Raw genomic sequence first — 87491 nt, 5'->3', positions numbered from 1 at the left:
CCCGTGAGCTGCGCCGACGCGGCGTGCCCCTGGCCTCCACGACCCCCGCCGTGCTGCTGCGCGCCGAGCCCGCTGCCGCGGCCCTGCTCGCCGCCGCCCGCGCCGCCCTCGAGGGGCGCCTCGGAGACGCCGGCACCCCGCCCGAGCGGGCCAGCGCCCTCGACCTGCTCACCAGCCCGCTCATCGGGCTCAGCGTCCTCGACCTGCGCCGCCTGCGCCGCCACCTGCGCGCCGGGCGCCCCACTGAGCAGGCCCCGGACGAGAACCTTCTCTCCGTCCTGACCAGCCCCACCAGCGCTCAGGCCCTGGCGAGCGCCCTGCACGACGACGGCGACCCCCTGGCCGAGCAGGCGGGCCGGCTCGCCCGCGCCGCCGCCGTCATCGCCGCGCTCCGACAGGTCGTGGAGGCCCGCCGGGACCAGGACGGCCGGCTCGGGCACGTCGATGTCGAGCACCTGCTGTGGCGGGCCTGGGACGCCTCCGGCCGTGCCGAGGCCTGGCGCGCGCGGGCCCTCGACCCCGCCGCACGCACCTCGCACGGGGCCGCCCTGCTCGCCGAGGCCGCCGAGCACGACCTCGACGTCGTCACCGCCCTGTTCAAGCGCGCCGAGGTGTGGGCAGAGCGCCACCCGGGCGCTGGGGCCGCCGGCTTCCTCGCCGAGCTCGCCGCCGAGGTCCTGCCCTCCGACTCCGTCGCCCCCCAGGGCCTGCGCCCCGCGGGCGTCAGCGTGCTCACGCCCGCGGCCGCCGCCGGCCGCGAGTGGGAGGTCGTCGCCGTCATGGGCCTGGGCCGGGACGCCTGGCCCGACCTGCGCCTGCGCGACACGCTCACCCGCTCCGGGCTGCTCGTCGACGCCGTCACCGGCCGCCTCCCCCTGGACGCCGACGGCCGCCCCACCGCCTCCCTCGACCCCGTCGGCGCCCGCACCGAGGTCCGCGCCGACGAGCGCCGCATGCTCTTGGCCGCCCTCACCCGCGCCCGCAGGCGTCTGCTCGTCACCGCCGTGAGCGACGAGGAGCACGCGCCCTCGTCCTTCCTCCTGGAGGTCGCGCGCGCCGCCGGCGCCGTCGTCACCGACGCCGACGGGCACGTGCTCACCGCCCCCGAGACCGGGGACCTCACCCTGCGCGGCCTCGTCGGCGAGCTGCGCCAGGCCCTCGTCACCGGCCACCTGCCCGGTGCGGGCCCGGTGCAGCGCGAGCGCGCCCGCGCCGCCGCCACGATGCTCGCCCGCCTGGCCGCCGAGCACGTGCCGGGCGCCTCGCCCTCCTCCTGGCTCGGCGTGGCCGGGCCCTCGAGCAGCGCCCGGCTCGTGCCCGAGGGCGAGAGAGTGAGGGTCAGCCCCTCCGACGTCGAGGCCCTGAGCACCTGCCCGCTCAGGTGGTTCCTCCAGCGCAACGGCGCCGGCAGGGGCCCCTCGAAGGCGCAGGAGCTCGGCACCCTCGTCCACGGCCTCGCCGAGGAGGCCCAGAGGACCGGGCTGCGCGCCGACGCCCTCATGGCGCGCTTCGAGGAGCTCCTGCCCACCCTGGGCTACCCGGACACGTGGATGGGGGCCGTCGAGACCACGCGGGCCCGCCACATCGTCGAGCGGCTGGGACGCTACCTCGAGTCCGTCCCCGGCCCGGTCGACGTCGAGCAGGCGGTCCAGGTGGACCTCGACCTGCCCGCTCCCCCCGACGACGGCGCCGCGGACGTCACGGACAGCACGCTGTGCCTCACCCTCGCCGGGCGCATCGACCGGCTCGAGCACCTCGGGGCGCCGGCGCCCGGGCGCAGAAGGGTCCGCCTCATCGACCTCAAGACCGGCACGCACGTGAGCGCCGACCCCGCCCGCCACCCCCAGCTCGCGGCCTACCGCCTCGCCCTGGAGGCTACCGGCTACGAGGTCACCGGCGCCGCCCTCGTCCTGCTCGGCAAGGAGCCGCCGAAGAAGGACAACGGCATGCCCGTCCTGGCCCCCGCGGGCGCCGCCCTCGCCCTCAGCCCGGACCCGGAGACCGGCGAGGACTGGGCCCGCACGCTGCTGGTCAGGGCCGCGAGGGCCGCCAGCGCCGGCGAGCTGGCCGCGCGCACCGGCGAGCACTGCCGCACCTGCCCGGTCAAGGACTCCTGCCCCGTGCAGAGCGAAGGAAGAAGGACCGTCTCGTGAACGCGCAGCCCACCCCCGAGGACCTCGCCCGGGCGCTCGGCATGCCGCAGCCCACCGCCGAGCAGTCGGAGGTCATCGCCCACCCGCTGAGCCCGCTGCTCGTCGTCGCCGGCGCCGGCTCGGGCAAGACCGCCACCATGAGCCAGCGCGTGGTCCACCTCGCCGCCACCGGGCGCGCCCGCCCCGACCAGGTCCTCGGCCTCACCTTCACCCGCAAGGCCACCGCCGAGCTCGACCAGCGCGTGAGCGCCCGGCTGGCCCAGCTCGCCGCCTCCGGCCTGTGCGACCTGCGTGAGGACGAGCCTGGCCCCACCATCGCCACCTACAACGCCTTCGCCGGCTCCCTCGTGCGCGAGCACGGCCTGCGCATCGGCGTCGACCCGGACTCCGTGCTCATCACCGAGGCCCGCGCCTGGCAGGTCGTCAGCCGCCTCGTCGAGGACACCACCCTGGCCCTGCCCGTGGACTCCGTCGGCAGCGCCACCGCCCTCGTGCTGCGCCTGGACGGTGCCCTGTCGGAGAACCTCCTGACCGTCGAGGAGGCCCACGACGGCCTGGACGACCTCGCCGGTCTGTTCAACGGCCTGGCCCAGGTGCGTGGGCTCAAGAGCGTCGTGGGCCCCGCCCCCAAGACCATGGCGACGCAGCGCGACATGCTCGCCCTCGTCGCCCAGTACCGCGACCACAAGCGCCGGCACGGCCTGCTCGACTTCGGTGAGCAGATCGCCCTGGCCTGCCGGGTGGCCGAGGAGGCCCCCGAGGTCGCCCAGGCCGTGCGCGAGCAGTACCCGGCCGTCCTCCTCGACGAGTTCCAGGACACCTCCGTGGCCCAGACCCGGCTGCTCAGCGCCCTGTTCGCCGACGGCGGCGTCACCGCGGTGGGGGACCCCCACCAGGCGATCTACGGCTGGCGCGGGGCCAGCGCCGGCGCCCTCGACACCTTCCACGCCATGTTCAACCCCACGGGCGCGGCCGCCGTGGCCGCCGGTGCCGACCCGCAGCAGGCGACCCCCGTGCGCCCCCTGTCGACGGCCTGGCGCAGCGACCGCCGTATCCTCGCCGTCGCCAACACCACCTCCCGGCCCCTGCGCGAGCACACGCCCCAGCCCGGCGACGCCCAGGTCGAGCACATCCCGGTCACACGCCTCACCGAGCGCCCCGCCGGCACCGGTCTCGAGGACGGCACCGTCATGGCGGCCTTCGTCCAGGACCCGCTCGAGGAGGCGCGCACCATCGCCGACTTTCTCCAGGAGCGGTGGAGCCCCAGCGCCTCCATGGCCGTCCTGTGCCGCACGCGCGGCCAGTTCGCCGCCGTGGCCGAGGCGCTGGAGGAGCGCGGGCTGCCCTGTGAGGTCATCGGCCTGGGGGGCATGCTCGCCGTCCCCGAGGTCGCGGACGTGCGCTCGCTGCTCACCGTCGCGGCCGACCCCGAGCGGGGGGACCGGCTGGTGCGCCTGCTCACCGGGCACGGCGTCGGCGCCTCCGACCTCCGAGCCCTGGCGCGACTGGCCCGCCACCAGGTCGCCTCCGTCGAGCGGGGGCCCGACGGGCCCACCGAGATGCCGTTCCTGGCCGAGTCCATCGACGCCCTCACCCGGTGGGACGAGGAGCACGCTACGGAGCGCCACAAGGCCGGGGCCGCGGGCCTGACCGAGCGCGGACGGCGCACCGCCGTGCGCCTGGGGCGGGCCATGGCCCGTGTCCGCGCCGGGCTGTCCCTGCCCCTGCCCGAGCTCGTCGTGCTCGCCGAGCAGGCCCTCGACCTCGACATCGAGATCGCCGCCCGCGTGGACGACCGCCTGGGACGCCGGGCCCTGGACAGCCTGCGCTCCGTCGCCGAGCGCTTCACCGCGGAGATGGAGGCGCCGACCCTCGCGGACTTCCTCACCTGGCTCGACACCGCCGAGGAGCGTGAGGCGGGCCTGTCCGCCCCCGAGGTCGAGCCCGAGCCCGGTGCCGTGCAGGTCCTCACCGTCCACGCCTCCAAGGGCCTGGAGTGGGACGTCGTCGTCGTGTGCGGCCTCAACGAGGAGGTCTTCCCCTCCTACCGCTCCCGCGCCACCGAGGACCTGACGGTCTCGGCCGGCGGGTGGATGACCTCAGCCCAGGAGCTGCCCCACCCGCTGCGCGCCGACGCCGCGACCCTGCCCCCCTTCGAGCTCGCTCTCCTCGAGCCGCCGGCCGTTGACAAGGACCAGGTCAAGGAGATGGTCAGCGACTACCGCCTCGCCCTGGGACGCCACGCGCTGGCCGAGGAGCGGCGCCTGGCCTACGTCGCCTTCACCCGGGCCCGCCACGACCTGCTCCTGACCGGCTCGCACCTGACCAAGCAGGCGGCCCGGCCCCGGCCCATGTCCCGCTTGCTCGCCGAGCTCGTGCGCCGGGGGCTCGTCGAGCCCTACGGCCAGGGCCTCACCCCCCTGGACCCCGAGGCCGGCAACCCGCTGATCACCCGCGTGAGAGAGGGGACCTGGCCCTTCGACGCGGCCGAGGGCGACAGCGCGACGGCCCCGGGCGGGACGGCGCAGCGACGCCCGGGCGAGCGTTGCGCTGCCCGGCGCGCGGCGGCCCTCGCCGTCGCCGCGGCCGGAGCTGGGAACCGCGCAGACCCCGGGGCTGGGAACCGCGCAGACCCCGCCACCGGGGCCGGTGCCGTGGTCGGCACCGCGGCCGTTACCGGGGGCAGCGCCGGGCCCTGCCCCGGCAACGGGAGCGCCGGGGGGCGGCCGGTGAGCGACAACGCCCTCGTGGCGCGCTGGGAGCAGGACCTCGAGCTCCTGCTCGCGGAGCGGCGCGCGAGCCAGAGCCACCGGCCCGCCGTGCACCTTCCCGCGCACCTGGCCGCCACCAGCCTCGACCGCCTGCGCGCGGACCCCGCCGCCTTCGCCACCGACCTGCGCCGTCCACTGCCTCGCGAGCCCCAGGCCGCGGCGCGCCTGGGCACGCTCTTCCACGACGCCGTCGCCCAGCGGCTCTCCGCCCAGGGCAGCCTGCTGACCCTGGCGGAGGCCGGCGCGCCCGACGCCCTCGACGCCGAGGACCGCGCCCAGCTCGAGCGGTGGCTCGCCACCGCCGAGACCCTGCCCCTGCTGCGGGGGTGGAGCCTGGCCGAGACCGAGGTCGAGCGCGAGCTCACCGTCGGGGCCACGACCCTGCGCTGCCGCATCGACGCGGTCTTCCGCCGTGACGGCGCCCGCGAGGACGAGGAGGGGGCGTGGCTCGTCGTCGACTGGAAGACGGGGCGCCTGCACGTGCCGGTGGACCAGCTGAGCGTCTACGTGCACGCCTGGGCCTCCTCGCTGGGGGTGCCCACGGGCGCGGTGCGCGCGGCCTACGTCTACGTCGCCCCCGAGGGCGGTGAGGTCGACGAGCTCTCGGCTGCGGACCTGCTGGGCCTGGAGGAGATCGCGCGCGTGCTCACCCCGTCCTGAGCCCGGTCCCGTGGGCGGACTGCCCGGGGAACGAGCCCCGCCTCCGCGGGCGGCGGTCCCGGGCGCCGGGGTGCAGGGACGGCCGCGGCCCCGGGCCGGCGCTCAGTCCCCAGCGGGGTCCGGCACCGTGTCCGGCGTCGTGCCCTGCACGGTGTCCTGACGGTCCGCCAGCGCGACCACCGCGGCGTCCCCGCCGACGGCGCCGTCGCCGGCAGCGCTCCTGCCAGCGTCGGCCCCGTCGGCGTCATCGGCCCTGTCAGCGTCGTCAGCCTCGTCGGTGCCGTCGGCCTCGGCGCCGTGCCAGGCGTCGTCGACGCTCACCATCTCGATCTCACTCGTCGTGGCCGAGGGGGAGGAGACCTCCCTCTCACCCGGGACCGGCGCCAGGCGCGGCTCACGCACCTCGACCAGAGGCTCCTGACCCACCTGAGCGGCCAGGTCCAGGAGCATCGACACCGCGTCCTCGGTCACGGCCGCCGAGCCCGAGCGCACCCCGTGCAGCAGCCAGCGCGCCAGGCTCATCTCCGAGACGAGCTCGGCACGGTCGCGCAGGTGCCGGTCCACGCCCTCGGTGCGGGCGACGTCGTAGGCGTCCTCCACCGAGTCCAGGCAGTCCACCGGCACGTTGGCGTAGACCCAGGCCATGTCCTCCGCCGGGTCGCCCACGTGCGCCTGGTCGAGGCCGCGCACCCCGACCACCGCGCCACCGGCGACGAGGACGTTCTCCTCGGCCAGGTCCCCGTGGACCACGCTCGGGCGGAAGCGCCACAGGGCGGTGTCCTGGAGCACCTGCTCCCAGCGTCGCAGCAGCGACGGGGGTACCTTGCCCGTCGCCGCGGCCTCGTCGAGGACCGTCACCCACCGCTCGCGCACGTCCTCGGCGTCGTAGACGGGCAGGCCCGCCTCGGAGACGACCTCGGTCGGCAGCTCGTGCAGCTCACCCAGCGCCTTGCCCAGGCCGGCGGACAGCCCGGGGCCCGGGTGGAGATCGGCCACCTCCACCGGTCGTCCGCTCACGTGGGAGCGGACCTGGACGTGCACGCCCTCACGGCGAAGGGAGCCGGCCGGCCGGGAGACGTCGAAGGACAGGCGCCCGTCGTCGTGCACCCGCCCGATGCGGCGCAGCACCTCCGCCTCCGCGTCGAGGGCGGCGCCCGCGGCGTCGGTGCGCGCCTGGAGGACCTCCCAGTGTCGCCCCTGGGAGTCGATGACGCCGACGACGCGCAGCGTCGCCGACTCCTGCTGCGGCAGGGCCAGGCGCGCCGGGTCGAGGCCGGGCACGGCGACGGCGGCCATCGCGGCCAGCGCCAGCGGTGAGGGCTCGCGCACCCGGCCGCTGGCGGGCGGCACGGCGGGCACCGTGCTCGCGTCGGTGGGCTGGGTCGGACCGTGGGTCGTGCTCGACATGCCCCAACCGTAAGCGAGGCGCGTGCGGCCGCGGCAGTGGCGCACCGGCTGCCGGCAGGGAGGGGGAGACGTGTTGTCCACAGGGGCGCGGACCGAGGTGGTCCCGCGCCGGCGCCGTGACCTACTGTCGTGCCCGTGACCCCGCTCACCGCCGCGCGGGTCCGCACCCCGCCCCCACAGGCGGCTGCTGCTCCCCGGCCGCAGACCGCCCCGATCCGTGAGAGCACATGGACGCCTCCTCCCTCCTGCACACCGAGATCCGCGAGCTCGTGCGCCGGCGCGGCATCGACCCCCTGAGCCAGGTCGACGCCCTCGAGGCCCTCGTCGCCGAGGCGGGCGCCGACTACCTCAGCCGTGCCGACGCCGGCCTCGTGCCGCCACTGGCCGACCCCGAGCGGGCCCAGGCCGCCGCCGTCGACGCGCTCGCCGGCCTGGGGCCCCTGCAGCCCTACCTCGAGGACGAGACCGTCGAGGAGATCTGGGTCAACGCCCCCGGCCGCGTCTTCATCGCCCGCCACGGGCGCAGCGAGCTCACCACGACCATCCTCGAGGACGAGGAGATCCGGGTCCTGGTGGAGCGGATGCTGCGCGTGTCCGGGCGCCGCCTGGACCTGTCCAGTCCCTTCGTCGACGCCCAGCTGCCCGGCGGGGAGCGCCTGCACGTCGTCATCCCGCCGATCACCGCCGCCCACTGGGCCCTTAACATCCGCAAGCACACCGCGCGCGCCACCCGCACCGCCGACCTCGTGCGCCTGGGCTCCCTCACCGAGCAGGCGGCCGCCTTCCTCGACGCCTGCGTGCAGTCGGGCCTTAACGTGCTCGTCTCCGGCGCCACGCAGGCCGGCAAGACGACGATGGTGCGGGCCCTGGCCGGGGCGATCCCGGCCTGGCAGCGGGTCGTCACCTGCGAGGAGGTCTTCGAGCTGGACCTGCGCCACCGCGACTGCGTGGCCATGCAGACCCGCGACGACAACCTCGAGGGCGTCGGCGGCATCAACCTGCGCCGCCTGGTCAAGGAGGCCCTGCGCATGCGCCCCGACCGCCTGCTCATCGGCGAGGTCCGGGAGGCCGAGGCCCTCGACCTGCTCATCGCCATGAACTCGGGCCTGCCCGCCATGTCCACCATCCACGCCAACTCCGCCCGCGAAGCCGTCGTCAAGCTGTGCACCCTGCCCCTGCTCGCGGGCGAGAACGTCGGCTCCCAGTTCGTCGTCCCCACCGTGGCCAGCGCCGTCGACCTCGTCGTCCACCTCGACGTCGACCCGCACGGGCACCGGCAGGTGCGTGAGGTCGCCGCCCTGTCCGGGCGCGTCGAGGCCGACGTCATCGAGCTCGCGGACGTCTTCCACCGCGACGCGCACGGCCGGCTCGTGCGCGGCCCCGGAGCCCCCGCGCACTCCGAGCGCTTCCGCAGGGCGGGCCACGACCTGTCCGTGCTGCTGGGCTCCGGCCCGCGCCCCGGCGACGCGGCCCCGTCCGACGGCGGCACCCCGGGCGGGTGGCGCTGATGGGGGCCCTGGCGGGGCTCCTGGGCGGCCTCGGCGCGGTCCTCGTGTGGCTGGCACGGACCACCGAGCCGCCCCAGTGGCGCTCGGAGCGCTCGCGCCGCCTGGCCGACCTGCTCGTCCAGGCCGGTGCGGGCGGCACGAGCCCGACGGTCTTCGTCGCCGGGAGCGCGGGCACCGGCGTCGTCGTCGGCCTGCTGTTCCTTGGCGTGTCCCGGGCCTGGCCGATCGCCCTCGCCTTCGGGGCCATCGCCGCGGGCCTGCCCTTCCTCGTCCTGTCCTCACGGGCCCGCGCCCGGCGCACCCGTCTGAGGGAGGTGTGGCCGGAGGCCGTCGACGCCCTCGTCTCGGGCGTGCGCGCGGGCATGAGCCTGCCCGAGGCGGTCGCCGCCCTCGGCGAGCGCGGCCCGGAGGCGGTGCGCGAGCAGTTCCGCGCCTTCGCCTCCGACTACGCGGCCACGGCCCGTTTCGGCCAGTGCCTGGACCGGCTCAAGGACCGCTTCGCCGACCCCGTCGCCGACCGCATCGTCGAGGCCCTCAGGCTCGCGCACGAGGTCGGGGGCACCGACCTGGGGGTCCTGCTGCGCTCGCTGTCGCACATGCTCCGCGAGGACATGCGCACGCGCGGCGAGCTCGAGGCGCGCCAGTCCTGGACGGTCAACGGCGCGAAGGTCGCCGTCGCGGCCCCCTGGCTCGTCCTGGCGCTGCTGTCCACCCGCCCGCAGGCCGCGCAGGCCTACGCCAGCGCCGCCGGGGCCCTGGTGCTCGCCGCCGGGGCCGTGGCCTCCGTCGTCGCCTACCGGCTCATGCTCATGCTCGGGCGCCTGCCCGAGGAGGGGAGGGTCCTCAGGTGAGCCCCGTGGTCTGCGGCGCCCTGGCGGGCCTTGCCCTGTCCTGCGGCCTGCTCGTGCTGGCCTCGGCGCGGCGCCGCGCCCGCCCGGGCCTGGTCGAGCGGCTCGCCCCCTACGTGCGCGAGCGCCCGCGGACCTCCGGGCTCCTGGGCGCGACCGGGACCTGGGACGAGAACCGGACGGTGTCCGCGGGCATCCTGGCCGCCATCGCCTCGGTGGGCACGCTCCTGGACCGCCTGGGCTCCTCCTCCGAGACGGTCCGACGTCGCCTGGAGGCGGCCGGCGCGGGCCGCACGCTCGAGCAGCTGCGCCTGGAGCAGATGGTCTGGGCCGGGGCGGGGCTCGCGGCGGGGGCGGGGCTCGGCCTGGCGACGGCGCTCCTGCGGCCCGTCTCCGTGCCCGTGCTCGTCCTGGCCTCGCTGCTGGCCGCCGTCACCGGGGCGGCCGCCCGTGACTGGTGGCTCACCCGCGAGGTCGAGCGGCGCCGGGCCCGCATCGAGGAGCAGCTGCCGGACGTCGTCGAGCTGCTGGCGCTCGTCGTCGGCGCCGGTCAGGGGCCCGTGGCGGCGATCGAGAGGATCGTGTCGCTGGGACGCGGCGAGCTCATCGACGAGCTGGCGCTGACGCTGGCCGAGGTGCGCTCGGGCACGGTGCTCACGACGGCGCTCACCCACCTGGAGGACCGGGTCCGCTCCCTGCCGGTGACCCGCCTGTGCGAGGCGGTCGCCGTGGCGCTCGAGCGAGGCACGCCGCTGGCCGAGGTGCTGCGGGCCCAGGCCTCGGACGCCCGCGAGGCCTCACGCCGCGCGCTCATGGAGGAGGGCGGGCGCCGCGAGATCGCCCAGATGGTTCCCGTGGTCTTCCTCGTCCTGCCGATCACCGTCGTCTTCGCCCTGTTCCCGGGCCTGTTCGTCCTGCGGCTGGGTCTGTGAGGCCCCGGGCGGACGACGGCGCGCGGGCCGTGCGACGGGACGCGGGCGCGGGTGTCCACAGGACGGGCGTGACCGCTTCCTCAGGGCAGGGCCGTGACCTAGGGTGAGGGGGCGGGCCCGTTCACCGGCGAGCGGGTCTGTCTTCCCCCTGGGACCTCCCCGTCCCTCCGCCCGAACCTGTGAGGTGCCCCGTGCTCACGACCACCCTGCTGCCCCGGACCCGTCTCGCCCTGTCCGGTGCCGCCACCCGCCTGCGCCGCTGCACCTCCCTCGCCGCCCAGGAGCGCGGTGACGTCCCCGGCTGGGTCCTGGTGACGCTCATGACCGCCGGCCTCGTCGTCGCCCTGTGGGCGGTGGCCGGGCCCGCCCTCACCGAGGTGTTCAGCAACGCCATCGGCAAGGTCACCGGTGCCATCTGAGCGTCCCCGCAGGCCCGTCGCGCCCGCGGGCCGTCCGAGGCCGGGGGCACCGGTCGCGCGCCACCCGGAGGAGGGCTCCGCCGTCGTCGACTTCGTCCTCGTCGGCGTGCTCGTCATCGCCGTCACCGTCGCCGTCCTCCAGCTCGCGCTCGGCCTGTACGTGCGCAACGTCCTCGTGGACGCGGCCGGCGAGGGCGCACGGCGCGCCGCGCTCGTGGGCGGCACCGAGGCCGAGGCGACCGCGCGCGTCGAGGCCCTGGTGGGGGCCGCCCTGGCCGACGGCTACGTCGAGCAGGTGAGCGTCACGCGCGGCGAGACCGGGGGAGTGGGGGTGGTGACGGCGACCGTCTCCGCGCCGCTGCCGGTCCTCGGGCTCCTGGGACCTGCGGGCTCTCTCACCGTCAGCGGCCGCGCCGTCGACGAGGCCTCCCTGGCGGGTACCGGGGCGGCGCCGTGAGGCGGCACGGCCGGGGGTGCGGTCTGCCGCTGGCCCGCCTACAGCAGGAGGAGGGCAACGCCCCCGTGGAGTTCATCGGCTGGACGGTCGTCATCGTCGTGCCGGTCGTGTACCTCCTCATCGCCCTGGCCCAGGTCCAGGCCGCCTCCTTCGCCGTCGTCTCCGCCGCCGACGCCGCCACCCGGGTCCTGGAGGTGGAGGCCGGTGACAACGCCCTCGACCACGCCCGCCTCGCCGCCGGGCTGGCTCTGTCCGACCAGGGGGTCGAGACCCCGGCCCGGGAGGCCATGAGCCTCACCTGCGCCCCGGCGGGCTGCGCCTCAGGCGCCGTGGTGCGCGTCGAGGTGGGGGTGGGGCTGCCGCTGCTGCGGGGCGTGGGCGAGGACGTCGTCCGGATCAGCGCCGAGCGCTTCGTCCTGCCCGCCGGCCAGGAGGAGCCATGACCGGCCGGGTCCCCGCTGGCGCCGGGCGCCCTCGGGCCGGCTCCGGGAGCCCCGGACCCCGCCCTGCCCGGGGTGGGTGGCTGCGGCGCTGCTCGCCGGCCTCGGAGGAGGGACAGACCCTCCTGCTGGGCATCGGCCTCATGGCCGTGGTCGCCGCGCTGCTGCTCACCGTCGCCTCCGTCACGGCGGTCTACCTCGACGTCAAGCGGCTCACCTCGCTCGCGGACTCCGCGGCCGCCGCCGCGGCCCGCAGCGTGGGTCCGGACACGTACTACCAGGGCGCTGTCAGCGCGGCCGGCTCCGTCACCGGTGCCGTTCCCGGAGCACTCACCGACGCCGCCGTGAGCGACGCGGCGGCGCAGGACCTGGCCTCTCAGAGCGCCCTCGTGGGGCTCGAGGGCGTCGAGCTGGTGCAGGCCCACGCCTCAGGAGGAGACACCGCCGTCGTCACGCTGACGGCGCGCTCGCGCCCGCCCTTCCTCCCGTGGGGCGTCATCCCCTCGGAGGGCTTCGAGATCACCGCGACGAGCACTGCCCGGGTGACCGTGGGACAGGAGTAGGTCCTCCGCCCACCTCCTCGGTTTGCGTCCGAGCTCCCTGGGGTTTTGCCGCACGTTCGAGCGCAAACCGAGGAGGTGGGGGGTGGGAGAGGACGGCTAGGGCACCAGGGCACCACGCTGGCGCGGGCGCAGGCGGGCGCCCAGCTGGTCGCGGTGGCGCCGCGCGAGCTGGCCGAGGTAGGCGCGCTTGACCGTCACCAGCATCCACAGGCCCACGAGCAGGTAGAAGACGTTCGCGAGCGCCGACGGCCACGCCCCCGTGTAGGCGCAGTTGACCATGAGCAGCACCGAGCCGGTGATGTTGAGGGCCTGGTAGCGCAAGGAGTCCCCGGTGATGCGCCCGCGCGAGACGAGGGCGTAGGCGAGCAGCAGCTCGGCGGCACCGATCCATCCGCCGACGGCGATGAGGGTGGGCAGCACGTCGTTCACGGCCCTGATCGTGGTCCACCGGGGGCTCCAGATCAATCGCAGGAAAATGCATACAGGTATTCAGATGATCTAAAGCCCAGGGCGATACTCGGGACATGGACCTGTCCGCCCACCGTCTCGCCCTCCTCCTGGCCGTCCACCGCTCCGGCGGCATCGTCGCCGCCGCCCAGGCCCAGCACCTGACCCCCTCCGCAGTCAGCCAGCAGATCAAGCAGCTCGAGAAGGAGGCTGGCACGCGCCTGCTCGACCGCACGCCCCGCGGAGCCGTCCTCACCGAGGCGGGACGGCTGCTGGCGGAGACCGCCGAGCGCATCGAGGTCGAGCTCGTCGCCGCCCGCAGGTCCCTGGCCGAGATGGACCCGGACGCCCCCAGCGGGCACGTGCGCGTGGGCACCGTCGCCACCGTCATCCGGGCCCTGCTCGTCCCGCTCCTCGTGCGCGCCGAGCAGGACCTGCCGGGCCTGACGGTCACCGTGGAGGAGACCGAGGGGGCCAGCGCCCTCGCCCGCCTGCGCAACGGGGCGCTCGACCTCGTCCTGCTCGAGCGCGACGCCACCGCCCCCACCCGTCCGGCCCGGGGCACCGCGGACGTGCCCGTCCTGGACGAGGCCTGGCTCGTCGTCTCCCCGCCCGGCCAGGCGGCGCCGAGCGCCCTGGGCGACCTCGTGAGGCCTGCCTGGATCGACCTGGCCCCGGGCACCGCCGGCGCCGACGCCCTCGAGCGCCTGTCACGCCAGCTCGCCACCTCGCTGACCCGCAGGCACATCGCCTACGACTACGACGTCGTCCTGGCCATGGTGGCCGCCGGGCTCGGCTGGGCCCTGCTGCCCGAGCTCGCCGTCCTGTCGGCCACGCTGCCCGACGGTGTGAGTGCCACCCGTCTGCCCGGGCTGGGCGCGCGCCAGCTCATCGCCCGCCACCGCGCCTCGCGCACGGACCCGAGCCCCGCTGTGCGGGCCCTGGTCGACCTCGTGCACGCCGAGGCGGCTGCTCTCGAGCTCGGCTGAGGGGTCCTGACGGGCCCTCGGGGACCTGCGGGCTACTGCGGGCGGCGGCCCATCACAGGTCCCGTCGGCTGTAGAGCGCGCACGAGACTATGGCGGAGAGCGCCATGGCGGCCAGGCTGGCCCCGACGGCCGCGGCCCCGGCCCAGGAGGTGGAGGCCAGCCTGCCCAGCCCGGCGACCAGCCCCGGCGCCCGGTTGGCCACCGCCATGGAGCCCAGGAGCACGGTCATCGTGGCGAGCTGTGAGTACATTCCGGTGCGGGACGAGCCCAGGGCGAAGAACAGGGGCATCTGCACGGCGGCCACCGCGTAGGCGGCGCACACGCCCATGCCGGTGACGCTCAGGGACAGCTGCAGCTGCCACAGCCCGGAGCCGTCCGGGAGCGCGTGCGCCCCCAGGGTGAGGACCAGGCCCAGCAGGGCGGACGCGAGCACCAGCGCGACCACCTCGAGGTAGCGGCTGACGACCACCTGCGCGCGCGAGACGGGCAGGACCGAGTACAGCGTGCTGAGGTGGGACTGCTCGTCCTCGCCGAAGAGGTTGGCGGCCAGGAGCATCCCGGTGAGGGAGGCGACGGCGCCGGCCGCGGACAGCGCGAGGTCGCGCTCCATGGCGATGTTGCCCGCGACGAGGAGCGCGGCGATGAGGGCGAAGGTGCGCAGCGTCCGGGCCTGGGCGGAGGCGTCCGCGCGCATGTGGGTGACAAGGGTCTGCATGATCGTGCCCCTATCGGCTGAAGGAGGGGATGGACGGGGTGGCGGGGTGCTGCTCGTCCCCGCCGCGGGCACGGGTGAGGGCGGCGACGGCCTCGTCGAGCGCCGGGGGCTCCAGGACGACCCGGGGCCCGAGCACGGCGGTGTCCGAGGTGCGGATGAGCCCCTCGAAGGTCCCGCCCGGCGTGAGCCGCCGGCCGACGAGCCGTGCACAGGCCTCGGGGGTCAGGCTGTCGAGGGGGCCGCGGGCCACCGCCCAGGCCTCGGTCAAGCTCGCTGAGCGGCCCGGCGAAGCGGGTGCGTCCGCCCGCCAGCACGTGCAGGTGGTCGGCGATGCGCTCCAGGTCGGCGGTGATGTGGGTGGACAGCAGGATGCTGCGCCCCTCCTGGACGAGGAACTCGCGCAGGATGTCGAGGACCTCGAGCCGTGCGACCGGGTCCAGGCCCGAGGTCGGCTCGTCCAGGACGAGGAGGTCGGGCTGGTGGGCGAGGGCCAGGGACAGCTGGAGCTTGACGCCCTCGCCGCGTGAGAGGGAGCGGACCCTGACGTCGCCGGGCACGTCCAGGCGGCGCAGGAGGGTGGTGTACAGCGTCTCGTCCCAGGAGGGGTAGAAGCCCCTGAGGGCGCGCGCCGCCGCTGCTGCGGTCCACTCCCTGGCCAGGGGGACGCGGTCCAGGACCACGCCCACGCGCTGGTGGCTGCCGCCCGGGGCGCCGTCGAGGACCCGGATGGTGCCGGCGTCGGTCCCGACCATGCCCAGGAGGGCCTTGATGGTGGTGGTCTTGCCGGCCCCGTTGGGGCCGACGAAGCCGGTGACGAGCCCGGTGGGGACGTGCAGGTCCAGGGGCCCGAGGGTGAAGGAGCCCTGGGTGCGCACGACGCCCTCGAGGCTGATGGCGTTCCGGGTCACTGCTGGTGCGCTGCGGTCCAGCGGCGCGCGGTCCTCTCGGTGAGGTCGTCCAGGCTGAGCCCGGCCAGGACGGCGGTGGCGACGGCGTCGTCGAGCTGGGCGTCGAGGCGGGCCTGCAGGCGCCGGCGGGTCTCCTCGGCGTCCTGGGCCAGGACGAAGGTGCCGCGGCCGGCCTGCTGCCCGATGAGCCCGGCGGCGGCGAGCTCGTTGTAGGCGCGGGTGGTCGTGATGAGGGAGACCTCGAGGTCCTTGGCCAGCTGGCGCAGCGAGGGCAGGGGTGTGCCGGGAGGCAGGTCGCCGCTCCAGACCGCATCGCGCACCTGGCTCACGATCTGCTCGTACAGGGGGGTCCCGGAGGTCCGGGACAGGATGATGTGCACCTACTATTTATATCGTGCATGTACACCATGTGCAAGGGGTGCGGTGATGCGAAGGTCTGCCCGCACCGGGCACGGGCACGCAGCCCCGGGCCGCCGAGACCGCCCGCACCGGACAGTGGTCTCAGCAACCCGGGGCCGCACCCGGCCCGGGTCCGCTCAGCCCAGCCGCAGCACGTGCGGGCCGGGCAGCCGCCGCACCGGAAACACCACCCGCAGGCCGCCGTCCACGAGCCCCGCCTCCACCGGAGCGCCGGCCCCACCGGTCTCGAGCAGCACCGGGCCGCCTGAGCCCAGCGCCGCCCGCACCCGCTCAGTCGCCGGAAGCACCACCTCGCCGTCGTCATCCACCGCCGCGTACAGGACCCCGGACCCCTCGATCCAACGCACCCAGGGACCGTCGTCGTCGGCACCACCCCCGCAGGCCGCCGTGCCCTCGGCCCGGCGCGCCCCGTGCACCACCTCCGATCCCACCGTCATCCACTGCGCCATGCCCTCCAGGCACCGGCGCTGCGGCTCCGGGATGCGTCCGGCCTCGTCCGGCCCCACGTTGAGCAGCAGGTTCCCACCGCGCGAGACGACGTCGACGAGCTCGCGCACCGCCTCATGCGCCGACATGCAGGCCGAGTCGTCCTCCAGCTGGTTGTACCCGAAGGAGTAGCCGATGCCGCGCGTGTGCTGCCAGAACCCGTCCTGCTGCACCTCGGTGCCCTGCTCGTACTCGCTCGTGCGGAGGTCCCAGTGGGTGCCGCCCCACCGGTCGTTGACGACCCCCTCGGGCACCAGGTCGTAGAAGCGCTCGAGCACCCTCACCAGGCTGAAGTCCGAGTCCTCCTGGCGCCCCGCGCGCGGGTAGTCGATGTCCGCCCACAGGACCTCCGGCCGGTAACGCTCGATGAGGTCCGTCAGGTGCGCGTGGACGTAGCGGGCGTAGACCTCGTCGTGCGGCAACCGGTCGAAGCCGTCGCCGTCCGTGATCGGGGGTGTCGGCGCCGCGTGCCAGTCGATGCCCGTCGAGTAGTAGGTGCCGAAGCGCATGCCGGCGCCTCGCACCGCCCGGGCGATCTCCCCCACGAGGTCCCGGTGCGGCCCCCGGACCACCGTGTTGCGCCCCTGCGTGCCGACGGCGTCCCACAAGGTGATCCCGTCGTGGTGCTTCGTCGTCGGCACCACGTAGCGGGCCCCCGCCCGGGCGAAGAGGGCGGCCCAGTCCTCGGGGTCGAAGGCGCTCGCGCTCCACTCGTCGAGGAAGTCGTCGTAGGGGCGCGAGCCGTGCACGCGCAGGTGGTGCTCGGCCGCGGGTGAGCCCTCGATGCGGATCGTGTTGAGGTACCACTCGGCATAGGGGTTGTGCTCGAACCAGTAGGACAGGTCGAAGGTGCCCAGGGCGCCGATGGGCTCCGCCCAGGCCGGCACCGAGTAGGCGCCCCAGTGGATGAAGATCCCCAGGCCGGAGTCGAGGAACCACTGCGGTACGGGTCGCTCGAAGCGCTCGTACAGGGCCGGACGACGGGGTGCGTTCGGGTCGGTCATCGCGGGGCCTCTCCGCCGGCGCCCAGGGCGACCTCGTCGTCGCGGGGCGGTGGTGCGCCGGCCACCGGCCCAGGATCACGGCTCGCCGTCGGCGGGTCAACGTCCGCCGCTCCGGGGACGCCGGCTGCCGTGGCCCGTGACCAGGGTCCCTGCCCGGGCCGCCAAGGGCGTCGGCCCGCTGCCGTAGACTCCGGGGGTGGCCACTGACTTCCCCGTAGAGATCGACCGACTCCGTCACACGCACGCCTCCATCGCGGCGGTGACGGACCCCGAGGTGCTGCGAGAGCGCATCGCCGAGCTGAGCGAGCAGGCGGCCGCCCCCGACCTGTGGGACGACCCCGACGCCGCCCAGGTGGTCACCTCGGCCCTGTCCCACGCGCAGGCGGACCTCAAGCGCGTCGAGGACCTGGCCAGCCGCATCGACGACCTCGAGGCCATGGTCGAGATGGCGGGGGAGGAGTCCGGCGACGACGCCGTCGAGCTCCTGGCCGAGGCGGAGGCGGACCTCACGGCCATCTCCAAGGACCTGGCCGAGCTCGAGATCCGCACGCTCCTGTCCGGCGAGTACGACCAGCGCGACGCCGTCGTCACCATCCGCTCCGGCGCGGGCGGCGTGGACGCCGCAGACTTCGCCGAGATGCTGCTGCGCATGTACCTGCGCTGGGCCGAGCGCCACGGCTACGCCGCCAAGGTGCTCGACACCTCCTACGCCGAGGAGGCTGGCCTGAAGTCCGTCACCTTCGAGGTCCACGCCCCCTACGCCTACGGCACGCTCAGCGTCGAGGGCGGCACCCACCGCCTCGTGCGCATCAGCCCCTTCGACAACCAGGGCAGGCGCCAGACCTCCTTCGCCGCCGTCGAGGTCATCCCGCTCATCGAGTCCACCGACCACATCGAGGTCCCCGAGACCGACATCCGCATCGACGTGTTCCGCTCCTCGGGCCCCGGCGGCCAGAGCGTCAACACGACCGACTCCGCCGTGCGGATCACGCACCTGCCCACGGGCCTGGTGGTGTCGATGCAGGACGAGAAGTCGCAGATCCAGAACCGTGCCGCCGCCATGCGCGTGCTCCAGTCGCGCCTGCTCCTGCTCAAGCAGCAGGAGGAGGACGCGAAGAAGAAGGAGCTCGCGGGAGACATCAAGGCCTCCTGGGGCGACCAGATGCGCTCCTACGTCCTCAACCCGTACCAGATGGTCAAGGACCTGCGGACATCCCACGAGGTCGGCAACCCCGAGGCCGTGTTCGACGGCGACATCGACGGCTTCATCGACGCCGGCATCCGCTGGCGCAAGCAGCAGGAGCAGGCCGAGGACTGAGCCGTGCTGCCGTCCGCGCCGGCGGTGCGGACAGCGCTGGTGGTGCGGACGGCGCCGGCAGCGCGGGCGGGCTGGCCGGGCTGACGCGGGGACACCGCCGGGCCGGTGCGCAAGGACAACCTGCTGGCGCAAGGACAACGCAGACGCTCAAGGACAACCTGGAAGGCCCACCCAGGTTGTCCTTGCGCGTTCTGGTTGTCCTACGGCACGGACGTTGTCCTGCCGCGTAGAAACGTAGAAGCTGTCCTGCCGTGCGGGGGGGGTGTCCTACGGCGGAGCCGTGCCGGCGGCACGGACGGCGCCGGCAGCGCGGGCGGGCTGGCCGGGCTGACGCGGGGATGGTGTCGGGTCGGGTCTCCCAGGGTGTTGAGAGCCTGCCCGGTGACGCAAGTGATATCGTAGTGGCGATGTGATATCACTTGAGGAGGGGTCATGGTCAGTGTGGTGGTCCGCGGGATCCCGGAGGAGACGCATGCGGCCCTCAAGGCACGTGCTCGCCGGCACAAGCGCAGCACGGAGGCCGAGATCCGGCAGATCCTCACGGATGCGGTCGCTCCGGTTCCCGAGCGGGGACTGGGGACCCTGCTGCAACGCATCGGCCGCGAGGTGGGCGGAGCCGAGATCGTCAGTGCACGCGACCACGCACCCTACGAGCCGCTGGACCTGCTGTGATCGTCCTGGACACGAACGTCATCTCCGAGCCTCTGCGGCCCAGTCCCGATCTGAGGGTGGTTCGCTGGCTGGACGCACAGCCTCCGACCATCCTGTACACCACGGCACTGACGGTCGCGGAGCTGCGCACAGGAGTCGCCGTCATGGCCGACGGGCGGCGCCGAGATCACCTGCGCGAGCGTCTTGAGGACACCGTGCTGCCCTACTTCGAGGGGCGGGTGCTTCCCTTCGACCTCTCTGCGGCAACGTCCTGGGCGACGATGGTCAGTCGAGCGAGGGCCGCAGGGCGCCCGCTGCCGGTCATGGACTCGCTCATCGCCGCCGTCGCGCGCTCACGCGGCTATGCTCTGGCCACCCGCAACACTGGTGACTTCGTGGACACGGGTGTCGATCTCGTCAACCCGTGGGAGGACTGACCCCGTCGTCGACGGTGCGGACGGCGCCGGCAGCGCGGGCGGGCTGGCCGGGCTGACGCGGGGACACCGTCGGGCCGGCGCGCAAGGACAACCTGCTGACGCAAGGACAACCTGGAAGGCTCCCCCAGCTTGTCCTTGCGCGTTCTGGTTGTCCTACGGCACGGACGTTGTCCTGCCGCGTAGCAGCGTAGAAGCTGTCCTGCCGTGCGCGCTGTGGCGCGCCGCGCGCGGGCTCAGTCCCTCGTCAGCTTCCTGTAGGTCACGCGGTGCGGACGGGCCGCCTCCGCGCCCAGGCGCTTGACCTTGTTCTCCTCGTAGGAGGCGAAGTTGCCCTCGAACCAGTACCACTGGGCGGGGTTGTCCTCCGTGCCCTCCCAGGCCAGGATGTGCGTGGCCACGCGGTCGAGGAACCAGCGGTCGTGGGTGATGACCACGGAGCAGCCGGCGAAGTTGAGCAGCGCGTTCTCCAGGGAGCCGAGCGTCTCGGTGTCGAGGTCGTTGGTCGGCTCGTCCAGGAGGATGAGGTTGCCGCCCTGCTTGAGCGTGAGCGCCAGGTTGAGGCGGTTGCGCTCGCCGCCGGACAGGACCCCTGCGGGCTTCTGCTGGTCCGGGCCCTTGAAGCCGAAGGCGGCCACGTAGGCGCGCGAGGGCATCTCCACGTTGCCGACCTGGATGTAGTCCAGGCCGTCGGAGACGACCTCCCACAGGGTCTTGTCCGGGTCGATGCCGGCGCGGGTCTGGTCCACGTAGGACAGCTTGACGGTCTGGCCGATCTTGAGCTCGCCGCTGTCGAGCGGCTCGAGGCCGACGATCGTCTTGAACAGGGTGGTCTTGCCGACGCCGTTGGGGCCCACGATGCCGACGATGCCGTTGCGCGGCAGCGTGAAGGACAGGTCGTCGATGAGCGTGCGACCGTCGAACCCCTTGGACAGGTGGCTGGCCTCGAGCACGACGTTGCCCAGGCGCGGGCCCGGCGGGATCTGGATCTCCTCGAAGTCGAGCTTGCGCGTGCGCTCGGCCTCCGCGGCCATCTCCTCGTAGCGGGCGAGGCGGGCCTTGGACTTGGTCTGACGGCCCTTGGCGGAGGAGCGGACCCACTCGAGCTCCTCCTTGAGGCGCTTGGCGAGCTTGGCGTCCTTCTTGCCCTGGACCTCCAGGCGCTTCTCCTTGGTCTCCAGGTAGGTGGAGTAGTTGCCCTCGTAGGGGTAGAGGTGGCCTCGGTCGACCTCGGCGATCCACTGGGCGACGTGGTCGAGGAAGTAGCGGTCGTGGGTGACGGCGATGACGGCGCCCGCGTAGCTCTTGAGGTGCTGCTCGAGCCACAGGACGGACTCGGCGTCCAGGTGGTTGGTGGGCTCGTCGAGCAGCAGCAGGTCGGGGGCCTCGAGCAGGAGCTTGCACAGGGCGACACGACGGCGCTCACCTCCGGAGAGGTGCTTGACCTCGGCGTCGGGCGGCGGGCAGCGCAGGGCGTCCATGGCCTGCTCGAGCTGGGAGTCGAGGTCCCAGGCGCCCGCGGCGTCGATCTCCGTCTGGAGCTTGCCCATCTCCTCCATGAGGGCGTCGAAGTCGGCGTCCGGGTCCGCCATCTCGGCGGAGATCTCGTTGAAGCGGTCGAGCTTGCCCTTGATCTCGGCGACGCCCTCCTCGACGTTGCCCAGGACGGTCTTGTCCTCGTTGAGCGGGGGCTCCTGCAGGAGGATGCCGACGCTGTAGCCGGGGGTCAGGCGCGCCTCGCCGTTGGAGGGCTGGTCGATGCCCGCCATGATCTTGAGGATGGAGGACTTGCCGGCGCCGTTGGGGCCGACCATGCCGATCTTCGCGCCGGGGAAGAAGGACATGGTGACGTCGTCGAGGATGACCTTGTCACCGTGCGCCTTGCGCGCCTTGATCATCGAGTAGATGTACTCAGCCACAGGTTCACTGCGCCTTTCGTGGGGGTGCGGGTGTCCAGGGCACAGCCTACGGGAGAGGGACGACGACGGCGCCGCAGCAACCGGTTGACCGCCTCACCCTCGTGGGGCCGGGATGGGCGAGCCGTCCTCGCCCTCGGCGGTGCGGATCGCCCAGCGGCCGTCGCCGGAGCGGGTGGCGGTGGGCATGCGCACCATGCCCTCCTGGGCGATGGTGGACACGAGCCGTCCCGAGGAGTCGAAGACCTCTGCACGGGCCATGGAGCGGCCGCCCTGCGAGGTGGGGGAGTCCTGGACGAAGAGCAGCCAGTCGCTCGCGTCGACGTCCCGGTGGAACCACTGTGCGTGGTCGAGCGTGGCCAGGCTCATCCCCTCGCTGCGCCAGGACAGGCCCTGGCTGCGCAGCGCCGGCTCGAGCATCACCTGGTCGCACATGTAGGCCAGCAGGGCCCGGTGGACGACCTGCGTGGCGTCCTGGGGAATTCGTCCCCGGGACCGCACCCACAGGTGCTGGCGCCCCTCAGCGGTCTCAGCGGGACGCAGGAAGATGTTGCCCTCCACGTGACGCTGGTCGAAGGCGGCCGTGCGGCCCAGGAACCTCGCCACCGGGTGGTCGATGGTCCGGAAGATCTCGAGCGCGCTCGTCAGCTCCTCGGGCCGGGGCACCTGCGGCGCCGGGAGCTGGACCTCCGCCCCCTCCTGGGTCTCCTGGAAGGAGGAGACCATCGTGAGGATGACGGAGCCCTCCTGGGAGGCGGTGGTGCGCCGCTGTGAGAAGGAGCGGCCGTCGTGCATGCGCTCGACGTCGAAGCGGATAGGGGTCTCCGGCCGGCCTCCGCGCATGAAGTAGGCGTGCACCGAGTGGGGCAGGCGCGGGCCGTCCCCGTCGTCGACGAGGGTGGCCGCTGCGGCCAGCAGCCCCTGGGCGACCACCTGGCCCCCGTAGACGCGGCCCGAGAGCTGGGGCAGGGAGCCACCGGTGAACGTGTCCTCCCCGTCGCCCGCCTTGAGCGCGAGGACGCGCGTGACGGAGCCCAGCGGCTCGTCGCTCGCGGCGGGGACGGGGTAGGGCAGGGTCACAGACCGAGCTCCTCGAGGACCGGCAGCTCGGCGCGCACGGCGGTGCGCGCCTCCTCCGCGGTCGGGGAGGCGACGGCAAGGGCGGCGATGCGCCGGCAGTCCTCCAGGGTGACGGACTTCAGGACGGCGTCGACGTCGGGCAGGGCCCGGGCGGTCATGGACAGGCTGGCCACACCCAGGCCCACGAGGACGACGGCGAGGGCCGGGTCCGCGGCGGCCTCGCCGCACACGCCCACGGGGCGCCCGTGGGGGGCGGCGCCGTCGCAGGCGGTCTTGATGAGCCGCAGGACGGCAGGCTGCCAGGCGGTGGACAGGTCCGCCAGCGTCGACAGCAGGCGGTCGGCCGCCATGACGTACTGGGTGAGGTCGTTCGTGCCGACGGAGGCGAAGTCCGCGTGCTCGAACATGGCGTCGGCCATGAGGGCCGCCGAGGGGACCTCGATCATCATGCCGGCGGTGCTCAGGCCGTAGGAGCGCGCCTTGTCCGTGAAGGCCCGGGCCTCCTCGACGGTGGAGATCATGGGGGCCATGACCCACACCTTGGCCTCGGTGGCGGCCTCCGCACGGGCCAGGGCCTCGAGCTGGTGGTCGAGGACCTCGGGGTCGCGGCGGGTCGTGCGGTAGGCGCGCACGCCCAGCGCCGGGTTCTCCTCGGTCGCGTCGGTGAGGAAGGGCAGGGGCTTGTCCGCGCCGGCGTCGAGGGTGCGCACGACGACCTTCTTGCCGGGGAAGGCGGCGAGCACCTGCGTGTAGGCCTCGACCTGCTGCTCGACGGTGGGCTCGGTCGGCTGGTCGAGGAAGCAGAACTCTGTGCGGAACAGGCCGATGCCCATGGCGCCCGCCTCGGCGGCGGAGCGGGCTGCGGCGCCGTCGCCGACGTTGGCGAGCAGCTGGACCTCGTGGCCGTCCTTGGTGGCGCCGTCGCCGTTGAAGACGCGCACGCGCTGGGCCAGCTCGCGGGCGCGGCGCAGGGCGTCCTCGCTGGGGTCGCGGGTGATGGTGCCCTTGGTGCCGTCGATGAGGACGATGTCGCCGTCGGACAGGGTGTCGGTGACCGCGGCGCCGGTGCCGACGATGGCGGGGATGCCCAGGGCGCGCGCGAGGATCGCCGTGTGTGAGGTGGGCCCGCCCTCGGAGGTGACGAAGGCGACGACCTTCTCCGGGTCGAGCAGGGCGGTGTCCGCGGGGGCGAGGTCCTGGGCGACGAGCACGAAGGGCTCGGGCAGGTGCGGGATGCCGGGCATGGGGGAGCCGGTGAGGACGGCGACGATGCGGTCGCGCACGTCCTGCACGTCGCGGGTGCGCTCGGCCATGTAGCCGCCCAGCGACTCCAGCATCGCGCACAGGGTCCCGGCGGCCTCCCACACGGCGCGCTCGGGCACGAGGCGGCGCTCGCGGACCATGGCCTGGGCGGAGGAGGTGAGGGTGGGGTCGGCGGCCATCTGGGCGGTGGTCTCGAGCAGGGTGCGGCCCTCGCCCTTGGCCTCGGCGGCGGAGAGCTCGAGGCCCTTCTTGACGGTCTGGGCGGCCAGGGCGATGCGCTCGCACTCCTTGTCGAGGTCGCGGGCCTGGTCGAGGGTCTCGATGGGGGGCTCGGGGATGCCGGGGGCCATGCGGGCGACGGGGCCGGCGACGAGGCCCGGGCTCACGCCGATCCCCGACAGCGGCTCGGGGGCGGGGGCGGGCGCGGTGGAGGTGGTCATGGGCTGCTCCTCGACGGTGACGGAGTCCGGTCGCGCCCATTGTGCACCGGTCCCGGGCTGCCGGTGAGCATTCCGCCGCAGGGTGAAAGACGATTGACACAAGGGGGAGGCGGCAGTTCCGGGGCCGACGGGGCCGGGGCGGCGGGACTGGGCGGAGGATCTGGGATAAAGTGACGGGCGACACGCACTGACCGGGAGGGACATGGAATGAGCACCGCCGCTGACATCGTCAAGGGACTGGGTGGCCGCGAGAACATTACGGACCTCGAGCCCTGCATCACACGCCTGCGCGTGGAGGTCGTCGACCAGGACAAGGTGGACGAGGAGGCCCTACGGGCCACCGGTGCCTTCGGCGTCGTCCGCTCCGGCCGCGTCGTCCAGGTCGTCGTCGGACCGACCGCTGACGACCTGGCCGCCGCCATCGCCGCCCTCGACTGACCCGCGCGCTCCGCACCGCGCAGCACGAGGGCCCACGTAACTCTGCGCCGCGCCGCACTTGCTGTTGGCGCGGCGCAGACGTGTGTGAAACCCTTGCAGCAAGACGAGCAGCCGTCCCCGTCCCCGCACCGTCGCGGCAGGACGGCGACCCGCCCGGCCCTCAACCACTTAGCCACCGCGCGCCCAGCGCCCAACCCCTGAGGCCCTGCCATGACCGACCCCCGCCCCGGCTCCGCATCCGAGCGACTGATCCAGCTCGCCCAGGCCAACGGAGTCCTCGTCGACTACTGGGACTACCACGGGCGACCCGCCTCCCCGTCCCGCGAGACCCTCGTCGCCGTCCTTGCCGCCCTCGGCGTGGCCGCCTCCACGGAGGAGGAGATCGAGCGCTCCCTGTGGGAGACGGAGACGGCCCCGTGGCGCCAGGTCCTGCCGCCCACCGTCGTCGCGCGCCAGGGGACGGCCGCACCCGTCGCCGTCCACGTGCCTGATGGCGCACCGGTCTGGGTCGAGGCGGTGCTCGACGACGGTACCCACCGCCCCCTGACCCAGGTCGAGGACTGGACCCCCGCCCGCGACGTCGACGGTGTGCTCACCGGCCAGGCCACCTTCGTCCTGCCCACCGACCTGCCGCTGGGCTGGCACGAGCTCGTCGCCCGGGTCGGTGACGGCTCCACCGAGGCCCGTGCCGCCCTCGCCATCGCCCCGGACCACCTCGACATGCCCTCCGCGCTGGGCGAGCGGGGCTGGGGCGTCATGGCCCAGCTCTACTCGGTCCGCTCCGCCGGCTCCTGGGGCATCGGCGACGCCGACGACCTGGCCGAGCTCGCCAGCCTCCTCGGTGACGAGGGGGCGGACTTCCTGCTCATCAACCCGCTGCACGCCGCCGAGCCCGCGGGGCCCATGACGGCCTCGCCCTACCTGCCGGTCACCAGGCGCTTCGTCAACCCGGTCTACATCCGCCCCGAGAACATCCTCGAGGTCTCCCGCCTGGCGGGCCCGCGCCGCTCACTGGTGCAGTGGGCCCTGGAGGAGGTCGAGGCGGCCAACCACAGCGCCGAGCCGATCGACCGCGACGCCGCCTGGAAGGCCAAGAGCGAGGCCCTGGAGGTCATCTTCGCCGCAGGCCGCTCGCGCGCCCGCCAGCGCGACTTCGAGCGCTTCCGCGCCGAGCAGGGCGAGGGCCTGGAGCGCTTCGCCCTGTGGTGCGCCCTGACGGAGAAGTACGGGCCGCTCGCCCAGTGGCCCGCGACCCTGCGCGACGCGGGCTCCGCCTACGTGGCCAACGAGGCCAGGACCCTGAGCGAGCGCATCGACTACTACGCCTGGCTGCAGTGGGTCGTGGACGAGCAGCTCGAGCGGGCGCAGGCGGTGGCCAAGGCCTCCGGCATGGCGCTGGGCATCATGGACGACCTCGCCGTCGGGGTCCACCCGCGCGGTGCCGACGTGTGGAGCGACCCCGAGTCCTTCGCGCCGGGCGTGTGCGTCGGCGCGCCCCCGGACATGTACAACCAGCTCGGCCAGAACTGGTCCCAGCCGCCGTGGAGCCCGGTGCGCCTGGCCGCAGACGCCTACCGGCCCCTGCGCGAGATGGCCCGCACGGTCCTGCGGCACGCGGGCGCCCTGAGGGTCGACCACGTCATCGGCCTGTTCCGCCTGTGGTGGATCCCCGAGGGCATGCGTGCGGACGCGGGCGCCTACGTGCGCTACGACCACGAGGCGATGGTCAGCGTCCTGCTGCTCGAGGCCCACCTGGCCGGGGCCGTCGTCATCGGCGAGGACCTGGGGACCGTCGAGCCGTGGGCGCGCGACTACCTCGCCAGCCGCGGGGTGCTCGGCACCGGGGTCCTGTGGTTCGAGAAGCAGGACGACGGCTGGCCGAAGCAGCCGGAGGCCTACCGCTCGCTCCAGCTCGCGACCGTCAACACCCACGACCTGCCGCCGACCGCCGGGTACCTGGCTGAGGAGCACGTGAGCCTGCGCGAGCGCCTGGGCCTGCTCACCGAGCCGGTCGAGCAGGTGCGCGCCGAGGCCCGCCTCGAGCGCGACCGGATGCTCACCCGGCTGCGCGAGCACGGCCTGCTGGGGGACAACCCGTCCGAGCGGGAGGTCGTCGAGGCCCTGCACCGCTACGTCGCCCGCACGCCCGCCCGCCTGGTGGGCGTCTCCCTGGTGGACGGCGTCGGTGAGCGCCGGGCCCAGAACCAGCCCGGCACGGACCAGGAGTACCCGAACTGGCGCCAGCCGCTCGCTGACGGCTCCGGTGAGGTGGTGCTGGTCGAGGACCTGCCCGGCAACGCCCGGCTGGCGAGCCTGCTCGCGGTGGTGCGCGAGGCCCTGGGCCGGGCCTGAGCGCCCGGCCGGCGCCGGCCGGCTGCGGCAGTGGGGCGGTCACCCTCCCGGGGTGACCGCCCCACTGCGTCGCGCTGGGCTCAGTGGCGTCAGTGGCAGGTGAGCAGCACGTCCCCCGCGGCCAGGTGGGTGCCGGGCGCAGTGAGCCCCAGAGACTCCTCGTCGCCCTCGAGGACGATGACGGGCACGACCGGGCTGAGCCCGCCCTCCTCGATGCCGGCGGGGTTCCAGGTGACCACGGGGTCCCCGGCGGCGACGGCGTCGCCCTCGCGGACGTGGACGTCGAAGCCCCGGCCCGCCAGCCCCACGGTGTCCAGGCCCAGGTGGACGAGGATGGCGGGACCGCCCTCGGTCGTGACGATGAAGGCGTGGGGGTGGGCCTTGGCGATGGTGCCGCTGACGGGCGCCACGGCGGTGACATCGGTGCGCTCGGTCCGGTCGGGGTCGACGGCGAGGCCCGGGCCGACGAACCTGCCGGCGAAGACGGGGTCCGGGACGTCGTCGAGGGCCAGGACGCGGCCGGCCAGCGGGGCGGCGACGTCGAGGGTCATCGAAGGTCCTCGATGTCCTCCGCGATGGTGTCGGCGTTGGGGCCGACGATCACCTGGACGGCGTCGCCGGCCTTGAGGACCCCGTGGGCGCCGGCGGCCTTGAGGGCGGCCTCGTCCACGAGGGAGGAGTCCTCCAGCTCGCAGCGCAGGCGGGTGATGCAGGGCTCGATCTCGATGATGTTGTCGAAGCCGCCGAGGGCGTCGACGATGCTCTGGGCCTGGGACATGCGGGTTCTCCTAGGGTCTGGCCGGCGCGGGGCCGGCGGATGGGGCGGACCGGGGGTCCTGCGGGCGTCGTCGCTCCTCAGGGAGGTGGTCCATACCAGCGCGATGGTAGCGCGGTACTCGGCCGATGGCGAGGTCCTGTCGGCCGAGTCCCGCCATGTCCCGTCGCGGGCCGCCCCGGAGAGTCACGGTGCGCCGGGTGGCAGGGCCGCGTGGCCGGGGCTCAGGCGCCCGTCGGCAGGTCCTCGGGGCGCCGGCGGCGCGGTCCCGGCGCCGAGACCGGGACCCACAGCGTGTAGCGGTCCGCCCGGTAGAGGGAGCGCGAGTAGATCACCGCGGTGTGCTCGTGGAAGGTCCGCCGCACGATGTCCAGGGCGGGGGCCCGCTCCGGCACGCCGAGCAGGGCCGCCTCCTCGGAGGTCACGGCCCGGGCCTCGAGCACGTCCTCGCCCCACTGGGGCGTGAGCCCTGCGCGGGTGAGCTCCTCGTACACGGAGGAGGGCAGAGCGCCGTCGAGCAGGTCCGGCGCGAGGTGCTGCGGGATCCAGGTCTCCTCCAGGGCCATGGGCACGCTGTCGGCCGTCAGCAGGCGGCGCAGGTGGTGGGCCCGCCCGTCCGTGGCGAGCTCGAGCTGGGCCGTGACCGTGGGCGGGGCGGCGACGGTCTCGGCGACGAGGAAGACCGCGCCGGGCTCCATGCCGCGGCGCCGCATCTCGTCGCTGAAGGAGGTCAGGCGCAGCTGGAGGTCGAGCTTGGGCGGGGCGACGAAGGTCCCCCGGCCCTGGTGACGCTCGACGGCGCCGTCGGCGACGAGGGTGTCGACCGCCTGGCGCACGGTCATGCGCGAGACGCCGAAGCGCTCGCACAGCTCGCGCTCGGAGGGCAGCGGGTCCCCGGCCGACAGGCCGTCGGAGATGAGGGCGAGCAGGTGCTCGCGCACGATGACGTACTTGGCGCGCGCGCCGGTCCGCTCGCGCGCGCCTGACGGGTGTTTCTGAGGCACGGCGGTCTCCTTCCGGTCGGACAGGTGGGTGTGCCCATTGTGCCCGTCCGGGGCGGCCGCCGTGCCGACTGGGCTGGGGCGCGGCGGGGGAGACCGGGGGAACCTCCTGAGATCCTGCCGATTGGAAGGTGGAAGCAGGCGCTTGACAACGTCTGTTGTCTGGTCTTTGCTGATGCCGCTGGTCCAGACGAGTGCAGTGGCGCCCGTCGGGCCGGAGCCGCCCTCCCCGGGCGGCGTCCCCCGCGTGGCACTGCCGCCACGCGCTCCCGGATCTGGAGGACCTCGTGTCAGAGAAGAAGAAGTCGGGCGGCATGTTCGCCCTGGCGCAGCGCCTCGGGCGCTCACTCATGCTCCCCATCGCCACACTTCCCGCAGCGGGTCTGCTGCTGCGTCTGGGCCAGGGCGACATGCTGGGCGCCGACGGCGTGTCCAAGTCCCTGCCGTGGATGCAGCCCGTCGCCGACGTCATGGCCGCCGCCGGCAACGCGGTCTTCGCCAACCTGGCGCTCATCTTCGCCGTCGGCGTCGCCATCGGCTTCGCCAAGAAGGCGGACGGCTCCACCGGCGTCGCCGGCCTCTTTGGCTACCTCGTCCTGCAGGGCGTGCTCTCCGCCCTCGCCCCCTACTGGGGCGCCGGCGGCGAGACCCCGGCTGAGAACACCATCAACTACGGTGTCCTCGGCGGCATCATCATCGGTGTCGTGGCCGCGAAGCTGTGGGAGAGGTTCTACCGCGTCAAGCTGCCGGACTGGCTCGCCTTCTTCGGCGGCCGCCGCTTCGTTCCGATCGTCACCTCCTGCGCGGCCGTGCTGGTCGGCGTCGTCATGGGCGCGATCTACCCCGCCTTCAACTGGCTCATCAACGGCCAGCTCGGTGGCTGGCTCATCGAGGCTGGCACCCACGGAGGCATCGGCGGCTCCATCGCCTACTTCGTCTACGGCGTCATCAACCGTCTGCTCATCCCCTTCGGCCTGCACCACCTGTGGAACTCCCTGCCCTGGTTCCAGCTCGGCTCCTGCACCAACTCCGCCGGTGAGACCATCCACGGCGACCTCAACTGCTTCTTCCAGGGCGTCGACGGCACCAACGCCTGGTCCGGCAGCTTCATGACCGGATTCTTCCCGATCATGATGTTCGCACTGCCCGCCGCCGCCCTGGCCATGTGGCACACCGCCAAGCCCTCCAAGCGCAAGGTCACCGGCGCCCTCATGGTCTCCGTGGCCCTGACGGCCTTCCTCACCGGTGTCACCGAGCCCCTCGAGTACGCCTTCGCCTACGTCGCCTTCCCGCTGTACGCCGTCCACGCCGTCCTCACCGGTCTCGCGCTGGTCATCGTCAACGCCCTGGGCATCAAGACCGGCTTCACCTTCTCCGCCGGCCTCTTCGACTACCTCATCAACATGGGCAAGTCCTCCGAGCTGTCCGGCGGCTTCTTCCAGGGCCCGGTCATGCTCGTCATCATCGGCCTGGTCTACGCCGTCATCTACTACTTCCTCTTCCGCTTCCTCATCACGAAGTTCAACTTCCGCACCCCGGGACGCGAGGAGGACGAGGCCGACGCCTTCTCCGAGGCGCAGGCCGTCGCCGCCGAGGCCGCGCGCAAGAAGCGCTAGCCCAGCTCCCACTGCGCCAGGACCACGACAACCGGTCCTGAGGCGCGCGAACAGGGGTGGGGCCCAGCAGCACAGGTGCTGGGCCCCACCCCGTCTCCTCGTCCGAGAGGCCTCAGCCCCGCAGCCGGTTTCTCCCTATGCCGGCGATGAGAGCACAAGCCTTCGGTTGCCGAAAGTGGCGGTGACCTCGACGGTGCCGCCGAGAGCCTCGACGTAAGCCTTGACCGTGGCTAGACCGGAGCGGTCAAGACTGCCGGACTCGAGCGCTGAGATGGTCGGCTGCGTGAGCGACAACCGGTCGGCGAGCTCCTTCTGGGTCACGCCCTGCTCCTCGCGGATCTCGCGGAGCCTGTAGGCGCGCTCCTCGGTCTCCATCCGAGCGACATGCGTGGCTACGGCGACGGGGTCAGCGGGACGCTTGGCGCGCACGTCGCTCCAGGACACGGTCTTGGCCTTGCTCATCTCACTCCACCTCACTGTCAAGCCATGCATCGAATCGGTCGTCGGCTACCGGGATGTTCTGCATGTACCACTTCTGCCAGTTGTTGGCCTTGTCCCCGGCGACGAGAAGGATGGCCCTTCGCTCTGGATCGAAGGCGAACAGGATCCGGATCTTGCTGCGTCCCGCTGAACCAGGACGCAGCTCCTTCATATGGTGATGGCGAGAGCCCTTGACCCGGTCTGCGGTGGGACGTCCGAGCGCAGGTCCTTCAGACTCCAGCCGGCTGATCGCAGCCGCGACCAGGTGATAGGTGTCATCGTCGAGATCCAGGACCCACGACTCCACATCCTCCCAGAGGCGAATGTCCCAGCGCACGTCCACATAATAGGTGCTGAACGATATTGACTCAAGTCGATGTGAGTGGGATGGGGACCGCCCTAGGGTTCTCGGGGATGTTGACCACGGACTGGAGCGACGAGGTGGCTCGGCGGTCGTCGGACAGCGGCCGGAGTGGTGGAGTGTGCGTCGCCGCTGAGGCCACCGGCAAGAACGCCGAGGCCGCGCGCAAGAAGCGCTAGCCCGGCTTCCGACGTCCCAGGACCACGACAGCCGGTCCTGAGGCGCGCGAACGGGGGTGGGGCCCAGCACCACAGGCGCTGGGCCCCACCCCTGTCTCCTCGTCCGAAGGACCTCAGCCCCGCAGCTCGCGCTCCTGCACGCGCGCCACACGGCGCGTCGTGTCCAGGTTCTCCGCGACGATGCGGCGGAAGGCCGCCGGGGCCTCCTCGTGCGAGGCGAGCCAGCTCTCGAGCGCTCCCACCGGGTCGCAGCCCTCCAGGCCCACCGTCGCCGGCGACCACAGGCCGTCCAGCAGGTTCTCCGCCATGTGGAAGGTGCGCGAGGACCAGATCTCGTCCGCCCGGGCCACGTACTCCTCGATGAAGGGCACCAGCAACTGCGGCGCGCGGTCGACGTCGGTGAAGCCGCGCAGGGTCTTGACCAGCGTCTCGTTGGGCATCGTGGCGTCCCCGACGAGCGCGTCCCAGGCCGCCCGCTTCGCCTCGGGCGTGGGGATGGCGGCACGGGCCTGAGCCGCACGCTCCGTGCCCGTCGTCGTGCGGTCGCGCTCGGCCTCCGCCTCGATGTCGTCCTCACCGGCCACGCCCGCGGCGACGAGCCCGATGAGCAGCTCCCAGCGCAGGTCCTGGTCCACGACCAGCCCCTCGAGCGGCGCGGAGCCGCTGATCCAACCGGTCACGGCCGCGGTCTGCTCGGGCGTCACGGCGTGGGCGGCGACGGCCCGCACGAGCTGCAGCTGAGTGTCGGAGCCGGCCTCGGCGGCGCGCGCCAGCCTCAGCAGCGCGTCGGCAGTACCCGGGGCCGCCTGCGCACGGTGCGCCGGCAGCAGGTAGTAGCCCAGGCACGTGCCCACCTGGGACAGGAGCACCTGGACCACCGAGGAGTGCCGCTCGACCTCCAGGGCCTCCAGCGCCGCCGCCAGGAAGCGGGAGGCGGGCAGCTCGCCGTCGCGCACCATGTCCCAGGCGGAGGCCAGGAGGATCGAGCGGGGCAGGGAGGCCTCGAAGGCCGCCACGTGCTCCAGCCCCGCGGCCAGCGAGGCCTCGTCCAGGCGAGCCTTGGCGTAGGTGAGGTCGTCGTCGTTGACCAGCAGGACGTCCGGACGCACGGACCCCACAAGCTCGGGCACCTCGGCGCGCGCGCCGTCGACATCGATCTCGACGCGCCCGGTGCGCACGAGGCGGCCCTCGACGAGGGTGTAGGAGCCCAGGGCGAGGCGGTGCGGGCGCAGGGAGGCGGGTGAGCCCTCCGGGACCTCCTGGAGGACGGCCGCGGAGGTGATGACGCCCTCGGCGTCCGTGGCGAGCTCGGTGCGCAGGACGGTGACACCGGCCTCCTGGAGCCACAGGCGGGTCCACTCGGTCAGGTCGCGGCCACTGGTGGCCTCGAGCTCGCGCAGCAGGTCCGCGAGGGTGGCGTTGGCGTAGGCGTGCCCGGCCAGGTAGGAGGCGATGCCCGTGAAGAAGTTCTCCCGGCCCACGTAGGCGACGAGCGCGGACAGGACCGAGGCGCCCTTGGCATAGGTGATGCCGTCGAAGTTGACCTCGACGTCGTGCAGGTCGTTGATCTCGGCGGCGACGGGGTGGGTGGAGGAGAGCTGGTCCTGGTTGTAGGCCCAGGTCTTCTCCGAGGCCTGGAAGGTGGTCCAGGCGTCGGAGAAGCGGGTGGCCTCGGCGACGGCGAGCGTGGAGGTGAACTCGGCGAAGGACTCGTTGAGCCACAGGTCGTTCCACCACTTCATCGTCACCATGTCGCCGAACCACATGTGCGCGAGCTCGTGCAGGATCGTCACGGCGCGGCGCTCGACGCGGGCCTCGACGGGGCGCGAGCGGAAGACGTAGTCGTCGCGGTGGGTGACGATCCCGGCGTTCTCCATGGCGCCCGCGTTGAACTCGGGGACGAAGACCTGGTCGTACTTGCTGAAGGCGTAGGGGGTGGCGAACAGGTCCTCGTAGTAGGCGAAGCCCCTGCGCGTGAGGTCCAGGACCTCCTCGGCGTCGAGGAACTCGCGCAGGGAGGCCCGGCAGTACACGCCCAGCGGGATGACGCGGCCGTCGGCGGCCCGGTACTCGCTGGTGACGCCCTCGTAGGGGCCTGCGACGATCGCGGTGATGTAGGAACTCATCCGCTCGGTGGGGGCGAAGGAGAAGACACTGGCGGCCTCGCCGTCGGCACCGGTGGCGGTGACGGGCTCGGGGGTGGGGGAGTTGGAGAAGACGGTCCAGCCCTCGGGGGCGGTGACGGTGAGGACGAAGGAGGCCTTGAGGTCGGGCTGCTCGAAGACGGTGAAGACGCGGCGCGAGTCCGGGACCTCGAACTGGCTGTAGAGGTAGGTGCGTCCGTCGGCCGGGTCCGTGAAGCGGTGCAGGCCCTCGCCCGTGTGCATGTAGGCGCAGTCGGCGACGACGGTGAGCTCGTTGTCCTCGGCCAGGTCCGCCAGCGCGATGCGCGAGTCCGCGTAGACCCGGGCCGGGTCGAGCGCGGTGCCGTTGAGGGTGACGGAGCGGACCGTGGGGGCGATGAGGTCGATGAAGGTGGCGGCGCCGGGGGTGGCACTGAAGCGGACGGTCGTCGTCGAGCCGAAGACCTCCTTCCCGCGGGTGAGGTCGAGGTCGATCGTGTAGGTGTCGACGGCCACGAGGCCCGCGCGCTCGGCGGCCTCCTCGCGGGTCAGGTTCTGACCGGGCATATGGGCTCCTTCTGGGACGGTCTGCCGGCGGGCTTGTGGCCGCTGCCGGTCTGCGCCGGGTCTCGGCGCGTGCAGGGGGCCATCGTCTCACCCGGTGCGCCGGCAGGGGAATCGGGGCCGACGGCGGGGGCCGGGCCGGGAGCAGGACGCGCGCTGCTCAGGGGCTGCTCAGGGGTCCTCCCGGTCCCCTTGCCCGGCGGCCGGCACGCAGCCGCCGCGGAGGTAGCCGTGGGCGGCGAGGACGGCGTAGGTCTCCTGGGTGGGGAAGGCGACGAAGGAGCCCTCCGGCTCATCGACGGGGATCTCGACCAGGGTGACCGAGGCACCGTCCCCGGTGGCGACGGTGCGTGCGAGGCCGAGCAGGTCGGTCAGGCCGGTGCCCGGGTCCACGGTGAGGTTGCCGGCGAGGGTGTGGGCCAGGTTGCGTGCGGCCAGCGGGTTGCGGGCCTCGTGACGCGCCTGGGCGAGGACGGCGGCGAGGACGACGCCCGCGTAGTGGCTTCGGCGCTGAGCCCCCTCCGTCTGGCTCAGGGCGGTCCACTGCCCGTCGTGCAGGACCTCGGGGTGGCGGGACCGGACGAGCGAGAGGGCCTCGACACCGGTGAGGGTGTGCTCACCGGCATGCGACAGGTCGAGCCCGGAGCCGGCGTCGCGCACGGGCTCGTCGATGGCGACGCTCACGCCGCCGAGGGCGTCGACGACCGCGGCGAACTGGGCCATGTCAACGGCCACGACGTGGGTGGGGGCCACCCCGAGCTGCGTGCACAGGAGGTCAACGGTCCTCCCGGGCCCGGCGAGGCGGCTCGTCGCCAGGCGCTCGGCGCCGGCGTCGGTGAGGAGGGCGAGGTCGCGGGGGACGGAGACAATGGTGGTGCCGGAGGCGGAGGGCTGGACGAGGAGGAGGACGTCGGCGCGCGAGCCCTGCCCGGCCTGGGCGACGGTGCCGTAGTAGTCAGGGCCCTCGGGGACGGTCTCGCGCGAGTCGGTGCCCAGGACGAGCCAGGTCTCCTCCGGGGCGGCGGGGGAGATGGTGGTGGGCAGGGCGACGTCCATGGTGCCGGGGCGCTGCGCCAGGGTGAGGACATCGGCTCCGAGAAGTGCGGCGGCGGTTGCCGTCACGAGTGTGACGGCAACCGCCGTGCGTCGGGCTCTCATGGTTCAATCGTTGTGTCTGTGCGTGAGGCCTGGTGCGTGGCGCCCGGGGCGCCACGGGTGGGGTGTCAGTCGTTGGCGCGTCGGCGTGCGGCGAGGGCGCTGCCGCCCAGGACGGCGCCGCCGGCCAGCAGCAGGGGCAGGACGGTGACGCCAGTGGCGGCCAGGCGCGAGCCTGTGGAGGGCTTCTTCGTGGCGGTGGTGGCCGCCGTGGTGCTGGTGGGGCGTTGACGGTGATCGCCTGGCGCAGGCTGACCCCGCTGCGCTGGCCGGTGAGGACGAGGTGGTGGGCGCCGGGGTCCGTGCCTGCGGGGATGGTGACCTTGACGACGACCTTGCCGGAGGCGTCGGCTGTGGTGGTGGTCAGGTGCACGGGGGTGGAGCGCAGGTAGACGTCGACGTTCTCGCCGGCCGTGAAGCCGGTGGCTGTGACCGTCACCTCGCCACCGGGGGACACCGAGGTCACGTCCGCCGAGATCGACGAGGAGCCGGTCGGCGCGACAGTGGGCGCAGCGGTCGACGTCGGAGCAGCAGTGGGCGTCGGAGCAGCGGTGGCGCCGGTGATACGCAGCGGGATCTTCACAACAGGCGCATGAGCCTCCTCGTTGTAGAGGCCGCAGAACAACGCGACTGTGGTGGGAGCGTCCCCGGACCACTCGACACTGCGGGTGGTCACGGACCAGCTGCCTTGTCCCTGACGTACCTCGGTGTACCCGGCAGAGAACCCGTTGATGCCGTCGGCCTGGAGAAGAGCGACGGAGACGATGCCGATGCTGGTGTCATCGTGCGACCGCGCGCAGCGGTAGCACGAGTGAGAGCAGCTCCTCGTGGTGGATCTCAATCAGCCACACCCTCATCGCCGTGAGCTCCATGCCCACGGCCTCACCAGATGGACACGCGCTCCTCGGGGGCCAGCCACAGGGCGTCGCCCTCGGTGACGCCGAAGGCCTCGTGGAAGGCGTCCATGTTGCGCACGATCCCGTTGCAGCGGAACTCGTTGGGCGAGTGCGGGTCCACCGTCAGCAGCAGCTCGCTGCGCTCCACCCGGTTCTTGCCCCGCCAGATGCGCGCCCACGAGTAGAAGAAGCGCTCCATCGCCGTCAGGCCGTCGATGACCGGCGCCTCGGCGAAGGAGACGGCTCCCGCACGCTCCAGGGCCAGGCCGTAGGCCTTGAGAGCGATGCCCAGCCCGCCCAGGTCGCCGATGTTCTCCCCGATGGTGAGCGAGCCGTTGACGTGCGGGACCTCCTCAGGCGCGGTGCCCTCGGCCGCGGCGCGCTCGGCCAGCTCGGCGGGCACGTAGGCGTCGTACTGGGCGATGAGCGCGCTCGTGCGCTCGGTGAAGGCCGCACGGTCCTCCTCGGTCCACCAGTCCGTCACCCTGCCCGTGCCGTCGAAGGTCGAGCCCTGGTCGTCGAAGCCGTGGCCGATCTCGTGGCCGATGACCGCGCCGATGCCCGCGTAGTTGACGGCCTCGTCCGCCCGCGGGTCGAAGAAGGGCGGCTGGAGGATCGCGGCCGGGAAGACGATCTCGTTCATCGTCGGGTTGTAGTAGGCGTTGACCGTCTGCGGCGTCATGTGCCACTCGTCACGGTCCACCGGGCCGGCGAGCTTGCGCAGCGAGCGGGCCAGGTCGAAGGCCTCCACCGAGCGCACGCTGGACATGAGGTCCCCGGGGGTGATGACGATGTCGGAGTAGTCGCGCCAGCGCACCGGGTAGCCGATCTTCGGGGTGAACAGCGCCAGCTTGTCCAGCGCCCGCTGACGGGTCTGCTCGCCCATCCAGGTCAGCTCGCCGATGGAGCGGCGGTAGGCCTCGATGAGGTCCGCGACCAGGGCCTCCATCGCCTCCTTGTGGGCCGGCGGGAAGTGCCGCTCGACGTAGACCTCGCCCAGGGCCTCGCCCAGGCAGGCCTCGACCAGGCCGACCCCGCGCTTCCACCGCGGGCGCAGCTCGTCCACGCCCTGCAGGCGCCGGGAGTAGAAGGAGAAGGTCTCGGCCACGAAGCTGCTCGACAGCAACGAGGTGCGCCCGTGGACCGTGTGCCACACGGCCCAGGCGCGCAGGTCCTCCAGGGACGTCGACTGCCACACCTCGGCCACGTGGGGCAGGTAGTCCGGCTGCTCGACGATGACCTCCTGCAGGAAGGAGCCCAGCGGGGCGCCCGCGGCCGCGGCGGCGTCGGCGATGCCCGCGCGCCAGGCCTCCCAGGGGAAGCCGGGGGCGCTCGCCACCAGCTCCTCCCAGCGGCGCGGGTTGTTGATCCGCTCGATGTCACGGCAGGACACGCGGTCCCAGTGGCCGCGGGCGAGCGCCGTCTCCAGGGCCATGACACGCCCGGCGAGCTCCGTGGCCCCGGCCCCCAGGAGCGCGGGGGCGCCGGCGAGGTCGAGCACGCGCGCCACGTGCGCCACGTAGTCCGTGCGCACTCCCTCCTGGGCCTCCTCGCGGTAGTAGGACTCATCCGGCAGGGCCAGGCCAGACTGGCTGAGGAAGGTGGTGTAGCGCGCGGGGTCGTTGAGGTCGTTCTCGACGTAGGCGGCAAAGGGGCCCGAGAAGCCCGCGGCTGAGCCCGCGCCCACGGCGCGGGCCAGGGCCTCCTTGTCCCCGGCCGCCAGCAGCGGGGCCAGCTCGCCCTCGAGCGGGGCGGCCCCCAGCGCCTCGACGCGCTCCTCGTCCATGAAGGCCGCGTACAGGGCGGCGACCTTGCCGGCCGGCGTCGTCGGCACCGCGGCGGAGCCGTCCGGGGCGACCTGGCCGGCCAGCTCGGTGAGGATCTCGTGGCAGGCCTCCTCCGCCGCGTCGCGCAGCAGGGTGAAGGATCCCGTGCCGGGCTTGTCCGCGGGGATGACGGCCTGCCTGAGCCAGGTGCCGTTGACGTGGCGGAAGAGGTCGTCCTGGACGCGGACGGCGGGGTCGACGGCGGCGGTCTCGAGGACGCCGGCGAGCACGTCGCGGCCCTCAGCGGTCACGGGGGTCTCAGTCATGGGGCCAAGGTAGCGCCTGGGCCCGGTACCCACCGGCGCCCGCAGCGCCCTGCCGCGCCTCTGACGCGACGTGTTCGCGTGAGGCACAATCCCACCCATGCGCATCCACATCGCCTCCGACCACGCCGGCTTCGAGCTCAAGACCGCCCTCGTCACGCACCTGGGCGAGCAGGGCCACGAGGTCATCGACCACGGCGCCCGCACCTACGACCCGCTCGACGACTACCCCTCCTTCTGCATCGAGGCCGCGGAGGCCGTCGTCGCGGACCCGGGCAGCCTCGGCGTCGTCATCGGCGGCTCCGGCAACGGCGAGCAGATCGCCGCCAACTGCGTGGACGGCGTGCGCGCGGCCCTGGCCTGGAACGAGGACACGGCCCGCCTGGCCCGCCAGCACAACGACGCCAACGTCATCGCCGTCGGCGGCCGCATGCACAGCCTCGAGGAGGCCCTGCACCTGGTGGACCTCTACATCGCCGAGCCCTTCAGCGGCGACGAGCGCCACCAGCGCCGCATCGACCAGCTCGCCGAGTACGAGAGGCGCGCCCACCAGGGCGCCTGAGAACCCGGCCAGGGCCCGGAGGCCGCCGGAGCGGGACGGGCCGCCGGCGGACCGTGGGACCTCGGGCCCAGGCCCTCGGGTACGGTCCTCACATGCCCGAAGGCCACACCATCCACCGGCTCAGCGCCGCCCTCAGCGAGCTCTACGGCGGCCAGCGCCTGGCTGCCACCTCCCCCCAGGGGCGCTTCGCCGCCGGGGCCGAGCGCCTCGACGGCCAGGTGCTCCTCGGCGCCCAGGCCCACGGCAAGCACCTCTTCCTGCCCTTCGCACCCGAGGCGGACGTGCCCGCCGACGACACCGCGGTCACCTGGCTGCGCATCCACCTGGGCCTGTACGGCTCGTGGACCTTCGACGGCGACGCCTCCTTCACCGCCCCGCACGCCATCGGCGCCCCGCGCAGGCGCGTCGGTGAGCGCGGCGAGCACGCCCTGGCGCACGGCGGCGGCTCCGCCCTGTCCGGCCTGGCCGGTGGGCCCGACGACGCGCCCACCGCACCCGCCCCGGGCCAGTGGCGTGCGCCCGAGCCGCGCGGGGCGGTGCGCCTGCGGCTGCTGGGCGAGCACGGCGTCGCCGACCTCACCGGACCCGCCGCCTGCGAGCTGCTCGACGCCGACGGCGTCGCGGCCGTGCGCCGCCGCCTGGGCCCCGACCCCCTGCGCGCCGACGGCGACCGCGAGCTCTTCGTGGCCAACGTCCGCCGCCGCCGCAAGGCCGTGGGCGAGCTGCTCATGGACCAGTCGGTCATCTCCGGCGTCGGCAACATCTACCGGGCCGAGACCCTGCTGCGCTGCGGCATCAGCCCCTTCCGCTCCGGCCAGCACGTGAGCGAGGCGCGCCTGCGCGCCGTGTGGGACGACCTCGTGCCGCTCATGGAGCACGGTGTCGCCACGGGCTTCATCACGACCGTCGAGCCCGACGACGTCCCCGTCCCCCTGCCCGAGGACGACGAGGAGGCCGGCCGCTGGTACGTCTACCACCGCGCCGACCGGCCCTGCCTGCGCTGCGGCGCACCAGTGAGGAGCAAGGACGTGGCCGGGCGGCGCCTGTTCTGGTGCCCGGCCTGCCAGGCCCGCTGCCCCGCCGGCCCCGCGCCGGTGGGTAGCGTGGCGCCATGACACCGACCCAGACGTCCCCACCGGCCTCCCCGCGCCTGGTCTCCGGCCCCTGGTCCACGGCCAACGCCGGGCTCCTGACCCGCGAGCACCACCTCACCGTCGCCCTGGACCGCTCCGGGGGCGGGGACACCTGGCCGGACGGCACACCCACGCTCACGGTCTACGCGCGCGAGGTCGCCCGCGCCGGGACCGGGGCGACGCCGTCGGACCCCCTGGCCCGCCCGCCCCTGGTCTTCCTCCAGGGCGGCCCCGGCTGCGAGGCCCCGCGCCCCAGCCCCGACGCCGGCCTCGGCTGGCTCGGCACCGTCCTCGAGCACTACCGCGTCATCCTCCTCGACCAGCGCGGCACCGGCCGCTCCACCCCCGTCGACCACCCCGGTGCCGGGGGCGACGACGCCGGCACCGCCCGCCTGCTCACCCACTTCAGGGCCGACGAGATCGTCGAGGACTGCGAGGACCTGCGCCGGGCGCTGGGCATCGAGCGCTGGAGCCTGCTGGGCCAGTCCTTCGGGGGCTTCTGCTGCGTGCGCTACCTCAGCGCCCACGCGGACTCGCTCGACCGGGTCCACCTCACCGGCGGACTGCCCGCCGTCGGCCGGACCATCGACGAGGTCTACGCCCTGACCTACGAGTCGATGCGCGTCAGGAGCGAGGAGCACTACGCCCGCTACCCCGGCGACCGCGACCGCGTGGCCGCCCTCGTCCAGGCGGCCCGCCGCGGCGAGCTCCTGGACCCCCACGGCGCGCCCGTGGGGCCGCAGCGGGTGCGCTCGCTCGGCTCCCTGCTGGGCGCCAGCGGCGGCATGGACGCCATGCACCACCTGCTCGAGCGCGACCCGGCCTCCTGGGCCCTGCGCTGTGACCTCGTGGACTCACTCGCCTTCACGGCCCGCAACCCGCTGTACGCCGTCATCCACGAGTCCTGCTGGGCCGACGGCGGCCGCACCGCCTGGGCCGCCGAGCGCGTGCGCCCCACCGCCTTCGACGCCGACCCGACCCTGCTCACCGGCGAGCACGTCACGCCCCGGATGATCGAGGACGACCCGCTCCTGCGCCCCTGGGCGGGGGTCGCCGAGGCCCTGGCCGACGTCGAGTGGCCGCGCCTGTACGACGAGCGGGCCCTCGGCGCCAGCGCCGCGGCCGGGGTGAGCGGGGCTGCCGCCGTCTACGCCCGTGACGTCTACGTGCCGGTTCAGACCTCACTGGCCACCGCCGCCCTCGTCCCGGGCCTGCGCACCTGGGTGACGAGCGAGTACGAGCACAACGGCTCGCGCGCCAGCGGGGGAGAGGTCTTCCGCCGGCTCGTCGACCTCGCCGGGGGCACCGTCCTGCGCTGAGCGGGGCGGGCCGGCTCCCGGCGGGGCCCGGGCTCAGATGTAGATCGTCGGGTCCATCATGAGCTCGGGGTCCGTGCGCGGGTCGCGCACCCGGGCCGGCACCCCCACACCCACGTGGTCGGCCGGCAGGTTCTTCACCAGGACCGCGTTCGCACCGATCTTCGCGTTGTCCTCCACGGTCACCGGGCCCAGGACCTTCGCCCCCGCCCCGATCTGCACACCGTTGCCGATCGTGGGGTGGCGCTTGCCCGGCCGGGTCGAGACCCCGCCGAGCGTGACCCCGTGGTAGATGAGGACGTCGTCGCCCACCTGCGCGGTCTCACCGATGACGACACCCATGCCGTGGTCGATGAACAGGCGCCGCCCGAGGACCGCCGCCGGGTGGATCTCGATGCCGGTGAGGTTGCGGGCCGTCTGGGAGACGGCCCGGGCCGTGAACTTGTGCCCCCGCGCCCACAGGCGGTGGGCGAGGCGGTATGCCCACACGGCGTGGACCCCGGGGTACAGGAGGGCGACCTCGGCGCTGGAGCGGGCGGCCGGGTCCTGCCTGCGCGCGGTGGCCAGGTCCTCCTTGGCCAGGTCGATGAGGGTGTGGGCACGTGCCGAGCCCGTGCGGCCGCGCCGGGTCTTGCCGGGGGCCTGTGAGGTGGAGTTCATGGTGCTCCTGGGTGGGGGTGCGCTCTCTCAGCCGACCCAACGCCGACGGCGGCCCTCCTGTTCCCGGTGGGGCCGCCGTCGGCGGGTCTCAGTTGAGGTACTCGCTGTACAGCGGGGTGGACAGGTAGCGCTCACCCGTGTCCGGCAGGACGGTGACGATCGTCTTGCCGGCGAGCTCGGGCCGCTGCGAGAGCAGGTCGGCGGCCGCCAGGGCCGCACCGGAGGAGATGCCGACGAGCAGCCCCTCCTCACGGGCCGCGCGACGGGCGTAGGTCAGGGCGTCCTCGGAGCTGATGTGCAGCAGCTCGTCCCAGATGCCCTGGTCAAGGACCTCGGGGACGATGTTGGGCCCGATGCCCTGGATCTTGTGGGGCGCGGCGCTGCCCTCGCTCAGCAGCGGGGACTCGGTGGGCTCGACGCCGTAGACGCGCACGCCCGGGACCCTCTCGCGCAGGACGGTGCCCACACCGGTGAGGGTGCCGCCCGTGCCGATGCCGGCCACGAAGGCGTCCACCTGCCCGGCCTGCTCCAGGATCTCCAGGACGGTGGTCTCGCGGTGGACCCTCGGGTTGGCCGGGTTGGTGAACTGGGAGGCCAGGATCGAGTTGGGGGTGGCGGCCTGGACCTCCTCGGCGCGCTTGACGGCCCCGGCGACGCCGCCCTCGCTGGTGAGGACCAGCTCGGCGCCGAAGGCGCGCATGAGGGCGCGGCGCTCCTTGGACATGGTCTCGGGCATCGTGATGATGACCTTGTAGCCCAGGGCAGCGCCGACCATCGCCAGGCCGACCCCGGTGTTGCCGCTGGTGGCCTCGACGATGGTGCCGCCGGGCCTGAGGGCGCCGGAGGCCTCGGCGTCGCGGACGATGGACAGGGCAATGCGGTCCTTGACGCTGCTGGCGGGCTCGAAGGCCTCGACCTTGGCCAGGACGGTGGCCGGGCCGGAGGCCACGCGGTTGATGCGCACGAGCGGGGTGCCGCCGACGGCCTCGGTGATGTTGGACAGGTAGGCCATGATGCTTCTCCTCAGGTGGGGTCCGGCGGGTGCCGGGTGGGGGCTGCCGGGGGTGGTGTCCCGACGGCGGGGCCACCGTCGCGGTGTGCCGTGGGCACGGTGGCGGGGGACGGGGCGGCTCCTGGGAGCCCGAGCGCCGGGCATGCGCGCAGCGACGCGCGCACGGTGTCGAGGCCTGGCGCCCTACAGACACCGGCCACAGGAGGCGGACATCACGCGCATGACGCTGGCGGCGGTCATGGGGTCCTCCCTTCCTGTGCGTGGCCGGCCGGGCGTGGAGCCGACGGCCTGCTGGTCTGGGGGGACCATAGACCCCGGCCCGGGGAGGGCGTCAAGAAGACCGCATCCTGGTCCGCTGACGGTGGAACGCCGGCCTGTCCGGGACCCGGCCGCCGTCGGGCCCCGGACACCGGGACCGGTGCGGCGGCCCGCTGAGGGCCGGCCGGAGCCGGAGCGTGAGCCTCAGCAGGGCTGCTCGACGACCCGGCTGCCCGCCGCCTGAGGCACCGCGGAGCCCTGGCTCACGGAGGCGAGCAGGGCGGAGAGCCCGTCGGCGTCGGGGGAGTCGGTGGACAGCATGAGGACGGCGTGGGTGGCGCCCCAGACCGTCTCCTCCACGGACAGCGCCCCGTCCCGGGGGCCGGCGAGGGCGCGCAGGTCGGCCTCGAGCCGTCCGGCCTCGCCCACGGGCACGCGCACGTCCCACAGGTGCCGGGTGACCAGGCGTGCGCGCCGCGCCGCGTCCAGCGCCTGGGCGGCGGCCTGGGAGTAGGCCCGCACGAGTCCGCCCGTGCCCAGCAGCGTGCCGCCGAAGTAACGAGTGACGACGACGCTCACCCCCACCAGGCCCGTGCCCCGCAGCACCTCGAGGATCGGCTGGCCGGCCGTGCCCGAGGGCTCGCCGTCGTCGTTGGAGCGCTCGACGGGCAGGGCACTGGGGACGCCGATGACGAAGGCCGAGCAGTGGTGGCGCGCCGTGGGGTGCTCGGCGCGGACCTCGGCGATGAGGGCGCGAGCCTCGGCCTCGGTGTCCGTGCGCGCGGCGCGGGCCAGGAAGTGCGAGCGCCTGACCTCGAGGTCCGTCTCCGGCTGGCGCCCGCGGGCCAGGGTGAGGACGGGGGCGTCGGGGGTTGCTGGCATGGTGGCATCGTCGCAGACCGGAGCGGGTGGCGGGTGCGCCCGGGCGCTGTGCACGGGAGCGATCTCACACGGCGGCGCCGTCGCCGGAGTGGAACCGGGTTGCTCGGAGTCGTTATGGTGTCCCTCGGTCCAGTTTCCGTTGGATCGAAGGATCCCCAGACTTTGAGAGGAGCGGGCTCATGGCAGTGCCGAAGCGGAAGATGTCCCGCAGCAACACCCGTAACCGCCGTTCGCAGTGGAAGGCCGAGCTCACCGAGCTCAACACCATCCGCGTCGCCGGTCGCGAGATCACCGTGCCCCGCCGCCTGGCGAAGGCCTACAAGACCGGTCTCATCGAGCACTGAGACCTGGGCGGGCCGGTCCTCCGGCTCACGTCCTCGCGGGTGTAGCTCAATGGTAGAGCCTCTGCCTTCCAAGCAGATTGCGCGGGTTCGATTCCCGTCACCCGCTCGGTTGACGAGTGAGGCCGTCGTCGGTAGCCCGGCGGCGGCCTCACTCGCACCCACGGGGTGTAGCGCAGCTTGGTAGCGCGCCTGCTTTGGGGGCAGGAGACCGCGGGTTCAAATCCCGCCACCCCGACCATGCCCTCCTACCGCAGTGTCCTGAGCATCGGCGACCTCGCACCGGGTCGCTCACCCCACGACGTCGAGCACGCCGTGCGTGGGGCCGTCGAGGCCACCACCGTCCTCGAGGCCCTCCAGGTCGACGTCGTGCGGGGCGAGCCGCGCGTCACCGCCCGCTTCACCGGTACCGACGACGCCGAGGCCCGCGAGGTCCACGCCCGCACGACCGCTGCGGTCCGGGCCGTCGCCCAGGTCCCGCGCTCGCGCCTGGCCGTGGTGGTCTCCGGCCGCAGCGCCTACCTCGGCTGACGCCGATGACGGGGCGGGGCCCGGGCTCCGGGCCGTTTTTCGCGGCGACGCGCCCTTGCCATAAGATGGCACGGATTGACGCCTCCCGACGGCGTCCGCCGGCTCCGCAGCAGGAGCCGTGCGACTCACCGCACCATGACTTCGGAGCAGAACCCCGTGAAGAGCACTGTCGAGAACCTTGACCCCGCGCGCCTCAAGCTGACCGTGGAGGTCCCCTACGAGGAGCTCAAGCCCAGCCTCGACGCCGCCTACAAGTCGATCGGCTCCCAGATCCAGGTCCCCGGCTTCCGCCGCGGCCACGTCCCCAACCAGGTCATCGACCAGCGCGTGGGGCGCGCCTCCGTCATCCAGGAGGCCGTCAACGGCAAGCTCAACGACTTCTACCGCGAGGCCCTGAACGAGACCGGCCGCGTGCCCATGGCCCAGCCCGAGGTCGAGGTCACCGAGCTGCCCAACCTCACCGGCGCCCAGGGCGGACAGCTCGTCTTCACCGCCGAGGTCATCGTCCGCCCCGAGATCGAGCTGCCCGAGCTCGACGGCCTCGAGATCACGGTCGACCCCGTCACGGTCACCGACGAGGACGTCGAGACCGAGCTCGAGAACCTGCGCGCCCGCTTCGGCTCCCTCAAGGCCGTCAAGCGCAAGGCCAAGACCGGCGACTTCGTCACCATCGACCTCAAGGCCGTCATCGACGGCGAGGAGGTCGACTCCGCCTCCGGCGTCTCCTACGAGATCGGCAAGGGCAACATGCTCAAGGGCCTCGACACCGCCCTGCGCGGCCTCAAGGCCGAGGAGTCCGCCACCTTCACCACCACCCTGGCCGGCGGCGAGCACGAGGGCGAGGAGGCCGAGGTCACCGTCACCGCCTCCGCCGTCAAGCAGCGCGAGCTGCCCGAGGCCGACGACGACTTCGCCCAGATGGCCTCCGAGTTCGACACCATCGACGAGCTGCGCGAGGACCTGCGCACGCAGGCTGCCCAGCGCAAGGCCGGCGACCAGGCCATCGCCGCCCGCGACGGCCTGCTCGACGTCCTGCGCGAGAAGGTCGTCCTCGACGTCCCCGAGGCCCTGGTCGACCAGGAGGTCAGCGCCCACCTCAAGGCCGAGGGCAAGAAGGACGACGACCCGCACGCCGCCGAGATCCGTGAGGACATCTCCACCGGCGTGCGCGACCAGATCATCCTCGACGTCCTCGCCGAGCAGATCGACGCCAACGTCTCCCAGGACGAGCTCATCGACTTCCTCGTCCAGACGGCCCAGCAGTACGGCATGGAGCCCGCCCAGTTCATGCAGGGCGCCCAGCAGGCCGGCCAGATCCCGGCCTTCGTCTCCGAGATCGCCCGCAACAAGTCCCTCGCCCTGGCCCTGCGCCAGGTGAGCGTCAAGGACACCGACGGCGCCGACGTCGACCTCACGGAGTTCATCGGCTCCGACGAGCGCGACGCCCAGAAGATCGTCTCCGAGGTCGAGCGCCTCGCCTCCCCGACCGACACCGACTCGGCGGGCTCCGCCTCCTCCGCGAGCGCGGCCTCCAGCGCCTCCTCCGCCTCCGCGGCCAGCGCCGAGTGACCTGATCCCAGGAGGCTCCCGTGAGGGCCCCGCGCCTGCCGGCGCGGGGCCCTCACGTGCGTCTGAGCCGGGGCCGTGCCCGGGTCCCGCCTCCTGGTCGCCCGCAGTCCCGGGTGCGTGGAGGAGGTGGCGGCAGGAGGGTGCTCGTCAGCGGCCGCCGACCTCGACCATGACGAGCTGCATCCGGCAGGCGGTCACGGCCGTCAGGGCGTGGCGCTCGCCCGGGGCCAGGTAGACGACGTCGCCGGCGGCCAGCCGCTCGGTGCGCTCCCCGACGGAGAAGTCCATCTCGCCCTCCAGGAGCGTGACGACGACGGCCTTGGGGGAGGCGTGCTCGGTGAGCATCTGGCCCGCGTCGAAGGTGAAGACGACGGTGCGCAGGACCTCGTTGTTGACGACGACGCGCGAGGTCGTCGCCTCCTCGGAGACCGGCAGGGCCTCGTTCAGTCCCAGGCGGAACAGGGACTCGGTGACAGGGGTGGTGGGCATGTCGGTTTCCTCTCGGGTGGTGGGTCTCGGTGTGCTGGGGGAGGGGACTGGCCCGGGTGCCCGGGTGTTCGACGGCGACGGCGTGGTCCGCGGAGCCAGCCGGGCTCCGTGTGAGGGGGCTCAGCCCTCGGTGGGCTCAGTGGTCTCAGTAGTGGTCTCAGTGGGCTCGCTGGCCTCGGCCGGCTTGCGCGCCACGAGGGCGACGGCGGTCAGCGCCCTGGCCCGCAGGCGGAACAGCCAGCGCATGCTCCTCACCCGCTCCCGCGCCCCCGGCGTGCGGACCATGCGCACCACGAAACGGGCGGCCCCGATCAGGCCCTCGTCCTGGACCAGGCGGCGGGGCTCGAGCAGGTGCATGGGGGCGGTGCCGCTCCACTCGACGACCAGGCCGGCCTCCGTGAGCAGCCGGCTCCAGCCGGCCACGGTCAGGGGACGCGCCCCGACCCTGATGGCGCGGGAGATCTCCTTGCGGGTGGCCTCGACCTCGCTGTCCGTCAGGTCCCCTCGCAGCGCCAGCTCGTGGATGGCGTAACGCCCGCCGGGGGCGAGCAGGCGCGTCGCCTCGGCGACGATCTCGCGCTTGTGGGCATCCGGCTGCATGGTGAGCATCGCCTCGCCCACGACGAGGTCGGCGCTGGCGCCCGGCAGCCCCGTCCGCGAGGCATCGGCGACCACGTAGGCCGCCTCGGGGTGTCCGTCGAGGACGGCGGCGACCTGCTCACGGCCCTCGGGGTGGGGATCCACACCCCGGTAGGAGGAGGGGCGCGTGGCCAGCAGCAGCTCGGCGGTCCGGCCCACTCCGGGCCCCAGCTCGACCAGGCGCTGGCCGGGCTGCAGCGCGCAGGCGTCCAGCATGCGGCGGGTCAGCGCGATGCCGCCCGGCCGCAGGACCCGCTTGCCGAGCACGGCCAGGAGCCAGTGACCCTGCATCCGGGTGGCCTCGGGCGCCTGGCGGCTGCCGCGCGGTGCCGGGGCACCGGGGTCCTGGGCGGGGTCCTGGGCAGCGCCGTCGGGACTGGCGGAGGCTGTCGACCCCGTCTCCATTTGTTCTCCTTAGCCCGTGAATAATCTGCGCTCAGGCTACCCTTCCGCCCCGTCCCGCTCCTGTGATCCTCGTCCCCGGCACCCGCACAGCCCCCGGCGGTGAGGCCGTGAGCGAAAACGGCCCGGAGGCGGGCATGGGGGAGGGCGGCAGGGCGTTAGCGTTGGCGTCAACGAACACGAGAGGACTGACGTGAGCGAGCACTTCACGCCCAGCGCCGCCGACGGCCCCGGTGCCGGACTCGGCCTGACCGACTCCATCTACAACCGCCTCCTCAAGGAGCGGATCATCTGGCTCGGCTCCGAGGTGCGCGACGACAACGCGAACGCCATCTGCGCCCAGATGCTGCTGCTGGCCGCCGAGGACCCCGAGCGCGACATCTACCTCTACATCAACAGCCCCGGCGGCTCCGTCACCGCCGGCATGGCCATCTACGACACGATGCAGTACGTCGAGCCCGACGTCGCCACCGTCGCCACAGGCCTGGCCGCCTCCATGGGCCAGCACCTGCTCTCGGCCGGCGCCAAGGGCAAGCGCTACCTCACCCCGCACGCCCGCGTGCTCATGCACCAGCCCTCCGGCGGCGCGGGCGGCTCCGCCACCGACATCCGCATCAACGCCGACCTCATCATCAAGATGAAGCAGGAGCTCGCCGAGATCACGGCCGCCAACACCGGCCACACGGTCGAGGAGATCCTGCGCGACTCCGACCGCGACCACTGGTTCAGCGCCCAGGAGGCCCTGGAGTACGGCTTCGTCGACCACATCGTGCGCTCCAGCCGGGAGATCGGCCAGCAGAACGGAGAGAACTGACATGACCGGCTCCCGCCCCTACTTCGACGCCCTGGGCCGCCAGCTCGAGGCCGCCGCCCCCGCGCACCTGCCGACGGCGCGCTACATCATGCCGCAGTTCGAGGAGCGCACCGCCTACGGCTTCAAGCGCCAGGACGCCTACTCCAAGCTCTTCGAGGACCGCATCGTCTTCCTCGGGGTGCAGGTCGACGACGCCTCCGCCGACGACGTCATGGCCCAGCTCCTCGTCCTGGAGTCCCAGGACCCCGACGGCCTCATCACGATGTACATCAACAGCCCCGGCGGCTCCTTCACCGCCCTGACGGCCATCTACGACACGATGCAGTACATCAAGCCGCAGGTGCAGACCGTCTGCCTGGGCCAGGCCGCCTCGGCCGCCGCCGTCCTGCTCGCCGCGGGCAGCCCGGGCAAGCGCCTGGCGCTGCCCAACGCCCGCATCCTCATCCACCAGCCCGCCATGGAGGGGGTGCAGGGCCAGGCCTCCGACATCGAGATCGTCGCCGACGAGATCGACCGGATGCGCTCCTGGCTCGAGCAGACGCTCGCGGCCCACACCGGCCAGAGCATCGAGAAGGTCCACCAGGACCTCGAGCGCGACAAGATCCTCACCGCCGCGGCGGCCCAGGAGTACGGCCTGGTCGACCAGGTCCTCGTCTCGCGCAAGACCCCGCCCTCGCCCCACTCGGCCTGAGCGGCAGCGGGCACCCGGCCCGCCGCTGACGTGAGGGAGCCCGACGACGCAGCCCGCGCCGTCGGGCTCCACCACAGGGGCCCGCAGCGCCCCGGCGCCAACGAGGACCGGCGTGCCCCGGGCGCGCCGGAGCCACCGCCCCGTAGGCTGAGACAGTCCCCGCGCAGGGCGGGGCGGAACCGGAGGAAACGTGGCACGCAGCGCTGAGAGCGTCGACCTTCTCAAGTGCTCCTTCTGCGGCAAGAGCCAGAAGCAGGTCAAGAAGCTCATCGCCGGGCCCGGCGTCTACATCTGCGACGAGTGCATCGAGCTGTGCAACGAGATCGTCGACGAGGAGCTGGGCGAGTCCGGCGCGGGCGTGCCCCTCGAGCTGCCCAAGCCGCAGGAGATCTTCAGCTTCCTCAACCAGTACGTCATCGGCCAGGAGAGCGCCAAGCGCGCCATGAGCGTGGCCGTCTACAACCACTACAAGCGCGTCCAGGTGCGTGAGCGCGCCGTCGCCGAGGGCGACGGCCTCGAGCTCGGCAAGTCCAACATCCTCCTGCTCGGCCCCACCGGCACCGGCAAGACCCACCTGGCCCGCACCCTCGCCCGCTACCTCGACGTGCCCTTCGCCATCGTCGACGCCACGGCCCTGACCGAGGCCGGCTACGTGGGTGAGGACGTGGAGAACATCCTCCTCAAGCTCATCCAGGCCGCCGACGGCGACGTCAAGCGGGCCGAGAAGGGCATCATCTACATCGACGAGATCGACAAGATCGGGCGCAAGAGCGAGAACGCCTCGATCACCCGCGACGTCTCCGGTGAGGGCGTCCAGCAGGCCCTGCTCAAGATCATCGAGGGCACCACCGCCTCCGTCCCGCCCGGGGGAGGGCGCAAGCACCCCCACCAGGAGTTCCTGGAGATCGACACGACGAACATCCTGTTCATCGCGGCCGGCGCCTTCGCCGGCATCGAGGACATCGTCCGCCAGCGCCAGCGCAAGGAGTCCGGCGCCTCCTCCCTCGGCTTCGGCGGGGTCCTCGCCCAGAGCGGCACGGAGGGCCTGACCTCCCAGGTGCGCCCCGAGGACCTGCACAAGTTCGGCCTCATCCCCGAGTTCATCGGCCGCCTGCCCGTCATCGCCACCGTCCAGGACCTCGGGGTGCCCGAGCTCGTGCGCGTCATGACCGAGCCGAAGAACGCCCTCGTCTCGCAGTACCAGTACCTCTTCAGCCTCGACGGCGTCGAGCTCGAGATGACGCCCGAGGCCATCGAGGCCGTCGCCCGCCTGGCCCTGGCGCGCAAGACGGGCGCCCGCGGGCTGACGAGCATCGTGGAGGAGGTGCTCGGCGACGCCATGTTCGAGGTGCCCTCCATGCCGGAGGTCGGTCGCGTCGTCGTCGACGCCGACGCGGTCGCCGGGCGCTCGCGACCGCGCTACGAGGCGGGCTCCGGCACCCTGACCTCCACGAGCAAGGGCGAGCGGAGCCGCACCGCATGAGCGCGGAGCGTCACACCGACCCGCAGGACCCCCGCCCCGCACGGGGCGCGGAGCGCGTCGAGGCGCCCGCCGCGGGGGTGCCGCCCCAGCTGGCCGCCTACCGCGCCACCATCGACAACCTCGACGCCGCCCTCGTGCACCTGCTCGCGGAGCGCTTCCGCTGCACCCAGCAGGTCGGCCTGCTCAAGGCCGAGCTCGACCTGCCGCCGTCGGACCCGGCGCGTGAGGAGCGCCAGGTCAGGCGCCTGCGCGCCCTGGCCGAGGACTCCGGGCTGGACCCGGTCTTCGCGGAGAAGTTCTTCGCCTTCATCGTCGCGGAGGTCATCCGCCACCACGAGGCGATCCGCGACGCCCGCACACCCGCCTGACACGGGGCAGGGACCCGGCCGAGCCCGAGAAGGGGGCGGGACCGCTCGCGGCTGCCCCTGCAAGGGCCGCAGCCTCCCGGCCGGGCAGCGAGCGGGCCCCGGGCGCGCCGTCCCGAGGCCCGGTGCCTGTGTCAGCCGCGCGCGGCGGGGGCTGAGGGCACCTTGGTGTAGAGCTCGTCGATCTCCTGGGCGAAGCGGGAGACCGCCTCGGCCCGGCGCACCTTGAGCGAGGGCGTCAGCAGCCCGTTCTCCACCGTGAAGTCCGTCGGCAGCACCGTGAAGGTGCGGATCGACTCAGCGCGCGAGACCGCCTCGTTGGCGCGGGCGACCGCCTTCTCCAGGGCGGCGAGCACACGCGGGTCCGTGGCGGCGGCCACCGGGTCCATCGCCTCCAGGCCGTGGGAGGACAGCCACAGGGGCAGCATCTCCGCGTCCAGGGTCACCAGGGCCCCAATGCAGGGACGGTTGTCGCCGACGACGAGCACCTGGCTCACCAGGGGGTGCGCCCGCAGGCGGTCCTCCAGGAGGGCCGGGGCGACGTTCTTGCCGCCGGCGGTGACGATGAGCTCCTTCTTGCGGCCCGTGATGCGCAGGTGCCCGCCAGGTGCGAAGGAGCCGATGTCTCCGGAGCGGAACCATCCGTCCTCGGTGAAGGCCTCGGCGGTGGCCTCCTCGTTGCGGTGGTAGCCGCGGAACAGGCCGATGCCCTGGATGAGGATCTCACCGTCCTCGTCCAGACGGATCCGGGTGCCCGGCAGCGGCAGGCCGACGGAGCCGATGAGGATGTCGTCCGGCGGGTTGACCGTACAGGGGGCGGTGGTCTCGGTCAGGCCGTAGCCCTCGAGGACGACGACGCCGGCGCCCCGGTAGAAGTGGCCCAGGCGCTCGCCCAGCGGGCCGCCGCCGGAGACGACGTGGCGCACACGGCCGCCCATGAGGCCCCGCAGCGTGCGGTAGACGAGGCGGTCGAAGGCGGCGTGCTGGGCGCGCAGGGCCCGGCTGGGGCCCTCGTGGGTGTCGAGGGCGCGCGAGTAGGCGATGGCGGTCTTGGCGGCCATGCGGAAGACCTTCTGCTTGGCGCCCTGGGCGCGGGCGTCGGCCGCGTTGTAGATCTTCTCGAAGACGCGGGGCACGGCCACGACGAAGGTGGGGCGCAGGGTCGCCAGGTCCGTCACGAGGTTCTTGACGTCGGGGGAGTGACCCAGGACGCCGTGGTCGGAGCAGACCACCGTGATCTCGATGAAGCGGCCCAGCACGTGCGCCAGGGGCAGGAAGAGCAGCAGGCGCACGTCCGTGCCGCCCAGGACCTCGGGCACGTGCGCGCAGGTGTTGTAGCCGATGCCCACGAGGTTGCCGTGGGTGAGCTCGGTGCCCTTGGGGCGGCCCGTGGTGCCGGAGGTGTAGACGATGGTGGCCAGGTCCTCGCTCGTCAGGCGCGCGGTGCGCGCGTCGAGCTCGGCGTGGTCCACGCCCTTGCCCTCGGCCATGAGGTCCGTGACCGCGTTCTTCGACAGGGTGACGACGTCGATCTCGTGCAGGCTCGTGCCGGGCTGGGCCGTCGAGGCCAGGGCCCGCAGCATCGTCTCCATGGCCTCGTTCTCGACGACGGCCAGGCGCACGCGCGCGTCGGACAGGATCCACTCCGCCTGCTCGGCGGAGGAGGTCTCGTAGACGGGCACGACGACGAGGCCGGCCTCCCAGGCGGCGAAGTCCACGAGCGTCCACTCGAAGCAGGTGTGCGCCATGATGGCGATGGTGTCGCCCGGCCTCAGGCCGCGCGCGACGAGCCCTGCGGCCACCTCGCGCACCTGGGCGCGGAAGGCGGTGGCGCTCATGTCGCGCCAGCTCCTGCCCAGGGAGGACTTGCGGGCGAAGAGGGTGCCCCGGGGGTTGCGGCGCACGCGGTCCGCCAGCGCCCAGGGGGCGGTCATGCCAGCGTGGACGGGGATGAGCAGCTCGGTGGAGTACTCCCGGGCCGTGGTGGGACGACGCCCCGGCGTCTCGGGGGTGGCGGCGACAGCGGATTCGGTCATAACGACAAGTGTGGGCCCGTGTCCTCGGTTTGGGGGCCGGTGAACCCGCCAGGTCTGGGGCCCGAGTCCTGTGGAATCCACGGACTCCACGGGAAGTGGTGCGCCGGTGTGCGCCGGGAGACGCGCTCCCGGCGCACACCGGCACAGGCTCAGCCGTCCTGCGGGCCCTTGCGGGTGGAGGCGTAGATGTCCGCCACGGCGTCGGCGTGCACACGCATGACGGCGGCGCGCTTGACCTTGAGCGAGGGCGTGAGCAGCCCGTTGGCCTCGGTGAAGTCCGTGGTGAGCACCCGGTAGGCGCGGATCGACTCCGCGCGGGAGACGGCGCGGTTGGCGCGCGCCACGGCCCGGTCGAGGGCGGCGAGCACCTGGGGGTGGCGCGAGGCCTCGACGACGTCCATCTCCGCGAGCCCGTGGTTGACCAGCCACTGCGGCAGCATCTCCTTGTCGAGGGTGACGAGCGCGGCGATGAAGGGCTCGCCGTCGCCGACGACGACGACCTGGCTCACGAGCGGGTGGCCGCGCAGGCGGTCCTCGAGGATCGCCGGGGCGACGTTCTTGCCGCCGGCGGTGACGATGAGCTCCTTCTTGCGGCCGGTGATGCGGATCCAGCCGTCCTCGTCGATGGAGCCGATGTCGCCGGTGCGGAACCATCCGTCCTCGGTGAAGGCCTCGGCGTTGGCGGCCGGGTTGTTGTGGTAGCCGGAGAAGACGCCCACCCCCGTGACCTCGATCTCGCCGTCGGCGCTCACGCGCACCTTGTTGCCGCACACGGGCGGGCCGACGGTGCCGATCTTGTTGCGGATGTCGAGGTTGACGCTGGTGGGGCCGATGGTCTCGGTCAGCCCGTAGCCCTCGAGGATGATGAGGCCCAGGCCCCGGTAGAAGTGCCCCAGGCGCTCGCCCAGGGGCCCGCCGCCGGAGATCGCGTAGCGGGCGTTGGGGCCCAGGAGCGCACGGATCGTGCGGAAGACGAGACGGTCCGCCGCGGCGTGCTGCGCCTTGAGGGCGGCCGAGGGGCCCTGGGGGGTGTCGAGGGCCCGCGAGTAGGCGATGGCCGTCTTGGCCGCCCAGCGGAAGATCTTGAGCCTGGCGCCCGAGCCGGCCTTGGCGTCGGCCGCGTTGTAGATCTTCTCCAGGACGCGGGGCACGGCCAGGACGTAGGTGGGGCCGAAGGCCTTGAGGTCCGGCAGGAGGGTCTTGGGGTCGGAGTGGCCCAGGACCCCGTTGCCCGCCAGGGCCAGGGTCTGCAGGAAGCGGGCGTAGGAGTGGGCCAGGGGCAGGAAGAGCAGCAGGCGGGTGTCCTCGGAGAACAGGACGTCCGGGATCCACCTCACCCCGTTCCACGCCAGTCCCGCCACGGTGCGGTGGGTGAGCTCGACGCCCTTGGGGCGTCCGGTCGTGCCGGAGGTGTAGATGATGGAGTACACGTCCGAGGCGCTGATGGCGGCGGTGCGGGCGTCCAGGACGGCGCGGCTGATCTCCGCGCCGGCGGTGACCAGGTCCGTGAGGGCGTCGCGGTCGAGGGACAGGACGTCGACGCTGTGGGCGTCCTCGTGGGCGGCGGAGTAGGCGGCGACCGCCTGGCGGACGATCTCGGCCAGGGCGGTGGACTCGGTGATGACCAGGCGCAGGGCCGCGTCCTCGAGGATCCACTCGATCTGCTCGGCGGAGTCCGTCTCGTAGATGGGCACGGAGACGAGGCCGGCGCGGGCGATGGCCATGTCGAGCAGGGTCCACTCGTAGGAGGTGTGCGCCATGAGGCCGACGGTCTGCCCGGCCTCGAGGCCCAGGCCGATGAGGCCGGAGGCCATCCGGGCCACCTCCTCGCCGAAGGAGCGGGCGGTGACGGGGACCCACGTGTTGCCGAGGGGGGACTTGCGCTCGATGACCGTGCGCTCGGGGGCGCGCTCGATGCGGTCGGCCAGCAGCCATGGGATCGTCCAGGTGTCGTCGGGCTCCGCGATGAGGGGGCTGACGGCGACGCCGTCGATGACCCGGGGTAAGCCGGCCACTGACGGGGTTCCGGTGGACATAGGGGCGCGCAGCGCGGGGGAGTCGGTCATCCGCGCATTGTCTCAGCCGCCGCGGTGGCTGTGTGAGGGGCGCTCCGAGGAAATGCACGCCATGGTCTTGGAGGATTCCACGGGGTCGTGGCGCCTGGGTGCCAGTGCGTGGAGGGCAAGGTCACATCTTATTACCATACCGGATGTCCGGTACTGTTTGGGTCATGAGCAACACCCTCACCGTCGCACCGCCCCAGCAGGGCGCCCCGGCCGCGAGCCCGACCACCCGCGGGCAGCGGTGGACCTTCTTCACCATCATCTCCCTGGGCCTGCTCATGATCGGCCTGGACAACTCCATCCTCTACACCGCCCTGCCCCAGCTCAACGAGCAGCTGCACGCCACCGAGACCCAGCAGCTGTGGGTCGTCAACGCCTACCCCCTCGTCCTGGCGGGCCTGCTGCTGGGCACCGGCACCCTCGGCGACAGGATCGGCCACCGCCGCATGTTCGTCCTCGGCCTGGGCGCCTTCGGGCTCGCCTCCCTCGCCGCGGCCCTCGCCCCCACCGCCTGGGCGCTGGTCGCCGCCCGCGCCCTCCTGGGACTCGGCGCCGCCATCATGATGCCCGCCACCCTGGCCCTCATCCGCCTCACTTTCGACGACGAGATCGAGCGCAACACCGCCATCGGCATCTGGGGCTCGGTCGCCGTCGTCGGAGCCGCCGCCGGCCCCACCGTCGGCGGTCTCCTCCTCGAGCACTTCTGGTGGGGGTCCGTCTTCCTCATCAACGTGCCCATCGTCGCCGCCGCCCTCGCCCTCACGCTGCGGCTCGCGCCGCCCAACGTCGCCAACCCCGCCAAGAGCTGGGACGCCCTGTCCAGCCTCTACGCGCTGGCCGCCCTGTCCAGCCTCGTCCTGGCCATCAAGTCCTCCGCCCGTGCCGACTGGGGGCTCGTGGCGGTCGCCGCAGCTGTCGCGGCCACCGCCGCAGGGCTCTTCGTGCGCCGCCAGCAGCACCTGGACGAGCCTCTGCTCACCTTCGACGTCTTCCGCTCGCGCGTCTTCACCGGAGGCGTCATCACCGCCGGCGGCGCCATGCTCGCCCTCGCCGGCACGGAGATGCTCACCACACAGAAGCTCCAGCTCGTCAACGGGCTCAGCCCCCTCCAGGCCGGCCTGACCATCTCCGCCATGGCCATCGCCGCCCTGCCGACCTCCGCCCTGGGAGGAGCGAACCTGCACCGGGTCGGGTTCCTGCCCCTCATCAGCGGAGGCTTCACCCTCATCGCCGCCGGACTGGGCGGGATGTGGTGGTCCGGCCACAACGGCGCCTCCGGGCTCTTCACCGCCGCCATGGTCCTCGTCGGCCTCGGTGCCGGACTGACCATGTCCGTGTCCTCCACCGCCATCATCGGCGCCGCACCGGCCCACCGCGCAGGCATGGCCGCGGGCGTGGAGGAGGTCTCCTACGAGCTCGGGACCCTGCTGTCCATCGCCCTCACCGGGTCCCTGGTCTCCGTGCTCATGGAGAGCCGGCTGCCCGCCGGGCTCAGGGAGAAGGGGATGGAGGCCCTCTACTCTCCCAGCACGCACGAGGCCGCGGCCGCCGCGTACGATTCCGGGTACCTCACCACGGTGGGCCTGCTCGCCGTCGTCGTCATCACCCTGGCGGCGGCCACCGCCTGGTGCTTCCGCGACAACCCGAGGTCAGGGGGACACGGTGCCTCGCACGAGTAAGAAGACCCAGGTCCTCGAGGCGGCCCTGGGCATCATCGAGGCCGACGGCGTCCAGGCGCTCACCTACGAGTCCCTGGCCGCCGCCACCGGCATGTCGAGGTCCGGGCTCCTCTACCACTTCCCCTCCCGCCACGAGATGCTGGTGGACTGCCACCGCTACGGCGCCGCCAGGTGGGAGGCCGAGCTCGAGTCGCTCGCCGGCGGACGCAGGGCCGAGGAGCTCACGAGCGCTGAGCGACGGCGCGCCCTCGTGCTCTCCCTGGGCAAGACCGACCCGCTCATCGAGCTGCTCATGACCCTCCACGCCCAGCAGCACCCGGACTACGCCGCCTGCTGGGACGAGGTGGAGTCGCGCTGGATGCACCCGCAGCCGGGAGCCGACGACGGCCAGGACCTCAGCGAGGTGCTCCTGGTGCTCCTCACCACCGGCCTGTGGGTCCACGACCACCTCAGCTCGCAACGGCTGGACCCCACCACCCGCCAGAAGGTCGTCGACGCGCTCCTGGCGAGGATCGACGCCGGCGAGCCCATCCGCCTCTGAGCCGCCGCCCAGCTCCTCGGTTTGCGCTCGAACGTACGGCGAGCACCCAGGGTGCTCGGACGCAAACCGAGGAGCTCGAGGAGGGCCCGACGGCGGTGGTGGCGACGGCTCAGCGCGCCGGCTTGGCCGGGGGCTCGCCCAGGACGTGCTCCGTGACGACGACGGCGCCCCCCGCCTCGCCGTCGGCCGGGGCGGCCGTGGTGAGGGTGAGCGGCCCGGTGACCTTCGCGGCCTCGACCAGGTCCGCGCGCACGGCCTCGACCGCCGCCGCCAGGTCCTGGGCCACCGCCAGGGTGACGGACTCCAGCGGCGTCTTCTGCGAGACCTTCGCCTCCGACTTGACCTTGCGCAGCGCGGCCAGCGCCAGGCCCGCGTGGCCCACCAGCGCGGCCTCGGCCTCGCCGGCGGCCTCGCGCAGGGGCGCGGAGGCCGGCCACGCCGAGCGGTGCACGGAGCCGGTGCGGTACCAGGACCACACCTCCTCGGTGACGAAGGGCAGGAAGGGGGCCAGCAGGCGCACGAAGGTGTCCACGGCGATCGCCAGCGTCGTGCGCGCCGAGCGCACCGCCGCGGCCCCGTGCGTGGAGCCGGCGTCGTTGGCGCGCTCCTTGACGAGCTCGATGTAGTCGTCGCAGAAGGTCCAGAACAGGGACTCCGTGGCCTCGAGGGCCCGGGCGTGCTCATAGCCCTCGAAGGCGGCCGTCGCCGTGTCCACCACGTCCGCCAGGGCGGCCAGCAGCGCCCGGTCGATCTCCTCGGTCACCTCGGAGCCGTCCAGGCTCGGGGCCGGCACCGCCGCCAGCGCGGCCTCGTCCGCGTCCCAGGGCACCCCCATGGACAGGGCGAACTTCGAGGCGTTGAGCACCTTGATGGCCAGGCGCCGGCCGATCTTGATCTGCGTCTCCTCGAAGGCCGGGTCCAGGCCCAGGCGGGCCGAGGCCGCCCAGTAGCGCACGGCGTCGGAGCCGTAGGTGTCCAGCAGGCCCTTGGGGGTGACGACGTTGCCCTTGGACTTGCTCATCTTCTTGTGGTCCTTGTCGAGGATCCACCCGGAGATGCCCGCGTGCCTCCACGGCAGGGCGCCGAACTCGAGGTTGGCGCGCACGACGGAGGAGAAGAGCCAGGTGCGGATGATGTCCTGGCCCTGGGGGCGCAGGTCCATGGGGTAGACGCGCGAGAAGAGGTCCTCGTCGTCGAGCCAGCCGGAGACCAGCTGGGGCGAGAGCGAGGAGGTCGCCCAGGTGTCCATGATGTCGAGCTCTCCGACGAAGCCGCCGGGCACACCGCGCTGGTCCTCCGTGTAGCCGGGGGCCGTGTCCGAGGAGGGGTCCACGGGCAGGGCCGACTCGTCGGGGACGATGACCTCGTCGTACATGGGCTGGCCCTCGTCGTCGAGCCTGTACCACAGGGGGAAGGGCACGCCGAAGAAGCGCTGGCGCGAGATGAGCCAGTCGTTGTTCAGGCCCTTGACCCAGTTCTCGTAGCGCACGCGCATGAAGTCCGGGTGCCACTGCAGGTCCTGGCCGCGCCCGAGCAGCTCGGTGCGAAGGTCCGCGCCGGAGGCCGGGTTGGTCCACGCGGTGCCGCCGTTGCGGATGTACCACTGGCGGGAGGTGACGATCTCCAGGGGCTTGTCGCCCTTCTCGAAGAAGTTCGTCTGGCGCACGGTCCTGGTCGGCTCACCGCGCATCTCGCCGGTGGCCGCCAGGCGCTCGACGAGCACGGCGCGGGCGGAGAAGGTGGTCCTCCCGGCCATCTCGGCGTACATGGCGCGCCCGGCCTCGTCGGTGACCCACTCGGGGGTCTCGGCCTCGAGGCGGCCGTCCTTGCGCAGGATCGCGCGCAGCGGCAGGCCCAGGTCGCGCCACCAGTCGATGTCGGTGGTGTCGCCGAAGGTGCAGCACATGGCGATGCCCGCACCCTTGTCCTTCTCCGCCGCCGGGTGCGCCAGGACGGGCACCTCGACACCGAAGACGGGGGAGGCGACCGTCTGGCCGAACAGCGGATGGAAGCGCTCGTCGTCGGGGTGGGCCACCAGGGCCACGCAGGCCGGCAGGAGCTCGGGGCGGGTCGTCTCGATGCAGATGTCGGCGGTGCCCCCCGGGCCCTCCTCGACAGGCGCCCCGGCAGCCCTGGCGGCCGCCGCGGCCTCGGCGTCGACGATGTGGAAGGCGAGGCGGTGGTAGTGGCCGGGGTACTCGCGCGACTCGAGCTCGGCCTGGGCGACGGCCGTCTGGAAGGTGACGTCCCACAGGCCGGGGGCGGCCGCCTGGTAGGCCTCGCCGCGCTCAAGGTTGCGCAGGAAGGCCGCCTGGGCGACCTTGCGGGCGCGCGGGCCGATGGTCTGGTAGTTCTGCCGCCAGTCGACCGAGAGGCCGAGGTGGCGCCACAGGGCCTCGAACTGGGCCTCGTCCTCGATGGTCAGGCGCTCGCACAGCTCGACGAAGTTGCGTCGCGACACGGGCACCTGGTCGGCGGCCTTGATGGACTTGCCCTCGCCGCCGGCGTGCGGGGGCTCGAAGTCCGGGTTGTAGGGCAGCGTCGGGTCGCAGCGCACACCGAAGTAGTTCTGGACGCGGCGCTCGGTGGGCAGGCCGTTGTCGTCCCAGCCCATCGGGTAGAAGACGGACTTGCCGCGCATGCGCTGGTAGCGGGCGACGGTGTCCGTGTGCGTGTAGGAGAAGACGTGGCCCACGTGCAGGGAGCCGGAGACCGTCGGCGGGGGCGTGTCGATGGAGTAGACCTCCGCGCGCTCGGCGGTGCGGTCGAAGGCGTAGGTGCCCTGCTGCTCCCAGCGCTCGCCCCAGGTGGCCTCCAGGCCGTCGGCGCTGACCCTCGCGGGCACGCGGGGGCTGTGGAGCTCGGAGGGCAGGATCCGGGGGTGCTCAGGTGCAGACATGGGCCTGATTCTGTCACGGGCCGGTGGCTGAGCCCCCGGGCGGGCCCGGCCACCGGCCTGTGAGGTGGGCTACGGGGGTGGAGGCCGGGGCTGGTGTCACGGATTCCTGGTAAGAGCGCTTCTCAATTGAGAGGATCCGCGGAGCTCCGGTGTTCTCGTCACTGCCTGCGAGGGCGGGACACGCTCTGACTAGGGATGAGTGACAGGCTGCCGTCCTCCCCCGGCGCGGGCAGCGCCAGCAGAAAGGGCGGTCCAAGGACCGCCCTTTCACTCACACCGTATCGGTGCTTCGGCTATAGGCCACCAAGGCCCACGCGTCAAAGCGGATCATAGTCCACTGGCTTCTTGGGTCTCAAGTGCGGCGCCGGTCCCCGGCGGGGACGTCTGCGCCTCCTTGTGCTGGTACACCGCGAGCGAGAAGCGGCCGTCAGATGACCTAAACCCGTTGAGGACGGACGAGGCTCCCATACGTGTGCGTATGTAGTCGGATAGTCGAGCCTTGTGGTTGCTCGTCGAAGCGAGTCCGACGCTCGCACGGAACTCGAAGGCAGTGGCCGAGGTGAGCAGGTCCACCGCCTGGATACCGTCAGAGGACCGAGAGTCAAGACGCGCGACGTTCGCGACTGCGAGACGACGCAGTCGGTGGTTGACGTTGTACTTGAGTTGTTCCTCGAACAACACGTGATCAGGGGTCGTGTAGTTGTCAGCGAGAACCGTGGCGATCTCATGTGGACGGATGAGAGCGACGATGAGTTGCTCCGCCATCTTGAGATAGGCGTCCCACTGGTTCCCGAAGCGCTCGACAGGATCGTGCACCTTGCGATCGGCGACGAACATGTAGAACGAGCACTGTCCCTTGCTGAGGACGATGTCCGCAAGGCCTCGATACAGGTCCTGGTCCATGCGACGCATCCCTCCGAAATGGAACTCGTCGAAGAAGCGCTTCTGGGAGCGGTACTTCGTGACAGCGCGCAGCATCTCGGAGGGCACGACGAGCTTGAGCGCGCCGATGGCGAAGAAGCGGTCGCCAGAGGCCGATCCCGTCTCGTCGAGGAAGATGAGAGAGCACGGGTGGTTGGGCGGCAGGCTCTTCTTGGAGGACAACGCAGTTCCTGGGGGTGGCGGAAGACCGGGTAGAGGAGGACCCTCGCCGGACGAGGGTACCTGGTGCCGAGGGTCGTACGCTGCGGGCGACCGCTGTCAGGTCGTGGAACGCGTACCCACCCTAGGCTCGGGCACCGGCAGCAGGCCGCCACCGTGCATGGAGCGGCGCGCCAGGACCCCGGCGGCCACGACGTCGCGGGCCGTGCGCGCGCTCGTGCGCGGCGCCGTGCCGTCCAGCACCGCGGCGGCGAAGTCCGCGAGCATGGCGGCGTCGGCCGCGTCGTGCGCGCCCGACCGGCCCTCGCAGACCGGGGCCGTCGCCCCCCGGCCCTCGACGAGCGGCAGGCGCAGGTCCGGCTCGGCGTCGAAGCCGTGGCGCCGCCGGTTCCACACGAGGACCTCTCCCTCGCCCGCCGAGTCCCCCACGTTCTCCATCCGGCCAGCGTCCCCGATGACCGTGTAGGAGCGCCAGTAGTCCGGGGTGAAGCAGCACTGCTGGTAGGCGCCGAGCACGCCGTGCGAGCACACGAGGTTGACCAGGGACAGGTCCTCCACGTCCATCGCCGGGTTGACGTCCGTCAGCGCCGACGGCGGCCAGTGCGTGACGTCGTTGACCACCTCGGGCACGGCCCGCCCCTCGGGCCGTGGCTCGCAGCCGTGGTAGACGGCGTTCGTGCCGATGGCCTGGACCGCCTGGATGCTCGTGCCCAGCACGTGGCTCATGGCGTCCAGGTCGTGGCAGGCCTTGTGCACCAGCAGCCCGCCCGAGAGCGCCGACTCGGCGTGCCAGTCGCGGAAGAAGTAGTCGCCGCCGCGCCCCACGAAGTGACGCACCCAGAAGGCGCGTGGCGTGCCGATGAGGCCGTCCTCGACCACCTGGCGCATGACCTCGACCACGGGCATGAAGCGCATGTTGTGCCCCGCGTACAGCAGCCGCCCCGAGGCCTCGGCGGCGGCCAGCAGCGCGTCCGCACCCTCGATGGTCGTCGCCAGCGGCTTGTCCACAAGGACGTGCAGGCCGGAGCGGAGCAGGGCCGTGCCGACCTCGGCGTGCGTCCAGTCCGGGGTCAGGACGAGCGCCGCCTCGGCGCCCGCACCGGGCACGTCCCCGGCCAGCAGGGAGTCCAGGTCCGCGTGCAGGCGCGCCGCGGGCAGCAGGGCGGCGGCGCGCTCACGGGCCGCGGGGGAGGGGTCGACGACGGCGACGACCTCGAGCCGCCCGGCAGCGGCGGCTGCCGGGACGACCTCGGTGAAGCGCTGTCCGGCTCCGACGACGGCGGTGCGCAGGCGGGTCACGGGGCATCCTCCTTCGGTGAGTGGTCAGCGGGCCCGGGCGCGCCGATGACGGCGGCCGTGCCCGCCAGCGTGACGGCGACGGCGAGCCACTGCAGCAGCGAGGGCCAGGCCCCCAGCCCCAGGCCGGCGGTCTCGACGGCGACGAGCGGGCTGACGGCCAGGCCGAGCAGGCTCACGGGGTGGGCGCCGACCTCGGCCAGCAGACGGTGCTGGATGAGATAGAGGGGAAGGTAGACGAGCAGGCCGAGCGCGGCGAGCACGGCCAGCGCCGACGGCGTGAGCCGGGCTCCGCGGAGCAGGTCGATGACCGCCCACGCGGCCAGGGGCACCAGGCCCCACGCGTAGACCGGGGTGATGACCGGAGCCATGGGCCCGCGGTAGCCGCGGGTGAGGGCCGCGAAGGCCACGGTGTAGACGCTCATGAGGAGCACGGCCCCCACGGCCAGCAGCACGCCGAGGGCGCTGACAGTGCTGACAGTGCTGACAGGGCTGGCAGTGCCGGCAGCGCTGGCGCCGCCCGGCCCCTGGGAGCCGGCGAGCAGGAAGAGCGCGCCGCCGGCCACGGCGGTGAGCGTGCCCAGGGTCCTGATCCGGCCCGGGCCGCTGCGCCGGCGCAGGCAGACCAGCGCGAGCACCCACAGGGGCCCGGTGGACACGATGAGGGAGGGCAGGAGCGTGCCGGACACCCGCACGGCCACGGTGGACAGGGCCGTGTAGCCGCTCACGCCGGCCACCGACAGCACCGCGGCCTGCCAGGGGCGCAGCGGGCCGGCAGCCCGCGGGGCGCTCGCCCCGGCCGGGGCTCCGGCACCGCGGCGGGCGCTGCGCGCGTGGTGCGCGCTCAGCAGCCATAGCGCCACCACCGTGAAGCCCACCCGCCCGGCGGACACGACGGCGGTGCTCGTGCCGTCCAGGGCCACGCGCACCGCCAGCCACGTGAGCGAGAGGAGGATGACGAGGGCCACCGCGAGCACGACAAGCCGTGCGCGGGCGCCGCCGGGGGCCCGCACACGGCTCGTGGACGTCGTCGTCACCCCTCTCAGCCCTTGACGCCCGAGGAGGCCAGGCCCTCGATGACGCGCTTCTGCATGGTGAAGAACAGCAGGAAGATCGGCGCCATGGCCATGGTCGAGGCCGCCATCATGAGCGTGTAGTCGGTCGAGTGCTGGCCCGCCAGGGTCGCGATGCCCACGCTCAGCGGCATGTTCTCCTCGCGGCTGGTGACGATGAGCGGCCACAGCAGGTCGTTCCAGGACCACAGGACCGTCGTGATCATGACGGCGAAGAGGCTGGGGCGCACGAGCGGCAGCATGATCCGCCAGAAGATCTGCCACTGGTTCGCACCGTCCAGGCGCGCCGCCTCCTCCATCTCGTTGGGCAGGCCCATGAAGGCCTGGCGCATGAGGAAGGTGGCGAAGGCGGAGAACAGGCCCGGGGCGACGATGCCCCACGGCGTCTCGAGCAGGCCCAGGTCGCGCACGATGCGGTACTGGCCGATGAGGTAGGACTGGCCGGGCACCATGAGGATGAGCAGCAGCGCCCCGAACAGGATCCCGCGGCCCCGGAAGGGCATCCGGGCGAAGGCGTAGCCGGCCATCGAGGCCAGCACCACCTGCCCGGCGGTGCGCGCCACCGTGATGAGCACGGAGGTGCCGAACTGCTTGAGGAACGGCAGCTTGGTGAAGACCTCCGCGTAGTTCTCCCAGTGCAGGGTGTCCGGGACGAGGGTCGGGGGCACGCTGCGCACCTGGGCGTCCGTGGCCACGCTCATGAGGAGCTGGTACACGAAGGGGAAGACCATGACGAGCCCACCGGCCAGCAGCACGAGGTGCACGAGCCAGTAGCGCCGCTGGGTGCGCAGCACGCGCCCCAGGGACAGGCGGGAGGCCCTGCTGCGCTCAGACATAGTGGACCCACCTCTTCTGGCCGATGAACTGGATGAGGGTCACGACGGCGACGAACAGGAGGATGACGACGGCGATGGCCGCGCCCTCGCCCTGCGCCGAGTTCTGGAAGGCCTGCCGGTAGAACAGGGCGACCAGGGAGCGCGTGTGCGGCTCGGCGGGGTTGCCGCGGTCGATCATCGCGTACAGGGCGTCGAAGAGCTGGAAGCCGCCGATCGTCGTCATGATCGTGAGGAAGAAGATCTGCGGGCTCAGCAGCGGCACCGTGATGGAGCGGAACTGGCGCCACCCGGAGGCGCCGTCGATGGAGGCGGCCTCGTAGAGCTCGCGCGGGATCGCCTTGAGCCCGGAGGACAGGATGATGACGTTGAAGCCGATGGAGGCCCACACCCCGAAGATGGCCACGGCCACCAGCGCCCAGCCGGGGGTGACGAGCCAGTAGGGCGGGTTGGCGACCCCCACGCTCTTGAGCAGCTGGTTGAGCAGGCCGAAGTCGCCGTTGAGGACGATCTTCCACACCTGCGCCACCGCCATGGGCATGGCCAGGTACGGCATGAAGTACATGGTGCGGTACAGGCTCTTGAGCCGCAGGCCCGGCAGCTCGATCATCGCGGCGATGCCGAGGGACAGCGGGATGCCCAGGAGCACCAGCGCGGTGTAGATGAGCGTGTTGCGGATCGCCGAGGGCAGGTCGCCCGAGCTGAGCAGGTCGGTGTAGTTGTCCAGGCCGACGAAGGTGGCGTTGCCGCCGAAGGCGTTGGTCCGCTGGGTGGAGACGATGAGGTTGGTGAGGATCGGCCAGTAGTAGAAGACCGTCACGCCGAGCATGAGCGGGCCGATGAAGAGCACCGGCCACGCCCCGACCCGGGAGGGGCCGCGACCGGCGTGCGTCCCCTCCCGGCGGGCCCGGGCACCCCCACCGGCCGAGGCGGCCGTGATGGAGGCGGCGGTCATCACTCCTCCTCGGCCAGGGCCTCGTTCATGAAGGCGGCGAGCTCGGTGGCCGCCGTCGTCACGTCGGTCTCACCGGCGAAGGCGGGGTTGAGGTACTCGACCTCCTTGTCGGCCCACACGCTCGTGTTCTTCGAGACGGGGTAGGCGACCGAGTACTTCTCGGCGGCGTCGACGAAGACCTGGCAGTTCCAGTCCGGGTAGGCGTCGACCCACGGCTGCTGCGTGCCCGTGAAGGCGGGGATCGCCGTGCCGTTCCTGCCCTCGACCTCCTGTGAGGCCTTCGAGGCCATGTGGGTGGTCAGGGCCTTGGCGGCCGCCAGGTTCTTCGACTGGGCGGAGGCGGTCCAGGCCAGGCCGTGGATGACGGTGGCCTGCTTCTCCTTGGAGGGCATGTCGATGACGTCGACGTCGGTGGTCTCGCCGGAGAAGGACTCGACGACCTCCGGGCAGGTCCAGTCACCGGCCCAGAACATGGCGGACTTGCCGTTGTTGAACATGTCCAGCGGCTTGGTGTCGGTGACGACGGCGGGCGGGGCGACGGAGCCGTCGGCGATCCACTCGGCCCAGCACCTGAGGCCCTCGATGGACTTGGGGTCGTCGAAGCCGGACTTGCCGTCCCTGATGACGAAGCCGCCGGCCTGGAGCATCGTGTTGTAGTAGGTGCCCTGGCCGTCGCCGTTGACCGTCGTGGCGCAGCCCCAGATGCCCTGGTCCTTGCCCCAGTCGCTGATGGCCTTGGCCTTGGCGTGGAAGTCGTCCCAGGTCCAGCCGGACTGCGGCAGCTCGACGCCGGCGGCCTCGAAGATCTTCTTGTTGAGGAAGACGCCGATGGTGTCGTAGTCCTTCGGGATGCCGTAGTGGGTGCCGTCGTAGGTGTAGAGGTCCACGAGGGAGGCCGGGTAGCTGTGCCACGGGACGTCGCCGTCGACGGGGGCGAGCATGCCGTTGGAGGCGTAGAGCTGGATGTTGGGGCCGTTCATCCACAGGACGTCGGGCATGGTCCCGCCCTCGGCCTGGGTGCGCAGCTTGGTCCAGTAGTCCTTGTAGACGGTGAGGTTGGTCGTCACCGTGATGTTGGGGTACATCTCCTTGAAGGAGGCGATGTTGGCCTCGACGGTGGGCGTCTGGTTCTTGTCCCAGTAGGCGAGGGTGAGCTCGGCGGTGGTGTCCGCGGTGAGCTCGCCGCCGTCGGAGGAGCCGGATCCCGACGAGGAGCCGGAGCCGCAGGCGGCCAGGGTGGTGGCGACGGCGACCAGCGCCGAGCCGGTGAGGAAGTGCCTCCGGTTGAGGGTCATGGTGTCTCTCCTTGGGTGGGGTGGGCTGGGCCGTCCTTGGCTCAGACCCGGTTCTGGTTGTGGGTGAAGTAGGCGACGAGCTCGGGGTCGAGCTCGGGGACGCTGCGCGGGGTGGAGCCGTCGCGCAGGGAGCCGGCGGCCTGGATGCCGGCGGCCACCGCGTACCAGGCGCCCAGCGGGGAGGTGTCGGTGGCGGCCCCCTCGCGCACGAAGCGGATGAACTCGGTGATGGTCAGGACGTCGGCGTCGCCGTGGCCACCGGCGTCGCCCAGGATCGGGAAGGTCTCGTCGCCCTCGGCCCGGTAGTCGGAGCGGCGGTTCCACAGGCGGATGACGCCGCCCTCGCCGTCGCCGAAGTTCTCGATGCGGCCCTCGGTGCCGATGACGGTGTAGTTGCGCCAGTAGTCGGGCGTGTAGTGGCACTGCTCGTAGGAGGCGTAGACGCCCGAGCTCATGCGCATGAGGACCATGGACAGGTCCTCGACGTCGATGACGGGGTTGAGCTCCTTCTGCGCCAGCGGGGGCCAGTGCTCCTCGCTGAACCAGTCGCTCATGAGGCGGTCGGAGTTGTCTGCCCGGTCGGTGACCCGGTCGTAGACGGTGAGCCCGCCCATGGCGACGACCTCGGTGGTGTGGGCGTCGGCGAGCCAGTGCATGACGTCGATGTCGTGGGCGGCCTTCTGCAGCAGCAGGGTGTTGGAGCGGGAGCGGTCGGCGTGCCAGTCCTTGAAGTAGAAGTCGCCGCCGTGGCCGACGAAGTGGCGGCACCAGATGGCCTTGACCTCGCCGATGCGCCCGGAGCGGATGATGTCGCGCATGGTGCGCACGACGTTCATGTGGCGCATGTTGTGTCCGACGTAGAGCCGCGTGCCGGTGCGGTGGGCGGTGGTGAGCACGCGGGTGGCGTCATCCAGGTCGGTGGCGAGCGGCTTCTCGAGGTAGACGGGCACGCCGGCCTCGAGCAGGGCGCAGGTGACCGCGGCGTGGGTGTCGTCGGGGGAGGTGACGAAGGCGACGTCGATGCCGGTGGCGATGAGCTCGTCAACGGTGGAGGTGATGACGACGTCCTCGGGCTCACGGCGCAGGCGTGCGCGCACGCGCTCGGCGACGAGCGGGTGGGGGTCGCAGACGGCGACGATGCGCCCGTTGTTCTGCTCCAGCTCGGCGGCCAGCGTGAAGGTGGACCGGGCTCCGACTCCCACCACGCCGACGTGCAGCGTGCGGGTGGGGGTCTGGTGGGTGGTGGTCATGGTGGAGTGCCGGCCTTTCTCGAGCGTGGACTGGATGAGTGAGGTGCCCGTGAGGGCCACGGGGCGGGGGAGGGCGGCGCCGGTCAGGGCCCGGTCGGCGGTGGCGAGGGCCCGGTGGAGGGCTCCGACGACGCCGGCCGCCCAGCCGAGCTCGCTGACCTCCGCGGCGAAGGAGGGCGAGGAGGGGGTCCTCAGGGCGCTGAGCGCCTGCAGGACCCGGGTGACGGTGGCGCGGGAGGACTCGGAGGGTGAGGACAGGACGATGGCGTCGGGGTCGACGACAGCGCCGACGCTGGCGACGGTGAGGGCGACGCGCGTGATCCAGGTGTCGGTCACGAGGGTCTGCTCGTCCAGGCGCAGGTCGAGGAAGTCGGCGATCTCGCCGGCGTTGAACTCGTGCCCGCGGTGGATGGCGCCGCCCAGGACGAGGCCGGTGTGCAGCCCCCGGGCGAGCTGGACGAAGAGCAGGTCCCCGTTGGGGCGGATGCGCCCCTCCTGACGGCGGGCGTGGAACTCGCCGAGGGCGGCGGCGTTGATGTCGTTGTCGACGACGGCGGGCACGCCCAGCTCCTCGCCCAGGCGCTGGGCGAGGGGGAAGCCGGTCCAGGCGGGGGCTAGGTCGGCCTGCAGGACGGTGCCGTCGTCGCTGACCCGGCCGGTGGCGGAGGCGGCGACGGCGCGCAGGGGCCCGTGGCCGCTCAGTCCGGCGGTGAGGTGGCGGACGGTGGTGGTGACGGCCTCCAGGCGCTCCTCCGCGGAGGCCGTGGGCAGGGCGATGTGCCGTGCGGCGAGGACGTGGCAGCGCATGTCGGCGGCGGCGACGAGGGCGGAGGCCGGCAGGAGGTCGAGGCCGACGACGGTGCCGGCGTCCTGGCGCAGGTCCCAGGTGCTGGCGGGACGGCCGACGCCCTGCTCCTCGGGCTCGGACTCGGTGGTGACGCCGGCGGAGGCGAACTCGGAGAGGATCTCGGTGACCGTGGGGCGGGAGTAGCCGGTGGCGGTGGCCAGCGCGCTGACGGTGACGGGCGCGCTCGTGCGCAGGGCGGCGAGGACGGCGTCGGACTTGTCCGACCGGTCCTTGGGGCGGCGGCGCAGGGGGCCGCTGTGCTGTGTGCTCATCCTTGAGCCCTCCTCGTGGTCGCGTGGGGTGGCGCAGGTCACGAACTCGAGACGCAAGGGAGTTTAGCAATATTCCTTCGTAATGCAATGAGGGTCGGTGGTTGAGATCACGTCCCCGCTGCCGGCCCCCATGAGAAGGGGCCCTGCGTCAGGCCCCCAGCTCCCGGTCGCGCGCCACCGTCGCCCTGAAGCCCTCGATGACCGCGCTGGAGAACCCCGCCCGCTCCATCGCCACCAGCCCGGCGACCGTCGTGCCCCCCGGTGAGCACACCGCGTCCACCAGGTCCGCCGGCGTGCGCCCGCCCCCGGCCCGTGAGGCCGCCTCCGCCTGCACGGTCAGCGCCGAGCCGAGCACCGCCTGGGCCACGATGTCCACCGCCTGCGCCTTCGGGACGCCCGCCAGGACCCCCGCCCGCGCCAGGGCCTCGATGAAGGTGAGGACGAAGGCGGGGGAGGAGCCCGCCAGCCCCACGAAGGCCGGGAAGTCCCGCTCGGCGATCCGGGTGGTGCGCCCCACCGCCCCCATGAGCCCCTCGACGAGGGCCAGGTCCTCCTCACCCGCCCCCGAGCCCGCCGCCAGCGCCGTCATCGACGCCCCCACGGCCGCCGCCATGTTCGGCATCGCCCGCACCGCGCGCGAGCCCTCGGGCAGCATCGCCTCCAGGCGGGCCAGGGGCAGGCCCGCGGCCAGGGACACCACCAGCGGGCGCCCGGCCAGCGCCTCGCGCAGCTGCTCGAGCACCACCGCCACGACGTGCGGCTTGACCCCCAGGACCACGACGTCGCTGGCGCGCACGAGGTCCGGGGCCTGCGCCACGTGCTCGACGCCCTGCCCGGCCAGCTCGGCCGCGAGGGCTGCCGCCGAGCCGTGCGGGCTCGTCACCAGCAGGCGGGCGGCTCCCGGGCCCCGGGTCAGGCCCGCGGCCACCGCCCCGCGCACGATCGCGCCCGCCATGCTGCCCGCACCGAGGAAGCCGAAGGTCGTGCCGGGCGGCACCGCCGCGGAGGACCGCCCCTCCGGGAAGGGCCGTGGCTCCTGCGCCGCCTGGGCGTCCTGGGCTGTCGCTGCTTCCTGAGCCGCCTGCGCGTCCTGAGAGGTCATGAGAGCCAGGCTACCGGCCGCTATCCTCCCCGCGTGAGCAGCCCCCGCACCGGGCCCCGGCCCGAGCGCCCCGTCCTCGTCGTCGGCTCCGCCCTGGAGGACGTCCTCGTCACGGTCCTCGGCCTGCCGGCCCACGGCGGGCACACCTGGGCCCAGCCCGTCGCCCAGGGCAACGGCGGCACCGGCCTCAACGTCCTACGGGCCACGGCCGCCCTGGGCTGCACCCCTCTGAGCGCCCTCGCCGTCGGCTCCGGGCCCAGGGGCGCGCGGATCGCCCACGAGCTCCACGCGCTCGGGACCGCCCTGCCCGACGGCGCCCCCACCCTCCTGCCCCTCCACCCGGCCGACAACGGCACCTGCCTGACCCTGCTCACCCCCGACGGCGAGCGCACCTTCGTCACCACCCCCGGCTGCGAGATGGACTGGTCCGCACCCAGGCTCACCGCCCTCGACGCCGCCCTGGCGCGCGCCCTGGCCGGGCGGTCCGGTGAGCGCCCCGTCGTCTACGCCTCCGGCTTCCAGCTCCTCGCCGACGGCCACCACCTCCTGACCTGGCTCGAGGGCCTGGACGCCACCGTCGTCATCGACCCCGGAGGGCGCGTGGCCGACCTCGCCGCTGACGCCCGCCTGCGCCAGCGGGTCCTCGCCCGCGCCGACGTCCTGGCCGCCAACGAGGAGGAGGCCGACGCGCTCCTCGCCCGCGACCCGGCCACCGTCCGCCTGGACGCGCTCGCGGCCCTGGCCACCGCCACCGGCACCGATGTCGTCCTGCGCCAAGGGGCCGGCGGCGCCGCCTGGGTCCCCTCCGACGGCACCCGGGTGCTCACGGCACCGGCCGTGCCCGTGGAGGTCGTCGACACCGACGGGGCCGGGGACGCCCACACCGCAGGCGTCGTCGTGGGCCTGGCCCGGCACCTGCCGCCCGAGCGTGTGCTCGCCCTGGCCAACCGGTCGGCGGCCCGCGTTGTGGCCGGGCGGGGGCCTCAGGGCCTGCCGGTGAGCCACCGGCCCGGAGCCAGGGCCTCAGTCGGCAGCGCCGGGCGCGTGCCCCAGGCGCGCACCCGCGCTGAGGAGGACGCTCAGAGCGCTGAGACCACGAGGTAGAGCGCGGAGACCACCGTGAGCACGGTGACGATCCTGCCGAACAGGTCCGGGTCCATGCGCGCCGCCAGCCAGCGCCCGCCGAAGGCCGAGACCAGGACCACCGGGACGAGCACGACGTCGACCCACAGGGTCTCGGGCTCGATGACGCCCAGGGCGATGGAGAAGGGCAGCTTGACCACGTTGACGATGAAGAAGAACCAGGCCGAGGTCCCCAGGAAGGACGTCACCGCGAACTGGGAGGCCAGCAGGTACATGCTCATCACCGGCCCGCCGGCGTTGGCCGACATCGTCGTGAAGCCCGCCAGCGTGCCGTAGACCGCCCGCCCCACCCGGCCCTGGACCCGGGCGGGCTCCGGGCGCCGCATGAGCACCAGCGTCACCGCGATGAGCACCAGCAGGAGCAGGCCGATGAACACCTTCGTCAGCCGGTCGCTGGCCACCGCGAGGAAGGCGGCGCCGGACACCACCCCGACGAGGACCCCGGGCACGAGCCGGCGCAGGGTGCCCCAGTCCGCGTCGCGCCGGTAGGTGGTGATCGCCACCATGTCCGCCACGAGCAGCAGCACGAGGATCGTGCCCGTCGAGGCCCGGGCGGGCAGCACCGCGGCGAAGAGCGCCACGGACAGGGTCGTCGCCCCGGGCAGGGCCGTCTTCGACACGCCGATCGCCACCGCGCCGACGACGAGCAGGGCCCAGGCGTCCAGGGACAGGGAGGACAGCACCGCACCAGCCTAGAGGCACTGGGCCCCGCGCCCTGCCGTGCTGCCCGAGGTTCCGCCCGGTCCGCCCAGAAGGGGGACGGGCGCAGCGCGTGCTGAGGCTCAGCCCAGGACGGCCCAGCCCATCGGCGGCAGCGCCACACCGTCGTCCACCGGACGCGCCGGCTCCAGGCCGTGAGCACCGGCCAGCACCCGGCCCCGGCCACCGGTCGGCAGCCACGCCGGCTCCTGCTCCAGGCTCAGCGCCAGCACGACGCCCTCGGCCTGAGCGCCCTCGCCGGCGACGCCTGCCTCACGCGGGCGCAGCGCCACCGACAGCAGGCGGTTGTCCAGGTGCAGGCGCTCGAGCACGGCGTCGTGCAGCCACGGCAGGCGCCGGCGCAGGGCGATGAGCTCGGCGTGCAGGTGGCGCGTGGGCGCACCGGGGCTCTCCTCGCCCCACGGCGCCGGCGGCAGGGGCGCACGGATCGCGTCGTCACCACCCAGGCGCTCCTCCTTGACCGCCTCCAGGCCCTCCTCGTCCCCGTAGTACACCGCCGGCGTCCCCGGCAGCAGGAGCAGCAGCGCCAGGGCGTGGCCCAGCAGGCGCCGGTCGCCCAGCGCGGAGGCGATGCGGGTGGTGTCGTGGTTGCCGACGAAGGTCCACGGCACGAAGCGCCCCAGCATCTCGGCGTGGCGCGTGAGCGTCCAGTCCAGCTCGAAGAGGTTCGCGTCCGCCAGCGAGTGCCACACCGCCTGACGCAGCTCGTACTGCGTCACCGCGTCCATCCCCGAGGCCTCCACCACGCCCGCGTAGTCGCCGTGGATCACCTCCCCGTAGACGTACACCTGCGGGAAGCGGTCGCGCACCCGCGGCAGCACCGAGCGCCAGAACACCGGGTCCACCGCGTAGGCGGCGTCCAGGCGCCAGCCGTCCACCCCGCGCTCGCACCAGTGCTCCATCACCCCGGCCACGAGCCCGGCCACCTCGGGTGAGGCGTGGTTGAGGGCCGGCAGCCAGTCCTGGCCCTCGAAGCGCTCATAGCCGGGGGCCGTGCCCGGCACCCACGCCTCCTCGCCGCCCGGCCAGGTGAGCCGGTACATCCCGGCGCTCGCGCAGGACGGCCCCTCCTGCGCCAGCCGGGCGAAGGCCGGGTGGGCCAGACCCGTGTGGTTGAAGACGCCGTCGAGCATGACCTTGACGCCGCGCGCGTGCGCCTCGGCGATGAGCGTGACCAGGTCCTCCTCCGTGCCCAGCCGCGGGTCCACGCGCAGGTAGTCCACCGTGTCGTAGCCGTGGGACATCGAGTCCAGCACCGGCCCCAGCTGGAGCACGTTCGCCCCCAGCCCCACGAGGTGGTCCAGCCACGGCACCAGCCGCAGCAGACGGTGCTCGGCGGCCACCGCGCCGGCGGGCGACGACGGGCCAGCGGGGTCGCCGTCGGGACGCAGGGGCTCAGCCCCCACCGCCCCCAACGGGAACACGTGCCAGGCGATCGCGTGCCGCACCCAGGCGGGCTCGCGCGGACCGGGGGAGACAGCCTCGTCACTCATCGGGCAAGAATACGACCATGACCCCCAGCGCCACCGCCCCTGCCGCCCGCCGCGCCCTCGTCACCGGAGCCTCCACCGGCATCGGCGCCGCCACCGTCCGCCTCCTGCGCGCCCACGGCTGGGACGTCGTCGCCACCGCCCGCCGCACCGAGCGCCTGGAGGCACTGGCCTCCGAGACCGGCTGCCAGTGGGTGGGCGCCGACCTCCAGGACCAGGACGACGTCGACCGCCTCGCCGCCCGGGTCCTCGACGGCGGCCGGCTCGACGCCGTCGTCAACAACGCCGGAGGGGCCCTGGGCACCGACCCCGTCGCCCACGGCAAGGTCCAGGAGTGGCTCACCATGTACGAGCGCAACGCCCTCGCCGCCCTGCGCGTGAGCCAGGCCTTCCTGCCCACCCTGCGCGAGCACGGCGGAGACCTGCTCTTCCTCACCTCCACCGCCGCCCACGACACCTACCCCGGCGGGGGCGGCTACGTCGCCGCCAAGCACGCCGAGAGGGTCATCGCCACCACCCTGCGCCAGGAGCTCGTCGGCGAGCCGGTGCGCGTCATCGAGATCGCCCCCGGCATGGTCGCCACCGAGGAGTTCTCCCTCAACCGCTTCCACGGGGACCGGGCCCGCGCCGACGCCGTCTACGCCGGGGTCGAGGCGCCCCTCGTCGCCGAGGACGTCGCCGAGTGCGTCGCCTGGACCCTCGAGCGCCCCGCCCACGTCAACATCGACAGCCTCGTCGTGCGCCCGCGCGCCCAGGCCACCAACACCCTCGTCGCCCGCCACTGACGCGGCCACTGACACGGCCTCCGACACGGGCACTGACGCGGCCCGGAGCCCCCGGCGCCCTGCAGGCACGGCCGTCGGCACGGCCGCCGTCGAGGGCGCGCCGGGACAGCCGCCCGCGGCGCTGCCGGTCTCCCCACCGGTGGGCCGGTGTGTCCAGGACGACTCCCCACCGCGGCGCCCGCGGCTGGCCCGCGCTCGCGGGCCCTGGCTAGACTCGCCGCAACCAGGCACTGACCCGGCCGGGCGCCCACGCACCCGGGCATCACCGGCGAGCCTCCCGGAAGAACAGGCCGTCCCCGGACGCGCCCCACTAGACCCGGGCGGGAGGGGCCCGCACAGCCCCCAACGAAGCGGTCCCGGAACGCCGCGCCAGCGGCGCCCGGGGCAAGCGAGGTGGTACCGCGGTACCGCCGCCCCACCTGAGGGACGGGGCGGTCGGCGTCGTCCTCGTGACACACGGACGTTCACGAGAGAGACACACCGATGGCCCAGCCCACACCGGCCGCCCCCGCCGGCGACTCCTTCCACCCCCAGGGCTACCCCCTGCACCGCGACGGCCAGGGCGTGAACCCCTCGCCCTCCTTCCCCGCCCTGGAGGAGGAGGTCCTGGCCTACTGGAAGCAGGACCGCACCTTCGCCGAGTCCATCGCCCACCGTCCCGCCTACGACGCCGACGGCAACCCCAACGAGTTCGTCTTCTACGACGGCCCGCCCTTCGCCAACGGCCTACCCCACTACGGCCACCTCCTGACCGGCTACGTCAAGGACGCCGTCGGCCGCTTCCAGACCCAGATGGGCCGGCGCGTCGAGCGCCGCTTCGGCTGGGACACCCACGGGCTGCCCGCCGAGCTCGAGGCCCAGCGCGAGCTCGGCATCGACGACGTCGGCGAGATCACCCGCCCCGGGGGCCTGGGCATCCAGGCCTTCAACGACGCCTGCCGCACCAGCGTGCTGCGCTACACCCGCGAGTGGGAGGACTACGTCACCCGCCAGGCCCGCTGGGTCGACTTCGACAACGACTACAAGACCCTCAACCCCGACTACATGGAGTCGGTCATCTGGGCCTTCAAGAGCCTCTACGACAAGGGCCTGGCCTACCAGGGCTGGCGCGTCCTGCCCTACTGCTGGAACGACCGCACGCCCCTGAGCAACCACGAGCTCAAGATGGACGACGACGTCTACCAGGACCGCCAGGACAACACCGTCACCGTCGGCCTGCGCCTGGTGACGCGTCTGAGCGAGACCCCCGCCGCCGACGGCAGCGACCGTCCCGAGCTCGCCCTCATCTGGACCACCACCCCCTGGACCCTGCCGTCGAACTCCGCCGTCGCCGTCGGCCCCGAGGTCGAGTACAGCGTCGTGCGCGTCGCCGCCGACCTCGACTCCCCGCTCGCAGGCGAGGACGTCATCATCGCCAGCGACCTCGTGGCCGCCTACGCCCGCGAGCTCGGTGAGGACCCCGAGGTCATCGCCACCCGCACCGGCGCCGAGCTCGAGGGCACCGCCTACCACCCGGTCTACGACTACTACGACGACGACGCCCACCGGGCCGAGGGCGCCGCCCCCGGCCCCGCCGCCTGGACGATCCTGCTCGCCGACTACGTCACCACCACCGACGGCACCGGGCTCGTCCACCAGGCCCCCGCCTTCGGTGAGGACGACATGCTCATCTGCCAGGCCTACGGCATCGGCACCGTCATCCCCGTCGACGACGGCGGCGTCTTCACCTCCGAGGTCCCCGACTACGCCGGCACCCAGATCCTCGACGCCAACAAGCAGATCACCATCGACCTGCGCGACGGCACCGGCCCCCTGGCCCGCCGTGACGCGGCCGTGCGCGCCGTCCTCGTGCGCCAGCAGTCCTACGTGCACAGCTACCCGCACTGCTGGCGCTGCCGCCAGCCGCTGATGTACAAGGCCGTCTCCTCCTGGTTCGTGCGCGTCACCGCCATCCGCGACCGCATGGTCGAGCTCAACCAGCGGATCACCTGGGCGCCCGAGCACATCAAGGACGGCATCTTCGGCAACTGGCTCGCCGGCGCCCGCGACTGGTCCATCTCGCGCAACCGCTTCTGGGGCGCGCCCATCCCCGTGTGGGTCAGTGACAACCCCGAGTACCCGCGCACCGACGTCTACGGCTCCTTCGCCGAGCTCGAGGCCGACTTCGGCGTCAAGGTCGAGGACCTGCACCGCCCCTTCATCGACACCCTCGTGCGCCCCAACCCGGACGACCCCACGGGCCAGTCGATGATGCGCCGCATCCCCGACGTCCTCGACTGCTGGTTCGAGTCCGGCTCCATGCCCTTCGCCCAGGTCCACTACCCCTTCGAGAACGTCGACTGGTTCGAGTCCCACAACCCCGGCGACTTCATCGTCGAGTACATCGGCCAGACCCGCGGCTGGTTCTACACCCTGCACGTGCTGGCCACCGCCCTGTTCGACCGGCCCGCCTTCACCTCCGTCATCTCCCACGGCATCCTCCTGGGAGAGGACGGGCAGAAGATGAGCAAGTCCCTGCGCAACTACCCGGACGTCAACATGGTCTTCGACCGTGACGGCGCCGACGCCATGCGCTGGTTCCTGCTCGCCTCGCCGGTCGTGCGCGGAGGCAACCTCGCCGTCACCGACCAGGCGATCCGCGACACCGTCCGCCAGGTCCTCCTGCCCCTGTGGAACACCTGGTACTTCTTCGCGCTCTACGCCGGCCGGGCCGAGGGCGGCACGGGCCACACCACGCCGGGCGTGGACCTCGACGACGCCTCCCTGTTCGGGGCGCGAGGGCGCCTGGCCGTCATGGACCGCTACGTCCTGGCCCGCGTCAAGGACCTGGCGGAGACGGTCGGCGCCCAGATGAGCGCCTACGACATCACCGGCGCGACCGCCACCGTCCGCGAGTTCATCGACGTGCTCACCAACTGGTACCTGCGCACCTCCCGCACGCGCTTCACCAGCGACGACGCCGGAGTGGCCCGACCGGCCTTCGACACGCTGGCCACCGTGCTGCGCGTGCTCACCGAGGTCATGGCCCCGCTCGCCCCGCTCGTGAGCGAGGAGATCTGGCGCGGCCTGACCGGCGGGCGCTCCGTGCACCTGACCGACTGGCCGGTGCTGCCCGCCCACGTCGCCGACGCCGCCCTCGTGGCCGCGATGGACGAGGCCCGCGACGCCGTCTCCGCGACGCTCAGCCTGCGCAAGGCCGAGAGGCTGCGCGTGCGCCAGCCGCTGCGCACCCTCACGGTCGCCACCGCCGACCCGGCCGGCCTGGCCCCCTTCCGCGCCCTCATCGGCGAGGAGGTCAACGTCAAGGAGGTGCGCGTCCTGGACGCCGCGACCGCCGGCTACGAGGTCCACGAGGAGCTCACCCTCAACCCGCGCGCCCTCGCCCCCGAGGTCCGCAGGATGACGAGCCGGCTCTTCGCCGCCGTCAAGGCGGGGGAGTGGACCCTCACCGAGGACGGCGACGTGCGCTTCGACGCCCTGCTGATCGACGGCGTGCCCGTGGTCCTCGAGGCCGAGGAGGGCGCCTTCACCCTCACCAGCCGCATCGACGTCCACGACGACTCCCTGTCCGCCGCGATGCTGCCCTCAGGCGCCTTCGTCGTGCTCGACACGGCGCTGGACGAGGCGCTCGAGGCCGAGGGCTGGGCCCGCGACCTCATCCGCCTCATCCAGGACGAGCGCAAGGCCTCCGGCCTGACGATCGGTGAGCCGGGCGCCGTGACCCTCACGGTCCCGGCGGAGCGACAGGCCTGGACCGGGGCGCACCTGAGCCTCATCGCCTCCGAGACGCTCTGCTCCGTGCAGGTCGTCGTGGGGCCGGGCGAGGCCAGCGCGGTGGTGACCCGGGCCTGAGTGTCACGATCCAGGCCATTGCGTGAACCCCATTCTCCGGGCGGGGCCCCCGCGCCGCGTCATCACGCGGCCGGCGGCGCGCCACCGGAGGGCGGGGCGGGGCAGTGGCCTGGATCGTGACAACCGACGACAGCAAAGGATGAGCATGCACAAGCACGAGGGCGCCGCGTTCGGCATCCCTGAGGGAGCCACCGGCGAGGAGGTCGTCGACGCCGTCTTCGGCGACGGCCTGCACGAGGGCGGCCTGGCGGCGCTGCACCGCCAGGCCACGGGCACCGAGGGCGTGGACCCCGAGCTCCTGCCCTACATCCAGGCCGCTCACGCCCCCGGCCTGTCCGTCACCGACGTGCGCGAGGCCGGTGCCGGGGACGCCGAGCGCGAGGCCGCCCAGGAGGCCGAGGACCTGCAGGCCCTGCGCGAGCTCGTGGCCCGCAACATGATCGGCGCTGACAGCCTCGACGAGCTCGACGCCCTGCTCGCCGAGGTCGACGAGGACGACTCCGACGACTGGGAGCAGTGGGAGAGCGTCCTGCCGGACTCCCCCGACGAGCTTGAGGCGCACCGGGCCTCGCTGCTGGCCGCCGCCCGCGCCGTGGAGGTCTCCGAGCGCATGCGCCAGGTCGAGGCCGAGATCCTGGCGCGCGCGCCCGAGCACAAGGTCCAGCCCTCCCTGTCGCGGGTCGAGGCCGTCCTCGACATCCTCGGCCACCCCGAGCGCAGCTACCGGGTCGTCCACGTCACCGGCACCAACGGCAAGACCTCCACCGCCCGCATGACCGAGCGCCTCCTGGCCGCCACGGGCATGCGCACCGGTCGCTTCACCAGCCCCCACCTGGCCACGGTCCGTGAGCGCATCAGCCTCGACGGTGAGCCCGTCAGCGAGGAGGGCTTCATCGCCGCCTGGGAGGACGTCGAGCCCTACGTGCGCATGGTCGACGAGCGCTCGGTGGCCGAGGGAGGGCCGCGCCTGAGCTTCTTCGAGGTCCTCACCGTCATGGCCCTGGCCGTCTTCGCCGACCACCCGGTGGACGTCGCCGTCATCGAGGTCGGCATGGGGGGCACCTGGGACTCGACGAACGTCGTCGACTCCGAGGTCGAGGTCATCACGCCCATCGGGCTGGACCACGGTGCCTGGCTGGGCAGCACCCTGCGCCAGGTCGCCCAGAACAAGGCCGGCATCATCAAGGACGGCGCCACGCTCGTCACCGCCCTGCAGCCGGCCGAGGCCCAGGAGGTCATCGCCGCCGCGGCCGGGGAGCACGGCGTCGTGTGGCGCCGCGAGCTCGACCCGGAGGAGGACCCCGAGGCCCCGGGCGCGGGCACGCTGCGCGTGCTCGACCGCACCCTCGCCGTCGGCGGGCAGATGGTGAGCCTGGCGACCCCCGCCGCCGTCTACGAGGACGTCTTCGTCCCCCTGCACGGGAGCTACCAGGCGCGTAACGCGCTGCTGGCCCTGGCGGCCGCCGAGGCCGTCTTCGCCGGGAGGGCCCTGCCCGCCAAGGTGGTCGAGGACGGCTTCGCCTCGGTCACGAGCCCGGGGCGGCTCGAGGTGCTGCGCTCCTCCCCGACGGTCCTGGTCGACGCCGCCCACAACCCGCACGGCGTGAGCGCGCTCGTGCCCGCGGTCGAGGAGGCCTTCGGCTTCCAGCACCTCGTGGCCGTCATGGGCATCATGGCGGACAAGGACGCCGAGGGCGTGCTGTCCGTGCTCGAGCCGGCCACGGACGCGGTGGTGGTCGTCCCGGTCGACTCCCCGCGGGCGATGGAGGTCGAGGACCTGGCGGCGGTGGCGCGGGAGGTCTACGGCGAGGACCGGGTGGTCGTCGCCGACGACCTGGCCTCCGGCATCGAGCAGGCCGCCAGGCTCTCGGAGGGCTCCGGGGCGCCCCTGACGGCCTCCGGGGTGCTCGTCCTGGGCTCGGTGGTGCTCGCCGCCGAGGCACGCGCGCTCTTCGGCCGGTCCTGAGCCGGCCCCGCTCCTGTCTCGGTGCGGGTCGGAGTCCGGTCCGGTTCAGTGCGGGCCGCGCCCCGGCCGGGGAGGGCGTGGAACAATGGGCCCAGCCATGCGCGCGAGCGCCACGCCGTCCCCTCGAAGGAAGCACGATGCCTCTTGACGCCTCCTGGGCCGAGTCCTGGATCCGCCTGTCCGCACAGGTCGTCGCCGAGCACCGCGAGGAGCTCACCGCCCTCGACACGGCCATCGGCGACGGCGACCACGGCACCAACCTTGAGCGCGGCATGCGCGCCGCCGTCGCCGCCCTGGAGGACGCGGGTGAGCTGCCCACGCCGGGGGCTGTCCTCAAGCTCACCGCCACGATCCTCATCTCGACGGTCGGCGGTGCCGCCGGCCCCCTCATCGGCACGGCCTTCCTGCGCGCCGCCCGGGAGGCCGACGCGCCCGTGCTCGACGCACCGGGCGCCGCCCGGATGGTGTCCGCCGCCTGCGAGGGCGTCCTCGCCCGCGGGCACGCCGAGGCGGGGGACAAGACCATGGTGGACGCCTGGGCCGCTGCCGCCCGCGCCGCCCAGGAGGCCGTGACCCGGGTGGGGCAGTGCGAGGACGCTCCGGCCGCGGTCCTCGAGGCGGCCGCGGAGGCCGCCGCCGCAGGGGCCAGCGCCACCGAGCCCATGCGGGCGCGCCGGGGACGCGCCTCCTACCTGGGTGAGCGCTCGCGCGGGCACCGGGACCCGGGCGCTGAGTCCACCTCCCTCATCCTGGCGGCCGCGGCCCTCAGCGCCCGGCGGGCCTGCGAGGTGAGGGACTGAGACGGTGAGCGCCCTGCCCTCCTGCGCCGAGCGGCCCGGCACGGCCCCAGCTGGCGGTAGGGCCGTCGTGCCGCCGGCACCGCCGCCCGGTGACGGCCGGCCCCTGACGGCGGTCCTCGTCGTCTCCCACTCGAGCCGGCTGGCCGAGGGCGTGGTGGAGATCGTCGCCCAGATGACCCCGCAGGTCCTCGTCCGGGGTGTGGGAGGCGGCCCCGACGGCGGCGTCGGGACCGACCCCGTGGCCGTCGAGGCCGCGGTGCGCGACCTGCTCGCCGCAGGGCACCAGGTGCTCGTCACCACGGACCTCGGCAGCGCCCTCATGGTCGCCCAGATGGCGGTCGAGACGGTCCTGGGGGAGGACGGGGCGACGGGGCCCGGTGGAGCACCGGGCAGCGACGCGACGGGGCTCGCGCTCGTCGTCGACGTCCCGGTGGCGCAGGGCACCCTGGCGGCCGCGGTGGAGGCCGCCTGCGGCGCGGACGTCAGGGCCTGCGCGCGGGCGGCCCGCACGGTGGTGTCGATGTGGAGCGACGAGGTCCGGCCGGGCGCACCCGCCGCGCAGGAGGAGCCGGCCGCCTCACGCCCCCTGTACGTGAGCGACCCCGCCGGCCTGCACGCCCGGCCCGCGGCCACGTTGGCGGTGCTCCTGGAGACCGAGCGCTCACACCTGTGGGTCGAGGGCCGACCCGCCACGACGATGTCGCAGCTCCTGGTCCTCGGCGTCACGCGCGCGGGATGGGTCGAGGCGACGGTCGTCGGTCCAGACCCCGGTACGACCCTCGACCGCGTCCAGAGCCTCCTGGACGCCCATGAGCACGCGGGTGCCGCCCAGGTCCCTGAGCCGGCCCGCAGCCGCTGAGGGACGGGGCCCAGCCCTCGCCACAGCCCCGACCATGTCCGACGACGACGTCCACCACACGCACTCTTGGAGAGCCATGAGCACCACCGCACCCCAGTCCACCACCCCGGCCGCCGACGGCGCGGCCCCGAGCACGCCCCGCAGCAGGGTCCTGGTCCTGCTCAAGCCCGACGCCGTCGAACGGCACCTGACCGGCGAGGTCCTGCGCCGGATCGAGGCCAAGGGCTACGAGGTCACCGCCCTGCGGATGCTCCAGGCCGGCCCCCGGACGCTGGCGGAGCACTACTGCGAGCACGTGAGCAAGCCCTTCTACCCGGGCATCGTGCAGTACATGACCCGCGGGCCGGTCGTCGCCGCCGTCGTGGAGGGGGACCGCGTGGTCGAGGGCGTGCGCTCCCTCATGGGGGCGACGGACCCGACGACCGCGGCACCGGGGACGATCCGCGGGGACCTGGGACGCGACTGGGCGGGACCCGCCATCGAGAACCTCGTCCACGGCTCCGACTCCCCGGCCTCGGCCGAGCGGGAGATCGCCATCTGGTTCCCCGAGCTCGCCGCCCCGGCCTCCTGAGCCGGTCCGCGGGCCTCGGACGGGACCGCCCGGGGCCGCCGGGGCCGGTCCGCAGGCAGGGTCCCGCTCACACATGAGCCGGTGGCGAGGACTGTGGTGTCCTCGCCACCGGCTCATGTCGTCACCCGGGGCAGGGCCGGTGTCAGGCCTGCCGACGGCGTGCGGCCAGGAAGGCGGATCCCCCGGCGAAGGTCGCCAGGCTCATGCCGACCAGGGTCATCGTCCCCGCGCCGGTGCGGGCCAGGCCCGAGCCGCCGCCCGTGCCGGAGCCTCCGCCGAGGCCCGAGCCCGCTGCGCCGCCACCCGCTGCCAGGGGGGCGCCTCCCGGGGTGCTGGCCGTGGCGCTCGCGCTGGGCGTGGCGCTCGCGCTGCCGGTGGGGCTGGGGCCGGTGCTGGCCGTGCTGCTGGGCGTGGCGCTCGGGTCACCGCCGGGCGCCGAGGTGGCGGGGGCGCTGGTGCTGGGGGCGCTGGTGGGCTCGGTGCCGGCCGTGCTGCTGGCGGTGGCGGTCGGCTCCGGGGTCGGGGCGCTCTCGCCCACGACCCACGTGTACGTGGCCGGCTGGGAGGTCACGGTGTCGCCGCTCTCCAAGGACTCGCCCTTGGCCCGCACCGTCATGGTGTACGTGCCCGGCTTCTCGAAGAGCCAGTTGGTGTGCACGTGTCCGGGGTCCTCCATGTGGATGACCTCGCCGTCGTTGAGCTCGTACTTTCCTGAGACCAGCTGAGAGCTCAGAGCGCTACGGGCGGTGGTGAAGAGGAAGACGCGGCCGGGGCCGGTGACGTCCACGAACTCGATGTCGACGGTGGGGAAGTCCGGCTCGGCCGAGAAGGTGTCCCAGCCGGGGAAGGGGGCCTCCTGCTGGTTCTGTCCGCTCTCGGGCAGGAAGTAGCCCGAGGGCACGAGAGCCGAGGCCAGATCCCCCTTGAGCTCGCGACGCGTGCTCTCGCCGACGACGACGGTGACGTCCTCCGGCTGGCGCACGACCATCTTGCCGGTGGACTCGTCCTTGGCGGCCATGACGAGCCTGCCGTCCTTGGCGATGACGCTGAAGAGGTCGACGTGGCCGTGGGTGAGGCGGTAGGGCTCGTGGGTGTCGAAGACGCTCGAGGAGGGCGTCGTCGGCTCAGTGGTGGGCTCGGTACCCGGCTGGGTGCTGGGCTGGGCGGTCGGAGCGGGGGCCGTGGTCGGCTCCGTGCCCGGGGCCGTGGTCGGCTGGGAGGGTGCCTCGGCGCGCGTGTCCTGCGCGTTGCGCTCGACGCGGAAGGCCACGGTGAAGGGCTCGGAGGCGACCTCCGTGCCGTCGGCGCGCGTGCCGACGGCCATTCCGGTGAGCTGGTACTCGCCGGCGTGGGTGAAGAACCAGTGCGCGTGCTCGTGACCGGTGATGGGCAGACTGGCGCCCGTCACGACATCGTAGGAGCCGTCGGCAAGGTAGGCCTGCCTTGGGTCAGTCTCGTCATCGATCGAGGAGTTGCCGGCGAGAAGCACTCGGCCCGGGCCGGTGACCTTCGTGAAGTCGATGCGCATCGACGCGAAGTGTCTCCTGAACCCGGGGGCGTTCCACCCGGGCTCGAACCACCCGCTGGCCAGGGCGCCACTGAAGTACCCCTCCACGGGCCCGTCGAACGGGCCGGTGAGCTCGTGCTCGGTGCTGTAGGTGGAGGCCTGGATGCGGAAGATGGTGTCGCCCGGGGTGTAGCGGTCGCCCCTGTTGTCGACCACGACTTCTGGGACGCCGCCCTCCGTGAGGATGTAGAAGGCGTCGGTGTGTCCGCTCTCCAGAAGGATCCTGTTGTCCGCCTGGGCCGCGGGCGCCATCGCGCAGACGATGAGCGCCAGCAGGGCGGTGAGTACGGCCAGTGGCCGTGTGGTGGTTGCTGCTCGCATGTCGGTCTTTCCAGCCGGGAACGGCGCGGGCCGTGCGGGGCCTGCGCAGCCTGGAGCGGGGTGCTCCGGTCCACCCGTATAGTATCGATAATGAGAAGCACTACCAAACAAGTGTCGTGATGCTGACGCATGGTGCCGACCCGCCGCGCACCTGCGGATCACGCGATCGCTCAAGGACAACGTGTGTGTCGTTGGACAACGTGTGTGTCGCCTGTAGGTGGTCCTTGGGGGAGCAGGTTGTCCTTGGGCGGAGAGGTTGTCCTGGGAGCGGCAGGTTGTCCACGCGTGGGCGCTAGGCTGCGGCGCGTGAGTGAGAGACCCGGGCTCCAGCAGCTGAGCGAGCGGCCCGACCCTCGGCGGCGCAGCCCGAGGCGCCCCGGTGCCAGGCGAGCCGGTGCCCGGCCGCGCGGGCCCCGCCGTCGGCCCCTGCTGGGACGCACCGCCCTCGCCCTGGCCGCCTTCCTCGCGCTCGCGGCCCTGGCCGAGCTCGTTGAGGTCCCCGGCCTGTCCTACTCGCTCATGCTCGGCACCTGGGGCCTCGGCATCCTCGTCGCTCTCCTCCTGCTCACCCTCCTCGCCCTCGCCGCAGCCCTCCGCTCCCACCGCCCCGACAGCGCCCACCACGCTGACCCTGCCGTCCGTGCCGGTAGCGCCCACCGTGCCGGCCGCGTGCGCATGGCCCCCGGCACCCGGCTGCGCGCCGCCACCGCAGCCCTGCTCGCGCTGGCCACCGCCGTCACCGGGGGCGTCGGCACCGCCCAGCTCTCCTACGTCACCGCCCAGGGCACCGACGTCGACCTCCTCGCCCTGACCGGCATCGGTCAGGCCGGCTCCGCCCCCGACCTCGAGCCCCTCGTCCTCGACGACGCCGAGACCGGCCAGCTCCTGCGCGCCGGCGTCTGGTACCCCCGCAGCGCCGACGGCACCCCCCTCACCCCGGACCAGGTGCGCGCCGCCCACCCCGAGGGCGTGCCCGTCGTCGTCCTCGTCCACGGCGGCGGCTGGTCCAACGGCAACCGCCTCAACCCCATGACCCGGGGCCAGGCCGACTGGCTCGCCCGCCAGGGCTACCTCGCCGTCGCCGTCGACTACCCCCTGTCCACCACCGCCCAGCCCACCTGGCAGCTCGCCGAGTCCCGCACCGCCTGCGGCCTGGCCTGGGTCGCGGCGCACGCCGCCGACTACGGGGGCGACGCCCAGCGCCTCGCCCTCGTCGGCGACTCCGCCGGAGGCCACCTCGCCCTCAACCTCACCTACCGCCAGGCCCTGGGGACCCTGCCCGACTACCCCGCCGCCTGCGGGGGCCGGGTCCCCGGCATCGACGCCGTCCTCACCGAGTACCCCATCGCGGACCCCGTCGGCTTCCACGACAACCCCGACCTCGTCATGGGGCCCTTCGTGTCCGAACGGGCCCAGCGCTACACCGGCGGCACCCCCGCCGAGGTCCCCGAGCGCTACGAGGCCATCGACCCCGTCCGGCTCCTGCGGCAGGTGGCCGGTGCCGGGCTCGCAGCGGGCCTGCCGCCCACCCTCGTCGTCGCCGGGGAGCGCGACCACGTCGTCCCCGTCGCCGGGGCGCTCGCGCTCGACGCCGTGCTGACCGAGGTCGGTGCCGCGCACGAGACCCACGTCGTGCCCTGCACGGACCACGTCTTCGACCTCAACCCCGGCTCGGCCGTCTCCCAGATGTGGCGCCACCGGGCCCTGGCCGTCCTGAGGGAGGCCGGGCTGGGGGTGTGAGCCACGTGCGCCGGGGCGGGCCCACCCGTCCCGGCGGGCGCCCGGCCGCGCGCGACGGCTATCGTGAGCCCGTGCACCTCAAGACGTTGACGATCAAGGGCTTCAAGTCCTTCGCCTCGTCCACGACCCTGCGCCTGGAGCCCGGCATCACCGCCGTCGTCGGCCCGAACGGCTCGGGCAAGTCCAACGTCGTCGACGCCCTCACCTGGGTCATGGGCGAGCAGGGCGCCAAGAGCCTGCGCGGCGGCACCATGGCGGACGTCATCTTCGCCGGCGCCGGCTCGCGCCCCGCCCTCGGCCGCGCCGAGGTCTCCCTCACCATCGACAACACCGACGGCGCCCTGCCCATCGACTACAGCGAGGTCACCCTCACCCGCACCCTCTTCCGGGGCGGCGGCTCCGAGTACCGGATCAACGGCAGCCCCTGCCGCCTCCTCGACGTCCAGGAGCTGCTGAGCGACACCGGCCTGGGCCGCCAGATGCACGTCATCGTCGGCCAGGGCCAGCTCGACGCCGTCCTGACCGCCACCCCCGAGGAGCGCCGCGGCTTCATCGAGGAGGCCGCCGGCGTCCTCAAGCACCGGCGCCGCAAGGAGCGCGCCCTGCGCAAGCTCGACGCCATGGCCGCCGACCTCACGCGCCTGACCGACCTCACCACCGAGCTGCGCCGCCAGCTCGGTCCCCTGGCCCGCCAGGCCGCCGTCGCCCGCCGGGCGCGCACCATCCAGGCCGAGGTCCGCGACGCCACCGCCCGCCTCCTGGCCGACGACGTCGTCCAGACCCAGTCCCTGCTCGAGGCCGGGCACGAGGACCAGGCCCTCCTCAGACGCCGCAGGGAGGCCGCCGAGGAGCGCGAGCGCGTCGCCCGCGCCCGCCTGGCCGGGCTCGCCGCGGCCGAGGCCACCAGTGGCCAGCGCCTGGCCCGCGCCACCGGCGTGTGGGAGGAGCTGACCGGCGCCGCCCAGTCCTTCTCCGCCCTCGCCGACGTCGCCGCCGAGCGCGTGCGCGGCCTGGCCGGCATGCCCCGCCC

General features: G+C 73.3%; 73 protein-coding genes, 2 tRNA genes and 1 pseudogene. 39 read left to right on the top strand and 37 right to left on the bottom strand.

Annotated features, from left to right (window positions below):
• Positions 1–2153 (top strand): PD-(D/E)XK nuclease family protein (locus H6X67_RS07875; RefSeq protein ID WP_249435495.1); only part of this gene is annotated, 2153 nt, incomplete at its 5' end.
• Positions 2150–5584: an ATP-dependent helicase gene (locus H6X67_RS07870; RefSeq protein ID WP_396121323.1), complete on the top strand. Its 3435-nt coding sequence runs from the start codon at positions 2150–2152 to the stop codon at positions 5582–5584. The genes H6X67_RS07875 and H6X67_RS07870, both read left to right, overlap by 4 nt.
• 102 nt (positions 5585–5686) lie before the next feature.
• Here the strand turns inward: H6X67_RS07870 and H6X67_RS07865 are convergent, their stop codons facing one another.
• Positions 5687–6991 carry a phosphotransferase gene (locus tag H6X67_RS07865; protein WP_249367656.1) on the bottom strand — a complete coding sequence of 435 codons (1305 nt, stop codon included), beginning with the start codon at positions 6989–6991 and terminating at the stop codon, positions 5687–5689.
• A gap of 227 nt (positions 6992–7218) precedes the next feature.
• Here H6X67_RS07865 and H6X67_RS07860 point away from each other — a divergent pair, with 227 nt between their 5' ends.
• The 7 genes from H6X67_RS07860 (at position 7219) to H6X67_RS07830 (ending at position 12158) form a co-directional block, all read left to right on the top strand.
• A complete protein-coding gene (locus H6X67_RS07860) occupies positions 7219–8499 on the top strand; it encodes a TadA family conjugal transfer-associated ATPase (protein WP_249367657.1) in 1281 nt (426 codons plus the stop codon).
• Positions 8499–9350 (top strand): type II secretion system F family protein, encoded by an 852-nt coding sequence (locus H6X67_RS07855; RefSeq protein ID WP_249367677.1) that lies wholly within the window; start codon positions 8499–8501, stop codon positions 9348–9350. The genes H6X67_RS07860 and H6X67_RS07855 overlap by 1 nt, the downstream gene beginning before the upstream one ends.
• On the top strand, positions 9347–10279 hold the full coding sequence (locus H6X67_RS07850) for a type II secretion system F family protein (protein ID WP_249375399.1): 933 nt from the start codon (positions 9347–9349) through the stop codon (positions 10277–10279). Before H6X67_RS07855 ends, H6X67_RS07850 begins: the two co-directional genes overlap by 4 nt.
• Positions 10280–10509: 230 nt before the next feature.
• Complete coding sequence (locus H6X67_RS07845) at positions 10510–10698, top strand: hypothetical protein (protein WP_249367678.1); 189 nt, start codon at positions 10510–10512, stop codon at positions 10696–10698.
• On the top strand, positions 10688–11155 hold the full coding sequence (locus H6X67_RS07840; protein ID WP_249367659.1) for a TadE/TadG family type IV pilus assembly protein: 468 nt from the start codon (positions 10688–10690) through the stop codon (positions 11153–11155). The genes H6X67_RS07845 and H6X67_RS07840 overlap by 11 nt, the downstream gene beginning before the upstream one ends.
• Before the next feature lie 65 nt (positions 11156–11220).
• Entirely contained in the window at positions 11221–11598 is a 378-nt protein-coding gene (locus H6X67_RS07835; RefSeq protein WP_249435494.1) for a peptidase T4, read from the top strand.
• On the top strand, positions 11595–12158 hold the full coding sequence (locus H6X67_RS07830; protein WP_396121322.1) for a pilus assembly protein TadG-related protein: 564 nt from the start codon (positions 11595–11597) through the stop codon (positions 12156–12158). Before H6X67_RS07835 ends, H6X67_RS07830 begins: the two co-directional genes overlap by 4 nt.
• A 96-nt stretch (positions 12159–12254) precedes the next feature.
• Here the strand turns inward: H6X67_RS07830 and H6X67_RS07825 are convergent, their stop codons facing one another.
• A complete protein-coding gene (locus H6X67_RS07825) occupies positions 12255–12587 on the bottom strand; it encodes a CBU_0592 family membrane protein (RefSeq protein WP_249367661.1) in 333 nt (110 codons plus the stop codon).
• A gap of 95 nt (positions 12588–12682) precedes the next feature.
• Here H6X67_RS07825 and H6X67_RS07820 point away from each other — a divergent pair, with 95 nt between their 5' ends.
• Positions 12683–13594, top strand: coding sequence for a LysR family transcriptional regulator (locus H6X67_RS07820; protein ID WP_249367662.1), 912 nt, complete (start codon positions 12683–12685; stop codon positions 13592–13594).
• Positions 13595–13646: 52 nt separating this feature from the next.
• Here the strand turns inward: H6X67_RS07820 and H6X67_RS07815 are convergent, their stop codons facing one another.
• The 5 genes and pseudogenes from H6X67_RS07815 to H6X67_RS07790 form a co-directional block, all read right to left on the bottom strand.
• Entirely contained in the window at positions 13647–14309 is a 663-nt protein-coding gene (locus H6X67_RS07815; RefSeq protein ID WP_249367663.1) for an ABC-2 transporter permease, read from the bottom strand.
• Between the two features lie 10 nt (positions 14310–14319).
• A complete protein-coding gene (locus H6X67_RS07810) occupies positions 14320–14559 on the bottom strand; it encodes a hypothetical protein (RefSeq protein WP_249367664.1) in 240 nt (79 codons plus the stop codon).
• A gap of 160 nt (positions 14560–14719) precedes the next feature.
• Positions 14720–15184: pseudogene (locus H6X67_RS07800) on the bottom strand (ATP-binding cassette domain-containing protein); the annotation flags it as partial.
• 29 nt (positions 15185–15213) lie between these two features.
• The gene (locus tag H6X67_RS07795; RefSeq protein ID WP_249367666.1) at positions 15214–15597 is read right to left on the bottom strand and encodes a GntR family transcriptional regulator; all 384 of its coding nucleotides are present in this window, start codon (positions 15595–15597) and stop codon (positions 15214–15216) included.
• Between the two features lie 156 nt (positions 15598–15753).
• On the bottom strand, positions 15754–17127 hold the full coding sequence (locus H6X67_RS07790; protein WP_249367667.1) for an alpha-L-fucosidase: 1374 nt from the start codon (positions 17125–17127) through the stop codon (positions 15754–15756).
• Between the two features lie 196 nt (positions 17128–17323).
• Between H6X67_RS07790 and prfB the strand changes: the two genes are divergently transcribed.
• The 3 genes from prfB (at position 17324) to H6X67_RS07775 (ending at position 19533) form a co-directional block, all read left to right on the top strand.
• Positions 17324–18445, top strand: coding sequence for a peptide chain release factor 2 (prfB, locus tag H6X67_RS07785; RefSeq protein ID WP_249367668.1), 1122 nt, complete (start codon positions 17324–17326; stop codon positions 18443–18445).
• A 432-nt stretch (positions 18446–18877) separates the two neighbouring features.
• Positions 18878–19117, top strand: a complete 240-nt coding sequence (locus H6X67_RS07780) for a FitA-like ribbon-helix-helix domain-containing protein (RefSeq protein WP_249367669.1) — start codon at positions 18878–18880, stop codon at positions 19115–19117.
• On the top strand, positions 19114–19533 hold the full coding sequence (locus tag H6X67_RS07775) for a type II toxin-antitoxin system VapC family toxin (protein ID WP_249367670.1): 420 nt from the start codon (positions 19114–19116) through the stop codon (positions 19531–19533). Before H6X67_RS07780 ends, H6X67_RS07775 begins: the two co-directional genes overlap by 4 nt.
• Before the next feature lie 233 nt (positions 19534–19766).
• Here H6X67_RS07775 and ettA read toward each other — a convergent pair whose 3' ends face one another.
• From ettA to ptsP, 3 genes are all read right to left on the bottom strand, one after another.
• Positions 19767–21449, bottom strand: coding sequence for an energy-dependent translational throttle protein EttA (gene ettA / locus H6X67_RS07770; protein ID WP_249367671.1), 1683 nt, complete (start codon positions 21447–21449; stop codon positions 19767–19769).
• Between the two features lie 93 nt (positions 21450–21542).
• On the bottom strand, positions 21543–22526 hold the full coding sequence (locus H6X67_RS07765) for an acyl-CoA thioesterase (RefSeq protein ID WP_249367672.1): 984 nt from the start codon (positions 22524–22526) through the stop codon (positions 21543–21545).
• Positions 22523–24229 (bottom strand): phosphoenolpyruvate--protein phosphotransferase, encoded by a 1707-nt coding sequence (gene ptsP / locus H6X67_RS07760; RefSeq protein WP_249435493.1) that lies wholly within the window; start codon positions 24227–24229, stop codon positions 22523–22525. Before ptsP ends, H6X67_RS07765 begins: the two co-directional genes overlap by 4 nt.
• 207 nt (positions 24230–24436) lie before the next feature.
• Between ptsP and H6X67_RS07755 the strand changes: the two genes are divergently transcribed.
• The gene (locus H6X67_RS07755) at positions 24437–24667 is read left to right on the top strand and encodes a PTS sugar transporter subunit IIB (RefSeq protein WP_249368944.1); all 231 of its coding nucleotides are present in this window, start codon (positions 24437–24439) and stop codon (positions 24665–24667) included.
• 210 nt (positions 24668–24877) lie between these two features.
• Entirely contained in the window at positions 24878–27019 is a 2142-nt protein-coding gene (gene malQ / locus H6X67_RS07750) for a 4-alpha-glucanotransferase (RefSeq protein ID WP_249368945.1), read from the top strand.
• An 89-nt stretch (positions 27020–27108) separates the two neighbouring features.
• On the opposite strand, the gene H6X67_RS07745 is transcribed toward malQ, so the two are convergent.
• The 3 genes from H6X67_RS07745 to H6X67_RS07735 form a co-directional block, all read right to left on the bottom strand.
• Positions 27109–27570 (bottom strand): PTS sugar transporter subunit IIA, encoded by a 462-nt coding sequence (locus H6X67_RS07745; protein WP_249368946.1) that lies wholly within the window; start codon positions 27568–27570, stop codon positions 27109–27111.
• A complete protein-coding gene (locus tag H6X67_RS07740; protein ID WP_249368947.1) occupies positions 27567–27797 on the bottom strand; it encodes a PTS sugar transporter subunit IIB in 231 nt (76 codons plus the stop codon). The genes H6X67_RS07745 and H6X67_RS07740 overlap by 4 nt, the downstream gene beginning before the upstream one ends.
• Positions 27798–28018: 221 nt before the next feature.
• Positions 28019–28798, bottom strand: a complete 780-nt coding sequence (locus tag H6X67_RS07735) for a GntR family transcriptional regulator (protein WP_249368948.1) — start codon at positions 28796–28798, stop codon at positions 28019–28021.
• A gap of 311 nt (positions 28799–29109) precedes the next feature.
• Here H6X67_RS07735 and H6X67_RS07730 point away from each other — a divergent pair, with 311 nt between their 5' ends.
• Complete coding sequence (locus tag H6X67_RS07730; protein ID WP_250649236.1) at positions 29110–30411, top strand: PTS transporter subunit EIIC; 1302 nt, start codon at positions 29110–29112, stop codon at positions 30409–30411.
• A gap of 135 nt (positions 30412–30546) precedes the next feature.
• Here the strand turns inward: H6X67_RS07730 and H6X67_RS07725 are convergent, their stop codons facing one another.
• The 5 genes from H6X67_RS07725 to H6X67_RS07705 form a co-directional block, all read right to left on the bottom strand.
• Positions 30547–30873, bottom strand: coding sequence for a helix-turn-helix domain-containing protein (locus H6X67_RS07725; protein ID WP_249368950.1), 327 nt, complete (start codon positions 30871–30873; stop codon positions 30547–30549).
• Position 30874: 1 nt separating this feature from the next.
• Positions 30875–31228, bottom strand: a complete 354-nt coding sequence (locus H6X67_RS07720; protein ID WP_249368951.1) for a type II toxin-antitoxin system RelE/ParE family toxin — start codon at positions 31226–31228, stop codon at positions 30875–30877.
• Between the two features lie 316 nt (positions 31229–31544).
• Entirely contained in the window at positions 31545–34121 is a 2577-nt protein-coding gene (gene pepN / locus H6X67_RS07715; RefSeq protein WP_249368952.1) for an aminopeptidase N, read from the bottom strand.
• A gap of 168 nt (positions 34122–34289) precedes the next feature.
• On the bottom strand, positions 34290–35276 hold the full coding sequence (locus tag H6X67_RS07710; RefSeq protein WP_249368953.1) for an LCP family protein: 987 nt from the start codon (positions 35274–35276) through the stop codon (positions 34290–34292).
• Positions 35277–36155: 879 nt separating this feature from the next.
• A complete protein-coding gene (locus H6X67_RS07705) occupies positions 36156–38261 on the bottom strand; it encodes a M13 family metallopeptidase (RefSeq protein WP_249368954.1) in 2106 nt (701 codons plus the stop codon).
• Between the two features lie 97 nt (positions 38262–38358).
• Between H6X67_RS07705 and H6X67_RS07700 the strand changes: the two genes are divergently transcribed.
• From H6X67_RS07700 to H6X67_RS07690, 3 genes are all read left to right on the top strand, one after another.
• A complete protein-coding gene (locus tag H6X67_RS07700; protein ID WP_249368955.1) occupies positions 38359–38820 on the top strand; it encodes a ribose-5-phosphate isomerase in 462 nt (153 codons plus the stop codon).
• 92 nt (positions 38821–38912) lie between these two features.
• The gene (locus H6X67_RS07695) at positions 38913–39935 is read left to right on the top strand and encodes an Fpg/Nei family DNA glycosylase (RefSeq protein ID WP_249368956.1); all 1023 of its coding nucleotides are present in this window, start codon (positions 38913–38915) and stop codon (positions 39933–39935) included.
• Positions 39932–41272, top strand: coding sequence for an alpha/beta fold hydrolase (locus H6X67_RS07690; protein ID WP_249435492.1), 1341 nt, complete (start codon positions 39932–39934; stop codon positions 41270–41272). The genes H6X67_RS07695 and H6X67_RS07690 overlap by 4 nt, the downstream gene beginning before the upstream one ends.
• Positions 41273–41305: 33 nt before the next feature.
• Here H6X67_RS07690 and cysE read toward each other — a convergent pair whose 3' ends face one another.
• From cysE to H6X67_RS07675, 3 genes are all read right to left on the bottom strand, one after another.
• Positions 41306–41929, bottom strand: coding sequence for a serine O-acetyltransferase (cysE, locus tag H6X67_RS07685; RefSeq protein ID WP_249369900.1), 624 nt, complete (start codon positions 41927–41929; stop codon positions 41306–41308).
• Between the two features lie 88 nt (positions 41930–42017).
• Positions 42018–42941, bottom strand: a complete 924-nt coding sequence (gene cysK, locus H6X67_RS07680; protein ID WP_249369902.1) for a cysteine synthase A — start codon at positions 42939–42941, stop codon at positions 42018–42020.
• 462 nt (positions 42942–43403) lie between these two features.
• Entirely contained in the window at positions 43404–44081 is a 678-nt protein-coding gene (locus tag H6X67_RS07675) for an IMPACT family protein (RefSeq protein ID WP_249368359.1), read from the bottom strand.
• A 179-nt stretch (positions 44082–44260) separates the two neighbouring features.
• Here H6X67_RS07675 and rpmF point away from each other — a divergent pair, with 179 nt between their 5' ends.
• The 5 genes from rpmF to tig all read left to right on the top strand — a co-directional run bounded on the left by rpmF (position 44261) and on the right by tig (position 46522).
• Positions 44261–44425, top strand: coding sequence for a 50S ribosomal protein L32 (gene rpmF / locus H6X67_RS07670; RefSeq protein ID WP_067942450.1), 165 nt, complete (start codon positions 44261–44263; stop codon positions 44423–44425).
• Between the two features lie 35 nt (positions 44426–44460).
• Positions 44461–44531, top strand: a tRNA-Gly gene (locus H6X67_RS07665).
• A 55-nt stretch (positions 44532–44586) separates the two neighbouring features.
• A tRNA-Pro gene (locus tag H6X67_RS07660) sits at positions 44587–44663 on the top strand.
• Positions 44663–44953 carry an FMN-dependent dehydrogenase gene (locus tag H6X67_RS07655; RefSeq protein WP_249368361.1) on the top strand — a complete coding sequence of 97 codons (291 nt, stop codon included), beginning with the start codon at positions 44663–44665 and terminating at the stop codon, positions 44951–44953. The genes H6X67_RS07660 and H6X67_RS07655 overlap by 1 nt, the downstream gene beginning before the upstream one ends.
• A gap of 156 nt (positions 44954–45109) precedes the next feature.
• Positions 45110–46522, top strand: a complete 1413-nt coding sequence (tig, locus tag H6X67_RS07650) for a trigger factor (RefSeq protein WP_249368363.1) — start codon at positions 45110–45112, stop codon at positions 46520–46522.
• A 147-nt stretch (positions 46523–46669) separates the two neighbouring features.
• Here the strand turns inward: tig and H6X67_RS07645 are convergent, their stop codons facing one another.
• Both H6X67_RS07645 and H6X67_RS07640 read right to left on the bottom strand, forming a co-directional pair.
• A complete protein-coding gene (locus H6X67_RS07645) occupies positions 46670–47011 on the bottom strand; it encodes a cupin domain-containing protein (protein WP_249368364.1) in 342 nt (113 codons plus the stop codon).
• Between the two features lie 120 nt (positions 47012–47131).
• Positions 47132–48055, bottom strand: coding sequence for a class I SAM-dependent methyltransferase (locus H6X67_RS07640; RefSeq protein ID WP_306468463.1), 924 nt, complete (start codon positions 48053–48055; stop codon positions 47132–47134).
• A gap of 190 nt (positions 48056–48245) precedes the next feature.
• Here H6X67_RS07640 and H6X67_RS07635 point away from each other — a divergent pair, with 190 nt between their 5' ends.
• The 4 genes from H6X67_RS07635 to H6X67_RS07620 all read left to right on the top strand — a co-directional run bounded on the left by H6X67_RS07635 (position 48246) and on the right by H6X67_RS07620 (position 51408).
• Complete coding sequence (locus H6X67_RS07635) at positions 48246–48866, top strand: ClpP family protease (protein WP_249368367.1); 621 nt, start codon at positions 48246–48248, stop codon at positions 48864–48866.
• A 1-nt stretch (position 48867) separates the two neighbouring features.
• On the top strand, positions 48868–49557 hold the full coding sequence (locus tag H6X67_RS07630) for an ATP-dependent Clp protease proteolytic subunit (protein WP_249368369.1): 690 nt from the start codon (positions 48868–48870) through the stop codon (positions 49555–49557).
• A 190-nt stretch (positions 49558–49747) separates the two neighbouring features.
• Positions 49748–51040, top strand: a complete 1293-nt coding sequence (gene clpX / locus H6X67_RS07625) for an ATP-dependent Clp protease ATP-binding subunit ClpX (RefSeq protein WP_249368371.1) — start codon at positions 49748–49750, stop codon at positions 51038–51040.
• Positions 51037–51408 carry a chorismate mutase gene (locus tag H6X67_RS07620; RefSeq protein ID WP_249368373.1) on the top strand — a complete coding sequence of 124 codons (372 nt, stop codon included), beginning with the start codon at positions 51037–51039 and terminating at the stop codon, positions 51406–51408. The genes clpX and H6X67_RS07620 overlap by 4 nt, the downstream gene beginning before the upstream one ends.
• A 131-nt stretch (positions 51409–51539) precedes the next feature.
• On the opposite strand, the gene H6X67_RS07615 is transcribed toward H6X67_RS07620, so the two are convergent.
• Together H6X67_RS07615 and H6X67_RS07610 are read right to left on the bottom strand one after the other, a co-directional pair.
• Positions 51540–53339, bottom strand: a complete 1800-nt coding sequence (locus tag H6X67_RS07615) for an AMP-dependent synthetase/ligase (protein WP_396121331.1) — start codon at positions 53337–53339, stop codon at positions 51540–51542.
• Between the two features lie 251 nt (positions 53340–53590).
• The gene (locus H6X67_RS07610) at positions 53591–55477 is read right to left on the bottom strand and encodes an AMP-dependent synthetase/ligase (protein WP_249368393.1); all 1887 of its coding nucleotides are present in this window, start codon (positions 55475–55477) and stop codon (positions 53591–53593) included.
• 194 nt (positions 55478–55671) lie between these two features.
• Here H6X67_RS07610 and H6X67_RS07605 point away from each other — a divergent pair, with 194 nt between their 5' ends.
• Together H6X67_RS07605 and H6X67_RS07600 are read left to right on the top strand one after the other, a co-directional pair.
• A complete protein-coding gene (locus H6X67_RS07605) occupies positions 55672–57183 on the top strand; it encodes an MFS transporter (RefSeq protein ID WP_249368376.1) in 1512 nt (503 codons plus the stop codon).
• Positions 57167–57724: a TetR/AcrR family transcriptional regulator gene (locus H6X67_RS07600; protein WP_249368377.1), complete on the top strand. Its 558-nt coding sequence runs from the start codon at positions 57167–57169 to the stop codon at positions 57722–57724. Before H6X67_RS07605 ends, H6X67_RS07600 begins: the two co-directional genes overlap by 17 nt.
• Positions 57725–57833: 109 nt before the next feature.
• Here H6X67_RS07600 and valS read toward each other — a convergent pair whose 3' ends face one another.
• From valS to proC, 9 genes are all read right to left on the bottom strand, one after another.
• Complete coding sequence (gene valS, locus H6X67_RS07595) at positions 57834–60623, bottom strand: valine--tRNA ligase (RefSeq protein ID WP_249368378.1); 2790 nt, start codon at positions 60621–60623, stop codon at positions 57834–57836.
• 327 nt (positions 60624–60950) lie between these two features.
• Positions 60951–61727, bottom strand: a complete 777-nt coding sequence (locus tag H6X67_RS07590) for a DUF3800 domain-containing protein (protein WP_249368380.1) — start codon at positions 61725–61727, stop codon at positions 60951–60953.
• Between the two features lie 96 nt (positions 61728–61823).
• Entirely contained in the window at positions 61824–63023 is a 1200-nt protein-coding gene (locus H6X67_RS07585) for a Gfo/Idh/MocA family protein (RefSeq protein WP_249368382.1), read from the bottom strand.
• Positions 63020–64057, bottom strand: a complete 1038-nt coding sequence (locus H6X67_RS07580; RefSeq protein ID WP_249368384.1) for a DMT family transporter — start codon at positions 64055–64057, stop codon at positions 63020–63022. The genes H6X67_RS07585 and H6X67_RS07580 overlap by 4 nt, the downstream gene beginning before the upstream one ends.
• A 5-nt stretch (positions 64058–64062) precedes the next feature.
• Positions 64063–64929 carry a carbohydrate ABC transporter permease gene (locus H6X67_RS07575; RefSeq protein WP_249368386.1) on the bottom strand — a complete coding sequence of 289 codons (867 nt, stop codon included), beginning with the start codon at positions 64927–64929 and terminating at the stop codon, positions 64063–64065.
• A complete protein-coding gene (locus H6X67_RS07570) occupies positions 64922–65881 on the bottom strand; it encodes a carbohydrate ABC transporter permease (protein ID WP_249368388.1) in 960 nt (319 codons plus the stop codon). Before H6X67_RS07570 ends, H6X67_RS07575 begins: the two co-directional genes overlap by 8 nt.
• Positions 65881–67176, bottom strand: coding sequence for an extracellular solute-binding protein (locus tag H6X67_RS07565; protein WP_249368390.1), 1296 nt, complete (start codon positions 67174–67176; stop codon positions 65881–65883). The genes H6X67_RS07570 and H6X67_RS07565 overlap by 1 nt, the downstream gene beginning before the upstream one ends.
• Before the next feature lie 41 nt (positions 67177–67217).
• Positions 67218–69545 carry an ROK family protein gene (locus H6X67_RS12010; RefSeq protein ID WP_311765842.1) on the bottom strand — a complete coding sequence of 776 codons (2328 nt, stop codon included), beginning with the start codon at positions 69543–69545 and terminating at the stop codon, positions 67218–67220.
• A gap of 148 nt (positions 69546–69693) precedes the next feature.
• The gene (gene proC, locus H6X67_RS07550; RefSeq protein ID WP_283251350.1) at positions 69694–70647 is read right to left on the bottom strand and encodes a pyrroline-5-carboxylate reductase; all 954 of its coding nucleotides are present in this window, start codon (positions 70645–70647) and stop codon (positions 69694–69696) included.
• Positions 70648–70680: 33 nt separating this feature from the next.
• Here proC and H6X67_RS07545 point away from each other — a divergent pair, with 33 nt between their 5' ends.
• Positions 70681–71751, top strand: a complete 1071-nt coding sequence (locus tag H6X67_RS07545) for a PfkB family carbohydrate kinase (protein ID WP_249435491.1) — start codon at positions 70681–70683, stop codon at positions 71749–71751.
• On the opposite strand, the gene H6X67_RS07540 is transcribed toward H6X67_RS07545, so the two are convergent.
• Both H6X67_RS07540 and H6X67_RS07535 read right to left on the bottom strand, forming a co-directional pair.
• Positions 71727–72473: a TSUP family transporter gene (locus tag H6X67_RS07540; RefSeq protein WP_249369847.1), complete on the bottom strand. Its 747-nt coding sequence runs from the start codon at positions 72471–72473 to the stop codon at positions 71727–71729. The two genes, H6X67_RS07545 and H6X67_RS07540, sit on opposite strands and share 25 nt — an antisense overlap.
• 99 nt (positions 72474–72572) lie before the next feature.
• Complete coding sequence (locus tag H6X67_RS07535; protein WP_249369845.1) at positions 72573–74003, bottom strand: alpha-amylase family glycosyl hydrolase; 1431 nt, start codon at positions 74001–74003, stop codon at positions 72573–72575.
• 17 nt (positions 74004–74020) lie between these two features.
• On the opposite strand from H6X67_RS07535, the gene H6X67_RS07530 reads away from it, so the two are divergent.
• The 6 genes from H6X67_RS07530 to ndk all read left to right on the top strand — a co-directional run bounded on the left by H6X67_RS07530 (position 74021) and on the right by ndk (position 82833).
• Positions 74021–74785, top strand: coding sequence for an SDR family NAD(P)-dependent oxidoreductase (locus tag H6X67_RS07530; protein WP_249369842.1), 765 nt, complete (start codon positions 74021–74023; stop codon positions 74783–74785).
• A 483-nt stretch (positions 74786–75268) separates the two neighbouring features.
• A complete protein-coding gene (gene ileS, locus H6X67_RS07525) occupies positions 75269–78637 on the top strand; it encodes an isoleucine--tRNA ligase (protein WP_249435490.1) in 3369 nt (1122 codons plus the stop codon).
• A gap of 145 nt (positions 78638–78782) precedes the next feature.
• Positions 78783–80603, top strand: coding sequence for a bifunctional folylpolyglutamate synthase/dihydrofolate synthase (locus H6X67_RS07520; RefSeq protein WP_249368531.1), 1821 nt, complete (start codon positions 78783–78785; stop codon positions 80601–80603).
• A 137-nt stretch (positions 80604–80740) separates the two neighbouring features.
• The gene (dhaL, locus tag H6X67_RS07515) at positions 80741–81403 is read left to right on the top strand and encodes a dihydroxyacetone kinase subunit DhaL (RefSeq protein ID WP_249368532.1); all 663 of its coding nucleotides are present in this window, start codon (positions 80741–80743) and stop codon (positions 81401–81403) included.
• A 4-nt stretch (positions 81404–81407) separates the two neighbouring features.
• On the top strand, positions 81408–82262 hold the full coding sequence (locus tag H6X67_RS07510; RefSeq protein WP_249368533.1) for a PTS sugar transporter subunit IIA domain-containing protein: 855 nt from the start codon (positions 81408–81410) through the stop codon (positions 82260–82262).
• Positions 82263–82338: 76 nt separating this feature from the next.
• Positions 82339–82833: a nucleoside-diphosphate kinase gene (gene ndk, locus H6X67_RS07505; RefSeq protein ID WP_249368534.1), complete on the top strand. Its 495-nt coding sequence runs from the start codon at positions 82339–82341 to the stop codon at positions 82831–82833.
• A 142-nt stretch (positions 82834–82975) separates the two neighbouring features.
• On the opposite strand, the gene H6X67_RS07500 is transcribed toward ndk, so the two are convergent.
• Complete coding sequence (locus H6X67_RS07500; RefSeq protein ID WP_249368535.1) at positions 82976–84721, bottom strand: choice-of-anchor M domain-containing protein; 1746 nt, start codon at positions 84719–84721, stop codon at positions 82976–82978.
• 306 nt (positions 84722–85027) lie between these two features.
• Between H6X67_RS07500 and H6X67_RS07495 the strand changes: the two genes are divergently transcribed.
• Positions 85028–86461 (top strand): alpha/beta hydrolase, encoded by a 1434-nt coding sequence (locus H6X67_RS07495; RefSeq protein ID WP_249368536.1) that lies wholly within the window; start codon positions 85028–85030, stop codon positions 86459–86461.
• A gap of 71 nt (positions 86462–86532) precedes the next feature.
• Positions 86533–87491, top strand: a 959-nt coding sequence (locus tag H6X67_RS07490) for a chromosome segregation SMC family protein (protein WP_249435489.1), incomplete at its 3' end; no start/stop codon positions are given.

It is taken from the genome of Actinomyces sp. AC-20-1 (assembly GCF_023369555.1).
In the GTDB taxonomy this organism is placed as follows: Bacteria; Actinomycetota; Actinomycetes; order Actinomycetales; family Actinomycetaceae; genus Actinomyces.
The sequence above is the reverse complement of the archived record's forward strand: the minus strand, read 5'-3'. Positions and strand labels throughout refer to the sequence as shown.

What these genes read in the sequence shown, in the direction of transcription:
- H6X67_RS07605 (WP_249368376.1), top strand. Translation starts at nt 55,672, where the DNA reads ATGAGCAACACCCTCACCGTCGCACCGCCCCAGCAGGGCGCCCCGGCC.
- H6X67_RS07855 (WP_249367677.1), top strand. Translation starts at nt 8,499, where the DNA reads ATGGGGGCCCTGGCGGGGCTCCTGGGCGGCCTCGGCGCGGTCCTCGTG.
- pepN (WP_249368952.1), bottom strand. Translation starts at nt 34,121, where the DNA reads ATGCCCGGTCAGAACCTGACCCGCGAGGAGGCCGCCGAGCGCGCGGGC.
- ileS (WP_249435490.1), top strand. Translation starts at nt 75,269, where the DNA reads ATGGCCCAGCCCACACCGGCCGCCCCCGCCGGCGACTCCTTCCACCCC.
- H6X67_RS07745 (WP_249368946.1), bottom strand. Translation starts at nt 27,570, where the DNA reads ATGACCCTCGACGTCGCCGCCCCGCTGGCCGGCCGCGTCCTGGCCCTC.
- rpmF (WP_067942450.1), top strand. Translation starts at nt 44,261, where the DNA reads ATGGCAGTGCCGAAGCGGAAGATGTCCCGCAGCAACACCCGTAACCGC.
- H6X67_RS07790 (WP_249367667.1), bottom strand. Translation starts at nt 17,127, where the DNA reads ATGACCGACCCGAACGCACCCCGTCGTCCGGCCCTGTACGAGCGCTTC.
- proC (WP_283251350.1), bottom strand. Translation starts at nt 70,647, where the DNA reads ATGACCTCTCAGGACGCGCAGGCGGCTCAGGAAGCAGCGACAGCCCAG.
- H6X67_RS07710 (WP_249368953.1), bottom strand. Translation starts at nt 35,276, where the DNA reads ATGAGAGCCCGACGCACGGCGGTTGCCGTCACACTCGTGACGGCAACC.
- H6X67_RS07860 (WP_249367657.1), top strand. Translation starts at nt 7,219, where the DNA reads ATGGACGCCTCCTCCCTCCTGCACACCGAGATCCGCGAGCTCGTGCGC.
- H6X67_RS07500 (WP_249368535.1), bottom strand. Translation starts at nt 84,721, where the DNA reads ATGCGAGCAGCAACCACCACACGGCCACTGGCCGTACTCACCGCCCTG.
- H6X67_RS07530 (WP_249369842.1), top strand. Translation starts at nt 74,021, where the DNA reads ATGACCCCCAGCGCCACCGCCCCTGCCGCCCGCCGCGCCCTCGTCACC.
- H6X67_RS07615 (WP_396121331.1), bottom strand. Translation starts at nt 53,339, where the DNA reads ATGACCGCCCCCTGGGCGCTGGCGGACCGCGTGCGCCGCAACCCCCGG.
- H6X67_RS07520 (WP_249368531.1), top strand. Translation starts at nt 78,783, where the DNA reads ATGCACAAGCACGAGGGCGCCGCGTTCGGCATCCCTGAGGGAGCCACC.
- valS (WP_249368378.1), bottom strand. Translation starts at nt 60,623, where the DNA reads ATGTCTGCACCTGAGCACCCCCGGATCCTGCCCTCCGAGCTCCACAGC.
- H6X67_RS07865 (WP_249367656.1), bottom strand. Translation starts at nt 6,991, where the DNA reads ATGTCGAGCACGACCCACGGTCCGACCCAGCCCACCGACGCGAGCACG.
- cysE (WP_249369900.1), bottom strand. Translation starts at nt 41,929, where the DNA reads ATGAACTCCACCTCACAGGCCCCCGGCAAGACCCGGCGCGGCCGCACG.
- H6X67_RS07700 (WP_249368955.1), top strand. Translation starts at nt 38,359, where the DNA reads ATGCGCATCCACATCGCCTCCGACCACGCCGGCTTCGAGCTCAAGACC.
- H6X67_RS07570 (WP_249368388.1), bottom strand. Translation starts at nt 65,881, where the DNA reads ATGACCGCCGCCTCCATCACGGCCGCCTCGGCCGGTGGGGGTGCCCGG.
- H6X67_RS07565 (WP_249368390.1), bottom strand. Translation starts at nt 67,176, where the DNA reads ATGACCCTCAACCGGAGGCACTTCCTCACCGGCTCGGCGCTGGTCGCC.
- malQ (WP_249368945.1), top strand. Translation starts at nt 24,878, where the DNA reads ATGACCGACCCCCGCCCCGGCTCCGCATCCGAGCGACTGATCCAGCTC.
- H6X67_RS07705 (WP_249368954.1), bottom strand. Translation starts at nt 38,261, where the DNA reads ATGACTGAGACCCCCGTGACCGCTGAGGGCCGCGACGTGCTCGCCGGC.
- H6X67_RS07690 (WP_249435492.1), top strand. Translation starts at nt 39,932, where the DNA reads ATGACACCGACCCAGACGTCCCCACCGGCCTCCCCGCGCCTGGTCTCC.
- H6X67_RS07655 (WP_249368361.1), top strand. Translation starts at nt 44,663, where the DNA reads ATGCCCTCCTACCGCAGTGTCCTGAGCATCGGCGACCTCGCACCGGGT.
- H6X67_RS07730 (WP_250649236.1), top strand. Translation starts at nt 29,110, where the DNA reads ATGTTCGCCCTGGCGCAGCGCCTCGGGCGCTCACTCATGCTCCCCATC.
- H6X67_RS07815 (WP_249367663.1), bottom strand. Translation starts at nt 14,309, where the DNA reads ATGCAGACCCTTGTCACCCACATGCGCGCGGACGCCTCCGCCCAGGCC.
- dhaL (WP_249368532.1), top strand. Translation starts at nt 80,741, where the DNA reads ATGCCTCTTGACGCCTCCTGGGCCGAGTCCTGGATCCGCCTGTCCGCA.
- H6X67_RS07695 (WP_249368956.1), top strand. Translation starts at nt 38,913, where the DNA reads ATGCCCGAAGGCCACACCATCCACCGGCTCAGCGCCGCCCTCAGCGAG.
- ptsP (WP_249435493.1), bottom strand. Translation starts at nt 24,229, where the DNA reads ATGACCACCTCCACCGCGCCCGCCCCCGCCCCCGAGCCGCTGTCGGGG.
- H6X67_RS07630 (WP_249368369.1), top strand. Translation starts at nt 48,868, where the DNA reads ATGACCGGCTCCCGCCCCTACTTCGACGCCCTGGGCCGCCAGCTCGAG.
- H6X67_RS07725 (WP_249368950.1), bottom strand. Translation starts at nt 30,873, where the DNA reads ATGAGCAAGGCCAAGACCGTGTCCTGGAGCGACGTGCGCGCCAAGCGT.
- cysK (WP_249369902.1), bottom strand. Translation starts at nt 42,941, where the DNA reads ATGGCCTACCTGTCCAACATCACCGAGGCCGTCGGCGGCACCCCGCTC.
- H6X67_RS07820 (WP_249367662.1), top strand. Translation starts at nt 12,683, where the DNA reads ATGGACCTGTCCGCCCACCGTCTCGCCCTCCTCCTGGCCGTCCACCGC.
- H6X67_RS07610 (WP_249368393.1), bottom strand. Translation starts at nt 55,477, where the DNA reads ATGTCCACCGGAACCCCGTCAGTGGCCGGCTTACCCCGGGTCATCGAC.
- H6X67_RS07675 (WP_249368359.1), bottom strand. Translation starts at nt 44,081, where the DNA reads ATGCCAGCAACCCCCGACGCCCCCGTCCTCACCCTGGCCCGCGGGCGC.
- H6X67_RS12010 (WP_311765842.1), bottom strand. Translation starts at nt 69,545, where the DNA reads ATGAGCACACAGCACAGCGGCCCCCTGCGCCGCCGCCCCAAGGACCGG.
- ndk (WP_249368534.1), top strand. Translation starts at nt 82,339, where the DNA reads ATGAGCACCACCGCACCCCAGTCCACCACCCCGGCCGCCGACGGCGCG.
- H6X67_RS07575 (WP_249368386.1), bottom strand. Translation starts at nt 64,929, where the DNA reads ATGTCTGAGCGCAGCAGGGCCTCCCGCCTGTCCCTGGGGCGCGTGCTG.
- H6X67_RS07740 (WP_249368947.1), bottom strand. Translation starts at nt 27,797, where the DNA reads ATGTCCCAGGCCCAGAGCATCGTCGACGCCCTCGGCGGCTTCGACAAC.
- H6X67_RS07535 (WP_249369845.1), bottom strand. Translation starts at nt 74,003, where the DNA reads ATGAGTGACGAGGCTGTCTCCCCCGGTCCGCGCGAGCCCGCCTGGGTG.
- H6X67_RS07645 (WP_249368364.1), bottom strand. Translation starts at nt 47,011, where the DNA reads ATGCCCACCACCCCTGTCACCGAGTCCCTGTTCCGCCTGGGACTGAAC.
- H6X67_RS07755 (WP_249368944.1), top strand. Translation starts at nt 24,437, where the DNA reads ATGAGCACCGCCGCTGACATCGTCAAGGGACTGGGTGGCCGCGAGAAC.
- H6X67_RS07830 (WP_396121322.1), top strand. Translation starts at nt 11,595, where the DNA reads ATGACCGGCCGGGTCCCCGCTGGCGCCGGGCGCCCTCGGGCCGGCTCC.
- H6X67_RS07780 (WP_249367669.1), top strand. Translation starts at nt 18,878, where the DNA reads ATGGTCAGTGTGGTGGTCCGCGGGATCCCGGAGGAGACGCATGCGGCC.
- H6X67_RS07640 (WP_306468463.1), bottom strand. Translation starts at nt 48,055, where the DNA reads ATGGAGACGGGGTCGACAGCCTCCGCCAGTCCCGACGGCGCTGCCCAG.
- H6X67_RS07620 (WP_249368373.1), top strand. Translation starts at nt 51,037, where the DNA reads ATGAGCGCGGAGCGTCACACCGACCCGCAGGACCCCCGCCCCGCACGG.